This window comes from Staphylococcus pasteuri, from assembly GCF_003970495.1.
Classification (GTDB): Bacteria; Bacillota; Bacilli; order Staphylococcales; family Staphylococcaceae; genus Staphylococcus; species Staphylococcus pasteuri.
In genome coordinates, this window is sequence record NZ_RXWW01000061.1 from 1 (window position 1) to 96012 (window position 96012).

Sequence of the window (96012 nt, forward strand, 5' to 3'; positions counted from 1 at the left end):
CATAAAATATTTGACTATAAAATTTAAAAAGACGAAATTCCGTCTGAGGAATTTCGTCTTTTGGTATTGAATATTTGTTAAATAAATTAATTATTTAGTTTCACGGTGTAAAGTTTGTTTATTATCACGTGCACAGTATTTTTTCATTTCAATACGTTCAGGGTTAGTTCTTTTGTTTTTTGTAGTGATGTAGTTTCTTTCACCACATTCAGTACAAGCTAATGTAACGTTAACGCGCATGATTATTCCTCCTTACCTTTTCTAAATACGACCTTTACATTATACCAATTACTTTATTAATTGCAAAGTAAATTTTAAGAGTCTGTATCAATAGTTTGTAATTTATTTAAATTTTAATTATTTATCACTACTATTTTCAGTGCTATCTCCATTTTTATCTTTATCTTTGAAATAATAATTGATAACATCTCTTCCTAAGTCTCCACCGTTTAACCAAGGTGGTGGAACTGGTTGATTGGTATAGACAATAGAAAATGCTAGTTTTGGATCTTTAATTGGTGCATAACCAATATAAGTTGAGTTTACTCTAGATTCCCCATCTTGGAATACTTCTGCTGTTCCTGTTTTACCTGCTGAAGGTACAACTGTGTTTTTAAAGCTAGCATAACCGGTACCATCTTTTTCATTAAATGCCATTTTGAATCCGTCTTGAACTTCATTTATTTCTCTTTGAGAATTATTTACTTTATTCAATACATTACCTTTAATTTTTCGTTTTACCGGTCCTAGTTCATCTTTATTAGTTGAATCGTGTATAGACAGTCCAATATGCGGTTGAATTCTATAACCGTCATTTGCGATTGTTGATACATATTGAGAAAGTTGCAATGGTGTATAAGTATCGTATTGACCAATAGATAAGTCTAAGTAATTACCTGGATTATTAGTTAATGGTTCAATTTGACCATTTGTTTCATTTGGTAAATCTATACCTGTTTTAACACCAAGACCAACTTGATTTAAACCTTTTCGAAGCTTTTGACCAGCTAATGTAATATCGTTTGGTAATGGCATACCAGAATAATATGGATCTCCAGCTAATTTTAAGGCTGTTTTAAACATATAAACGTTTGATGAATGCATAAGTGCTTCTTTATCATTTATTGTCACTCGACCATCTTTATTAAAGTATGAACGTTTAGTTAAACCGCCCTGGAATTTTAATGGTTCATCGACCATTTTTTCTCCTACTTTAATGGCATGATTTTGATAACCGGCAAGTAAAGTTCCGCCTTTTACCGATGAACCTACTGCAAATTGAGCAGTAAAGTTACCAATATCATAATCTGTTAATTTGCCGCTTTTACTTATTTGTTTACCAGCCATAGCTAAAATGTCACCATTTTTCGGATCTTGAACAACTATCATGGCATTGTCCATATCTTTAGCGCCTTGACTACGTAATTTTTCAATTTGTTTATCTAATAATGATTCTACTTTTTTCTGTAAATCAATGTCTATTGTTAATTGTAAATCATGTCCTCTAGAACCTGGATTAATAACTTCAGATTTTATTACTTTACCAGATTTATCAGTCGTATATTTCATTTGTTTCTTCTTACCACGAAGTACATCTTCATATTGATATTCTAAATATGATTTACCGACACGATCATTGCGTGAATAACCTTTAGATAAATATTGTTCAGTTAGTTCTTTAGGCAAACCTTCTGTAGATGTTGAAACTTCGCCAAATATACCTCTAAGCGTATCTTTATATGGATACTTTCTATCCCAATCCATAGATGTATTTACACCAGGTAACTTAGATAATTGTTGAGATACTGCAGCGTATTCTTTTTCTGTTACATCCTCATTTTTAATAGTTTGCGGATCTAGTGTACTACCTGCATTCATCTCACGGTATATAGCTAAAATTTGTAAATCTTTGTCAGATAAGTCATCTAATTGTTTTTTACCAATTTTCTTTCTTTGTTGTTCATCATATTGTTCTTGTGTAATGCTACCGTTTTCTAATAGAGATTGTTCTTTTTTCATTAAAGCTTTAGCTTTTTCAGGGTGTAAAGTGACCCAGAAGTCTTTCTCGTCTCTATCAGTAATTTTGTCAGTATCCATTTTGATTAATGATGATAATTTTTTAGCTGTATCTAACATTTCTTTTTGTGAGGTTTTACGACCTCTAGTATATGTAATCGCCATTTTAGAGGCATTATCAACTAATACTTTACCATTACGGTCTACGATACGACCTCTAGGCACAGATTCGTTCACAGTGATATTCTCATCGCTTTTGATTAATTGCTTATAATGAGAACCCTGGGCAATCTGTAGGTAACCGAGTCTGAGTACTATAATTGCAAATATAAACACAACCAAACCAAAAATGAAATTAATTCTCCGGTTCATCGTGTTTCTTACTTTTTCATCATTTGATTTTTCCTTTAATCTTTTAAGCAAAACAACCTACCTCTATTCAAAGTATCTCTTTAAAATGATATATGAAAAACAAAAATTTTTCTATCATTTTGATAAAAAAGTGAACAGACATTAATTAAAACACTATCGTTTTTTATTTATGACGACCTTTTTGTAATCCTTATTTATAATTAATTTTACATTCAAATCATTTTCATTAATAGACATAATATCATATTAATCATAGAAAAAAGAGCCTAGAACATTATAACAATGTTCTAGACTCTAACATCAAAATATAAATTATTTTGCAGCGTTATATAATTCGTCAACTTTATTCCAGTTAACTACATTCCAGAAAGCGCTGATATAATCTGGACGTTTGTTTTGATATTTAAGGTAATAAGCGTGTTCCCAAACATCTAAACCTAAGATAGGTGTTTTACCTTCAGTTAATGGATTATCTTGGTTTGGAGTTGTAACGATTTCTAATTGCCCGTTATTTACTACTAACCAAGCCCAACCTGAACCAAAACGAGCTGCTGCTTTGTCAGCAAATTCTTTTTTGAATTCATCTAAAGAACCCCATTGTTCTTTAATTTTATCTACTACTTCACCTTTTTCTTCTGAGTTAGGTGTTAGTAATTCCCAGAATAATGAGTGGTTTAAGTGTCCGCCACCATTATTTCTAACAGCAGTTTGGATATCAGAAGGTACACTGTCTAAATTAGCTACAATTTCTTCGATTGATTTAGCTTCTAAATCAGTACCTTCAACTGCAGCGTTTAATTTTGTTACATAAGTGTTATGGTGTTTATCATGGTGAATCTCCATAGTTTCTTTATCGATGTGTGGTTCTAATGCGTCAAATGCATATGGTAATTTTGGTAATTCAAATGCCATAAATAATCATCCTCCTAAAATGTCTGTATCTTAATCATAACAAGCAGTCACAATTTCGACAATAAATGTGCTTAATATATAACTGCTAATTATTGTTACATGTATTATATATCTCAAAACGATGATATTTAAACATTTATTTACTATAATTAGTGAATTCGTACTAATGGAGTATGTTTTTTTAGTATTTATGTGTATTTTCGCTTTCTAATATAAAAACTAGCCATAGTCTTCTTGTCGATAGACTATGGCTAGTAAGATTAATGATTTACTTTTTGACATTTTTCACAAGTACCGTAAACTTCGAGTTTGTGAGTATGAATATCAACATTTGGTAAATATTGTTTAACTTGGTCAATTGGACAAAAATCAATAACTTTAGTATCACCACAATTTTCACATATAAAATGATGGTGATGATGATTAGTACAAGCGATTCTAAATTTCATTTCTCCATCTAGTTCAGTACTTTCAATAATTGCTAAGTCTTTAAATAAATGAAGGTTTCTATAGATGGTATCAAAAGATATACCTGGATAATCTTTATCCATAACTTGTTGAATATGTTTAGCATTAATGTATTTATCTTCTTTAACAAATATATTAAGCATATCGTTACGTTTATCTGTATATTTTAAACCATTATCTTTTAATATTTTAATAGCATCACTAGTGTTCATATTTACGATCCCCTTTTTGTGACTTTAATTTTAACTTTTGATAAGTCATTGTAATCATTAGCATAATGACTAATAGTACTACAATCACGCCACCAGGTGAAATATTAATGTAAAATGCGAGAACTAATCCAAGTATCACTGATAATTCACCTATGATGATACTAAGGATAATTAATTGTTTGAATCCTTTTGTCCAACGCATCGCTATTGCTACAGGTAAAGTGATTAACGCACTAACTAACAATATACCTACTACTCTCATAGAAGCAGAAATAACCATTGCCACAACTACAATAAATAAAAACTGAATCCATTTTGGTATTCCTATAACTTTACTATACTCTTCGTCAAAAGATAAAATAAATAACTCTTTATAAAATAAAGTTATGAATAATAAAACTAGTATTGTAATGAAGATAATTGTAGTTAAATCACTGAAATTAACTGCACTAATTGAACCAAATAACAGACCAACTATCTCTTGATTAAAACCATCTGCTAATGAAATAAATATAGCACTTAAGGCAATACCTGCACTCATAATAATTGGAATGGCAATTTCTTGATAATTAGTATATGAGGTACGCAATTTTTCAATTAATAATGCACCAATAATGGCGAATAATATTCCAAACCACATAGGATTAATGAAAGTTAGTGCTGGCAATACTGTTATAATAAACATGCCAAATGATATACCGCCCAATGTTACATGGCTTAGTGCATCAGCAATAAGTGACAACCTTCGTACTACTATAAAAGCTCCAATTAATGGTGCTATAAATCCTATTAAGATACCACTGATCAAGGAGTATCTCATAAAATCAAAGTTTAATAATGCATCTATCACGAGTTACACTCCTCAAATTTATTTCTATGAATCGATTCTAATTTAGGTACAACATTCTCTATCATGTTGATGATCAACGAATTGAACTGGGTGTCCATATATTTTGGAAATTTCAACCTCATCAAGAGATTTAAAATCTTCAGTCGTACCATGAAAATGAAGATGTTTATTTAAGCATGCAACTTCTGTTGCTGTATCTGCTACTACACCAATATCATGTGTAACTAATATAATGGTTATGCCTTCCTTTTTTAATCGATCAAGCGTTTCATAAAATTCATTTACATGTTTAGCATCAATACCATTAGTAGGTTCATCTAATACAAGCACGCTAGGATTAGAAATCAAAGCACGTGCAATAAGCACACGTTGTTGTTGGCCACCTGATAATTCTGCAATGTTTTTATCAATTAAATGTTCTATATTTAATCTTTCTAAAACATGTTCTACTTTCTTGATGTCTTTATTATTAAAACGTTGAAAAAGTTTTTTTGTTTTAGTTAAACCACTTAAAACTACTTCTTTAACACTTGCTGGAAAACCAGCTGTAAACGAAGAGGCCTTTTGTGAAACATAACTTATTTTTAGAGCTGATTTATTATTTTTAATAGGATGACCATCTATAAAAATGTCGCCGGATTGTAATGGCAGCAAACCAAGTATGATTTTTAAAAGTGTTGATTTGCCGGCTCCATTAGGACCAACAATTGCTAAAAATTCACCTTTGTTAATTTTAATATTTATATTTTCTAAGACTTGTTTATGATCAAAATAGTAATCTATATTTTTAAGTTCAAATACTGGTGTAGTCATTTTTTCACCTCATTGTATACTATACATGTTGATGAACTTAATGTAAATAGTAATGCTTACGACTGATTAAAGACGTTACAGAAATATCTGTAACGCCTACTTTTAATATTATTAGTTTAAAATTTTATCTTTTAAATCTGGATCAAATGTCTGAGATTTTAACATTTCAATTTCATGTTTATAAGGTGGTTTCTTATTCTTTTTATCTTCACCAACATAAGGTGTTTCCAAAATTTTTGGAATGTCTTTGAAAGTATCGTGATGAACAACGTAATTTAATGCATCAAAGCCTATATGACCAAATCCAATATTTTCGTGTCTATCTTTATGTGCACCTTGTTCATTTTTACTGTCATTTACGTGTACGACTTTAATTCTGTCTACACCTATAATTTTATCAAATTCATTTAAAACACCATCAAAATCTTCTTTGATATTGTATCCAGCATCATGCGTATGACATGTATCAAAACAAATGGATAAGCGTTCATTATGTTTCACGCCATCAATGATACGAGCAATTTCTTCAAAGTTACGACCTATTTCAGAACCTTTACCTGCCATTGTTTCTAAAGCGATACGAACATTGTTATCATTTGTTAATACTTCATTCAGACCATCGATGATCTTTTGAATACCTACATCTGCACCAGCGCCAACATGAGAACCAGGATGTAATACAATATCTTTAGCCCCAATTGCTTGTGTACGCTCAATTTCGTTCTGTAAGAAATTGACACCTAATTCAAATACTTCTGGTTTAGTTGTGTTAGCAATATTAATGATATATGGAGCATGTACTACAATATTAGATAGACCATATTGTTCCATCACTTCATGACCTTTAGTAATATTTAAATCTTCAATACTTTTACGACGTGTATTTTGTGGCGCTCCTGTGTATATCATAAATGTTGATTCGCCAAATTTATGTGCTTCTTCAGCAGATCCTTCTAACATTTTTTTACCACTCATAGATACATGTGAACCTAATAACATCTCTTTCACCTATCCTTTTCTATTCTTTCTATCTTGACGATTTTGACGTTTACTGTATTGTTTACGCTCTTGTCGTTTCATTTTCTCAACTTCCTGCTTAAATTTCTTTTTATAACCAGGTTTAACTTTACGTTTGGTTTTACTACGTACTTTATTTTTAACTTCATTTGTTAAATGATCATCTTTACGTTGTCTAGTACGTCGAGTATTATGCGGCTTGATAGGTGTAAGTTCATCATTTTTGATATCAACATTTTCGAAAACGTATCCTCTATCTTCGATTGCTGAAATATTTTCTTCTTCATCAGGACTATATAACGTAATAGCAACACCGTGATAATTACCACGACCAGTACGTCCAACACGATGAGTAAAGAAATCTATATCATTTGGTACATCGAAATTAATAACATGACTAACACCTTCAATATCAATACCTCTTGAAGCTAAATCACTCGCAATTACAAATTGGAAATCAAGATTACGTATGCGTTTCATTTGTTGTTTACGTTCACGAGGTGTTAATCCACCATGAATCATACCAACTTTGATACCTGCTTCATTTAATGAACGTGCTAATTCATCGGCATTGTCTCTACTATTACAGAATATAATACATAGGTATGGATTTAGAATATCTATTAATTTAAGTGTTTTTTCAACTTTGGCTGCACCTTTTGTAGGAATTAAATAAAATTCTATATTTTTCTTATTTTGAGACTGACTATCAACTTCTACAAAATCTGGTTGTTCTAAATATTTATTTAAAAATGGTTGTAGAGATTTAGGAATTGTTGCACTAAATACTGCAATATTTGAACTATCTTCTAGGCGAGATGCTATAAGGTCTACATCTTCAATTAAACCTAAATCAATCATTAAATCAGCTTCATCAATAATTAAATAAGAAGCTAAATGTGTGTGTAAATGACCACTTTTAGCTAAGTCATTAATTCTAGTTGGTGTACCAATAACTAATTGTGGTTGTTGATTACATCTTTGCTTGTCCTTTTCAATATCAGTACCACCAATAAATAGTTTTACGCTTACGCCTTCTTTAAAACTACTTAAATGATTAGCGGCTTGATATAGTTGTTGTGCAAGTTCTCTAGTTGGTGCTACAACAATAGCTTGTGGTTCTTGAATATTTATATCTATTAAACTAATTAAAGGTAATAAAAAGGCATGTGATTTTCCTGTACCTGTTTGTGACTGTCCAATAATATTAGTTTTCTTTAAAATTCTTGGAATAATTCGATTTTGAATTTCTGTCGGTTTTTCAAAATTTAAATCTTTAACTGCTTCAATCATACTATCTTCAAGACCGAAGTATTCGAATGGATGTTTTGCCATGTTATGGCCTCCTTATAAGTTCATCTTTACTATTATAATGTAATTGATGAAGATTTTAAATATATGTGAAAGGATCTGTATTAATATTAGAAGCAACAACTTTGATATCATTTGAATTTTCTTCTAATAACCATTCCTGTAGTAAAAGTTTTAATCCTTCTTTCATCACATATTCACTATAGTGGTTGATATCTAATAAATTTATTCCTTCTATTTTCGCATCTAATGCATCATGGTGTTTGATGTCACCGGTAATAAATATATCGGCACCTAATTGAGCAGCTTTATATTCAAAACCTATTCCAGAACCACCAATCATAGCAACTTTACTAATCATAGCATTTGAATTACCTACGTATCGAACACTTGGAATTTGAAGTTGTCTTTTCACTTGTTCTACAAAGTCCTCAATTTTCATTGGTTCTTTTAATTCTCCCATTATTCCTAAACCGTAATTACCTTCTTTATTCAATTCAATAAAGTCATAAACTGGTGTTTCATAAGGGTGATAGTGATGGATAGCTCGCTCAGTTAACTGACGTTGTTGATAAGATATCATAAATTCTAATTTCACTTCATCAACGTATTCTATTTCATCAATTGAACCAATATACGGATCTGCATCACCAACAGGTTTAAATTGACCTCTCCCTTTACTTTCGAAGAAACAATATTCATAATCGCCTTCTTTAGCAAGACCAATATCATTGAGCTGTTGTTTAAATGTTTCTAGATGATCTTCAGGTATAAATGTTTGAACTTTATAGTATTGAATTGGTTCTTTATTAATTAACTGTGTATGTTGTAAACCAATTTTGGAAGCTAACATTGCATTTACACCATTAGGATTAACATCTAAATTCGTATGCATAGCTATTAAATTAATATTATTTTGAATAAGTAATCTGATTATTTCGCCATATCCTTGATTAGTAATTGATTGAATGCCTTTAAAAATAAGTGGATGATGACTAATAATGGTATTAACATTTTCATTAATTGCTTGTTGAACAACATCAATAGTACAATCTAATGCTGTTAATATTCCATTCACTTCTTGAGATTCATCGCCTATTAATAAACCTACATTATCCCATGATTCAGCAGTATTAAACGGAACATGCTCATCTAACAAAGCCATTAATTCATTAACTTTCACTATTTAACACCTCTTTAATCAATTTTATTTCTGATTCTATTTCATTATATCGATGTAAGTGTAATTCTGGATTGAGTTGTTGCTTAATCTTTTCTAATGCCTTCAATTCTCTTTCCCATTTATTATAAAAATGTTTATTTTTATTTTCTAGTAAAATAGGACCGAATTTGAGTTCATATTCATTATATTCAAAAGGTGAAGTTTGGTATTCGGCTATAACTATTTCATAGATATGGCCTTTTTCTTCTAAAATGATTTCATCTAAAATTTTGTATTGAATACTTTGTAATAATGTTCTTACATTCTGAGTTTGAATATTACTTTGTAGTATTAATCTAGGATGAGAATGTAATTTATGTTGGCCTTCTTCTAATATTTTAGCTATTAAAGGCCCTCCCATGCCACATATCGTTATGTTATCTATTTGTTCGTTGTCACGAATTACGCTAAGACCATCACCTAGTCGCACTTCAATTTCATTATCCAGTTCATTGGCGTTAACATTTTTTTGGGCAGCTTCAAAAGGGCCTTTGATAACTTCACCAGCAATTGCTTTAGTACTTAGATTAGACTGAATAGCAAAAATAGGTAGATATGCATGATCGGACCCAATATCGGCAAGTGTACCTTGTTTAATAAATTCTGACACTTTTAATAATCTTTGGTTTAATGTGATCACTAAGGTATTCTCCTTTATTTTATTAAAATCATAAATGCCTCTATATGTATTAAAATAATAAATCATCGGTTTATAAAAAATAAAGACTGGGACAAGCTTTATGCCCCAGTCCAAAACTATTTAATCCATAAAGTCTTTAAGACGTTTACTTCTACTTGGATGTCTTAACTTTCTTAATGCTTTAGCTTCAATTTGACGGATACGTTCTCTAGTTACGCCAAACACTTTACCAACTTCTTCAAGTGTTCTAGTTCTTCCATCATCAAGACCAAATCTTAAACGTAAGACATTTTCTTCTCGGTCTGTTAAAGTATCTAAAACATCTTCAAGCTGTTCTTTAAGTAACTCGTATGCAGCATGGTCTGAAGGACTTTGTGCTTCTTGGTCTTCAATGAAATCACCTAAATGACTATCATCTTCTTCACCAATAGGTGTTTCTAATGATACAGGTTCTTGAGCAATCTTAAGGATTTCTCTAACTTTTTCAGGTGGTAAATCCATTTCTTCACCAATTTCTTCAGGTGCAGGGTCACGTCCTAAATCTTGTAATAATTGACGTTGAACACGAATTAATTTGTTAATTGTTTCAACCATATGCACGGGTATACGAATAGTACGTGCTTGGTCAGCAATAGCACGAGTGATTGCTTGACGAATCCACCAAGTTGCATAAGTAGAGAATTTAAATCCTTTATTGAAGTCGAATTTTTCAACTGCTTTAATTAGACCCATATTACCTTCTTGAATTAAATCAAGGAATAACATACCTCTACCTACATATCTTTTAGCAATACTTACTACTAAACGTAAGTTTGCTTCAGCTAATCTAGATTTAGCTATTTCGTCACCTTGTTCAATTCTTTTAGCAAGCTCAATTTCCTCTTGTGCACTTAATAAGTTAACACGTCCGATTTCTTTTAAATACATACGTACTGGATCGTTAATCTTAACGCCTGGAGGTGCACTTAAATCATTAGGATTTAATTTAGCATCTGTATCTGAATTGTCTTTTTCACTTACTAATGTGATATCATTGTCATTTAATTGATCAAAGAAATCATCCATCATATCAGAATCCATTTCGAAATTCTGTAATTTTTCAGCAATTTCTTCGTGACTTAAATGACCTTCTTTTTTACCTTTTTCAATTAATTGTTTTTTAACATCTTCCATTGTTAAAGTCGGATCAATTGTTTGTTTTTTAATTTTAACTTTATCAGACATGAAACGGCCTCCCGGTATTAATATAAACTTTCAATTTATTCATTTTTATTATTAGTAATTTGATTATAATGATGGTAATGCTAATAAAATATAGACTAAATTTCATATTTTCGTTTAGTTAAAAGCAATGTATTTTCAATGTTGCGTTAAATAAGCCAGTAGATTAATCATCTTCTGAAAAATATTACTTTCTTATGAAATATCAGTCAAAATAACTCCCTTTAAAATACATATAATTATTCTGAATAGTCATTTTTAGATATTATTTGTTTACCCAATGTAAATACATGGTAACCATTCATAAATCTCTAAAATACAACGATATCATAAATTTTTGTAAGATTACATTCTACTTTTGTTTTTATTAACAATTAATTGAAGATAATATTTTTGTAGTTCTGTATCTCCTATACGAGTTGCTTCTCGCAATTTATGATTTAAAACTTCTAAAGATTGGCCATCTTTATTCTCGTTCATGATATTAATATAATCTTCTAATTCTTGTTCAAATGGTTCTTCATTTAAGTTATATGAATCAAGTGATATCAACGCTTCTCTTAAGTCATTATTTTCTATATATTGAATCATTGTACTTAATTGGTAAACATCATTATTAGAAAAATAATCATGCAAAGTATTAAATATACGCTTGAAATACTCATTTGTAAAGTCGTCAGAATTGACTTTTTGATAGTAATTTAAAAATGTATCTTTATCTTGCATAAAGTGTTTTAACAAGGAACGTTCTGCCTTTACATGACGATTCAATTGATTGAATTGTATCGTTTGTTGCGGTGGCTCGTTATAAAAATAAGATTGATCTGGGTAAGAAGACTGAACATTTTGTGTTTGCTGTTGATGAGCCACTTCATAATCCAAAGTCTCAAAACTAACTTTAAACAATTCTGAAACGTCTTGCAATACCTTTTTCTGAAGTATGGATGAACGCATTAAAGCTATATCCTGAGTTACTTCTTTTAAATATCTTTCATAAGCCAAATCATTATTTTGAATTTCATCTTTATGTGTTTGAACTTTAAACAAGACGAAAGATTTTTTATCTTTTTGAACAAATTCTAGAAATGCTTCATTTCCATACTTTCTAATATATTCATCTGGGTCCATATCAGAAGGCAATTGAACGACAAATACATTTAAACCTTGCTCTAAAAGCGCTTGTCCAGTTTTTAATGTTGCTTCTTTACCTGCAAAATCTCCATCAAACATTAAAGTAATATTGGATGTTAATTTTTTTATGAATGTGATATGTTCATTTGAAAGTTGAGTCCCCATACTTGCTACAACAGATTTCAAACCAGCATGGTCTGACTTAATAACATCCATAAAGCCTTCAAGTAATATAATTTCATCATTTTTTCTTATATTTTTTCTAGCTTTATCGAGATTATATAATAACTTTCTTTTCTGGAAAATAGGTGTTTCTGGACTGTTTAAATATTTAGGCTCTTGATTAGTATAGGTTCTTGCTGAATATCCAACAATTCTTCCTTGAGCATTTTTAAGAGGAAACATAATTCTATCTCTAAATCGATCATAATAGCTAAAGTTTTCCTCATTTCGAGATAAAAGTCCCGCTTCATACGCTAATTCGATATCATAACCTTTTTTCTCTAAAAAATCATGACAAAAATGAGACGAATTAGGCGCATAACCAATTCCTCTTTCTTTAATTAATTGTTCTGGAAAATCACGTTCTTTCAAATAATTAAGCGCTTGTTCACCTTCAACAGTTTTCATAAGTGCATAATGGTAATATTCTTGCATGAGTTCATGCATTTCTATCATTTGTAAATCATCAGTTGCGATTTGTGTGTTTGTATTTTGATATTGGCTATTACCCACATCAACTGATATATTGACACGTTCGCCTAACTCTTTTACAGCTTCTGTAAAGGAAATGTCTTTTATTTCTTGTGTGAATTGAAAAACATTGCCGCCCTTTTTACAACCGAAACAATGACAAATTTGTTTATCTTCTGACACAGTAAAAGAAGGCGTCTTTTCATCATGAAAAGGACACAAACCGATATAATTGCGTCCTCTTTTTTCAAGTTTTACATATCCACTTACTAAATCAAGTATATCTGTCTTATCTTTGATTTCATTAATGACCGATTGTTCTATACGCAAAATAAATCACCTATTAAATATTAGTCTTAATATTATACCTTTTTTATGCATTAAATGAAATTATTTTGTTTTATTATTTTCAATATAATAGATGATGTCATTAGCTGTCTCTTCAATTGCTTTATCTGTTACATCTATAACTGGACAACCAACTTTCTCCACTAGTTCTTCAAAATAATTTAATTCTTCTTTTATTCGTGCTTCAGTAGCATATCTTGCTGTGTCACCAAGACCAAGTTGTTTTAATCTTTCTTTTCGTATTCTATTTAATTTTTCTTCACTAATTTTTAAAGCAATACATTTTGATGAATCAATATTAAATAGTGCATCAGGAGGTGTAACTTCTGGCACAATTGGTATGTTCATGACTTTATAACTTTTATGAGCTAAATATTGTGATAGTGGTGTCTTTGATGTTCGAGAGATACCTAAAAGGACGATATCTGCTTTTGGTAAACCTTTAGGATCTTTCCCGTCATCATATTTAACAGCAAACTCAATTGCATCAATCTTTTTAAAATAGGCATCGTCTAATCTATGGACAATACCTGGTTCATAGTAAGGTGTTTCTTCAATTGAACCAGATAATAAATCCATTAAAGGTCCCATAATATCAACTGATTTTAAATTATGTTCTTTTACTTTAGCTACCATATATTTTTTGATTTCTGGTTTAACCAAAGTATATACGATGATAGCATCTGTATCTTCGGCTACTTGAACCACTTCATCTACGTTTTCAAATGATTCTATGTATGGGTAACGTAAAAATTCATGTTTACATTGCTTAGGATTAAATTGTGAAACACCTGCACGAGCAACTAACTCTGCAGTTTCTCCAATTGAATCTGAAGCAACAATTATGTTTATATTATCCATCTATTAACCACCTATTCTTTAAATAATGATACAAATAATTTTGTAATTGTCGTTTTAGATACTCTTCCAACGACTTCATATTTTTGATTATCTTTTAATCTTACAATGGGAATAGCATCTATTTCTTTATCTATCATTTGATTAGCAGCATAGATAATTAGTTCACTTTCTTCTAAATAAGTAAGATTAGGCATACGAGTCATATTAACGCTAATCGGCATTGTATGAATATCATTTCCAATCATTGAAGCTCTCAATAAATCTTTTCGTGAACAAACTCCAATAAAATCATTATCCTTATTTGTGATAAACAAAGTACCAGCATCTTCTAAAAATATAGTACAAATGGCATCGTAAACCGACATATCTTCTTTTACCACTACCGGTTGTGACATATAATCCTTTACAACATACTGGCGTAGTTGTTCATGGATGATTTTATTTTTAGATTTGCCTGAATAATAATAACCTACTCTAGGTCTTGCTTCTAAAAATCCTGACATCGTAAGAATAGCTAAATCTGGTCTTAATGTTGCGCGTGTTAAATTTAATTGATCGGCGATATGCTCACCTGTTATTGGTCCATGTTGCTTGACGATTTCAACAATTTGTTCTTGTCTTTGATTCAGTTCTATAGGTCTTCACCCCTCTTATATACATTATATATTATAACCGTTATTTTTATTTGCCACAAATACATATAAACGCTTGCTATTAAATATTTAATCAATTAGAATAATTATAAAGCGAGCTAAGGATGGTGTAAGCTTAGCATATAAATATTGGCATAAAATTAAATTTATTTTAAAGCGAGTGGCTACACTAATTTGGGTGGAACCGCGGGTTAAATGATATTTTAATGTATATGAATTATACTAAATAAAAATTAACTCGTCCCAAGATGATAAAGCATATTTAATTGTGTTTTATTGTCTTGGGGCGTTTTTATGTGTAAGGAGAGAATTATTAATGGCAAATGATATGGAACAAATCGTACAACTTGCAAAGCACAGAGGATTCGTCTTCCCTGGTAGTGACATCTATGGTGGCTTATCTAATACTTGGGATTACGGTCCACTAGGTGTTGAATTAAAAAATAATGTTAAAAAAGCATGGTGGCAAAAATTCATTACACAATCACCATATAATGTTGGTTTAGATGCAGCTATTTTAATGAACCCTAAAACATGGGAAGCATCAGGACATTTAGGTAACTTTAATGACCCTATGATCGATAACAAAGATAGTAAAATTCGTTATCGTGCAGACAAACTAATTGAAGATTACATGCAACAAGAAAAAGGCGATGAAAACTTTATTGCTGATGGCTTAAGCTTTGATGAAATGAAAAAAATCATTGATGATGAAGGTATTGTGTGTCCAGTAAGTGGTACTGCTAATTGGACTGATATCCGTCAATTCAATTTAATGTTTAAAACATTCCAAGGTGTAACTGAAGATTCAACTAACGAATTATTCTTACGCCCAGAAACAGCACAAGGTATTTTCGTAAACTATAAAAACGTTCAACGTTCTATGCGTAAAAAATTACCATTTGGTATTGGACAAATTGGTAAATCTTTCCGTAATGAAATTACTCCAGGTAACTTCATTTTCAGAACACGTGAATTTGAACAAATGGAACTTGAATTCTTCTGTAAACCTGGTGAAGAAATTGAATGGCAAAATTATTGGAAAACATTTGCTAGTCAATGGTTAAAAGATCTAAATATTAATGAAGACAATATAAAATTACGTGATCATGACGCTGATGAATTATCTCACTATTCAAATGCTACAACTGATATCGAATATAAATTCCCATTCGGTTGGGGAGAACTATGGGGTATCGCAAGTCGTACTGACTTTGACTTGAAAAAGCATAGTGAACATTCAGGTGAAGATTTCAAATATCATGATCCAGAAACAAATGAAAAATATATCCCATACTGTATTGAACCATCATTAGGTGCTGATCGTGTAACATTAGCATTCTTATGTGATGCTTACGCTCAAGAAGGAGTAGAAGGAAGTAAAGATGAACGTACAGTCTTAAAATTCCACCCTGCTTTAGCACCTTATAAAGCTGCAATCTTACCATTAAGTAAAAAATTATCAAGTGAAGCAATTAAAATCTTTGAACAATTAAGTCAAACATTCTCAATAGATTTTGATGAATCACAATCTATTGGTAAACGTTACCGTCGTCAAGATGAGATTGGTACACCATATTGTATTACATTTGACTTTGATTCATTAGAAGATAATCAAGTTACAGTACGTGACAGAGATTCTATGGAACAAGTTCGTATGCCTATTTCAGAACTAGAAACATTCTTAGCAGAAAAAATTAAATTTTAATTATGTTGAGATAATTTCTCATTGATTAATACTAAAGACCGCAATCACATAGCTTTTGTGATTGCGGTCTTTTTTCTAGATTTTGAACTAATTATTTATCTATTCATTTAATTCTAATCTTTTCAATTGATTGATTAACTTTTGACTTTTAAAAAACATGCCCGCATATTCTCTATAAAGCATTATCATTAATTCTGACATTTCATCTAAAATGTCTTGATGTATTTTTAGTTCATTCATCTTATCAATTGGTAATTTTAATAATATATCTAATAGATACAATGTTCTATTTGATAATTGTAATGCATGAGGGTCTTGATATGCTTCACTTTTTGAAATGGCACCATCAAATTTAAAACTATACCCTATTAATTGAGATTGGTCTGTATTGCCGCTAACAGCACATATATTAAACGAGGCAGAAAAACCATATTTATTCATACATTTGAGTAAGACTATGATAGACATTAATTGTGCAGATTGTCCTGAAGAAATTTTATTTAAAACAAACTGTAATAAGTCAAAATTAAATTTTGATATTTCTTCTTCTTCCATTGAACGGTCAATTGTTTCAGCACACAATGTCGCAAAGCTACTTTCATACAAATCAAGTTGTAATTCATAATGTTGATCAATGACATCTACAGAATTAAGTGTCCCCATACCTCGCCACTTATTATAAATAAATAAGCCATACACAAACATTTGTGTATGTGCTTGTAAACCTGTTTTAACTTTTTTAGCTCTTCTAGCCATCAGCGGTACTTTAGCGCCATGTTCATTTAAAATCGTAATGATTTTATCTGATTCGCCATATTCTACAGATTTTAAAATAATCCCTTTTTGTTTCATTAACATACTAACTCACCATCTTTTGAGTTAATCTTGATCTTCTATATATCCAATTTGGCGAATAAAATTAACTTTATTTCTCCAATCTTTCTGAACCTTAACCCATAATTCTAAATAAACTTTAGAACCTAAAAGCATTTCTATATCGTGTCTTGCACGTTTACCTACTTCTTTAAGTTTTTTGCCACCTTTACCGATAACAATACCTTTTTGAGAATCACGTTCTACATAGATTGTAGCTTCAATACGTACGCGATCTTCATCTTCTTTAATCATACGGTCAACATTTACACCAATAGCATGAGGAATTTCTTCGCTAGTTAAATGTAAAATTTTCTCACGAATGATTTCACCTACTACAAATTGTTCTGGGTGATCGGAAATTTGATCATCAGGATAATATTTTGGTCCCTCTGGTAAATAAGATTTTAAAACATCAATAAAATGATCAACATTTAAACCTTCTAACGCAGAAATTGGAATAATTTCAGTAAAGTCCATATATTTTTGATACTTTTCAATTTGTGGCATTAGCTCATCTGGATGAACTAAATCAATTTTGTTTAATACTAAAAATACAGGTGTCTTTAAATCTTTTAGCATATTCATGATATATTCATCGCCACGACCGATATCTTCATTAACGTTGACCATAAACATAATTGCGTCTATTTCAGAAAGCGTATTTGTTGCCACTTTCATCATATAATCGCCTAATTTATGTTTAGGTTTATGAATCCCAGGTGTATCAATAAAAATAATTTGAGCATCATCTCTAGTCATTACACCCTGAATTTTATTACGTGTAGTTTGAGCTTTGTCAGACATAATTGCAATTTTATGACCAATAACTCTATTTACAAATGTAGATTTACCTACATTAGGTCTTCCTATAATTGAAACAAATCCTGATTTATGTTCTGTCATTTATTTAAATCCTTTCCAGAAAATCCGTATGGTAATAATTCTTTAACTGATGATTCAATCATATCACCTTTGTGATTAGTCATATATACTGGCATATCATCGTCGCATAATTCTTTCAATACTTGACGACATTCCCCACAAGGTGAAGATGGTTGATCAGCGTCTACAGTGACAGTAATTGATTCAAAATCACCGGGCTGATAACCAGCAGATATCGCAGAAACTAAACTAGCTCTTTCAGCACAAATTGACATTGAATATGCTGCATTTTCAACATTCGTTCCGTAAAATGTACGTCCATCCTTAGCTTTTAAATAGGCGCCTACTTTAAAATGACTATATGGTGAATAAGATCTTTGTTGTGCTTCTCTGACTTCTTTAAAATAATGAGATTGATAGCTCATGTTGCCCTCCTATAATAAGTTAATAAAATATGGAATAAAAACAATTAAACCAATTAATAAAGCTAAAATTGACACAATCATTACACTAAATGCGGCAATGTCTTTTGCATATTTGGCATAATCATGATATTCAGATGTAACAAGGTCTACGACGTATTCTACTGCAGTATTAATCGCTTCAAAAGCTAGGACTAAACTTATTGCTAATAGAATAAATAACCACTCTAAGCGATTGATATGAAAAATGAAGCCAAAAACAATTGCAATAATACTAGCATAAATGTGAAGAGAAAATTTTTGGTCTTTAATTAATAGTGTTTTCAAGCCATTGAGTGCATAGCTAAATCTTTTCACGATTAATCTCTCGTCAATCCATAAGCATTTAATATAGCATCTTGACGACCAAACATTTCTTTTTCATCTTCTTCATTCATATGATCATATCCTAATAAGTGAAGAAAACCATGTAACGCTAAAAACCCTAATTCACGTTCAAAAGAGTGACCATAAGACTCTGCTTGTTCTTGTGCAACATCCGTACATATTATAATGTCTCCCAATACTCTTGGAATATCAAATTCGCTTGTATCAATTTCTGGCTCATCTTCTTCTAAAGCAAATGATATTACATCTGTCACTTTATCTTTATCTCTGTACATTTTATTAATTTCTTGAATTTCAGTTTTATCAACGAAGGTTATGGATAATTCAGCGTTTTCATTAATTTGCTCTTCTTGTTTAGCGAAATTCAATAAATTTTCTATTTGTTCATACCAATCATCATTTACTAATTCTGTGTGATCACTAAAATCTATTGTAAACATTTAGTCCTCTCCTTCGTATCTATCTATGATTTTACTTACAAGTGGATGTCTTACTACATCGTCTTGCTCTAGTTTCATGATACTAATTCCTTTAACGCCATGTAGTTTTTTTACTGCTTCTTTCAAACCACTATTAACACCTTTTGGTAAATCTATTTGTGTTTGGTCACCAGTTACTACCATTTTTGAACCAAAACCTAAGCGCGTTAAGAACATTTTCATTTGTGCATGTGTTGTATTCTGTGCTTCGTCTAATATTACGAATGCATCATCTAATGTTCGACCACGCATATATGCTAAAGGCGCGATTTCAATAATACCTCTTTCAATGAATCGAGCTGTTTGTTCTCTACCTAATACAGTATTCAATCCATCATAAAGTGGTCTTAAATATGGATCAACTTTTTCTTTTAAATCACCTGGTAAGAAACCTAGTGATTCACCTGCTTCAACAGCTGGACGTGTTAACACAATACGTTTAACATTCCCTTTACGCAATTGTTTAGCAGCATATACAACAGCTAAAAATGTTTTACCTGTACCAGCAGGTCCAATACCAAATACTAAGTCATTTCTATTCATAGCATTGACATACATACGTTGTCCCATTGTTTTAGCGCGGATAGTTTTGCCGAACGCATCTTTTGTTATTTCTTCTTCATATAAATCTAAAAGTTGTTGAATGGTTCCATTTTCTGCCATCTTAATAGCAGCTTCAACATCTTTAAGCGTAATATTATTTCCCAATTCAATCACTTTTAATAAATTGGTTAGAACTAATTCGGCTTTTTCTACATGCTCAATTTTTTCACCTTTAACAGCGATTTCTTGTCCACGAGCATGAATTACGACATCAAAACTATCTTCAATAGCTTTTAAATGTTCATCATTATTTCCAATTAAAGCTTGGGATTGATTAATGTCGTCGATTTGAATTATTCCAGGCATAAACGCGCTCCTTTTCAAATTACAGTTTTATAATTCAATACACCCATTTTAAGGGCTAACATACTTATATTATACCATTCTTGAACATATATTAATTAAGATTCGTTTCAATTTAAATAACAATTTACTATAAAACTAGCTTTTTCAATAACGAAGTGAGCTATCATAGACTTAACCTTTTAAAACAAGAAGTGGTAATACAACTAAATTTTACTAAATTCTAAATATCTACTCAAATTTTATTAATATAAGTAATAAAAAAGATACTTCTAAAAACAATATTTAAAAGTAGTATTTAATGTTGAAAAAAGCTCGAGACATTTCTGCCCCGAGCTATTACAAATTAAAGTTGTTTAGGTTTATTTAAAATTTCATTCCAAATAATACCATTCACTATTTCATCATTATCAAATTGAAAAGCTGACTTACTCATATTACGTTCTACATTTTGTGAATTGAGTAATTGTTTTAATCTGACTCTTTTCGTACGTTCTGAAAGATATTTATCATTAATAATATCTTGCGCCTTTTTCTCAATTAAAGCGAGCTGTTTTTCTTTTTCCCTATCTATCTCACTTCTTACATTCTTTAAATCTTGATGTAAATTTGATTCAAGTTCTTTACGTAAATTTTCAGCGCTTTCATCTCTAGATGTTGATTGTTTTACAGGTTCACGTACTTCTTTTTCATTATGATAAGGTGTTGGATCTGGTTTAGGAATGGAATCATCATAGTCAGTAGGTCTACGATGTAATTCTTCAGATGTAGGTTTACTGTTCTCTATTTCTTGATTCAATGGAGGGAGATTATCATCAAATGTTCTTTTTTTATCACTTGATGTTTCTCCATTAATTTCATCACTAAGTTCTTTAAATGTCTTTTCAAATTCTTCGAAAAAACCACCTTTTTTTGGTTGTTGGTTTTCTTTAGGTGTGGACGGTGGTTTTTGATTTTGTCTTTCCTCATGACTCTTATCACGTAGGGTACTAATTATTGTTGCTATGATCGATATGACAAAAATAATTATCCCAATATTCATTTAATCACCCCACAATTATTGTTCTGGTGATTCGTCATCATTTTGATCAGTACGTTTATTAATGGCATTTCTCATGCCTGTGTCAGCTTCAATATTTTTTAGATTATAATAATCTTTTACACCAATGTTTCCAGAACGTAAAGCCTCAGCCATTGCTAATGGAACTTCTGATTCTGCTTCTACAACTTTAGCACGCATTTCTTGAACTCTTGCTTTCATTTCTTGTTCTGATGCTACTGCCATTGCACGACGTTCTTCAGCTTTCGCTTGTGCAATATTTTTATCTGCAAGTGCTTGCTCAGTTTGTAGATCGGCACCAATGTTTTTACTAATATCTACATCGGCAATATCAATTGATAAAATTTCAAAGGCAGTTCCTGAATCTAAACCTTTACTTAGCACTGTTTTTGAAATATTATCTGGATTTTCAAGAACTTCAGTGTGGTGTTGACTTGAACCAATAGTAGAAACAATACCTTCACCCACACGTGCTATAATTGTTTCTTCACCAGCACCACCGACTAAACGGGCAATATTCGCACGTACAGTGATACGTGCTTTAGCTTTAACTTCAATACCATTCATAGCTACACCAGCGATAAAAGGTGTTTCAATTACTTTAGGATTTACAGACATTTGAACTGCTTCTAAAACATCTCTACCTGCTAAATCAATCGCTGCACCACGTTCAAATGGTAAATCTATGTCTGCACGTTGAGCAGCAATGTTTGCATCAACGACTCTATCTACATTACCGCCTGCTAAATAATGAGATTCAAGTTGATTTGTTTTTAAATTTAAACCAGCTTTATGTGCTTTAATTAAAGGACCAATTACTTTTCTTGGTGATACTCTTCTTAAACGCATACCTACTAAAGTACCAATACCTACATGAACGCCAGCAGCTAAAGCTGAAATCCATAGGCCTACAGGTACAAATGAAAATAGTATTAATAAAGCTACAACAATAATGACTGCAATTATTATAAATCCAATACTAATCATTTTAACTCTCCTTTATAACTATTCTATTTCTCTTACTACGACACGTGTGCCTTCAACTTCAAGTATCTTTACTTGTCTGTTTCTTAATATGAATGTGCCATCAGAAACTGCATCAATACGTTCATCATCTAACTTAATGATACCAGCAGGTCTAAGGTCCGTGACGGTTTGAGCCGTTTTACCGACTAAATGAGAGCGATCATCGTGAGAAGTGAACCCTGATTCAGCATTAGTTGAATCTTTCAAAATAACTTTATCTAAAAATGGAATATTTTTCTTAAATATTTTCACTAATACCACCCATTCAATTATTGATAATATTAGAGCTACAATCACATTACCTAACATAAGTAGCAGGTTATTGCCTAACATCACAATACTAATTGATATGAGTATTATGCCAATAATACCTATGACTGCACCAACAATAAATAATTCGATAATAACGAATAAAACGCCAATAGCAAAAAGTATTACAGATAATATGTTGACATCACCTTTAATAAGAAAACCTAGAAACAAAATTAATAACGATAATGATGCTAAGATACCAATCATATTTATTTTTTTAGAATATAATTGATATAAAAACCCTAGAAAAATAATACATGTTAGAACAAGTGATACCAACGGATGGACAATTACGTTAGTTATATCTTTAACCCAACTATTTTCAGTTGAAAATTGAGTTAACAGTAAAGTATGTATTACATTTGAATATGTCACTATTTCACCTCACTCTCACCATAATTATACATGAAAACGCAGACATATTATAGTGATTTAGTAATATATAAAAATATTTATTAAATTAAATTTAAACTCAATTTATAAAAGTTAGTTTTCTATAGATAACAAAAAACACCTCAGTTATTACAACTAAGGTGTTTCATATTTATAATTAACATTCTTGTTGAGGGAGTCAACAGTGTTATTAATTATTTGAATTTACGTTTACGTGCAGCTTCTGATTTCTTTTTACGTTTAACACTAGGTTTTTCGTAAAATTCACGTTTACGTACTTCTTGGATAGTACCACTTTTTGAAACTGAACGCTTAAATCGACGTAAAGCATCTTCAAGTGATTCATTTTTACGTACTACTGTTTTAGACATCTGTATTTCCCTCCCTCCAAATATCAACGGAACTTTATATTCAATCGCATAGTAAAACTATGCTTTTATTAGTATAATATATCTGTAATATCCGGTCAATTACTAATATTTATATTTTTAAAATAATTAAACAAGTACTTCTTGTTCAGATTTATTTGTAGCATGATCAACAATACGAATAGCTTTACCTTTATTTATAGGATAATTGGCTTTTTGAATTTTAACTTTCACAATTTGACCTATTAAATCTTCATTGCCTTCAAATTCAACTTTCATGTAATTATCAGCATATCCAACTAAAGTGTTTGGTGTTTCTCCACTTTCCTCAGGAATGACTTCAAGTACTTCATCTTCAAATTTAGATGCATATTCTTTAGCTAATTGATTACTTAATTCAATTAATTTATGCACACGTTCATTTTTGATTTCTTCATCGATTTGGTCGTCCATTCTTGCAGCTGGAGTACCAATACGAGATGAATATGGGAAAACATGTAATTCTGAGAATTTATGCTTCACAATAAAGTCGTATGTTTCTTGGAATTCTTCTTCTGTTTCGCCAGGGAAACCAACGATAACGTCACTAGTAATAGCTACATCTGGTAAAGCTTGATGTAATTTAGTAATTCTTTCTGAGAAGTGTTCCATTGTATATTTACGTCTCATACGTTTTAACACTGTATCTGATCCAGATTGTAAAGGTACATGTAAATGTCTTACAATCTTATTTGAGCTTTCAAGAACACTGATTACTTCATCAGTTAATTGACTTGCTTCAATTGATGAAATACGAATACGCTCTAAACCATCAACTTGATCTAAATCTCTTAATAATTGAGCTAAATTATAATTTTTTAAATCTTGTCCATATCCGCCTGTGTGAATACCAGTTAATACGATTTCTTTATAACCAGAGTTAACTAAAGTAGTCGCTTGTTCCACTACTTTTTCAGGATCTCTAGATCTCATTAATCCACGAGCCCATGGAATAATACAGAATGTACAGAAATTATTACATCCCTCTTGAATTTTTAATGATGCTCTTGTTCTATCTGTAAAGTATGGCACATCTAACTCTTCATATTTACGATTTTTCATAATATTACCAACACCATTAATTGGTTGACGTTCTTTTTGGAATTCATCAATGTAATCAAGTAATTTATGACGGTCTTGTGTACCTACGACTACATCTACACCTGGAATTTCCATAATTTCAGCAGAAGATGTTTGTGCATAACAACCAGTTACACATACTACAGCATCAGGATTTTTTCTGATTGCTCTTCTTATAATTTGTCTACTTTTTTTATCTCCGGTATTCGTTACAGTACAAGTATTAATAACAAATACATCTGCATTTGTTTCAAAATCTACTCTTTCGTAATCTGCTTCTTTAAATAATTGCCAAATTGCTTCAGTTTCATAGTGGTTAACTTTACAACCTAAAGTGTGAAACGCAACTGTTGACATATTGTTCACCCCATTAATTCTTTTTCATAACTTAACGCGCTCAATGCATATAGTGGCGCTGTTTCTGCCCGTAAAATTCTTGGTCCTAAACCAACTAACTGTGAATTTGATTTTAACATTGACACTTCTTCATCAGAAAGTCCGCCTTCTGGACCAAATATAAGTAATACACGATCTTGTGGCTTAAATTGTTTTAACATATGTTTGAAATGACTATTTTCGTTATGTTTGGCTTGTTCTTCATAAGCAACAAGAACATAATCATACTGAATTATGATATCACAAATTGCCTTTGAATTCGATAGATAATTAATTTGAGGAATTGTTAATCTATAGCTTTGTTCTGCAGCTTCCTTGATTATTTTTTGCCATCGTTCTAGTTTTTTAGAGATTTTTGCATTGTTTAATTTAACAATAGATCGGTCCATTTCTACTGCCAAAAATTCACTGGCACCTAGTTCAGTTGCTTTTTGAATCATCCATTCATATTTATCAGCCTTAATCAAACCACTGCAAATAGTAATATGTTGCGGTAACTCAGTATTAATTTCTTGCTTTTCGATTAATTCTAACTCTATATTTTGATCAGATATATTAGTTATTTTACACGTATAAACATTTTTATCATTAAATGTGATTACTATTTTATGTCCTTCAGAATGGCGCATTACATTTTTAATATGATGCATATCTTCTTTATCTGTAATAAAAAAACGCTGACTTTCATCAGCGTTTTGATTAATAAAATATCTTTGCAAATTAGTCACTCACTTTCTGACCAACGATACATACCCAACCGTTGTCATGTTGAACTGAAATAATTTTAAAACCTACACGCTTCATATGTTCTTCAATTTCTTCATATTTTTCTTCAATTATACCTGAAGTTATAAAGTAACCTTCTTCATTGACTGTATTATAAGCGTCTTCAATCATTTCATCAATAATATGAGCTAAAATATTTGCAATGACAATATCAAATTTTTCATTTTCATCTTTTAATAAATTACCAGGAACAGCTTCAATCTCATTTAGACAATGGTTTTTTTCAAAGTTTTCTTTGGCTACATTAACAGCCATTTGATCAATATCTAATGCCTTTATCCTTTTAACACCTATCAAATGACTAGCTATACTTAATATTCCAGAACCTGTACCAACATCGATGACACTGTGTTGTGGAGTCACATATGTTTCAATAGCTTTTAAACACATACTCGTCGTAGGATGGTCTCCCGTTCCAAAAGCCATACCTGGGTCTAATTCTATAAGTAATTCTTCATCTGATTCTTTATTGTAAGTTTCCCAACTAGGAACGATAGTAAATTTGTTAGATGCTCGGAAAGGATGAAAATAATTTTTCCATTCATTTTCCCAATCTTCTTCTGCAATTGTAGTTTCACTTATATTAAAAATAGATTTATCTATATCTTTTAATGCTAGAATTTCTTCTTCAATACTAGTACGTAAATTCTCATTAAAATTCACTTCATTGAAATAAGCTTTTAAACGTACTCCCTTTTCTGGATAGTCCTCAGGTTTAAGTTCATAAATTTCACCGAACTTATCTTCTGGGGGATTGATTAAATCATTTGAGTCTTCTACTACTACTCCGTTAGACCCGTAGTTCTCAAGTATATCAGTAACCAAAAATTCAACCTCATGATTAACTACGATCGAAAGTTCCGTCCAATTCATTTTTATTATTCTCCTTTGAAGAATCTTCTAGCTTTATCTTTAAAATTTGAAGGCTGTTCATTAAGTTCTTCACCATTAATATCAGCAAATTCTTTCATAATCTCTTTTTGTCGTTCAGTCATTTTAGTTGGTGTAAGCACTTTAATATTTACGAATAAATCACCGTGTCCATAACCATGAACATTTTTAATACCTTTATCTTTAAGGCGGAATTGTTTACCTGTTTGAGTTCCAGATGGAATAGTTAATACAACGTTACTATTTAAAGTTGGTATTTTCACTTCGTCACCTAGTGCTGCTTGAGGGAAACTAATATTTAAATCATAGTAAATGTCGTCTCCATCACGTTTAAACACTTCAGAAGGTTTAACTCTGAATACAACATATAAGTCCCCACTTGGTCCTCCATTTACACCTGGTGAACCTTCGCCAGCTAAACGAATTTGTTGTTCATTATCGACACCTTCTGGAATAGTAACTTCTAATTTAACTGTTTTATTTTCAGTACCTTTACCGTGACAAGTTGGACATGGCTCTTCAAATTCTTGTCCACTACCTTCACATTTAGGGCAAACTTGTTCAGTTCTAACTCTTCCTAAGATCGTATTTTGTTCAACTGAAACAGAACCTGCTCCGTTACAATAGCTACATGTTTTTTTCTTAGTACCAGGTTTAGCACCCTCACCATCACATGTATGACAAGTTACATCTTTACGAATTGAAATCTCTTTCTTACCACCGAAAACTGCTTCATCAAATGTGATCGTCATAGTATATTGTAAGTCGTCACCTTTGCGTGGTGCATTTGGATCTCTTTGTCTAGAGGCACCTCCGAAGAATGAACTAAATATATCTTCGAAACCGCCGCCACTGAATCCACCAAAGTCACCGCCGCCAAATCCTTGGCTGCCGAAACCACCTTGTGGACCATCATGTCCAAATTGATCGTAATTTGCTCGTTTGTTATCATCACTTAAAACTTCGTAGGCTTCAGATATTTCTTTGAATTTTTCATCTGCGCCTTCTTCTTTATTTATATCAGGGTGATATTTTTTTGATAATTTTCTGTAAGCTTTTTTAATTTCGTCTTTAGAAGCACTTTTACTTACCCCTAAGACTTCATAATAATCTCTTTTGGCCACAGTAACCTCTCCTTTTTTACTAACAAGATAAGTTTAACTAATTCATAACAACTATCCAAATAAAAAGCCAAAGCCAATGTACAATTGACTTTGACTTTTTTAAAATAGCTTTAATTGAAGTTGATTAGTTCGACTTAAATATTATTTTTTATCTTCGTCGTCTTTAACTTCTTTAAATTCAGCATCTTCTACAGTGCTATCTTGATTTTGTTCACCAGATTCACCTTGAGCTTGTTGTTGTGCTTGTTGAGCTTGTTGGTAAACTTTTGCTGATAAGTCTTGAACAACTTTTTCAAGTTCTTCTTTTTTAGCTTTAATGTCTTCAACATCTTCGCCTTCAAGAGCAGATTTTAATGCTTCTTTTTTGTCTTCAGCATTTTTCTTATCTTCTTCACCGATATTTTCACCTAAGTCGTTAATAGTTTTTTCAACTTGGAATACTAGGCTATCTGCTTCGTTTCTTAAGTCTACTTCTTCACGACGTTTTTTATCAGCTTCAGCATTTTCTTCAGCGTCTTTTACCATACGATCGATTTCATCGTCTGATAATGAAGAGCTTGATTGGATAGTAATATTTTGTTCTTTATTAGTACCAAGGTCTTTTGCAGTAACATTTACAATACCATTTTTATCAATATCGAATGTTACTTCAATTTGAGGTACACCACGTGGAGCTGGTGGAATGTCTGTTAATTGGAAACGACCTAATGTTTTGTTATCTGAAGCCATAGGACGTTCACCTTGTAATACATGAATATCTACTGCTGGTTGATTATCAGCTGCTGTAGAGTATACTTGTGATTTTGAAGTTGGGATAGTAGTATTACGTTCGATTAACGTATTCATACGTCCACCCATGATTTCAATACCTAATGATAATGGTGTTACGTCTAATAGTACAACGTCTTTAACATCACCAGTGATTACGCCACCTTGAATTGCTGCACCCATTGCTACTACTTCGTCTGGGTTTACACCTTTATGTGGATCTTTACCGATTTCTTTTTTAACAGCATCTTGAACTGCTGGAATACGTGTTGAACCACCAACTAAGATGACTTCATCAATATCTGAGTTTGATAATCCAACATCTTTCATTGCTTGACGAGTTGGTTCCATTGTACGTTTGATTAATGAATCTGCTAACTCTTCAAATTTAGAACGAGTTAAGTTGATTTCTAAGTGTAATGGACCACTTTCACCAGCAGAGATGAATGGTAATGAGATTTGAGTTTGAGATACACCAGATAAGTCTTTTTTAGCTTTTTCAGCAGCGTCTTTAAGACGTTGTAAAGCCATTTTATCTTGTGATAAATCTACACCGTTTTCTTTTTTGAATTCTGATACTAAGTGGTCAATGATTACTTGGTCAAAGTCATCCCCACCTAATTTGTTGTCACCTGCAGTTGAAAGTACTTCAAATACGCCGTCACCTAATTCTAAGATTGAAACGTCGAAAGTACCGCCACCTAAGTCGAATACTAATACTTTTTGATCTTGTTCAGTTTTATCTAAACCATAAGCTAATGCAGCAGCTGTTGGTTCATTGATAATACGTTCTACTTCTAAACCAGCAATTTTACCAGCATCTTTAGTTGCTTGACGTTCAGCGTCATTGAAGTATGCAGGTACTGTGATAACAGCTTTATCTACTTTATCACCTAAATAGCTTTCAGCAGTGTTTTTTAAGTTTTGTAATACCATTGCTGAAATTTCTTGTGGTGTGTATGATTTACCTTCTATATCTACTTTGTAATCTGTACCCATATGACGTTTGATAGATTGTACAGTATTTGGATTAGTAATAGCTTGTCGTTTAGCTACTTCGCCGACTTGTGTTTCACCATTTTTAAAAGCCACAACAGATGGTGTTGTACGAGCACCTTCAGGGTTTTGAATAACTTTTGGTTCGTCACCTTCTAATACTGCTACACAAGAGTTTGTTGTTCCTAAGTCAATACCGATTACTTTACTCATAATAAAATTCCTCCAATTGTTATATTTATGTTTTCAATGTTTTTTCGCCAATATTATTGGTTTACTTTAACCATTGATGGTCTTAATACTCTATCTTTTAATTTGTACCCTTTTTGTAGTTCTTGAGTGATAATACCTGAACCATATTCAGGATTGTCATCTTGAACTACTGCCTGGTGTACATTAGGGTCAAATTCTTGCCCTTCAGATTCAATTTCTTCAAGACCATTGTCTTTTAAGGCTCTTAACAGACTTTCATGAACCATTTGAACGCCTTTTTGAAGTGATTTAAATGATTCATCTTCACCTTCAATTTGTAGTGCACGTTCAATATTGTCGATAGTTGGTAAAATATCTGTTAGTACACCTTGAGATTGATACATTTTATTGATTTTATTTTCATTCTGAATTCTACGTTTATAGTTTTCAAATTCAGCATATAATCTTAAATATTTCTCTTCGTTGTCATTTGCTAACTTTTGTAAGTCATTAATTTCTTGATCTTTTGGATCAATGCTTTCATTATCAGTTTCTTCAGAAGAAACTGTTTCATTGTTTGATTCTTCTTGCGTTTCTACATCTTGCGTATTATTAGATTCAGTGTTATCAACTGAAGTCGCTGTTTCTTCAGATTGTGTATCTGTTGTTTGGTTGTCTGTTTCTGTTTCAGTATTTTGTTTCACTGATTCATCTTTTTCTGTCATTTTGTGCCCTCCAATACAATTCTAATTACGTTACCAAATTCGGTTAAGTAATTGAATTACATTTTGATAATGCATCGCAGTTGGTCCAATAACCGCAATTTGACCTTTGAGTTTCTCATCAAAGTGATACTGTGTTGATACTATTGATATATCACTTAAATTTTCATCTATTTCTTTACCAATTTTTACATTGATTTGAGAATTGGATATATCATCTAATAATTCAATAATTCTATTTGATTCGATATACTGCAAAATTGGTTGAATAGAAGATACATTAGATTCATTCAATGCATCAATCAGTTTAACCTTTCCACCCATGTAAATGCTATTACTTTGATTGGAAATGTGTAAATTCATCATTTTAACTAATTCTTTAATGAATTGTGCTTCATTTTGAGTTTGTGCGAATCTTTCTATTTCATCAATTTGACCTTTAATTAACTTATTATATTGATTTGATAGGAAATTGGATATCTTATTCAATTCATCATTAGTTAAAGGTAATTCAGATGTAAGATGCACATTTTCAACATAGCCTGATGAAAATACTAAAATCATTATTATTAAATGATTATTTGCTCGAATCAAATGAATATTATTAATAATGTCTTGATTATGGTTGGGACGAACAACCAACGTTGCATATTGAGACATCATAGATAGTTCATTTGCAAAATACGTTAATGCAGAAGAAGTATCATAATGATTCTCAATCATTAACTGATTTAAACGTTGAATTTTGTTTGAGTTTTGATGAGATGTTTGTTCTAATAATTGATTTACATAGTATCTAAAACCTAATTCGGATGGTGACCTTCCTGAAGATGTATGAACCTTTTCAATGAAATCCATATCTTCCAGTTGTTTCATTTCATTCCGAATTGTCGCTGGACTTACATTTAAGTCGTGACGATCAATTAAAGTTTTAGAACCAATGGGTTGTCCATAATCAACATAATCTTCAACAATTGCATTAAGAATGCTTAATTGTCTATCTGTTATCATGTTTTCACCTCATTAGCACTCTTTTCTCTTAAGTGCTAATTATAATTTATCAAATTGGTCAAAGTAAGTCAACGTTAAAGCATTAGAAATTTAAATTTATTTTAGATATTTAATAAAAATGCTTCAAAAACCTCGTTACCAATGACTTTACCTCTCTCCGTAAGATAAATATAATCTGATTTTTCCTCAATCAACTTTCTATTTTTTAAATCATTAATAGTTTGACCAAATACATTTTCAATTGATGTATTAAACTTCTCATTGAATTTAGTCATACTAACGCCTTGATTTAATCTTAGTCCTAAAAACATCTCTTCTTCCATTTGCTCATTTATAGTTGGTTCAGTTTGAGTAAGAAGAGGTACTTCTTCATTTTTAATAGCTTTAATATAATGATTAACAGGGTTAACATTTGTATAACGTACTCCATTTGTATATCCACTTGCGCCCGCACCGAAACCATAATATTCCTCATTTAACCAATAAACTTTATTGTGTTCAGATTCGTGTCCTTCAATAGCAAAATTTGAAATCTCATATTGATGGAATCTTGAATTTTCAATTTTATGCATTAATAATTGATACATTTCTGCACCTAAATCTTCGTTAGGTAGTTTGAGATGACCTTTCCTATACATATTATAAAATTGGGTTTTGGGTTCTAGTATGAGTCCATAACTAGATATATGATCAATATCCATTTGCATTGCTAAATCTAAACTATTTTCAAAATCTTGAAGAGTTTGTTGTGGTAAATGATACATTAAATCTAAACTAATAGATTCTATACCAGCATCTCTAGCATTTTTAACTGCATTATAAATATCTTCGGTTTTATGTGTTCTTCCTAAAATATTTAGTAGTTCTGGTTTGAACGTTTGTACACCCATTGATATGCGATTTACACCATAAGATTTTAGTAATTTCACTTTCTCAAATGTAAGTTCATCTGGATTTGCCTCAAAGCTGTATTCGCCTTCAATATTAAATAGATTATTGATTCCTGATAATAATTTTGTAAGTTGATCTATATTCAATACAGTTGGCGTACCTCCACCAACATACATCGTTTTTAAATTGGTATTTGAATGTTTAGTACGTCTTTCCATTTCTAATAGTAATGAATCCAAATAGTCATCAACTGGTTGCTTATCAATAAAATATTTATTGAAATCACAATAAGTACATATTCTGACACAAAACGGTATATGAATATAAGCACTTTGTATGGTCAATTTAATTCCTCCACAAGATATGACTTTATTTTTATTAAAAAATTAGAGGCGGGATAGAATTAAGTTAAAAATCAATTCTGGTCCCACCTCGTATCAAATGTAAATATTTAAATCTTAATTAAAAAGTGTTTTTAAATACAAAATCACACTTAATAACGTCATTATTATTCTTCATCCATTTTAAGTACTGCTAAGAATGCATCTTGAGGAATCTCTACATTACCAACAGCTTTCATTTTAGCTTTACCAGCTTTTTGTTTTTCTAAAAGTTTACGTTTACGACTAATGTCCCCACCATAACATTTAGATAATACGTTTTTACCCATAGATTTAATGTTTGTACGTGCTACTATTTTTTGACCAATTGCAGCTTGTACAGGTACTTCGAATTGTTGTCTAGGGATTAATGTTTTTAATTTTTCAACTAGTGATTTACCACGTTCATATGCAAATTCTTTGTGGACTATAAAGTTAAGCGCATCTACTTTTTCACCATTAAGTAGGATGTCCATTTTAACTAAATCACTTTCTTTATTTTCAATAAATTCGTAATCAAATGATGCATAACCTTTAGTATTAGATTTAAGTTGATCAAAGAAATCAAATACAACTTCTGATAAAGGAATTTCATAAACGATGTTAACTCGAATGTCATCTAAGTAATCCATATTAACAAATTGGCCACGCTTACGTTGACATAGTTCCATGACTGCACCCACATAATCATTAGGTACCATCATTGTTGCTCTAACATATGGTTCATAAATTTTTTCTATACGATCACGTTCAGGCATTTGTGCTGGGTTATCAACTGTGACTTCAGATCCATCTTTTAGTATACATTGATAAATTACTGATGGAGCAGTTGCAATCAATTCAATTCCAAATTCACGTTCGATTCTTTCTTGAATGATTTCCATGTGTAACATACCTAAGAATCCAGTTCTATAACCAAAACCTAAGGCTTGTGATGATTCTGGTTCGAATTCTAATGAAGCATCGTTTAATTGTAGTTTTTCAAGCGCTTCACGTAAATCATTATAATTTTTATTATCAATTGGGAATAAACCACAATAAACCATTGGATTCATTTTTTTATAACCTTGTAATGGTTTCTCAGCAGGTCTATTCGCTAAAGTAATAGTATCACCGACACGTGAATCATCAACATTTTTAATACTTGCAATGATATAACCAACATCACCGACAGTTAATTCGTCCACAGGTAGTTGTTTTGGAGTATTAATACCTACTTCAGTCACTTCAAATTCTTTACCTGTTGCCATCATTTTAATCTTATCTCCAGCTTTTACTACGCCATCAATAATTCTAATTGATGAAATAACACCGCGGTACGGATCATATTCTGAATCAAAAATTAATGCTTTTAATGGAGCTTCTGGGTCTCCTTCAGGTGGTGGGACAACTTCTACAATTTTTTCAAGAATTTCTTCAATACCAATATTAGATTTTGCACTTGCAAGAACTACATCATCTTGGTCAAGACCAATAACATCTTCAAGTTCTTGCTTAACTCTTTCAGGTTCAGCTGCTGGAAGATCAATTTTATTAACTACTGGTAATAGTTCTAAGTTATTATCTAAAGCTAGGTATACATTAGCTAGTGTTTGTGCTTCTATACCTTGTGCAGCGTCGACTACTAAAATAGCACCTTCACATGCAGCCAATGATCTTGAAACTTCATATGTAAAATCGACATGTCCAGGTGTATCGATTAAATGGAATGTATATGTTTCTCCATCTTTAGCTTCGTATTTTAATCTAACAGCATTTAATTTAATTGTGATACCACGTTCTCTTTCTAAATCCATTGAATCTAACAATTGATCTTGCATATCTCTAGTTTCTACTGATTTCGTATTTTCAAGAATTCTATCAGCTAAGGTAGATTTACCGTGGTCTATATGAGCTATAATAGAGAAATTTCTAATCTTATCTCTTCTATTGTATCGTTCTTGCTTATCCATTATATCCTTCTCACTTTCATATTTATAACCCGTATTTGTACATCTTTGATATGATAACGTTTTTAAATTGTAAATGCAAACATCTAATTAATCGTTTAAATAAACCATTTACTTTGATAAACTAATACTTATATTGGTTTAAGTTTAATATTTCATACTTTATTATAAAGTGTAATGAACTTAATTCCAATACTATAATGTGATATTCATTTATTAGCGTAGCCATTAAATAAATGATTGCACAAAGATAGTACATTTGATAAAATATTTCTTGTTGTAATCAAATATAATTTAATTTGATAAGTTAGTTCACTTTTAGGAGGTGACAGTAATGCCAAACATTAAATCTGCAGTTAAACGTGTTAAAACAACTCAAACTGCTGAAGAACGTAATATTTCTAAGAAAAATACTATGCGTACAGCAGTTAAACGTGCGAAATCAGCTATTGAGACAAATGCCGATAACAAAAATGAATTAGTAAGCTTTGCTATTAAGCAATTAGATAAAGCTGCTCAAAGCAACTTAATCCACTCTAACAAAGCTGATCGCGTAAAATCACAATTGATGAGCGCTAACAAATAATTATAAATAAAAGCTAGTTTGCCTAATAGGTCGAACTAGCTTTTATTTTTTTATGTAATAACCAATCAATCTTATAATGATAAAATAAACAATTCTAAAATCAGTTGTTTATCCATATATGAAGATTTCAATTTATAATCAGTTTCGGCACAAGAATTTATAATATTTAAAAGATCTTCTAACTGATAATGTCTTACCTGCCCCAATGCTAATTTCACTCTATATGGATGCGCATTGACTGTTTTAGCTATTTGTTGCCCACTATATCCTTTTTGACTTAAAATCTTACATTGGTAATATAACCTATAATTACTAGTTATCAATGCTAATAATTTAATTGGTTCTTCCTTCATATTAATTAAATCTTTGACCAGTTGTATTGCTTTATTTTTTTGGCGTTTTTGAATATATTCTGTTAACAGAAATACATTTTGTTCTAAACTACGATTAATGATTTGATTCACATCGTCTTTATTTATAGTCGGTCTATCACCTAAAAATAGCATTAATTTATCTAATTCTTGTGAGATAATATTGAAATTAATACCGGTTAACTCAATCATATTATTTAGTGCGTCTTGTTTGATGTCCTTAAAATTATCATTTAATTTTGATTGAATCCATTTTTTTATTTCTTCTTCAGACATTTGTTCAACTTTTTTTAATTGTCCATTTTTCTTAAGTGTTTTGGTTAATTTTTTTCGTTCATCTAATTTATTTTGAAATACTTCAAAAACTATAAGGTTTTCACCATCATATTTTTCAATAAATTCAAGTAATTGGTCGGTATTTTGATTCAATTCTTTGGTAACCTTTTCACCCGTAAAGACATATGCATTCTGAACTAAAATTGCCTTTTTATCTGAAAAAAATGGCATTGTTAATGCTTCTTCAATGATTGGTGTAATTTCAGTTTCATATAAATTATATTTCACATAGTTGAAGTCATCTTTTTCTGATTGTAAATATTTATTTATCATTTCTGAACTCTTTTTCTCAACTAAGTCTGGTACCTCTCCATATACCATAATGATATTGTCAGACATGCATTACACCCTTTCCATATAGTTCACATTAAGAAATTATATCACGTAATAAACTCTAACCTCTACCAATTTATTTTTGTTGCTTAGTTGATATTGATAAATTTGAATCTAGTTTAACAGTTATCTCCCCGTTTATTTGGGTATCTAAAACTTTACTTCCAGATTGACGTAACCGTATAATTACTTCTTGATTTGGCAAATGATATTTATTACCTTTACCACTTGATATAAGACTGATTTTTGGAGTTATGTGTTGTATTAAATTTGCAGAATTACTTGTTTTACTGCCATGATGCGCAACTTTCAAAATATCTATTTTAGGTAATTGATATCGATTTAACAGTAGTTCCTCATTATTAATAGTCATATCACCAGTAAGTAAAATAGTTTTATTTTTATATTTTAATAATGTAACAATTGAGTGTTCATTTTTATCGTCGCTTTCTTGAATATAAGTGTCTAAAAATTCAAGTTTCCCATCTTTAATAGATAAAGAATTGAGTAAGTTAATATCCATGAAATTGATACCATTTAACTGACAAATACTTTTAATATTTGCTAGGACATCTTTAGGATAACTTGATGGCTCTATAATAATATTTTTGATGTTTATATGATTACTTAAATATGGTAATTCACCCATGTGGTCTAAATGAGGATGTGTAATAATTAAATAATCAATTGTAGATATCCCCTTAGCTTTTAAACTTGGTAAAATCTTATATTTAGTTATATTATTATTAGATTTAGTGTGACTGTCAGTTAGTTTTCCACCAGTGTCAATCATAATATTTAGATTGTACTCAGTATGAAATAAAATGCTGTCTCCCTGACCAACATCTAACATTGTTAACTCTGTTTCTGAAGGCCTCGATGTATATATAATTATTATAATGCTAAGAAAAATTATCGAAACAGACGTTAAAATATTTCTTTTAACGAATAAAAATAATGAAATGAACACAGAAATTATTAAAAACACTATTGCGAAAGTGTTTAACTCAGGAACAAAAATTCTAATGTACTTTAATGAAAGAAATAAAGAAAGAAATAGATCATGTATACGGTAACTATAATTTATTACTGTATTTAAAATTAATAAGTGGGTTGTGAAGTGGCTAAGAAAGAAAAATATAATCGCTAGCGGAAAGATAATAAGGCTATATAAAGGAACGAAAATTAAATTTGAAACTAATCCTATCCATTGAATTTGATTAAAATAGTAGACAGTAATTACTGACGCTCCTAATTGAGCTATAATTGTCACTGACATTAATAATTTTAGTCCAGTAAGTTCCTTTAATAATGGTGTAGAAATTATAAGGAAGAATGATATAAAAAAGCTAAACTGAAAACCAATATCAAAAACTATTAGTGGATTGATAAAATACATTAATATAAAAATAAAAGAGAGTATATTTAATGGTTTGCTTTTAAACTGTCTAGGAAGAATGAGTATAATAATGCCGACTAATATAGATCTAACTGCGCTAGGAGCAAAATCAGTATAAAAAGCATATAGAGGTAATATAAGTAGAAGTAAATGCTTAATTAATAAATATGGTGTGTTCAATCTCACAAAAGCGGAATGTACTAAATAAATAATTGCAGCAACATGTGAACCACTTACTGCAAGTAAATGATAAATTCCTATTTCTTTAACATCGTCAATAAATGATTGATTTAATGTTGATGTGTCACCAGTAATCAAAGCTAGTAACCTATCGTGATAAACATTTTTTGTTTTACTCATTTGATTCTGAATATAACTTTGATGTTTGGCTATAGGATTAATTTTCTTATTTTGTGTACAACTATTTAAATCTATCTGTTTAATAAATATTATAGGCTGATTCGAATTTAATAACTGTAAATCTCCATTTATAGCACATCTATAATTATCAATATTCAATCGATTATAATCACCTTGATGTCTGTAATAAAACTTTACATTGTGGTCATGCCATTCAAGGAGTCCTTTATAGATATTACTTTCTTTGTTTAATTTAATAAAAGTTACTGCTTCATTAATATGTTTACTATTCTTAATATTTTGCATTTCTTGTTTATGTTTAGCAAGTGCTAAATTTAACATTAAAACACTAAGTAATACTGAGATACATACCAAGAATAGATATTGCTTAATTACATTTTTTCTTATTAATAGAAACATTAGCATACAAAGTATAAAAGTAGAGAGCACTTTGTTAAATAACCAAAGTATCCCTACTAGAAATGATATTGCAATATAAAACAATAAACTTAACCTTGAGTTAAATACTTTGCAACATAATCTGGTGAAAATGGAATTTTTTTGTATTCTATTCCAGATTGATCCAGTAACTTCATGGCATACTCGTGATTATGGTAATCTTCAGCGTAATAAATCGTCTTTATTCCTGCTTGAATGATTGATTTTGTACAATTAAGACATGGGAAATGTGTGACATAAATTGTTGCACCTTCAGTCGATACACCTTGCTTTGCACATTGTAATAACGCATTCATCTCTGCATGAATAGTTCTTATACAATGGCCATCTTCAATCAAACAACCCTCATCGATACAATGTACTTCACCAGCTACGGATCCATTATAACCGCCTGCAATAATACGGTTGTCTTTAACTATCGTCGCGCCAACTGATAATCTTTGACAAGTTGATCTTAATGCTAATAAGTGGCTTTGTGCCATAAAATATTCTTCCCATTTTATTCTTTCCATGATGATCTATGCCTCCATCGTACTTAATTAAAATAATAATTATAGCTTACTCATTTTAAAATCATAATGCAAATGCAACTCTTATTACACAGTAAAATAAGCCTTTAATTTTTCAAATGTTTTTGGTCCAAATCCTTTTATGTTTTTTAAATCTTCTATACTATTAAAAGCACCATTTTTATTTTTATAATCTATAATTTCTTTGGCTTTAGAAGGACCTATACCAGGAACTTTCAATAATTGCTCTTCTGTCGCTACATTCAAATTAATAGTTGATTGTGTACTATCAACCGTATTAGTTGTAATTTGTTCTTGTATATTTTGAGAAGTCTTTTCTCCCTTTTCAGGTATGTAAATTAACTTTTGGTCTATTAATTTTTCTGATAAATTAATTTGTTTAGTATCAGCATTATTACTTAATTGGGCTTTCTTTAACAAGTCAATGATTCTATCAGAACTGTTCATTTTATATACATTGGGATGCTTTACTGCCCCCTTTATGTCAACGTATATAACTTTATTTTCCTTTTTTGCATCAGAATCTTTAGTTTCGCCTTGATGACGTTTAGATAAAGTTTCTTTTTTATCTGTTTTATTACTATAACTATCTGTATTTGATTCAACATATGTTTGTTGACTTTTGTCTTCATTATGATTCATAGAATAAGATAAAACTGCTATAAAAATAATTGCTATTCCAATTCCAATATATAGTTGATACGGTGTCAAAATCTTTATTAATTGTGTTAATTTAGAAAGCAAAAAATCACCCCTTCATACTAATTAACGTATGTCAGCGTGATTTTACTTTATATTTAATGTTTTTGAGCTACAAAAAATAATCGATCTGCCTGTTCATCATCTTGATTCATATTGAAATCTGTAAACGTTTTGACTAAAGTTAATCCACATTTTTCCAATAATTGAGTATACACATCTTTTTCAAATGTACGTTGATAATGTTCTTCGTCAAATCTTTGATATAAACCATTTTCTCTTTCAATAAAAAATGACATTTGATGAATAACGCTTAATGGTTCCGCGCCTTTTAGAGCATCCCATCCTAAAAATAAATGTTCTGCTTCATCTATATAACTTTGGTCACTAAATAATGTAGTCATTTTAGCAACGGTATGTACATCAAATATTAACAAACCGTTATCTTTCAAATGGTTATAAACACATTTGTAAGTATCTTCAACATTGTCTAATGTAGGTAAATAGTTTAATGAATCACAAAAAATAGTAACAATATCAAATTGATGATCTAATTGAAAATTCGTCATGTCTCCTTCTAACCAATTGATTTGATTAGATTTTTGAGAGGCAATGGAAAGCATATCCGGACTAATATCCATGCCACTAACATTTCCTAAATCATTTAACATACATGTTAATGTACCTGTACCACATCCAATATCAAGGATATCGGCATGATGATTAGCATAAAATTGAACTATATCAAACCATGATTCATAAGGTTGATCTTGTGTGAGTCGATCATAAACCAAACTCATTTCTTCATATTGAGACATAATTAGTAAACAACCTGTCCGTATGATTCGATTGGAGCATCTTGATATAATTTCTCAATATTATAATAAGATCGTTCATCTTTATGGAAGATATGAACAACTACATTGGCAAGGTCAATTAGAACCCATCTTGCATCTTGATAACCTTCCATTCGTTTAACATCGATATCATGTTCATGAACTGCTTCTTTTACAGCTCTAGCAATTGACTGAACTTGACGTTCATTATTACCATGACATACAACAAAATAATCTGTCATATCACTGATACCTTGCATATTAAGAGAAATAATATCTTCTGCTTTTTTGTTCTCTGCTGCATCAACAGCAATGTTTAACAATTTGTCTGAATTCATTTAATCATCCTTTATTCTTTCATCACTATAGTTATAATAATTTAGACAAGCAATCGTAGCACCGTAAACTGTAATATCTTTTTGAATTAAAAATAGTACTGTACGCTTAGAAATTTCATAAATTGTTTTATCTAAGCTACCTTGATTGTATGCCATATCTCTGATTTCTTCAACTCCTGGAGTCTTACGACCAGGCTCTATATAGTCAGCTATAAATACTAGTTTTTCTGTTTTTGTCATTTGTTGACGACCAGTTGTATGATATTTAATAGCTAACAAAACTTCTTCATCTTTGACATCAAAGTCATTTTCCATTATTGCTGAACAAACCGGTCCATGCAAAATTTCTCCACCGTAACTCAATAAATCAGATTCTAAATCATACTGTCTCACTGTTTGATACATAGTACTTAAATCATCATATTTACAATAATCATGAAGTACACCAGCTAGTTCAGCTTTATCTTTATCGCCATCATAGATTTCTGCTAATTTTACAGCTGTCTCTGCTACTCTAAGTGAATGTTTAAATCGCTTTTCTGGCAATTTCTCTTTGACTAACTCTATAGCATTTTCAATTTTCATATAATCCTTCCTCTCGAATATAATGTTCAACGCTTTGAGGAACTAATATTTGAATAGACTGTTTCGCTTTAACACGTTCACGTATCATTGAAGAACTAATATCCATTCTAGGAATAGTGATAGATATCATACCTTCTTCAACAGACTGTACATCTTTCTCTCTATTAACCACTATAAATGTAATCAATTTCTTTAATTCATCAATATTGTACCATTTATCTAATTGATCGTATTGATCAGTGCCTATAATGAAGTAGAATTCACTATTAGGATGTGACTTTATTAATGATGATAACGTATCATAAGTATAGCTTTGCCCTTTTCTTTCTATTTCTTCTTCACTAATTTTACCAAAACCTAAAGTAGCAATTGCTAACTCTATCATTTTAATGCGTTGTGGTGCTTCTAGGAAATCAGAATGTTCTTTTAAAGGAGACATATAACTTGGTAAAAAATAAAATTCATCTGGCTTGATGACATGATACACTTCACTAGCTACCATCATATGAGCGATATGAATCGGGTTAAATTGTCCACCATATAAAATAATTTTCTTTTTCATTATGGTAACGTAATTTCTTTATTATCCTTTGATTCTCTGTATAAAACAATCATAGACCCTATGATTTGAACAACTTCACTATTCGTAGCATCACTTAATGCAGTAGCAAGTTCTGATTTATCATCAAAATTATTTTGTAATACGTGTATCTTAATTAATTCGCGATTCTCTAAAGTATCGTCAATTTGGTTAATCATATTTTCATTTATACCACCCTTACCAATTTGGAAGGTTGGATCAGTATTATGTGCTAAACTACGTAAATATCTTTTTTGTTTTCCAGTTAACATAATTAAACTCCTTTTAATTTATCTATTACTGATTGTTTCATCATTTTAATATCGGCTTGGTATCCAGTCCATATTTTGAAACTTTCAGCGCCTTGATATACAAACATGTCTAATCCATTATAAATCGGATTACCTTTATTTTCCGCTTCTAGTAAAATTGGTGTTTTATACGGAATATATACGATATCACTTACTAAGGTGTCTGTGTTTAAATTCTTGAGACTGATGGGTAATTCTTGATTATTATCCATACCAGCAGGTGTTGTATTAATAATAATATCGAACTCATCTAAGTGGGATTCAGCCTGTTCTAGAGTTATCTGATTAACATTTAAATGCCATGACTCAAATCGTTTCATCGAACGGTTAGCAATCGTTAATTTCGGTTGAACAAATTTAGTTAATTCATTTGCTATACCCTTACTAGCTCCACCAGCGCCTAAAATTAATATATATGCATTTTCTAAATCATTATAAACTTGACGCAAGCCAGTAACATAACCTATCCCATCTGTATTGTATCCAATCCATTTACCGTCACGTACCATTACTGTATTAACAGCACCAACAGTTGTAGATTGTGAATCTATTTCATCTAAAAATGGAATAATACGTTCTTTATGTGGGATCGTAACATTAAATCCATCTAATTTTCTTTCTTTAATTATTTCTTTAATGTTATGAAATTGATCTTCAGGTATATCAATTGCTTCATAAGTATAATTCAAACCCAAAGATGCAAAATTATCAGTATGCATAAGTGGTGATAAAGAGTGTGAAATTGGATGTCCAATTACTGCAAATTTCACGTTTATCCCTCCTTATAATATCGAATTTCTTAAAATGACATCTACATTTTTAGGTACTCTAACAATAACTTTTGCACCAGCATCAATTGTAATAAATCCTAGTCCAGAAATCATTACGTCTCGTTTTTCTTTGCCTGTTTCTAATCGAACAGCTTTCATTTCACTCATATTAAATTGATTAGGATCATGAGGTGGTGTTAACAAATCTCCAATATGATTTTTCCATAAATCATTGGCTTTTTCTGTTTTAGTTCTATGAATATTTAATTCATTTGAAAAGAAACATATCAATGGTCTTTTTCCACCTGAAACATAATCAATTCGAGCTAAACCACCAAAGAATAATGTTTGTCCTTCATTTAGTTGATATACTCTTTGTTTGATTTCCTTTTTAGGCATAATTAATTTTAATTCTTTTTCTGTGACAAAGTGAGTCATTTGATGTGATTGAATAATACCAGGTGTATCAAACATAAATGATTTTTCATCTAATGGAATATCTATCATATCTAATGTAGTTCCTGGGAATCTAGACGTTGTGACAACATCTTTTTCACCTACACTAAGCTCTATCAATTTATTAATTAATGTTGATTTACCTACGTTAGTTGTACCTACAATATAGACATCTTCCTGTTGACGATGTTTATTGATTGAATATAATAGATCTTCAATACCCTGTCCTTTTTCAGCTGAAATGAGTACAACGTCTTCAGACTCAAGACCGTATTTCTTAGCAGAACGTTTCAACCATTCTTTTACACGACGTTTGTTAATTTGTTTTGGAAGTAAGTCCATCTTGTTAGCTACTAAAATAACTTTTTTATTACCAACAATGCGTTTAACTGCATTAATAAATGAACCTTCAAAATCAAATACATCTACGACATTAACAACGATACCGCTTTTATCTGATAATCCAGAAAGTAAATTTAAAAAATCTTCGCTATCAAGTCCTACATCTTGTACTTCATTATAATTTTTTAATCGAAAACATCTTCTACAAATAACATCTTCTCTAAACATATTATGTTCCGGTACATAACCTGGTGCGTTTTTATCTTCTGATTGCAATGGTGCGCCGCAACCTATACATTTCAATTCATCACTCAATCAATTTTCCTCCCATTTAATATAACCTTTTTTCCTGAAGTGATTTAATAATCTTCTTTCAATTAAGCGATTAAACTTGGTAATAAACCCGTCAGTACGTTTAACAGGTACAACCATAATCGTATATAAACCATTACGATTACCACCAAAAACATCTGTTAACATTTGGTCACCAACTACCACTGTTTCACTAGGTTTGATGCTCATTTGTTTAATTGCTTTTTTAAATGCTTTACCCATCGGTTTTCTAGCTTTACAAATGAAATCTACATTTAAATCTTTTGAAAATTCACCTACACGTTGTTCATTATTGTTTGAAACAATTGTGATTTGTATGCCTTTTTCTCTTGCTTCTTTAAACCATTGTTTAATTTGTTCAGTAGGCGCGACAACATCCCAACCTACAAGTGTGTTATCTAAATCTGTGATAATACCTTTTACACCAGTTTCAGCCAATTTATCAACATTGATTTCGAATACTGACTTTACATATGCATTAGGCATAAAATAATGTTTAATAATACCCATTGAATTGTCACCTTTACTCTTTAATTATAATTTTCCGACTAATAATTCTACCATTTCACTAGATGAAACAGCTGCTTTTCCTAAAAATTCCTCGAATGTCATATCTGCTTCGCCATTAGCTAAATCAGAGACAGCTCTCGTAATGATGAATGGAACTTTAAATTGATAACATGTTTGAGCGATAGCAGTTGCTTCCATTTCAACAGCCATTGCGTCGCTAAATTGAGTTTTTATCGTTTTTCTTTGTTCTGCACTTCCTATGAAACTATCACCACTTACAATAAGCCCAACTTTAGCATTTAAATTTTGTTGTTTTACAACTTCACTTGTTTCATTTATTAAATTTTGATTTGCTTCATATTTTTCTGGCATTTGTGGGATTTGACCCAATGCATAGCCAAATGCTGTAGCATCTGCATCATGGTAAGTTACATTATCACTGATTAATACGTCTCCTATAGATAAGTTTTCATCTAGTGCTCCGGCTGAACCTGTATTTAGGATGTATTTTGGATTGAATTTTTCGATTAGTAATGTTGTAGAAATAGCTGCATTAACTTTACCAATACCACTTTGAGTAATGACTACTTCTTTTTGATTAAGTTCACCTTTATAGAATTTAACATGCGCTACATTAATTTCGCTTAAATTCACTAATTTATCTTTTAAAATGGCAACTTCTTCTTCCATTGCACCAATAATACCTATCATTATTGTCCCACCTTATCTTATTATACTAGCATTTGTTATTCTATCACATTTTATAGCTTTCAACGACAATAGGTTAGTATTTAACTAATATATAATCGTATGTTTTAAGTTATAAAAAAAAAGCGTTAATACTACACATTTATTAACTAAATGAATAATATTAACGCATATTTATTATCTTAATTTAATATTACAATCTTAGCCTTTCCACAAACTAGCTAAATCTTGCAATGAGAAGATGCCAGTTAAGATAGTTACTAATACTGCAATAATTCCGAACACTAACATCCAAGTAGGGTGTTTATAATCACCAACAATCGATTTCTTTCTACTCGCTATTAAAATTACACTTAATGTAATCGGTAAAATCCAACCGTTTATTACGCCTGCTATGATTAATAAGCTAACTGGTTTACCAATAAACAAGAAGATTAAAGTTGAAATAACGATAAATGAAATAACGATTAAATTATTTTTATTGAACAAAGATTTATGCATTGTCTTTAAGAACGTTGCGCTTGTATAAGCTGATCCAATAACAGAGGACATTGCTGCTGCAAAAATAACGAGTCCAAAAATGTTCTTACCAATTGGTCCAATCGCATGTTCGAACACTGAAGCTGGTGGATTCTCAGAACTTAATGTAACACCAGTTACAACAACACCTAAAACTGCCAAGAATAGTAAAGTACGCATCACACCAGTAGTTAAAATACCTGCAATAGCTGAATGATTCACAAACGGCAAAAAGTCTTTACCTTTTATACCAGAATCTAAAATTCTATGGGCACCAGCAAAAGTTATGTAACCACCAACCGTACCACCTACAAGTGTGATAATTGGTAAAATCAACTTAATTGGATGTTCAGGAGCAAATGTATGTACTAGTGCATCACCATAAGGCGGATTGGACACTACCATGACATAGGCTACAACAAGGATCATAACAACTCCTAAAATCATAGACACAACATCCATAATTTTTTGACCACTTTTGCTAACAAATATTAAGATAGCAAAAATAGCAGTTATCGCAGCACCCCATTTTACATCTATACCAAACATCGCATTTAGTCCAAGACCTGCTCCGGCTATATTTCCTATATTAAATGCTAAGCCCCCAAATGCAATTAAAATCGAGACTACTGTTCCAAGACCAGGCAGTATCCTATTAGATACTTCTTGGCCTCTTAAACCAGTTACAACAAGTACACGCCAAATATTTATTTGAGCTCCAATATCAATAATTATAGAAATGAGAATAGCAAATGCAAAACTAGCATAAAATTGTGCAGTAAATACTGCTGTTTGTGTTAAAAATACTGGACCGATAGCTGATGTAGCCATCAAAAATACAGATCCTAATAACAACCTTTTATGATTTCTAGTAAATTGAGCTTTCCCATTGTGATTTGATGATAGTTTTTCTCCCATCTAAAAACCCCCTATAAAGTTTGGATATCAATGCCTTCTTTCGTTAATTTTTCTCTTATTTTTGTTACGAATTCAAGCGCATGTGCGCCATCTCCATGAACACATATTGTGTCTGCTTGAAGAGCGATTTCCTTATTATTTTTTGAAATGACTTTATTCTCAGTTACCATTTTTACAACTTGTTCCAATGCTTCTTCAGAATCAGTAATCACTGCATCCGTTTCTTTACGACTTACAAGTTGACCATCATCTTCGTATCGACGATCTGCAAATACTTCTGAAGCTGTCTTTAATCCAACTTTTTCTGCTTCTGAAATAAGTAATGTATTAGCTAAACCAACAAATACAAGACTTGAGTCAAAATCATAAACTGCTTTAGCAATAGCATTTGCTATAGCTTCATTTTTAGCACCCATTTGGTACAATGCTCCATGAGGCTTAACATGATTCATTTTAACGTCGTGTATTTGACAAAAGCCATTTAATGCGCCTAATTGGTATACTACAATGTTATATATTTCATCAGGTGTCATATCTAATTTACGTCTACCAAAACCTTGTAAATCAGGTAAACCTGGATGTGCACCTATACCAATGTTATTTTTTTTAGCTAATTGAATTGTTTCATTCATTACATTCGCATCACCAGCATGAAAACCACAAGCAATGTTTGCTGATGTAATTAGAGGAAGAATATCTTTATCTCCACCAAAAGAATAATTACCAAATGCTTCGCCTAAATCGCAATTTAAATCAATTTGCATTATAATTCCACTCCTTTACTTATTTGATGTTTTTCAAGGAATTTAATATCAACATCTTTTGCGTCTCCATCTGAATATGCAGGATAGTTTAATACTGCATAAAGGAAATCTGCTGTTGTTGTAAAACCATCGATAACCATTTCATCTAAAGTTACTTTTAACTTTTGAATTGCGCTAGCTCTATCTGCACCTTTTACAATTACTTTTGCTACTAAAGAATCATAATAAGGAGATACTTTATATCCTGGATATAGAAGTGAATCTACTCTAACGTTAAAACCTTGTGGTAAGTGTAATGCATTTACTTTACCTGGTGTTGGTTGGAAATGCTTTTCAGGATTTTCAGCATTGATTCTTGCCTCAATTACATGACCATTAAACTTAATGTCTTCTTGTTTAAAAGGAAGCTCATCATGTTGTAGTAGATAAAGTTGTGCAAGTAATAAATCTCTGTCAGCACGCATTTCTGTAACAGTATGTTCTACTTGAATTCTTGCATTCATTTCAATGAAATAATGTGCATCTTCAGTAACTAAAAACTCAATCGTACCTGCACTTCTGTAATTTGAAGCTTGAGCAACTTTAACTGCATCATCACAAATACGTTGGCGTCTTTCCTCAGTTAGTGCAGCACATGGAGATTCTTCAATTAATTTTTGATTTTTTCTTTGTACTGAACAATCACGTTCTCCTAAATGAACAAAATTATCTTTTCCATCTCCAATAATTTGAACCTCAATATGTTTAGCAACAGGAATAAAGGCTTCTACATATACTCGGTCATCATTAAAGTATTTTTGTCCTTCACTTTTAGCTTCTTTTAACGCTTTTTCAAGATGGTCAGGTTCTTTAACAATACGTATTCCTTTACCACCGCCACCACTTGCAGCTTTTAAAACAACAGGATAACCAATGTCTTCTGCCAGTGTTTTTATTTCTTCTACAGTTTTAACTTCATCTGTTGAACCAGGTATAACAGGAACTCCAGCACCATCAACAGTTTGTCTAGCTGTAATTTTATCTCCCATCATTTCCATAGTTGTTTTATTAGGTCCGATAAAATTGATATTATTATCTTCTACAGCTTTAGCGAATGTTGTTGACTCAGATAAAAATCCATATCCCGGATGAATAGCATTCGCACCAGTTACCTCTGCAGCACCTATGATTCTAGGAATATTTAAATAACTATCTAGTGGATTTGCTTCACCAATACAAACTGCTTGATCAGCTAATCCTACATGTAAGCTATCTTCATCTCCTTTAGCATATACTGCTACAGTTTCAATGCCCATCTCTCTACAGGCACGAATAATTCTAACAGCAATTTCCCCTCTGTTTGCAATTAAACATCGATACATTTACTTGTACCCCCTTACTTCAACGTTACTAAAACTTGGTCATATTCAACATTAGTTCCATGATCGACAACAATTTCAGCTACTTCACCAGCAATATCACTAGTAACTTCATTCATTACTTTCATAGCTTCAATGTAACCAATAACATCGCCTTTTTCTACTTTATCGCCGACTTTAATTTGAGGTTCTGTTAATTCTTTACTATCTTGTAAAAAGAATGTTCCGACCATTGGTGATTTGATCGCATTTTCTTCAGATTGAACATCAGTTTTTTGAGAATCTTGTTGATTTACACCATTTGATGTCGCACCATTTTGAGCTTGAGGTACATTGGTAGGCTGTGCTAATACTTGTCCTTCTGTAAAATCTAATTCAATTTCACTTTCAAAATCTTTATATTTAAATTTTTTCACATCATTAGCTTTGACTAGTTTAATGATTTCTTCTATTTTTTTAGTATTCATTGATTAAATATCTCCTTTAAGTAGATTCGCTAATTTTTTTGATGTTTGTCTTAACATAGATAGTTCGTATAGCGGTTGTTTTTGTATATTTGATAATTCGTCTTCAAATTGCTCGTTAAATGTTGCAGATTCATTTATAGCATCTTCAATTGATATCCATTTAAATTGCACAGCTTCTCCTGGTTGTAATTGAACTAATTTATTTAATCCTAGTTGTGTTACTGTTGCAATTTTTGTATAGCCCCCAACAGTTTGTTTATCATTTAATAATACAATAGGGTTTCCATCATTTGGAACTTGGATACTGCCTAAGGCTACTGGTTCAGAAATAATATCTGCAGATTCTTCGGGTGGGATACTTTCACCTTTTAAGCGAAATCCCATTCTATCTGACATATCTGAGATAATAAATTCATTTTCAACTAATTTTGCTTTAGCCTCTTCTGAAAAAGCTTCAATTTGTGGCCCTTCGACAATATGAATCACATTGTCTTCATAGTTTAAATTTATTTCTGCAGCTTGACCTACATATTTCTTATATTTAGGTAATGATACTGTATCTATAACATCATCTTTCTTTAATGCACGACCTTTAAAGCCACCCATTTTACTTCTAGTATGCGTTGCATAACTATTTGCAACTTTTGGTATATCCAATGGTTGACCAAATGTAATGTAACCTCGAGCGCCTTTAATAGCATTACCGATTTCCAAAATATCACCTTGATGAACTTCATAGATGACTTGTGTCTGTATAGGGTTCCCGTTTAATTTTGCATTAAACTGTCCACCAGTAATGGTAAATGAATTATCACTTAAAAATTGTATAGATGGGCCTACAATTGTATATTCAAGTGAAGGGCCTTCATTACCGATTAGATGCTTAGCAATCAAATAGCTAAATTTATCAAGTGCGCCAGCTTCCGAAAAACCTAAATTCATATAGCCTTTTCTTCCTTCATCTTGAACGGTTGTGAACAAGCCTGGCTTTATAATTTTAATACTCATTGTCGTAAGTCACCCACTTATCTAATTCAAAATTTCCAGCATTAATATCTGCTTGAATTTGTTCAAATTCATCTTGTGTAATCGCTTTAAATTGAATATAGTCACCAGCTTCATAGATTGTCATTGGCTCTCTATCTAAATCAAAAACTTTTAGCGGCGTACGTCCAATAATTTGCCAACCACCTGGAGAATCTAAAGGATATAAACCAGTTTGGTTATTCGCAATACCAACTGATCCTGCCTCAATTTTTACTCTTGGCTCTGAACGACGAGGTGTATGTATACGTTCATCTAGACCACCTAGGTATGGAAATCCTGGCATAAAACCTAACATATATATTAAGTAGGGTTGTTGTGTATGTATCTGGATTACTTCCTCACTTGTTAATTGATTGCTAGAGGCAACTTCTTCCAAATCAGGTCCAAATTCTTCACCATATACTACGGGTATTGTTACTACTTTTCGTTGTTGTAATTGATTTGATTCTGAGTCATTAAATTGATTAAGTTCTAAATTTTCAATTAATTTAGTGCCATCAATACTTGTATTATCAAACGAAATCAAAATAGCTCTATATGAAGGTACTATATCTATGATTTCTTTATGATTTTGTTCCTTAATATATTGAACTAATTTATTTACTTTATTATATGTATCTTTAGTAATTTCATTATCAAAATAAATCATTAAAGATTGTTCATTTATCAATCTAGTTTCCAACTTACCAATTCCTCCCCTTTTATAGGACTAGTTTGTTGTGCTATATTATTGTATCATTTTATTTGCGTGATTGTTTAATAAATTATTCTAATTATTAGTAATAACCAATTTCTCAATTCATTCTAAGATTTACATTTACTAATAATAATTACTAACTATTCAAAAAATTCTTTATTATATTTAATCATAATAAGTTTAATTTGTCACTGTAATCGTTATCACCAAATAAGTTTTCCTTATTAAAATGATTGCATTAAATTAAAAGATTTTTCAAATGTCTCACTTAAATATTAAACATTCCAAAAAAGCGCAAGGGAGTGGGACAGAAATATAAAGCACTACTCCTAATTTTATTAGGTTAGTAGTATTTACACATTAGCTTTAGCTAAGGTGTACATTAATGGAACACATGAGTTGAACTCATGCGTAAGAAATACTAATTTCTAAAGAAAAAGTATTTCTTTATCGTTGTCCCACCCCGGCAAGGTTGACTAGAGTTGAAAAATAAAGTGTCACTACTATTTTAATAGTTTAGTGATACTTACACATTAGCTTTAGCTAAGGTGTTCCACTAAGGATTACATGAGTTAACACTCATGCATAAGTAATTCTAATTTCTAAAGAAAAAAGAATTACTTTATCAGTCAACTACTGCCTATATATAATTGTAGCCTGAGACACTGATTTTTGTCCCAGGCTGTTGCGACTATTTTTAGAATAGTTAATTATTTTATATCTACAATTTTAACGTTGATTTCTCCACCGTTTGGTAGTGGTACACGAACTTCATCGTCTAATTCTTTACCAATTAATGCTGACGCCATTGGTGATTCGTTTGAGATTTTACCTTTAAATGCATCCGCTTCAGCTGAACCTACGATTTGGTAACTTTCTTCTTCGTCTCCTGGTAATTCGATAAACGTAACAGTTTTACCAATTTGTACTGTATTATTATCGCCTGTATCTTCAATGATTAAAGCGTTTCTAATCATATGTTCAATACGTTGGATATCTTGTTCAATAAAACCTTGTTCATCTTTAGCCGCATCATACTCTGAGTTCTCAGATAAATCGCCGAAAGAACGTGCAACTTTAATTTTTTCAACTACTTCAGGTCTTTTAACTGTTTTTAATTCTTCTAATTCTTGTTCTAATTTTTCATACCCTTCTTGAGTCATTGGATATTGTTTTTGATTTTCCATTATGTCATCTTCCTTTACTTTTAAATACTATTGTTTACTAACTAAAGATTGAATCTTAGTAGTCATAATGTCTATGGCTACTTTGTTACTACCACCTTCTGGGATGATGATGTCAGCATGTTTCTTAGTTGGCTCAATAAATTGCACGTGCATTGGACGCACCACATTTAAGTATTGATTGATAACCGAATCCATAGAACGTCCTCGCTCATGAGTGTCTCTTTTAAGACGACGTAAAATTCTTAAGTCTGCATCAGTGTCGACATATATTTTAACATCCATCATATCACGTAACGTTTTATTCTCTAAAGCGAAGATACCTTCTACGATGATAACATCTTTCGGTTCAAATGCAATCGTTTGATCGCTTCTTGTATGATTAGCATAATCGTATGTTGGTACTTTAACTGCTTTGCCATTTCGTAAATCTCTTAGATTTTGAATTAACAAATCGTTATCAAATGCAAATGGATGATCATAGTTTGTCTCCAAACGCTCTTCAAAAGTTAAATGTGATTGGTCTTTATAATAATAGTCTTGCGCTAATAATGCAATACTATGACCTTCAAGATTTTTCATAATTTCATTTGTGACTGTCGTTTTACCAGAGCCAGAGCCTCCAGCAATTCCTATAATCGTCGTTTGTGTCATTAACCGATTTCCTTTCTCATCAAGTTGTTTGCATAGATTGGACGATCAACTTTAATTTGTACAATTTGTAATGGATGGCGCGCAGCATCAAGCTCATTACCTTCTTCATCATAAATGGTATCAACAACTTGTTTAAAACTTTCAATTTCCGGACCAAAAAATTCAATTTCTTGTCCAGGTTTAAAGTGATTTCTTTGTTGAATTGTAGCAATTTTTGTATCCTGATCATAATCTAAAACTAAGCCACAAAAATCATAAGGAGACTTTTTCGATTGTTGTTCTCCAAACATTTGTTCCTCATATCCTGGAGTACCTTCAAAGAATGCTGGTGCTGTATCTCTATTAGCACATTTATCTAATTCCATTAACCATTCAGGTTGAATTTTAAAATTGTCTGGGTCTTCAGCATATGCATCAATTACTTTACGATATACTGACACAACAGTAGCTATATAATGAATTGATTTCATTCTGCCTTCTATTTTTAACGAATCAATACCTAAATCCATCATTTGTGGGATTGATTCGATTAATTTTAAGTCTTTCGGACTCATTGCAAATGGGACGATTTGTCCATCTTCATAAAATAAATCAAGTTCACCATCTTCATCTACTTGTAGTAAATCATAATCCCAACGACAACTTTGACAACAGCCACCTCTATTGGAATCACGTGCTGTCATGTGGTTACTTAATGTACATCTACCAGAGTAAGCAATACACATAGCACCATGAATGAAGGCTTCTATTTCAATATCAACTTTTTCTTTCATTTCTTTCATTTCCATAGCTCCTGTTTCTCGAGCTAGAACTACACGATCTAATCCTTCTTCTTTCCAAAATTCAACTGCTTTATAATTAGATAAAGATTGTTGTGTGGATAAATGAATTTCTAATTTTGGTGCTACCTTTTTGCAAGTTTCAATAATAAGGGGGTCAGCAACAATAATACCTGTTGCACCTGTCGCTTCAAGATTAATAAGATAATCGTCTAACCCTTCCATATTATCGTCATGCGCAATAATATTAGTCGTAACATAAATTTTTGCACCATAACGGTTTGCAAACTCAACACCTTCAGCAATTTCTTCCATTGTGAAGTTATCAGCATTTGATCTTAAACCATATTCTTGTCCGCCTAAAAAAACTGCATCTGCGCCATAATGTACAGCAATTTTTAACTTTTCTAAGTTACCAGCTGGAGCAAGTAATTCTGGCTTCTTCATTTTAGTATTTGAAGTTTGTTTAACTTCTTCTAATGTCTTCATGATTCAGCCTCCTAATATACCGTATGCTTAAATAAGAAACCTTCATCAAATGGTCGATGTTCTGGTTGAATGTCTTCGATAGGATCTACAAGCATAAATTTTTCATCTTCATAAGTTTCAGGATCTTCATTATATAAATCTATTGCTTCTCTGTATTGTTGTGTAACAACATTGATATATTCTTCTGTCTGTAATATGCCGTCAATTTTAAATGAATCGATACCTGCTTCAAAAAACGGTTCTAATTCTTCTATAAGGCACATATCATTTGGTGACATAATATGTGTACCATTATAATCTTCAAAAACAGGATATTTATTTTCGCGTTCTTCATCATATAATAATAAATCATTTTGATTTTCATTACGTTGAATTTTCATTTGTCTATCTTGGAATGTATAATAGTTGCCTAATAACATTCTTTTAGATTGAAACATACATGTCATGCCATGAACTTGAACTTCTATTTCCACGTCAGCATGTTCTTTTATATTTATAATTTCTTCCAGACTTAATTCTCTCGCTAATACTGCTCTTGTAGCACCTTTTTGTCCCCAATAGTTACACTGAAAATAGTTAGTAACAAGTGTTTCTGCATCCCAATGTAATGGAATAGGATTATTTTGTTGTTTAACATACATCACAACAGCTGGGTCACCAAAAATAATTCTATCCACACCAATTTGATGTAAAAATTGAATATAATCTTCTACTGCTGCTAAATGATAATTATGAAACAAACCATTAACTGCAGCATACACTTTCTTATCATTCTCATGGGCTAATGTTACTGCTTTTTCCATGTCTTCTCGATTAAATTCTCCTGGAAGTCGTAAACCAAATTTTTGCTCACCAATAACAAATGCATCTGCACCTATTTCTATTAGTGTTTCCATATGTGTTATTGACTTAGGAGTAACTAGTAATTCTGTCATAGTCATTCTCCTTTAATAGATATTGCTAAACCATCGTCCATATTTAAAAAGTTAGTTGTATATTGTTCATTTTGCATTAACCATTCATTAAATTGTTGTACTTTTTTAACCATTTGACGTACGTTACGTGAACGAACTATATCGATATTTGAGACAAAACCATGATATAAAACGTTATCTGTCACAACAATGCCACCCTTTTTAAGTAAAGGCGTATATAGTTCAAAAAATTTCTTCGATTGTGCTTTCGCAGCATCAATAAATAACATGTCAAACGTTTGAGATTTAACTTTATCAAATTGTTCTAATGCATCACCTTCAATTAACTCAATTTGATTAGTAAATTGATTAGAAGTGATATTATGTTTCGCTTGGTCTATCATTTCTGTGTCTCTTTCTATTGTAGTTACATGAATATCTTTAGACACTGAAGCAAATTGCATTGAACTGTATCCTATAGCCGTACCAATTTCTATAATCCGTTTAGTTTGATGAATACGTATAATTTGTTTGATTATTTCTAGTGTATTACGATCCACGATCGGCACTTGATTTGTATTTGCATATTCTCTTAAAAGTTCAATGTCATTATCATTAGTTTTATGTAAATTGAGAATATAACTTTCATTATTATCCATTATACAACGACTTCCTTTGTGTAAAATAACTACAATTTAAAAAGGCAATAAAATAAATCAGTCACAATATTGATTAGTAAAATAACCAATGGCTTTGACTGATTGTAACTACGTACAAGTATTTTAAACGTTATGTTACATAACGATATATAAAATATTTAACTCCAAATATTTTACCATAAATTCTTTGTGAATATAAGTATAAATCTAAATGATAAGCATGTATGTAAACAAACTTTGAACAAATCATATATAGAAAAACTCCTTATGTCAGATATTCAATAGATATCGTTACATAAGGAGTAAAATTTAAATATTTATTCTAAGATTATTCATCAATTTCAGTATTAACTACTTCTTCAATCATATCCCATTCTTCATCTGTTTCGATTGGGACTAATTTACCACCGTCACCTGATTCATCAGGTTCATTTATCATTGGTACTAATTCAATCATGTCGTCTTCATCAGATTGTGCTCCTTCTTCAGCAAGTACTACATATTCTTTTTTGAATTCAGGATGATAGAATTCAAGCATTTTACGATAAAGAACTTCATTTCCATCTTCATCATACAATGTCAATAATTCTTCTTCATTGTTAATTTTTAATTCTGCATCGTGATTATGTTCAGTCATTTTATTTCTCCTTTTATTAAATAGAGTCTAGGTAGCCTTGTAATATAAATACGGCTGCCATTTTATCTATTACTTTTTTTCTTTTTTGTCTTGAAACATCTGCTTCTAGTAATGACTTTTCAGCTGCCATCGTGCTAAGTCTTTCATCCCACATGACAATCTCAATAGATGGTAATGCTTCTTGAAGTTTCTCTTTGTATTGTAACGAAGCCTCTCCACGAAATCCAATAGAATTGTTCATGTTTTTGGGCAAACCGATTACAACTGTACCGACATCATTTTTCTTGATGATTTCAACTAATTGTTCGATGCCTAATTCATTATTTTGTTCATCGATATGGAGTGTGTCTAAACCTTGAGCAGTCCAACCCATTAAATCACTAATCGCTATTCCTACTGTTTTACTACCTACGTCTAAACCAAGTATTTTATGCTTTAACATTGATACTATTCTTTAGGCTCAGCTAAATAATTAGATACGAGTTCTTCCATAATCACATCTCTATCAATGTGACGAATTTGATTTCTAGCTTCATTTTGACGTGGAATGTAAGCAGGATCACCTGATAATAAATATCCTACGATTTGATTTACTGCATTGTATCCGCGTTCTTCTAGTGTTCGGTGGACATTCTCTAATACTGATTTGACATCTTCTTCTGGAATATCTTCATATTTAAATTTCATTGTTTTATCAAAGTTTTCCATTTCGTCACTCCTTCAATACATAAATTGATTCCATTTTATTCTACACGAACTGTAACTAAAATTACATATTTTTAATGTAATCTTTAATAAAGCGTAATGATTCTGTGATATTTTCAGGTTGAGTACCGCCACCTTGAGCCATATCTGGACGGCCACCACCTTTACCACCAACGATTGGTGCCATATTTTTAATGATGTCACCTGCTTTAATTTGATCTGTATGAGTTTTAGGAACTGTAGCTATAATAGAAACTTTACCATCTACATTACTTGCTAAGACGATAATAGTGTCTTGTAATTTTGATTTAAAGTCGTCCATAGTTGAGCGAATTGCTTTAGCATTAGGTACTTCAACTTCTGTTGCCAATACTTTAAAACCATTTATTGTTTCTACTTGATCTTCGATATTACCCATTTTAAGATTTGTAATTTCTTTATCACGTTGTTCTAAACGTTTTAATAAGTTCTTTTCTTCTTCTTGTAATTGAGTAATTTTGTCTACAACTTGATCATCTGTTTTCACTTTAACTTGATCTTTAATAATATTGAATTGAGTTTGGATATGTTCTAAATATAAGAACGCTGATTTTCCTGTTAATGCTTCGATACGTCTAACACCTGCACCAGTACCAGATTCACTAACAATTTTGAATAAACCAATTTCAGCAGTATTGTCTACGTGAATACCACCACATAATTCTATTGAAAATGGTGCCATATTAACGACTCTTACAATATCACCATATTTTTCACCAAACAGTGCCATTGCACCCATTTCTTTAGCTTCATTAATTCCCATTTCTTGAATATGAACAGTAATACCTCTCCAGATTTCTTCATTGACACGTCTTTCAACCTGATCAATTTCATCTTGAGTCATTTGTCCAAAATGAGAGAAGTCGAATCTTAAACGGTCTGGTGCTACTAATGAACCTGCTTGGTTAACATGGTCACCTAAAACTTCTTTTAAAGCAGCGTGCAATAAGTGTGTGGCACTATGGTTTTTTTGGATAGAACGACGTTCATCTTTGTTCACACTAGCATCAACTTGTGCACCTTTTGTTACTTGACCAAATTGAATTTCACCTTTGTGTAAATTTTGACCATTAGGTGCCTTAGTAACTTCAGTCACTAAAATTTCAAAATGCTCATTACTAACAGTACCATTATCAGCTACTTGTCCACCACTCACTGCATAAAATGGTGTGTCTTTTAACATGAAGTAAATTGTTTCACCAGCATCTGCTTTTTCAACTTCTTCTCCATTTTCAATAAGGTGAATCAATTCTGTTTGATAATCTGTAGTATCATAACCAACAAAGTGACTTTCAGTAGTAATATTTTTTAATACTTCACTTTGAACTTGCATAGATTGTGAATTTTGGCGAGCTTGACGTGCTCTATCACGTTGTTGTTGCATTTCTGCTTCAAATGTAGCCATATCAACAGTTAAACCTTCTTGAATTGCTAACTCTTCAGTAAGTTCAATTGGGAAGCCATACGTATCATATAATTTAAAAGCATCTTTACCATTAATTTCATTATTAGTTTCTTTGGCTTTACTAATAAATCCATTTAAAATTGAAAGACCTTCTTCAAGTGTTTCATGGAATCTTTCCTCTTCTGATTTGATAACGCGTTTAATAAAATCACTTTTATCTTTGACATTTGGATAATAAGGTTCCATGATATCTGCAACAATATCAACTAATTTATACATAAATGGCTCATTGATATCTAATGTTTGGCTAAATCTTACTGCTCTACGCAATAATCTACGTAATACATAGCCACGTCCTTCATTTGCTGGTAAAGCACCATCAGCAATTGCAAATGAAATAGTTCTAATATGGTCAGCTATAACTTTAAATGCTACATCTTGCTCATCATTTTGAAGGTATTTTTTACCTGACACTTCTTCGACTTCATTAATTATTGGCATAAATAAATCTGTTTCATAATTTGTACGTACATTTTGTGAGATAGAAGTCATACGTTCTAATCCCATGCCGGTATCAATATTTTTATTTGGAAGTGGTGTATAAGTATGATCTTTATTATGATTAAATTCACTAAACACTAAATTCCACACTTCTAAATAGCGTTCGTTTTCTCCACCTGGATACATTTCCTCTTCTGGATCATCTTGGCCAAAATCATTACCGCGATCATAGAAAATTTCAGTATTAGGTCCAGAAGGTCCTTCACCAATATCCCAAAAGTTACCTTCTATACGAATAATTCGACTTTCTTCTAAGCCAATTTGTTCGTTCCAAATTTTATAAGCTTCTGTATCTTCCGGATGTATTGTGACGTATAATTTTTCTGGCTCCATACCCATCCATTTATCGCTAGTTAAAAATTCCCATGCAAATTCTATAGCTTCTTTCTTAAAATAGTCACCAATTGAGAAATTACCTAGCATTTCAAAGAAAGTATGGTGTCTTGCTGTGAAACCAACATTTTCAATATCATTCGTACGAATAGCCTTTTGTGAGTTAACAATTCTTGGTTTCTTAGGTGTTTCTCGACCATCGAAATATTTTTTTAAAGTTGCAACTCCAGAGTTAATCCAAAGTAAACTATCATCATCGATAGGTACTAATGGTGCAGATGGTTCAACCATATGACCTTTTTCAACAAAGAAGTCTAAATATTTTTGTCTAATTTCGCTTGCTTTTAAATTTTTCATCCACGTACACTCCCTATATTTAGTTCATACACATTTTTATTAAGTTTATATTGGACACTAGTGTTATAAGGTAAACAAAAAACGTTCATCCACAAAAGGGACGAACGTTGTCGCGGTACCACCCTAGTTATAAGTTATTACGGTTAGGATTAATACTGCATTTATGAGAATATGAATTTTAATCAATTATTCCATGCTAACCTTTACTTATCACTTTAGTCACATATTTAAATTGACACAAAGTAGCGTTCAACAATTTTAATTGTGCTTTCCACCACCCAGCACATCTCTTAAAATTCAAAATTGTTTACTCGTCTTTATGCGAACTTAAGTTTATTTTAATTTTATTGTTTTCAAATGTCAACGATTAGCGAAATCATACGGTGAAGTTTCTCCCATATTAATCATAGGATCAATTTGATATATCGTTTCTTCAGTTAATTCTATAGTCATAGTCTTGTTTGAATCGTCTTTATCCTTTACATCTGTAACATCATCTTCATAATGTATACCTTGTGAATCATCTGACTCATTATTCTCTTCAGTTAAAGATAAATCATAGGATTTTTCTTCAGTAAAGTATTGTTTTAATAAAGTAAATAATTGCGTTAATCTTTTTTGACCGTTTGTGTTAAGACCGATATCAAACGCTTGGGGATCACCTAATAATACTAATGATTGTTTCGCTCTTGTTAAACCAGTATATAAAATAGGTCTTTGTAGCATTCTAAAATATTGTTTAACTATAGGCATAATCACGATTGGAAATTCTGAACCTTGAGATTTATGGATAGAAGTACAGTATGCATGAGTTAATTCGAGCATATCCTGTCTTGTAAAAGTAATTTCATTTCCTTCAAAGTCTACGACTAGTACATCCTTGTTCAAAGCATTTTCTTTTGCCCAGAAAATACCAACAATTACACCAATGTCCCCGTTAAAGATATTGTCATTAGGACGATTAACTAATTGTAGAACTTTATCTCCTTTTCTGAAGACAACATCGCCAAATTCGATTTCTCTAGTATCTTTCTCTTTAGGATTAAGAATAGATTGTAATATTTGATTTAACCTTTTAATACCTGCATTACCTTTATACATTGGCGCTAGTACTTGAATATCGCTCATGTCATACCCTTTATTTACCGCACTATTTACGACTTTCTCAACTACATTAGGTATTTGTTCTGTACCACAATTAATAAAACTTCTGTCATGGAATCGTTGTGTAATATCAATTGGTTGCCCTAACTTCATGCGATGTGCCAATTCTATAATACTAGATCCATCTTGTTGTCTATATACCTCAGTTAAATTAACTCTTGGAATCGTGTTTGAGTCTATTAAATCTTTAAAGACTTGTCCTGGTCCAACAGAAGGGAGTTGGTCTTCATCTCCTACAAGAATAATTTGAGCATCTAATGGCACTGCACTTAAAAATTGATGGAATAGCCAAGTATCAACCATTGACATTTCATCAATTATAATCAAACGCGCATTAATTTCATTATCCAAAATATCTTCAGGTTGGGTATCTTGATTCCATCCAATCAATCTATGAATCGTCATGGCTTCTAATCCAGTAGATTCTTGTAATCTTTTTGAAGCTCTACCTGTTGGTGCTGCTAGTACAACTGGATAATCATCTTCTTGATAGTCATCGTAGTCTAAAGATATTCCGTGCACCTCTGCATATAATTCCACTATTCCTTTTATAACTGTTGTCTTCCCTGTTCCCGGTCCACCAGTTAGTAACATAATTTTAGAATTTATAGCCGTTTGTAATGCATCTTTTTGTGAAGCAGCATAGCTCACTTCATTATTTGTTTCGATATCACCTATATGTAATTGTAAATCAGATTGTTCTATTTCTTTTAATTTTGTAGTATGAGTTTTAATTCTATATAAGTTTTGAACACTTTTTAATTCTGAATAGTAAAGACTTGGAATCGATATTTTTTCTTTATCTACAATTAATCTTTTTTCTTCATTCAGTTGTAATAACATTGTTTGTAAATGCTCATGATTAATTTGGTTATCATCATTATTATTATTTTGTGTTAAAACATTAAAAGTTGCTGCAATAATTTGATCATTAGGTATATAAGTATGTCCTTGTTTAATACATTCTTCCTCTAACGTAAATAATAAACCTGCTTTTAAACGTTCAGGGTCATCAAATTTAATTCCTATTTTTTGTGCTAATTGATCAGCTTTACTAAAACCAATGCCTTTAATATCATAGACAAGTTGATATGGATTTTTGTCTAATACACTTAACGTTTCTGCACCGTAATATTGATAAATAGAACTAGCTAATTTTGGACCAAAACCTAAATCATGTAATCTAATCATGACTTTTTCAGATTCTTGATTAGAAGCAATTTGTTCAGCAATTTGCTTTTGCTTTTTCTTAGGCAAGCTAGGTACTTTTTCAAGAACACTAGCGTCGTTTAAAATGTCATTAATCGCATTTTCACCTAAAGTATTTACGATGTTTTGTGCTGTTTTTTTACCTATTCCTTTAAATAAATCACTTGATAAGTAACTGATGATTGCATCTTTAGTTTGTGGTAATTCTTTTTCGAATGTTTCGGCTTTTAATTGTTTACCATATCTTGGATGCTCAACCGTTTGTCCTTTAAATGTATATACATCACCTTCAACAACATTAGGAAAAAACCCTACCACTGTTGGCATTGTATCAAATGATTCGTTTGTCTCAATGGTATCCACCTTCAAAACTGTATAGTAATTATCACTATTTTGAAACAAAATCGCTTCTACAGTGCCTTTTATCATTGAATAATCAAATAGTGTAGGGTCAGTCATATTACTCCTCCTCTTCTTGCATAGTTGAAAATGTTTTTAAAGCATGTTGACTTAGTAAATGTTCTGGATCAATCTCAACTGCTTGCTTAAAATATGCTATCGCTTCATTTATAACTTCATTCTTCATGTAAGTAGCCAGTCCTAGATTGTAAATCGCATCTACATGTGATGAATCCAATGACAACACATAGTTTAATTGTGTTATTGCAGCATCAAACATTTCTAGCTGACACAATACTAATCCATACTGAAACTGTACTTCTGTATCGTGTTGTTGATCTTTTTCGGCTGCTGTCATTAAAAATGGTAGTGCCTCTTTATGAGCATTTAATTGATTAAAAGCCATTCCAATCATATAGTTACAATCTACAGGTTCCACATCATATTTCATAGCTTGTTGGTATAACTTAATCGCTTCATTATATCTACCTTGATTGTAATATACGTTACCTAAATTATAATATATTGCTCCATTTTCTGAATCAATCGTTATTGCTTTTTGAAAAAATCGCTCAGATTTCTCAATTTCACCAACATCTGCCAATACAATACCAGCATTAATATAATTTTCAGTAATTGATGGATCTTCTTCTATATTATCAAACAAAGCTTTTAATGCTTCTTCTAATTGGCCTTCTTTGATAAATTGATATATCGTTTTTTGATCTATCATATTTAAAATTACATCTCCTTAATTCTTAAATAATGATATAGGTATTATAAGATTTCATTTCAAGTTCAAACTTTTATTTTAATCATATTTTACCACTTTATGTATTTTTATATAAATGAATAGTCATGTTCTCAAATGGTCGAACACTACCATAATCATTCATATTAAAAAGCCACTAATTCAAAGAAACATTTCTATGAATTAATGGCTGATTTTTACACAACATAACTTAATTGACCTGATGTTTTATATACATCATCAATTGTTGCACCACCAAGACAAACTTCTTCATTATAAAATACAACTGCTTGACCAGGTGTGATAGCTCTAACTGGTTCATTGAAAGTTACTCTAATGGCTTCGTCATTTTCACGTTGTACAAATACTTTTGTATCTTTTTGACGGTATCTAAATTTAGCAGTACAGTAAAATCCTTGCTCTAAATCAATTTCATTTTCATTAACAAATGAAACATCTGAAGCAATTAAATAGTCACTGTATAATGCCTCATGATGGAATCCTTGTTCTACATAAAGGACATTATCTTCTAAATTTTTACCTACTACAAACCAAGGATCACCGTCTCCACCGATACCTAAACCATGTCGTTGACCGATAGTGTAGTACATTAATCCACTATGTGTACCCATTTTTTTACCATCTAATGTCACCATATCACCTGATTGAGCTGGTAAATATTGTGATAAGAATGTTTTGAAGTTTCTTTCACCTATAAAACAAATTCCTGTAGAATCTTTCTTTTTAGCTGTTGCTAAGTTTTGTTCTTCAGCAATTTCACGCACACGTTTTTTCTCAATATCACCTATTGGGAACATTACTTTTGAAAGCTGTTGCTGTGAAAGTTGATTTAAGAAATAAGTTTGATCTTTATTATTATCAACGCCTCTTAACATTTCAACATGTCCATCGTCATGTCTTCTTATTCTTGCATAATGACCTGTTGCTACATAATCTGCACCTAATTTCAGTGCATGTTCTAGAAAGGCTTTGAATTTAATTTCTTTATTACACATAACGTCAGGATTTGGTGTACGCCCTTTTTTATATTCATCTAAAAAGTAGGTGAACACTTTATCCCAATACTCTTGTTCAAAGTTAACTGCATAATATGGAATGCCAATTTGGTTACAAACTTCAATGACATCATTATAATCTTCTGTTGCAGTACATACACCATTTTCATCGGTATCGTCCCAATTTTTCATGAAAATACCTATAACATCATAGCCTTGTTCTTTTAACAGAGATGCTGTTACTGAACTATCTACGCCACCAGACATACCAACGACTACGCGAGTATCTTTATTTGTCACTACTATTCCTCCTTAAATTTATGGTATATTTTATGAATTTCTGCAACTATATATTTGACTTCTTGTTCGGTAGTCATTTCGTTAAAGCTAAATCTTACAGAATGTTTAGCACGTTCTTCATCTTCGTACATTGCAGCTAATACATGTGACGGAGTAGTTGAACCTGCTGTACAAGCTGAGCCAGATGATACATAAATCTGACTTAAGTCTAATAAAGTTAACATTGTTTCAACATCAATAAATGGAAAATATAAATTTATAATATGACCCGTTGTATCTACCATTGAACCATTAAGTTCAAATGGAATAGCACGTTCTTGTAAGCTAACTAAAAATAATTCTTTTAAATTCATTAAATGAATATTATTTTCATCTCTATGTTGTTCAGCAAGTTCAATTGCTTTTGCAAAGCCGACAATTTGCGCTAAGTTTTCTGTACCAGCACGACGTTTAGTTTCTTGTTCTCCTCCAAGTTGACTATACTGTATCGGAGTATTCTCTCTAACTAATAGCGCACCAACACCTTTAGGTCCACCAAATTTATGACCAGTGACACTCATTGTATCAAATTTAAAATCGTCAAAATTAATATCTAAATGACCGATTGCTTGAACTGCATCTACATGGAATAATGCATTTGTAGCTGTAACAATATCTTCTATATCATACATTTGTTGAACAGTACCTACTTCGTTATTAACAAACATGATAGACACTAGAATTGTCTTATCTGTAATCACTTCTTCTAATTGATCTAAATCTATTGCACCAGTATCATCAACGTCTAAATATGTTACGTCATATCCTTCTCGTTCTAATTGTTCAAATACATTTAGTACGGAGTGATGCTCAATTTTTGTTGTAATTAAATGATTACCAATGTGCTCATTAGCTTTTACTAGCCCTTTTATTGCAGTATTATTAGATTCCGTTGCACCACTAGTAAAAATCACTTCGTTAGCTTTTGCACCTAAACATTGTGCTACTGTTCGGCGAGACTCATCTAAATATTTACGGGCATCTCTACCAATTGAATGAATAGAAGATGGATTCCCATAATGAGTTTGATATATGTTCATCATAGAATCTACTACTTCAGGTTTAACTGGGGTTGTTGCAGCATAATCTGCATATACTTCCATGTTTTGACACTCCTCACAAAATTATCAATGTTCCTATAATAGCACCTAGAAAACTATTTTTCTACCTATCTGTTTGATTAATAGTTACTTTAATTTTAACATTATCCATAATTAGTTGAAATTATTATTACGTATACTACCCATGATATTTATGAATCATTAATATTCTATTTTTCAATCAAAATCAAGAGACTAAAATACATATGAGCAGTTTATTATTTTAATCAAATAAACATTGTTATACTTCATATACTATTTTTACTATGGAGGCATGATCAATTTGAATAACTTAAAGGTTTCCGCATTAAACCTTGTCCCTATCAGAGAAGGACAAGAAGATAGAGAAGCTTTAAATGATATGATTTCATTGGCAAAACAATTGGAAGATTTTGGTTATGAACGCTATTGGATAGCAGAACATCATAACGCACCAAATTTAGTAAGTTCTGCCACAGCATTATTAATCCAACATACTTTAGAGCATACTCAATCTATAAAAGTTGGTTCTGGTGGCATTATGTTACCTAACCATGCACCACTCATAGTCGCAGAACAATTTGGTACGATGGCTACTTTATTTCCAAATCGAGTTGATTTAGGTTTAGGTAGAGCGCCGGGTACTGATATGATGACAGCAAGTGCGCTACGTCGAGACCAATATAATGGCGTATATCAATTTCCAGAAGAAGTCGATCAATTACAAACATATTTTGGTCCAGCAAATCAACAAGCATATGTACGTGCTTATCCAGCAGTTAATAAAAATGTCCCTCTTTATATACTTGGATCATCTACTGATTCTGCACATGTTGCAGCTAGAAGAGGATTACCTTATGTATTTGCAGGTCATTTTGCACCACAACAGATGAAAGAAGCTATTGAAATTTATAAAGAATTGTTTGAACCATCTGATGTATTAAGTGAACCTTATGTCATTATAGGATTAAACGTAATTATAGGTGATACTGATGAAGAAGCTGAGTATCTAGCTACTTCAATGGCTCAGGTTATGGTTAGTATTACGAGAGGTAAAATGCAACCTGTTCAACCACCAACAAATGAATTAGATCAAATTTTAACACCAAGAGAATTAGAAATGGCCAAACAAAGAATTAAATCCTCTTTAATTGGGTCTGAAAGCACAGTTAAACAAAAACTTAAAGATTTCATTGATTACTATGGAGATATTGATGAAATTATGGGTGTAAGTTATATTTACGATCAACAAAAACAATATGATTCATATCAAAAATTCAAACATATTATTGATGCAATGTAATATAAATTCATAAGGAGTAAGGCATTTTAGATTTGCCTTACTCCTTTTTTCTATAAAAAAAGAGATAGCATTGAATGCTATCTCTAAAAAATATTTTAAACGATTATTTATCGTCTTTGTCTTCTTTTTTATCTTTGTCACCTTTACCAGTATCAGTATACTCGTTAATAGTGTCTTTCGCTTTGTTTACTTGCTCATTATCACTGTTTTTGAATTTTTCTGCTGCGTCTTTTGCTTTATCCATGAATCCCATAAATAAAAGCTCCTTTCGATTTTGAACAAATTTGTATTTTGTTAAAAGTTTAATTTTAACTTAAATACATCTTATATGTTGTTAATTTAATTAATTCAACAACTTATGCGATGTATATTCCATAAATACCACTTGTTTATAGAACTAAACATATAAAACCAAAAAATTTATATTTTTTTAGATTTTGGTTCGAAAGATAAGACTTATTATATAAGAAACTCAGATTATACATTTTGTTTCTTATAAGTAACATTCGGATTATAGAGTATAGGTAATCACTGTTTCATGTATGTTTTTGAAAAATTCTTTGGTGGGTCCCTTGCCCTTCTTGCTTTGCTCGTTGAAATTGGTTTTACCAATTTCTTTGTGAAGGGTCCCTTGCCCAGCTGGCTTTGCTTGTTGAAACTGACACGTCAGTTTCTCTCTGCTGGGTCCCTATATATAAAACATATAACCGTCGAGGTTTTGGTCGGTTTCTTTGTATTCCGCTAGGTATTGAAGTGTTGTATTATCTAATACGTCACGAACTGCATCTCTCATTCTGATCCATAATTGTTTTTGTGCTGGTGGTTCTGATTCAATACTTTCCACAAAAGTAATAGGCCCTTCTAGCAATCTGATTATATCACCAGCTGTAATTTCTTCTGATGGTAGTCTTAATTGATAACCACCTTTAGCACCACGAACGCTTCGAATTAATCCAGCATTTCTTAAGGGTCCCACAAGTTGTTCTAAATATAAATCACTTAAATTATTTTCTTCCGCAATGGTTTTTAATGATACACACCCTTGTCCTTCTCTTTTAGCAAGAGAAATCATTAAAGTTAAACCATATCTCCCTTTTGTTGATATTTTCATTGTATAACCTCACTTAATTCGAATTATTTATTCCCATTTTACCATTTTTTACGTTAAGATTATATTAGAAAGGTGTGACAAATGTGAATACTGAACCTTTAGCGTCTAGGATGAGACCTACTAATATAGATGAAATTATATCACAACAACATTTAGTTGGACCAACAGGTATCATAAGAAGGATGGTTGATACTAAACGACTTTCTTCAATGATTTTTTATGGTCCTCCTGGAATAGGAAAAACAAGTATTGCTAAAGCTATTGCCGGTAGTACTCAATATAAATTTAGACAATTAAATGCTGTAACAAACACTAAAAAAGATATGCAAATGGTTGTTGATGAAGCAAAAATGTCTGGACAAGTGATTTTGTTATTAGATGAAATCCATCGTTTAGATAAAGCAAAACAAGATTTTCTATTACCTCATTTAGAAAATGGGAAAATTGTCTTGATTGGTGCTACAACTTCAAATCCATATCATGCCATCAATCCAGCAATACGTTCTAGAGCTCAAATTTTTGAACTTTATCCATTGAACGATGATGATGTTCATATCGCTTTGAATAGAGCGTTAGAAGATAAAGAGAGAGGCCTTAAGTCTTATTCTCCTATTGTAGATGAGGATGCAATGACATACTTTTCAACTCAGAGTCAAGGCGATGTTAGAAGTGCATTAAATGCATTAGAATTAGCGGTTTTAAGTGCTTCTGAAAAAGACGGATCACGTCATATAACTTTGCAAGATGCTAAAGATTGTTTACAAAAAGGTGCATTTGTAAGTGATAAAGATGGCGATATGCACTATGATGTTATGAGTGCATTTCAAAAATCTATTCGGGGTAGTGATGTCAATGCGGCATTACATTATCTAGCACGTCTTATTGAAGCTGGTGATTTACCAACAATTGTAAGACGACTTTTAGTTATAAGTTATGAAGATGTAGGACTTGCTTCACCTAATGCGGGTCACCGAACATTAGCTGCAATTCAATCAGCTGAACGTTTAGGTTTTCCTGAAGCAAGAATACCATTAAGCCAAGCTGTGATTGAATTATGTTTATCACCTAAATCTAACTCAGGTATATCTGCAATTGATAAAGCATTAAGTGATATTAGACAAGGTAAAGTAGGTCAAATCCCCGATTACTTAAAAGATGGTCATTATGCTGGTGCAAAAGAATTAGGACGTGCAACTGGATACAAATATCCGCACAATTATGAAAACGGTCATGTTGTACAACAGTATTTACCTGATATACTTAAAAATCGAATTTATTATGAACCTAAAACTACCTCTAAAAGCGAACAACAATTTAAAGCCATTTATGAAAATTTATTGAATCAGTCAAAATAAACAAAAAAGATAGCTCTTCTTCAACGTATTAATTACGTATGAATGAGCTATCTTTTTATTTTATACCTAATACGATTATTAGTATTGTCCTTTATCTTTAATACGTCTCAATGGAATATCTTTTAAAATATCGTTAATAACGTAGCTTGAACATATTAACCCAACGACACTAGGTACATATGCATTTGATGATGGTGGCATTTGCCCTTTTCTATTAATTGCATTTTTATCGCCAACTGTTTCTTTTACATCTTCACGTATAACTATCGGACTTTCATCTGAAAAGACGACTTTAATTCCACTACGAATCCCAAGTCGTTTTAATCTATTTCTAATTACCTTTGCCATTGGATCAGTATGTGTCTTAGAAATATCTGCTATTTGGAAACGAGTTGGATCAATTTTATTAGCCGCACCCATGCTGGAAATCATGTCGATACCTCTTTCAAGGCACTCTTTCATTAAATGTACTTTATAAATAATTGTATCACTCGCATCAATAAAGTAATCTATATCATAATTATTAAAAATCTCTTCATAAGTTTCTTCAGTGTAGAACATATGTAGTGAAGTTACCTTACAGTCTGGATTAATTTGCTTAATTCGTTCTTCCATAAGTGTTACTTTACTTTGTCCAATTGTAGATGTAAGTGCATGAATTTGACGATTGACATTTGTAATATCAACATCATCTTTATCAATTAAAATGATATGACCAATATTTGTTCTTGCTAATGCTTCAGCAGCGAAAGACCCTACTCCACCAACGCCTAATACGGCTACTGTTTTACTTTTTAATAATTCAAGTCCTTCTTGTCCTACAGCTAATTCATTTCTAGAAAATTGATGTTTCATTTTAATCTCCTTTAACTAAACAATCTACTTTTATGTTATGTATATATTATTTTAATTTAAAAATAAAAATACGCAAGACCTAAGTCTTGCGTACCGATAGAGTCCGTAGATGCCGTAGTTATAAATAGCTTGATCATTCGGCCTGTTTTATACAGGTGGGTGCCCTGTTTCATGTTTTGCAAGTCCTCCAAATGAGGCGTGTGCGCTGCATGAAAACCTATTGGGCTCCCTGATCAAAGAGTGTTAGGCCCAAATAAAAAGCAAACTTACGAACATCACAGATGACTATCTTATGTCATTATATTACCACAAATCTCATGATAAAGGAATTAATCAACTTCGTATTTTTTTAATCATTTTTGTTAAGTCAATAATTAGACATAAACGATAAATGATAAATCTTAATAGTTTATCAATTAATGTCTAATACGTAGTGATAATTCTTCTAATTGTTTATCTGACACTTCTCCCGGAGCATCTGTTAATAAACAAGTAGCTGACGCTGTTTTAGGGAAAGCAATTGTATCTCTAAGATTAGTTCTATTAGTTAATAGCATAACTAATCTATCTAAACCTAACGCAATACCGCCATGTGGTGGTGCACCATATTTGAATGCATCAAGTAAGAAACCAAATTGTTCTTGCGCTTGTTCTTTGGTAAATCCTAATACTTCAAACATTTTTTCTTGTAATTCACCGTTGTGAATTCTAATAGAACCTCCGCCTAATTCATATCCATTTAATACAATATCATATGCATTAGCTTGGGCATTTTCAGGTTCAGAATCTAATTTATCAATATCTTCTTTCTTAGGTGATGTGAATGGATGATGCGCTGCTACATAACGTTTGCTTTCATCATCATATTCTAATAATGGCCAATCAGTTACCCATAAGAAGTTTAATTTCGTTTCATCAATCAAGCCTAATTCTTTTGCAAGTTTAATACGTAATGCACCTAAACTTTGAGCTACCACTTCAGGTTTGTCAGCTACAAACATAACTAGGTCTCCAGCTTCTGCATCAGTAAGTGATTTTAATAATTCAGCATCTTTGTCTTCAAAGAAACGTGCAATAGGTCCTGTTAAACCTTCTTCCGTTACTTTAACCCAAGCTAATCCTTTAGCACCGTATATGTTAACAAACTCTGTTAATGCATCCATATCTTTACGAGTATATTGTTCTGCAGCACCTTTAGCTACAATAGATTTTATTTCTCCATTGTTTTCAACTGTATCTTTAAATACTTTAAAGTCCATTTCATGACCTAATTGTGAAACATTAATTAATTCCATATCAAAACGTGTATCAGGTTTATCTGATCCATAACGATTCATCGCTTCTTCATAAGTCATGCGTGGGAATGGGCCTTCAACATCAATACCTTTAACATCTTTTACGACTTTACGTAACATTTCTTCACCCATAGCCATAACATCTTCTTGATCAACAAAACTCATTTCTATATCGACTTGAGTGAACTCAGGTTGACGGTCAGCACGTAAATCTTCATCACGGAAACATTTTACGATTTGATAATATTTGTCAAAACCACTAATCATTAATAATTGTTTAAATAGCTGTGGTGATTGTGGTAATGCATAAAATTCACCATCATGTACACGAGAAGGTACTAAATAGTCTCTTGCACCTTCTGGCGTTGATTTTGTTAAAACTGGTGTTTCAATATCATAGAATCCACTTTCATCTAGGTATTGACGAATTGAACGTGTTGTTTGATGTCTCATTTTAAAAGTTTGTGCTAGTTCTTGTCGACGTAAATCTAAATATCTATATTTTAATCTTATATTTTCATCTACATTTGTATTTTCTTCATTAATTGAAAATGGTGGTGTTTCAGATTTATTGATAATTTCAATATTTTCAACCTGCACTTCCACTTGACCTGTTTTTATTTTAGGGTTTACTGTTTCAGCATCACGTTTAGTAACTACACCTTGTACTTCTACGATATATTCTGATCTAACAGTTTCTGCAATATTTAATGCTTCTTGAGAAAAGTCTGGATTAAACACAATTTGTACTATACCTTCTCTATCTCTTAAATCAATAAAAATTAATCCACCTAAGTCACGTCTGTTATGAACCCATCCCTTTAAAGTTACTTTTTCGTTTAATAAGTTCTCTGTAACTAATCCACAATATGTTGTTCGCTTACTCATTTTAAAACTCCCTTTCTATTTATGAAAATAATCAACAATTTGATCTAATTGTATTGATTCAGATTCACCGGTTTCCATATTTTTAATATCAATTTGATTGTTTTCCAATTCTTGATCACCAATTACAATAGTATATTTCGCATTTAATCGGTCAGCTTGTTTCATTTGTCCTTTAATTTTTCTGTTCATATAATCTTTATCTGCTTTAACACCATTTTTACGTAGCTGATTAAGTAACTTAACTGCATATCGATCTGCAGCTTCTCCCATAGTTACTACAAATAAATCAAATTCATTTTCAACATCTAGTTCAATGTCTTCTTCTTCCAATGCTAGAAGTAATCTTTCAATACTTAATGCAAACCCAATACCTGTTTGGCTTGGTCCACCTAATAATTCAAGAAGACCATTATAACGTCCGCCGCCACAAAGCGTTGTAATTGCACCGTCATAATTAGGGTTATCCATCATCAATTCAAATGCGGTATGAGTATAATAATCTAATCCACGTACTAAATTAGGATCTTCTACGTAAGGAATACCTAAATCATCTAAATGTTTTTTAACTTGCTCATAATATGCTTTAGAGTCCTCGTTTAAAAAATCAGTAATACGTGGAGCGTTTTTAACTGCCTCTTTGTCTCTATCAACTTTACAATCCAATATTCTCATTGGGTTAGAGTGTAATCGTGATTGACAATCTTGACAAAAGTCACCGATAACTGGTTCGAAATGTTTTACTAACGCTTCGTTATATTCTTTACGAGAATCACTATCACCAATACTATTAATCGCTAACTTCAAATGTTTTAAACCAAAAGATTCATATATATGCATAACCATCGCTAATACTTCAGCATCAATACTTGGATTTTCTGAACCAATTGCCTCAACACCAAATTGGTTAAATTGACGATAACGACCTTTTTGTTTACGTTCATATCGGAACATCGGTCCATTATAATATAACTTCACAGGTTGATTTGGGTTACCTTGCATTTTATGTTCAATATAAGAACGAACTACACCAGCTGTTCCTTCAGGTCTTAATGTAATACTACGGTCACCTTTATCTTTAAATGTGTACATTTCTTTTTGAACGACGTCGGTAGAATCTCCCACACCTCTAGCAAAAAGTTCAGTGCTTTCAAAAATAGGCGTTCTAATTTCTTGATAGTTGTATAGTTCCATTAATTGATCAAGTTTGTTCTCAATATAACGCCATTTGATTGAATCTTCAGGTAATATATCTTGTGTTCCTCTTGGAATTTTAATCATATTTTATCTCCTTTACTAATACTGAGCACGTTTATTTCGTTATAAATTTAAAAAATTAAATAAAAAAGCCCTTGCATAGTATTTAATACTACACAAGGGACGAATATCCGTGTTGCCACCCTAATTGATTTAGACATAATTGTCTCAAATCCACTCAAAACGTTTAACGTACGTTACCCGGCTTTACTTTGGAATAAAGCACCTCTTCTTGTGTTCAAAGTCATAAACTACTCAGTGTAACCTTTCAGCCTTATGGGTTACATTTCTACGTATATATTTATATACTACCTCTTTTGTTTATTCTTTCAAGAATACAATCGGTTTATTATTTATAATTCAATTATTATGATAACGAGTTTTCTAATGATTTGCAAGTTCTATGATGAGAAATATTGTTTTAGACCGTCAACAACTGCTTCTTCAACAATTTGTCTATGTAACTTATCTCTAACCATAACTTCATCTGTTGGATTGCTAATATAACCTAATTCTAACAATACTGCAGGAATATTCGTTTGTCTTAATACTTGATAGTTTTGTTGCCTTGCTTCTTTATTTGTAAGGAGGGATTTCTTTTGGATGCTACTACTAAGTGTTTGGGCTAGTGATTCTTGGTTATCTTGTAACCAATATACAGTTACACCGTTAGCGTTTGGGGAATCTAGCGAGTCATTATGTATGCTTATAAAAGCGTCTCCTTTGATATTCCTATCATCCAAAGACACATATGTATCATCAGAACGTGTCATTTTTACATGAGCACCTTCTTTTTCAAGTAATGCTTTTAACTCTTTTGCAGTTTTTAATGTATATACTTTTTCTAAACTTTTTGAGGAAGTATTACTTGAAGCTCCCTGATCACGTCCACCGTGACCAGGGTCAAGTACAATCGTTTTCCCTTTTAATGGATTAGATTTTTTAGAATTATCGGCATGGATATTTAAGTTAGTATGCCAACCAGCAACCCAACCTTTTTTGTCTCCAGCTTTATTCTTCACTTCTATCCATTTCCCAGATTTACCTATCTTTTCAAAAGTATCGCCTTTTTCAATTTTATAGATAACAGGATAAGCAGCATTTGGTCCTGTTCTCAATTCTGCGCTTTCAGTAATAGATATTGTGCCATTATCTTCATCATTATAATTTAAGAACATAAATAATAATATTAGAAACAACACAAAACAAATGACAACAATAAATGTAAGGCGATTATTTTGCCAACTTTTAGTTAACCATTTACTCAAGTTGTTCATATTACTTTGCCATCCTGACTCTCATAAATGATTGTAACAGGACCATCATTATGAATTTCTACATTCATATGTGTTCCAAATTCACCTGTTTTCACATTTAATCCATATGATCTTAATGCCTCATTGAACGATTCATATAATTCATTTGCTTCATCAGGTGATTTAGAATTTGAAAAGCCAGGACGATTACCTTTTTTCACATCAGCATATAAAGTGAATTGTGAAATAGATAATATTTCTCCTTCAATTTGTTGAATATTAAAATTCAGTTTGTCATTTTCATCTTCAAATAATCTAGCATTCGCAATCTTCTTGGCAACTGCTTGCACATCAGCTTCTGTTGATGATTTACCAACACCTACTAATAAGCAATAACCCTTTTTAATAGAATTGTGAATGTTGTCATTTGATACAGAAGCTTCTGAAACTCTTTGTACAACTACTCTCATTTTTCTTTGCACCTCTTAAGTTCTAGTTCCATACTCTTGTAACAGTATATACATCACCTAACTGTTTAATCTTTTCAACTACACGGTAAACATCATTTACATTTTTAACCATGACACTAATATTAATAACTGCATTTTTATCAATATCGGAACGGCCAGAAACCTTTATTAAACTACCTGCAGTTGAATTGACTGCTTGTAACACTTCATTTAATAGACCATTACGATCATATGCAGTAACTTCAAGATCAACTTGATAACGTTGGGTCGAATCTTTTGATTTAACCCATTCAACCGAAATTAATCTTTCTGTTTCATTTTTTATATTAGGACAATCTGTTCTATGCACTTTAATACCGTGACCTTTGGTGATATAACCTACAATATCATCACCTGGTATAGGATTACAACATTTTGATAGTTTAATTAGAACATTTTCTAGTCCTTCAACATAAACACCACTATCAGTGATAATATCTTCTTTTATTGGTACAGATTTAGTTACCTCTTGTGCTTCGTTTAGTGCTTTTTGTTTATCTAATATTCTTTGACGTTCAGTCAATTTATTAACAATTTGAACTGCAGTTACACCACCAAAACCAACTGCAGCATACAAGTCATCTTCATTTGCAAAATGATATTTTTCATTTACTACTTCTATATTTTTTTCAGTAAGAATATCATCAACTCTAGATCCTTGTTCTTTAATTTCCGCTTCAACCATGAATTTGCCCTTTTCAATATTTGAAGAACGGTCTTGCTTTTTAAAGAAACTTTTAATTTTACTCTTAGCGCTTGATGATTTAACAATTTTTAGCCAGTCTCTACTTGGTCCATAAGAATGTTTACTGGTTCTAATTTCAATGATATCACCAGTTTGAAGAATATAATCAATTGGTACGATTTTTCCATTTACTTTAGCACCAATCATTTTATTTCCTACTTCACTATGAATCGCATATGCAAAATCAATTGGTACCGCACCATATGGCAATTCTATAACATCACTTGCAGGTGTAAATGCATAGACTTTATCACTTTGTAAATCGTATTTTAAAGATTCCATAAATTCTTGTGCGTCAGATGACGTATGGTCTGTTTCAGCTAAGTCTTTTAACCAATTTAATTTATTTTGGAAATCCTGTGTTTTCTCATTTACAGTTTTACCTTCTTTGTATGCCCAATGTGCTGCTACACCATGTTCAGCAATTTCATGCATTTCGTAAGTACGAATTTGTATTTCTAGCGGATCGCCATTAGGACCAACTACAGTTGTATGTAATGATTGGTACATATTTTGTTTAGGCATTGCTATATAATCTTTAAAACGTCCTGGCATAGGTTTCCATAACGTATGTACAAGACCTAAAATTGCATAACAATCATTAATAGTATTAACAATGATTCGTACAGCAAGTAAATCAAATATTTGATCGAATTGCTTTTTCTGTTTCATCATTTTTCTATAAATACTATATATATGCTTTGGTCGACCGTTGATTTCACCAACAATACTCATTTTATCCATTTCACCTTGAATTTGACCAATAGCATTTTCAATATATGCTTCACGTTCACTACGTTTTTTCTTCATTAAATTAACGATGCGGAAATATTGCACGCTATCAATGTATCTTAAGGCAGTATCTTCTAATTCCCATTTAATTGTATTAATACCTAGTCTATGAGCTAATGGGGCATAAATTTCTAGGGTTTCTTTAGAAATTCTAATTTGTTTTTCTCTAGGCATTGCTTTAAGCGTTCTCATATTATGTAATCTATCTGCTAATTTAACTAGAATAACACGCACATCTTTGGCAATGGCTATAAACAATTTACGGTGATTTTCTGCTTGTTGTTCTTCCTTAGAACGATATTTTACTTTTTTTAATTTTGTAACACCGTCTACAATTCTTGCAACTTCTTCATTAAACATATTTTTGACGTCATCAAATGTATACGGCGTATCTTCAATGACATCATGTAAGAAACCTGCAACTATCGTGGGTCCGTCTAATCTCATTTCAGTAAGAATTCCCGCTACTTGTATAGGATGCATGATATATGGCAGGCCATTTTTTCTGAATTGCCCTTGATGTGCTTCATAAGCAATATGATAACTTTTTAAAACATATTGATATTCACTTTCACTTAAATAGGACTTTGCCTTGTAAAGCACTTCGTCAGCACTATAAGGATACTCGTTATTCAATATAGACACCCCACTTATTGATTATATTTCTATCTCTGAACTTTATTATCGATTGTTATGTATTATGCCCTAAAATTAAAAATGATGATAAGAATTTATGCAAATTAATTTTTAACTAACTCATTTAGTAAAGACTTATCTAAAAAACATTAAAATGACTTTATATAATAAATAATCATTAAATGTGACTAATGACTCAAATTTAAAAAGAAAACAAAATAGCCATGTGACTCAACAATTTTGAATTGCTTTTATTTTATCAAAATTTATAGGTACTGATAAGCTATCTATCATGAATTAAAATATAATATTAGCTATATGATACTACAATTTTTTGAATAAATAAATGAATCTCAATTATATTGTAAAGCAATCCTACATTAATTTTATCTTCACTTTTTATATAAACACATTTGACTGATCTATTAATTCCATAAATGCAAAAAACTAGTTCTCATATATCATATTATTAACGATAATATGTTAATAAGTGTGAGAACTAGCTTATATTCTTTAGTTTACAAGTTTTAAATTAATACTATTCATCGTAAGAAATTAAACTCATTACATCATAATCTTTAATTTTTTCAATACCGTTTAAATATTTTAATTCTATAATGAATGCAATGCCAACTACGATGCCGCCTAATTTTTCAACAAGTTTAATAGCAGCTTCGATAGTACCACCAGTGGCTAATAAATCGTCAGTGATTAATACTCTTTGTCCTGGTCTAATAGCATCTTTATGCATTGTTAAGACATTTGTTCCATATTCTAAGTTATACTCATATTTGATAACTTCTCGAGGTAACTTTCCTTCTTTACGAACTGGTGCAAATCCAATACCCATAGAATATGCTACAGGACAACCAATAATAAATCCGCGAGCCTCTGGTCCAACTACTACGTCCACGTCTTTTTCTCTTGCATACTCTACAATTTGGTCTGTGGCATAACCATAAGCTTTACCATTATCCATAATTGTTGTAATATCTTTAAAACTAACTCCCGGTTTCGGCCAATCTGGAACTTCAGATACATATTGTTTTAAATCCATTTTAAAATTTCCTCCTAATAATTATCTCCCAAATGTGATTTTATCCATTGATTTAAATGCGTAAAATCATCGTATAATAATAATTTTTCAACTTCTATTCTAGACAACCTACTTTGATACATCTGACTTGATTCTATGTCCTGTTTACTAGGTTGAGTCGCAATCGTTATTATACCATCATCTTCGTTAATAAATCCTAATTCTAAAAATACTTTTAACATAAATTTTAGTATATTTGCTTTAATATTGAGAAATTCGCATAACATCATACCTTCAGTTGCTAAATTCATTTCTTTTTTATTAATTAAAGCTTTATAACATTTTTTAAATAATTCTTTGCTAGGCATACCTTCAAAATAAATTGAAGCTTTATGTTGGAATACGATATAAACCTGAGAGATTTGTGTTTGTTGTAAAGTAAGTTTTAGCTCATCAAGCGTCATGGGTAAATCTCTTAATACCATTTTATCAAAATGATCAGGTACAGTTTCACCATAATAAAATTCATTTTCATTTAATTTTTGGGCTTTTGATTGAATCATAAAAGCAGTAGTTTCATCATTATTTAAGAAATCTGTATTTTTACTTTTACTTCGGTAGTCTAATATTTGCAATGTATCCATAGCAATATCTTGAACCATAAATTGAGGTGTTTGATTACCGTTCCACTCATTAATTTGAAGATTACCAATTAAATTTACAGGTTGACCTATTTCTAATTGAGATGCATATGCGCCATTTTGCCAAAACAATGAAACTAAATTTGATTCACCTAATGTCATTTTTAAGTGATTCTGTTCTTTTCCTATTGCTTTAAGAGATTTAATAGCAATATCTCTTATTTCAAATAACGGAGAAGTGAAATCCGTACCAAAAGGTCTTAATTTTTGAATATCTCTAATATTTTTAATTGTAATATCAGATTCATCTAGTAATACATCAACATTCTTACTTGGCTCTAGCGATGTTGTTTCACTTAAACGCGCCATCCAATCATTTAAGCCAGTGCGTAACTCATCTATATTATCAATGTCCATCGTCATTCCTGCAGCCATATGATGGCCACCAAACTTGCTAATTAAATCTTGGTGCGCACTTAATATTTCGAACATTGATACTTGTTCAATTGATCTTGCTGACCCTTTAGCATGATTTTGTTCATAATCAATATTTAATATTAACGTTGGCAAACTATATGTCTCTACAATTTTAGAAGCAACGATACCTAATACACCTTCGTGCCAATCTTCTTTAGCTAACAATAGAAATTGGTGACCTTGCTTAACATAGTCTTCTGCCATTGCAAGTGCTTCTTCTGTTATAGAAACGACAATATCTTTACGTTCTTGATTAAAATGCTCTACTTGTTCTGCCAAGAATTCCGCTTCTTCTGGACTATCTGACATCAATAGCTCAGCAGCTAAAGATGCATCTTCCAATCTTCCTACTGCGTTTAATCTTGGACCAATAATAAATCCTATTGTTTCTTCTGAAATTTCATCATTGAAACTTGCTTGATTCAATAACGCTTTTATTGCTATAGGACAACTTTCATTCATTACTCGCAACCCATTTTGAACAATCGAACGATTCTCATCTGTTAAAGATACTAAATCCGCAATTGTTCCAATCGCAGCGTACGCTTTAAAATAATTTGGTACATTATCTAACAATGTTTGTGCTAGTTTGTATGCTACTCCTGCACCACATAAATATTTAAATGGATAATCAAATTCTGGATGCATTGGGTGTACGATAGCATATGCTTCAGGTAAGGTACGACCTATTTCATGATGATCGGTCACAATCACATCTACACCTAAATCTTGTACCATTTTAATTTCATTATGACCTTGTATACCATTATCCACTGTAATAATTAGTGATACGCCTTCATCATAGGCATTTTGGAAGGCCATTTCATTAGGTCCATATCCTTCTGTAAAACGGTTTGGAATATACCATCCTACTTGAGCTCCTAACTTTTGAAGTGTATGTACTAATATTGTTGTAGAAGTAACGCCATCAGCATCATAATCTCCATACACAAGAATGCGTTCATTTTTATCGATGGCTTGATTAATTCGTTCAACTGTTTTGTCGATATCACTTAAAAGAGAGGTTTCATGATCTATTTCCACACCATTTAGTGTTTGTTGAATGCCTTCTTCGTCAACAATATGTTTACTTTCTAAAATTTTCTTAATAATAGGTGATAGTTTTAATCGTTTAACAATATCATCAGTTATATATTCAGTTGGGTTATTTAAATTCCAATTATATTTAGATTTAATCATAAGTAACCTTCCTCATTTCCAAATGTCATTATATCTAAAATTGAAGAAAATAAAAAGGTTGAGCCTTTGTTGGGAAAATCTATTGCAGATTATATCCAACATTTATGCTCAACCTTTAGTTAATTATACTACTATTTTTTCATCATTTGATTTTTTCTCTTTATAAACAACTAGTTTATGATTAGATGATTTTTTCAATTGACGTTTTTTCATAATTCCCCATAGAGGAACAGCAATGAATACAGATGAGAATACACCTGAAATTAATCCAATTAATAATGCTAATGAGAAATTAAATATTGTTGGTGCTCCTAATAAAAGGATTGCCACAACAACAACGACTACTGTTAATACGGTATTAATTGAACGTGTCATTGTTTGTCTAATTGATCTATTAACAATATCATCGATTTGTTCTGATGTAGTGATGACCTTAATTTTATGAAGGTTTTCACGTACACGGTCAAACGTAACAATTGTATCGTTAATTGAATAACCAACTATCGTTAAAATTGCTGCGATAAACGTTAAGTCAACTTCTAAACGTAATAAACTAAATACAGCAACTATGATAAATACGTCATGTAATAATGCTAAAACAGAAGATAATCCCATTCTCCATTCAAATCGCAGTGACACATAGATAATAATACCTAATGCAGCATAAACTAATGCAAGCATTGCATTTTTGGCTAATTCTTGTCCAATCAGTGGTGAAACTGTATTGATTTGTGGTGTATCACCAAATTCAGATTTCATCTTGTCACTTAACTGATTATCTTTTGCTTGAGATAAATCTTGTTTGAACTGAATTGTCGCATTTTTACTACCAGATCCATTAATTTGAATTTGGTCTGCTTCTAATCCAACATCTTTCACTACTTTTTCAACTTTGGATTGCGTTAATGGTTCTTTTGATTGTAAATCAACACGTGTACCTGCAGAGAAATCAATTCCTAAGTTCAATTTGAAAATGTACAGAATAACCAAACCTACAACAACGATTAAAATACTTAAACTAATGAGTGGTTTAGCTAATTTAACAAAATTCCATTTTTCAAATGAAGTTTTTAAATCATGCACATCTTTACCTTCACTAATATCATGTCTATCTTGTTTCTTAACACCGAATAACCAGAATTTTTTCTTAAATAGATTTGAATAAACAAGTAATGATAATAGTAATCTAGATAAGAATACTGCAGTTACGAAGATCATCAATATACCAAGTAACAGCATTGTCGCGAAACCTTTAACTGAGCTTTCACCGAAGAAGAATAATACTGCTGCGGCAATTACAGTTGTTAAGTTTGAATCGAAGATAGTTAAGAATGAACTTTTATTTGCTTTGGAATATGCTTGTTTAAGCGTCCTACCTATTCTCAACTCATCTTTAATCCGCTCGTACATGATGATATTAGCATCTACTGCCATTCCGACACCTAATACTAACGCTGCTAGACCAGGTAATGTAAGGACACCTGATATAAAGTTAAATGCTACTAGAGTTAGATAAATATATGTTGTTAATGCAATAATTGCCACTAAACCTGGTAATCTATAGAAACCTAACATAAATAGGTAAATTAGTGCTATCCCAACTACTGAAGCAAAGATTGTTTTATCTAAAGCGTCTTGACCAAATTCCGCACCTACTGAGTTAGAATAAATTTCTTTAAGATCAACTGGTAAAGAACCGGCATTTAATAGCTCTGAAATTTGCTTAGCTTTTTTAACGCCTTCTTGACCATGGAATCCACCAGAAATTTCTACACTGTCGGAATTAATTGGTTGATCAACATTTGCAGCTGATACGAATTTAGGATCTTTTTTGTTAGCTTCTTTTTTATAGCTATCGCCTTTTTTGAAGTCTAACCAAACAACCATCACATTATTTTGCTTTTTAGATATTTCTTCAGTTACTTTCTTAAATTTGTTTTTATCTTTGACTTTAAAAGTAACTGTTGGGTCATTTGTATTTTGTTTAAATTCTTGCTTAGCAGACCCTTGTTTAATATCTGCACCGCTTAATTTAACTTTATCATCTGCATCACGAATCGTTAAATTAGCTTGAGATGATAAAATCTTTCTTGCTTCTTTCTGATCTTTAACCCCTGCAAGTTGTACTCTTATCCTATTAGGATCTTCAACTTGGATTTTAGGTTCAGAAACACCTAATACGTTAACACGGTTTTCTAGGGTTTGCGCTGTTGATTGCAACGCATTTTTATCAATTTTATCACCCTTATGTAATGGATCAACTTGATAAAGTACCTCGAAGCCACCTTGTAAATCAAGGCCTAAGTTAACATTCTTAATTACATTCTTGTATGTAAGACCCATACCTGCGAACAGAAGGACTACCAGTAGTAAGAATGCAATCAGTCTACTACTTTTCTTCACATGAACACCTCATTATTTACTTATGATACTAGAATACTCGAAAAATCCTAATATTTGCAAGTCGGAATCAAAAGATTAACTTTTTACGACCTATTCATATTAACATACTACACTTTAGAGCGAAATTATTGGATACTTTCTTATTAGAAATTGATTTGTAAACCTAAAGAAAGTAAGCTATTTAGTTCACTATAAAATTCGCTTAATGAATTAAAATATATATAATTTTGGATAAAAATAAAAATACTGATACTACCTAAATTGATAGCACCAGTATTTATAATTAATAACAATTAAACTAACATTTTTTATTTTACTTTATGAAGGATCAACTTGTTTAATAGCTGGTTTTTCAAAAGTCATTTCAGTACCGTGTCCATTTACTGTTACGACTACTGTTGTTTCGTCAACTGCTTTAACTGTACCTTTAATTCCACCGATTGTAGTAATTCTTTGGCCAGCTTCAACACGACTGATCATTTCACGATGCTCTTTAGCACGTTTTTGTTGTGGTCTAATTAAGAAGAAATACATTAGAGCCAATAATAAGATCGGTAATATCAATGATGTAAATTGCATGTTACATTCTCCTCTTTAAAAGTTTTTAGGGTTATCTACATTTAATCCATACTGTTCGAAGAATTCTGCTTTAAAATCTAAAAGTCTATCTTCTCGAATGGCTTGTCTAATATCTTCCATTAATTTTAGCAGAAAATGTAAATTATGAATAGTAGTAAGACGTATACCAAAAGTTTCTTCTGCTTTGATTAAGTGTCTTATATATGCTCTAGAATAATTTTTACATGTATAACAATCACAATTTTCATCTAATGGTCTTAAATCATCTGCAAATTTAGCATTCTTAATAACTAAACGTCCATTTGAAGTCATACATGTACCATTTCTAGCTATACGAGTTGGTAGTACGCAGTCAAACATATCCATTCCACGAATACTACATTCAATCAATGCGTCTGGTGATCCCACACCCATTAAATATCTAGGTTTATCTTTAGGCATGAATTGTTCTGTATGTTCAACCATCTCGTACATAACTGGCTTAGGTTCTCCTACTGAAAGGCCACCAATTGCATATCCAGGAAAATCTAATTCGACAAGCTCTTTAGCGCTTTGTTCACGTAAATCCTTATATTCACCACCTTGGATAATTCCAAAAAGTGATTGTTCTTCAGGACGAGCATGTGCTTTTAAACATCTTTCTGCCCAACGTGTAGTTCTTTCAATAGAATTTTTTACATATTCATATTCAGAAGGCATAGGTGGACATTCATCAAACGCCATCATGATGTCTGAACCTAAATCATTTTGAATTTGCATTGATTTTTCAGGACTTAAAAATAATTTAGAACCATTTGTATGATGTCTAAATTCAACGCCTTCTTCTGAAATTTTACGTAAATTACTTAAACTAAAAACTTGGAATCCTCCAGAATCAGTTAAAATAGGACCATTCCAATTCATGAATTTATGGAGTCCCCCAGCGTGTTTGATGATATCATTTCCAGGTTGCAACCACAAATGATACGTATTTCCTAAAATAATCTGAGCCTCTATTTGACGCAATTCTTCTGGACTCATAGTTTTAACGGTAGCTTTAGTACCAACTGGCATAAACATAGGTGTTTCAAATGAGCCATGTGGCGTATGTACAATACCTAATCTTGCACCTGATTGTTTACAAGTTTTAATATGTTCATATGTTACTGCAGGCATAAAATATATCCTCACATTCTTTTATATAATTAACATTGCATCTCCAAAACTAAAGAATCTATATTCCATTTCTACTGCTTTTTTGTATGCATTCAAAATGTACTGTCTGCTACTAAACGCTGACACTAACATGACTAGCGTTGATTTTGGTAAATGGAAGTTAGTGATCAGACCATCTATAGCTTTGTATTCAAATCCAGGATAGATAAAGATATCTGTCCAACCACTTTTTTCTACAAATTCAGAGTGATCTCTACGTATTGTTTCTAGTGTTCTGGTTGAAGTCGTTCCAACAGAAATGATTCGATGACCTTTTGCTTTTGTCTCATTTAATAAATCTGCAGTTTGCTGTGTCATTTGATAATATTCACTATGCATTTCGTGATCATCGATATTATCTACACTAACTGGTCTAAATGTTCCAAGTCCAACATGCAAAGTGATAAATGCTATATTCACACCTTTTTCTTTGATAGCTTCTAATAAACTATCAGTAAAGTGTAACCCGGCAGTTGGCGCTGCAGCAGAACCGCTTTCTTTAGCATAAACAGTTTGATATCTGTTTGGATCATCTAAGCGTTCCTTAATATAAGGTGGTAAAGGCATCTCACCAAGTTCATCCAATCGTTCTTGTAAAATGCCATCATAATGCAAGCGCATAATTCTGCCACCTTGTTCTAACTCTTCAATACACTCAGCTATAATTTTGCCTTCTCCAAAGTTAAGTTTATTTCCAACTTTAATACGCTTAGCTGGTTTTAATAGAACTTCCCAATCATTATCTTCAATTTGCGTTAACATAAGCATTTCAACTTTGGCACCAGTTTCTTCTTTCAAACCAAAAAGTCTGGCTGGCATTACTCTAGTATCGTTTAATACTAACGTATCTCCTGGTTCAAAATAATTGATTACATCTCTGAAGTGAAGATGTTCCATGTCACCGGTATTTCTATCTAAAACTAATAATCTACTTTGGTCTCTATTTTTTAAAGGTGTTTGCGCAATTAGAGATTCAGGTAAATCATAGTCGAAATCTTCAATATTCAACTTACTCCCTCATTTCATTATTATGACTAAAATGTTCATGCGCTAAAGGTGTTGCTTTTCTACCGCGTGGTGTACGTTCTAAAAATCCTTTTTGAATTAAGAAAGGTTCATATACATCTTCTATAGTAATACGTTCTTCTCCAATAGAGACAGCAATCGTATCTAAGCCCACTGGTCCACCTTTATATTGATTTAAAATACAGTTCATCATCTTATGATCAATATAATCTAAGCCATAATCATCTACTTGTAATAATTTTAATGCGCGTTTTGTAGTTTCAATATATATTTGATCATCTTCATTAACTTGTTGGAAATCTCTTACTCTTTTTAATAAACGGTTTGCTACACGAGGTGTACCTCTAGAACGCTTAGCTAATTCAATGGCACTTTCATTATCAATGTCTGTTCCTAGTACCTCAGCTGTTCTTATAATGATTTCCTTCAAATCTGCTTCATTATAGTATTCTAATCTTAAATGTACTCCAAATCGATCTCTTAGCGGACCTGTTAAACTACCTGCTCTTGTAGTCGCACCTACGAGTGTAAACGGCGGTAAATCGATACGTATACTACGTGCTTCATCACCTTTTCCTATAATAATATCTAGGAAAAAATCTTCCATGGCCGGATACAATACTTCTTCAACTACACTACTTAAACGATGTATTTCGTCTATAAAAAGTACATCTCCTGGTTGTAAACCAGAAAGAATAGCAGCCAGATCCCCTGGACGTTCTAAAGAAGGTCCAGAAACCGTTCTAATATTAACTTCCATTTCATTAGCAATAATATTAGATAACGTAGTTTTACCTAATCCTGGGGGACCATATAATAGAACATGATCTAAAGGTTCTTCTCTTAATTTAGCTGCTTTTATAAATACCTCTAAATTACTTTTGATAGAAGATTGACCAATATATTGTTTTAATTTCGTAGGTCGTAAAGATAATTCGAAGTCAGATTCTTCACTATGTACAGATTGATCGACCATTCTTTCATCCATATCATTTCCCCCTTTCATTTGTTAAATTAGGTAATTAAGAAACCAACGTTTGTAGACCGATTTTAACTGCTTCATCAACAGAATTGATATTAGATTGTTTTAAAACCTTTTCTACTTTAGATAATTCACGTTTTGAGTAACCTAATGCTTCTAAAGCCAACATTGCTTCCTTAATCATAGGTTCATTATCTGTAGAGTTAGAAGTAATGTTCAATAATGTTTCACTATTTTCTTCAGTGATTTGAACTTTACCTTTTAAATCTAACACGATTTGTCGAGCAGTTTTTTTACCAATGCCTGGAAACTTAGTTAAATACGTATCATTTTCGTTTTCAATTGCTTGTTTTACTTCATTAGGCGTACTAGTAGCAAGTATAGCTAATGCTGACTTAGGACCAATACCAGTCACCTTAATTAAACTTAAGAACATATCTTTCTCTTCTTCATTAATGAAACCATAAAGTAATTGAGCGTCTTCTCTAACAATTAATGACGTATATATTTGAACTTCATTATCTAAATATTTTTGAAAACGGTATGAATTAGGTGTCTGAATCTCATAACCTACTCCGTTTACATCAACAACAACATGTGTTGGGAACAACTGTGTTAACTGCCCTTTAATATACGCGTACATTTTAGCACTTCCTTATTTACATACTCATGCTTATCAATTCAACTTTGGAAACATGTTCGATTTCTCTTAATGCTTTTATTACATCATCAATCATAAGTTCAGATGAAGACGCATTTAATGATAGAGTAATCGTCGCTTTATCTTCCATAGGTACACTTTGGTGAATTGTAAGTACTGATAATTCTAATTGAGAAATTGTATTTAATACTTGAGCCAACATTCCAACAATATCATTAACATATAAAATTAATGTAAATTCTCGATGATCTAATAATTTTTCATCAACTGGAAATATAGTTTCTCTATACTTATAGAAAGCACTTCTTGATAAACCGTATTGTTTTACAGCATCATAGATGGACAACTCAGAATTATTTTTCAAAGCATCTTTAATTTTCAGCGTTTTAATTACTGATTCTGGTAAAACGTCTTCGCGAATAAGATAAAATTTCTTATATTCTTTATTGTCCATCTTTCGCACTCCTATTCTATAAATTCAAATTCTCCACCAAGAATTCTTACAATATCTCCATTACTACAACCTCTTGCTCTAAGTGCATCATCAATACCCATAGAACGCATTTGTCTAGCAAATCTACGTACGGCTGGATCACTATTAAAGTCTGTCATCTTGAATGTTCTTTCAATAGCATTGCCACTAACAACATAAGCACCATCATCATCTCTAGTAATAGTGAATGTATCTTGAGAAGGAGTATGTTTATATACAACTCTGTTAACACCGACATTGTCATCTTCTTCAACTGAGAAATCAATATCTTTCACTTTATCTAATTGATCAGCAATTGTATAAAGTAATTGATCGATGTTATTTCTAGAAACAGCTGAAAGTGGGATAATCGTGTGTTCAGTACCTACTTCTTCTTTAAATAACTCTAAATTATCTTCAGCATCTGGCATATCCATTTTATTAGCAACAATAATTTGTGGTCTATCTTCTAAACGTTGTTTATATGCAACTAATTCTTTGTTTATCACATGATAGTCCTCAACAGGATCTCTGCCTTCCGAACCACTCATATCAATCATATGAACGATAACTTTAGTTCGTTCAACATGACGTAAAAATTGATGACCTAATCCAACTCCGTCTGACGCACCTTCTATTAAACCAGGTAAATCTGCCATAACGAAACTTCTGTTATCTGGTGTTGATACAACACCTAAATTAGGTTTAATTGTTGTAAAATGATACGCGCCAATTTTAGGTTTAGCTTTAGATACAATTGATAGCAATGTTGATTTTCCTACACTAGGGAAACCGACTAGACCAACGTCTGCTAGTAACTTCAGTTCTAAAGTTACATCAATTTCTTCACCAGGTTCACCTTTTTCACTGAAGTCTGGTGCTGGGTTTCTAGGTGTAGCAAATCGCGAATTCCCACGACCACCACGACCACCTTTAGCTACAATTGCTCTTTGACCATCTTCTACAAGGTCTGCAAGTACTTCTTCAGTTTCTATGCTTTTAACAATAGTGCCAGGTGGTACTTTTAAAACCAAATCTTCAGCATTTCTACCGTGCATATTACTGCTTTGACCATTCTCACCTTTTTTTGCTTTAAAGTGTGTTTGATATCTAAAGTCTAATAAAGTTCTTAAACCTTCATCTACTTCAAATATTACTGAAGCACCTTTGCCCCCGTCTCCACCTGCTGGTCCACCAAATGGTACGTATTTTTCTCTTCTATATGCAGTAATACCATTACCGCCATCTCCTGCTTTAAGAGATATTTTGACCTGATCGACAAACATATATCTCACCTCTTTTACTTAAATTAGTTTTCATTATCTTTTTAATTATATCATTAAGTGTATTTGTAGAAAAATTTTAGTTCTACCAAAAATTGACTTTTTAAACAAAATAAAACACCAGAAGTCTTCACTTCTGGTGTTATCTAGACAAAATTATTCAGCTACTGTATATACAGAAACTTGTTTTTTGTCGCGACCTTTGCGTTCAAATTTAACAACGCCGTCGATTTTAGCGAATAATGTATCATCGCCACCACGACCTACATTTTCACCAGGGTAAATTTTAGTACCACGTTGGCGATAAAGAATTGAACCACCTGTAACGTATTGACCGTCAGCACGTTTAGCACCTAAACGTTTTGATTCAGAGTCACGTCCGTTTTTTGTAGAACTTACCCCTTTTTTAGATGCGAAGAACTGTAAGTTTAATTTTAACATCGGGATACACCTCACTTATAATTTAATCTGATATTTTCATTATATTCTTCTTCAATTGTTTGTAAAGATACAAGCATTGCTTTAAGAATTAATTGTGCTTCATCGTTATCTGTATCAACACTTCTTATATGAAAATGACCACCATCATCGTCATAATCGATATCTGGCTTTTCAGTAGTCAATCCCATAATAGCATTAACACTACCAAATAATACTGCTGAAGCTCCAGCACAGACGATGTCATGACCATATTCACCATGATCAGCATGGCCATCCATAACGACATCTGTTACTTTGCCTTCATCATTAACTGTAATATCAACAGTAATCATAATTACGCGTTAATTTTATCGATAGTTAATTTAGTATATGGTTGACGATGGCCTTTTTTACGTTTAGAGTCTTTACGACGTTTGTAAGTGAATACAGTGATTTTTTTACCGCGACCGTTTTTATTAACAGTAGCTGTAACAGTAGCACCTTCAACAGTTGGCGCACCAACTTTAACTAAATCTCCACCTACAAATAATACTTTATCAAATGTGAAAGAATCACCTTCGTTTACGTCTAATTTTTCAACGTAAATTTCTTGTCCTTCTTCTACTTTGATTTGTTTTCCACCTGTTTCAATAATAGCAAACATACTTTGCACCTCCTATATTATAAGTCACGCCATATATAGGTGACATTGTCATTAAGTAAAGCGTTCGCACTCTTCGTTGTTTCATTCGTGATTCGAATCATTTATCTAAATAAACTCATCTCTCACTTATTTCAACGCCTCGATTGTCAATCGCTTTCTTTCTAATGACTTTTAACTTGAGTAAAGCGTTCACTTCACTTCAAATCAATTTGTACTTAAACCTATATTTGAGCGGTTGTATGTAGCTTGAAACTACTCAACTACTGCATCTTACCATTAGTTATATTCTACTGTCAATCTTGTTTTGAATTTTTCTCATAAACTTTAACATAATAGGATACAAAATAATTAACAATATTAAATTAAGAATGAATGTTGGTAGTAATCTTAATAATAAGAACTCCAATAGGTTAAATTGGATAAACCCTATTACACCATAAATAATGGCAACATAAATTTCTAAAAATATAGTACTTAATAGAATTACAATGAACAACATCACTGTGTCTCTGTAAAATATTTTAAAGAGTCTATCCATAATTACTACTGCTAAAATGTAACCAAACATATACAATCCGTAAATGCTTCCTAAATACAAGTCAGTAATAAGGCCGAAGAATATCGCAAGTATAACAGCTACACCAAAACCTCGGTATATCGTTAAAATTAATAAATACATTAAAGTTAAGTGTGGCACAAATATCACGTCAATTTTACCGAAATGTATTGGGATTACTATTCCTATCACTGTATCTATATAGAATAAAATAATCCCAATTAAGAAATAATAAATTCCCCGCATTAGTTATCCCCGCTTTCGTCATCGGGAATTGTTGAAGCATCACGTTTTGCAACATATACATGATTTAAATCAGATAAATCTGCACCTGTTTTCACTCTTACTTCTTTTGCTAAACCATATTGGTCATTTTCAACACTTGTAACTTCTCCTATGTATAAACTGCTTGGAAGTTGATCGGCTAAACCACTAGTGACTACTTTATCTCCCTTAGAGATACTATCTTTATTATTGATATCACTAATAACTAGCTCTTCGTTTTTTGCATCATAGTGATCGATTAATCCAAATACATTTTTAGATTTATGTTGAATATTCACAGATAGTTTACCAGCACGTGTATTTGTTGATATTAAATCTACTTGTGAAGAAAATTGGTTAACTTTAGTTGTTCTACCAACAAGTCCTTCTGAAGTCATAACTGCCATGTTATTTTTAATTCCAGCTTTTGATCCTTTATCAATTACAATCGTATTCATCCATTGATCCGGATTTCTAGAAATAACTGTTGTAGATATCGGATCATATTTAGATATATCTTTCATATCTAGTTCTTTTTTAAACTTCTTATTTTCAGCCTCTAATTGTTGATTTTTGGCTTCTAATTGTTTAATTTTATTCTTCGTTTCCTTTGATTCACCCTGATTAAAAAAATTACCAATAGCTCCAGTAACAAAATTCACAGGATAACTTATCAGTCGTTGCCCGAAAGATACAGAATCCCCTACATATTGCTCGGGAGGTGATTGAGATTGAGAGCGAATAGACAAACCAATTAATGCAATAAAAACAATTATTGCACATAAAACAACAATGAGTTTGTTATTTTTGAAAAATTTAAGCACCCATAACACCTCTTATAATACTTTAAAAATTTATTCTTCTTTACTATTCTATATTACTGCTGAAATGAAATAAAGCACTAACTCTCATTAAAAAGTAATTTTATTAATGCGTAAGATTAAAAAAATAAAATAAATCTCTCAAGATGCGTTTTGCTCTAGCTTTAGTCTTTTTAATGTTTGTTAACATTGATTAGTTTGTATATAAAACGGTATGTAACTCATTTTTCTTCTATACATAATATTTCAAGCCAATTATTAGTTAAAAATAATAAAAAAGCTACTAACTTAATTAAAGTCAGCAGCTTAAAAGCAAATTATTTCTAATTAATTACTCATTATTTTTTTGTTGTTTTGCTTGTTTTTCTTGTTCTTTACGTTCTTTTTTCTCATCTTCACTATATAATGTTTCTTCTTTTCTCCAACGAGCAAATAGATTTTGAGCTTTAGTTTGTTCGTTGGCACGTTGTTCTTTAGATTTTTCGACCATTGTCCACACCAACCTTTTTATTACTCTATATATAAAGGCTAACTCATTTGGAGCATGATTTCAAACATACACTACAATTAATGTTAATAAGCTTGATTATTTTTCAATTCAATATTTTGACCTAATTCATGTAAATCTTGTTGCATTTCAAATTCATTATTATAAACTCTGATAGAATCAGATCCAAATTTATATATAATAAATTCGTCTCCTCTTTGGCCTGCTAAATATTCATCATTGTAGCCCATTCTACCTATACCTGATACTGACATAAATTCTTTTTTATCTATCATATTAAATACATTCTTTATTTGACTTGTCGGTACGTTTTTAATAATATCATTATCTTCGAGTGAATAACGCTTACCATGTTGTGGTTGTTTAGAATTATTAACAGGGTTATCCATATTTCTTTCTGTTTGATTTGGAGGATTACTTATAGGGTTCCATTCTTGATCTCTTAAAAATGGCGCATACTTTAATGCGATATAAATAATGATTAAAATGGCAATGACTGCTATAATGTTTTTTATTATGCTAAATATGAATCTCATTATATATCCTCCCTTTCCATTTAAACTATTATATATAATCACAACGTAAAAATATATAGGGCTAGGGTTGTATCATAGATATATCTATAGACTGATGTCTTATTTATTAAAATTTATTATGATATAAATATGAGTTTCATGCTGTTAGGAGGTTTCCTTTATGAGTTTATTATCAATCATACTGATTGTATTACTTGTTATCTTACTCTTTAGAGTAGGTGTATCAATATTAAGATTTTTAATATCAGCTGGTATTATCATTTTATGTTTGTATCTTGTTTATCAAGGTATTGTATGGCTTATGGATAATTATGATAATTTAATCGCTTATATTCAATAATATAAAAGCTATGAAAATGAACAGTTTTATTGTGATGTTCAATCTTCATAGCTTATTTTTTTAAGTTATTTTTTAAACGTATTTGATAAAAAATTAAAGAAAATATAACTTAATGCAAGTAATACTCCCCAAATTACACCAACTATAATAGATCCAATAATGACAAGTAAAATGGAATTGTGTGATTTCGTTACCATTGTTCCGATAGTTGTTGTAATTACTATTCCGACTACAGAATAACCAATTGTGTGTAAAAATAATTTCAAATTCATAGCTTGGTTTTTAGCATTTAATCGCATAATAAATATAATTGGAATCAATACACCAATTATAAGAAATATAGTCATTTAAATGACCTCCTGGCTTATCTTTTCTCTTATTATACTATTCATTAAAAATTAATTCTAGAAACAGTTTATTCTTCTTCAAAATACCCTAACTCTACTAAACTTGTGAACTGGTTATCACCAATAATAATATGGTCTAATAAATGTATTCCTAAAATCACACCACATTCCCTTAATCTAAACGTAGTATTAATATCTTCTTCTGAAGGTGTCACATCACCTGACGGATGATTATGAACAACTATCATAGCATTGCACGATTCTTTAATTGCAACATTAAATATTTCTCTAGGATGTATGATAGAACTGTTCAAAGTTCCTATAAAAACACATTTTTGCTTAATAACCACGTTTTTTGAATTTAACAATAAAACATAAAAATGTTCCTGTTCTAAATCCTTTAATTTAGACATCATTAAATCTGCTACATCACTTGGACAAGTTATTTTTACGGATTCATGATGAGATAAACGATTCATTCTTTCACCTAATTCAAATGCTGCTTTCAAAGTAATCGCTTTATAATAACCTATCCCCTTCACTTTAATTAAGTCTTTAATAGAAAGTTTTTTTAAATCTTTAAATGACGATGTATGACTTAATAATTCATTTGCTATATCAATACTTGAAAATCCTTTTCTACCAGTATTAATTAATATAGCTAACAATTCAGAATTTGATAGAGTGTCAGTACCATAAGTAAGTAAACGTTCTCTAGGTTTCTCTGATGTTGCCATTTCTTTGATTTTCATATAAATATTCCTCCTAAAAAATCATTCAATAGTGGAAAGTAACTAGATACAAAAATAAATGATAAAAATATAAATGGAATAAGCGGAATGCGAGTGATATTGGGATTCAAGAAGATTTTAATGAAGATTGAAATGAATCCTCCAATTATGAAAGTGAAAAGTACAATGTAAAATATATATTCAATAGGTAAAAATAAAGAGAATATATTAAAGAGAAGAATGTCACCATATCCAATATATTGATGGATAATTAAATAGCAAATATGACTAATGATAAAAGTTAAAAAGAATGAATGTGGAAAAGTGTGATTTGTGAAGAACAATATAAGTAAGAACGTAATCAAAAAATGAATATTAATAGAGAAATAATCTATATCATTGAGAGACATAATTAATAAAAATAGATAGATTGTTAAATATATTTGGGGATTAGTATGGATTACATTGTAATAAATCAATGGTATGGGAAGCAGTGCTAGGATCTCACCAATTATATAATTATATTTCAAACGTTTATGGCAGCACCTTGAAGTACCTCTAAGTATGAGGAAACTAAAAATTGGAATTAAATCAATATATTTAATAGTTGTTTTGCAATAATCACATGTTGATCTTGATATTAAATATTGTAATTTTACTTTATCTATCGTCGAGAACTGATATAAAAAACTAAATAGTATCGAAGAGAAAAAAGCATAAACTAACATTAAGCACCCCTTTCAAATACATTATATCACAACAATAAAATAAGTAAATAATATTTAATTTTTATATAATTAATA

98 protein-coding genes and 1 other RNA gene are annotated in these 96012 nt (G+C 31.3%); 5 read left to right on the forward strand and 94 right to left on the reverse strand.

What is annotated here, in order from left to right:
• Nucleotides 1-90 precede the first annotated feature (90 nt).
• The 14 genes from rpmG to ccpN form a co-directional block, all read right to left on the reverse strand.
• Nucleotides 91-240 carry a 50S ribosomal protein L33 gene (gene rpmG, locus CD121_RS08170; protein WP_017636259.1) on the reverse strand — a complete coding sequence of 50 codons (150 nt, stop codon included), beginning with the start codon at nt 238-240 and terminating at the stop codon, nt 91-93.
• Between the two features lie 117 nt (nt 241-357).
• A complete protein-coding gene (locus tag CD121_RS08175) occupies nt 358-2439 on the reverse strand; it encodes a peptidoglycan D,D-transpeptidase FtsI family protein (RefSeq protein ID WP_046466734.1) in 2082 nt (693 codons plus the stop codon).
• A gap of 261 nt (nt 2440-2700) precedes the next feature.
• On the reverse strand, nt 2701-3300 hold the full coding sequence (locus CD121_RS08180; RefSeq protein ID WP_017636261.1) for a superoxide dismutase: 600 nt from the start codon (nt 3298-3300) through the stop codon (nt 2701-2703).
• A gap of 260 nt (nt 3301-3560) precedes the next feature.
• On the reverse strand, nt 3561-3980 hold the full coding sequence (locus CD121_RS08185) for a Fur family transcriptional regulator (protein ID WP_017636262.1): 420 nt from the start codon (nt 3978-3980) through the stop codon (nt 3561-3563).
• Entirely contained in the window at nt 3970-4830 is an 861-nt protein-coding gene (locus CD121_RS08190) for a metal ABC transporter permease (protein ID WP_017636263.1), read from the reverse strand. The genes CD121_RS08185 and CD121_RS08190 overlap by 11 nt, the downstream gene beginning before the upstream one ends.
• A gap of 42 nt (nt 4831-4872) precedes the next feature.
• Nucleotides 4873-5643 (reverse strand): metal ABC transporter ATP-binding protein, encoded by a 771-nt coding sequence (locus CD121_RS08195; RefSeq protein ID WP_017636264.1) that lies wholly within the window; start codon nt 5641-5643, stop codon nt 4873-4875.
• A gap of 111 nt (nt 5644-5754) precedes the next feature.
• Nucleotides 5755-6642 (reverse strand): deoxyribonuclease IV, encoded by an 888-nt coding sequence (locus tag CD121_RS08200; RefSeq protein ID WP_029055743.1) that lies wholly within the window; start codon nt 6640-6642, stop codon nt 5755-5757.
• Nucleotides 6643-6651: 9 nt separating this feature from the next.
• On the reverse strand, nt 6652-7995 hold the full coding sequence (locus CD121_RS08205; RefSeq protein WP_126567880.1) for a DEAD/DEAH box helicase: 1344 nt from the start codon (nt 7993-7995) through the stop codon (nt 6652-6654).
• 55 nt (nt 7996-8050) lie between these two features.
• Nucleotides 8051-9154 (reverse strand): Nif3-like dinuclear metal center hexameric protein, encoded by a 1104-nt coding sequence (locus CD121_RS08210; RefSeq protein ID WP_126567882.1) that lies wholly within the window; start codon nt 9152-9154, stop codon nt 8051-8053.
• On the reverse strand, nt 9144-9833 hold the full coding sequence (locus tag CD121_RS08215) for a tRNA (adenine(22)-N(1))-methyltransferase (protein WP_070453872.1): 690 nt from the start codon (nt 9831-9833) through the stop codon (nt 9144-9146). Before CD121_RS08215 ends, CD121_RS08210 begins: the two co-directional genes overlap by 11 nt.
• Nucleotides 9834-9953: 120 nt before the next feature.
• Entirely contained in the window at nt 9954-11057 is a 1104-nt protein-coding gene (gene rpoD, locus CD121_RS08220) for an RNA polymerase sigma factor RpoD (RefSeq protein WP_126567886.1), read from the reverse strand.
• Between the two features lie 342 nt (nt 11058-11399).
• On the reverse strand, nt 11400-13208 hold the full coding sequence (gene dnaG, locus CD121_RS08225) for a DNA primase (protein ID WP_126567888.1): 1809 nt from the start codon (nt 13206-13208) through the stop codon (nt 11400-11402).
• Between the two features lie 60 nt (nt 13209-13268).
• Complete coding sequence (locus tag CD121_RS08230; RefSeq protein ID WP_017636271.1) at nt 13269-14087, reverse strand: pyruvate, water dikinase regulatory protein; 819 nt, start codon at nt 14085-14087, stop codon at nt 13269-13271.
• A gap of 11 nt (nt 14088-14098) precedes the next feature.
• Nucleotides 14099-14722 carry a transcriptional regulator CcpN gene (ccpN, locus tag CD121_RS08235; protein ID WP_081581202.1) on the reverse strand — a complete coding sequence of 208 codons (624 nt, stop codon included), beginning with the start codon at nt 14720-14722 and terminating at the stop codon, nt 14099-14101.
• A 334-nt stretch (nt 14723-15056) separates the two neighbouring features.
• Here ccpN and CD121_RS08240 point away from each other — a divergent pair, with 334 nt between their 5' ends.
• Nucleotides 15057-16448 carry a glycine--tRNA ligase gene (locus CD121_RS08240; RefSeq protein ID WP_029055737.1) on the forward strand — a complete coding sequence of 464 codons (1392 nt, stop codon included), beginning with the start codon at nt 15057-15059 and terminating at the stop codon, nt 16446-16448.
• A 99-nt stretch (nt 16449-16547) separates the two neighbouring features.
• On the opposite strand, the gene recO is transcribed toward CD121_RS08240, so the two are convergent.
• The 19 genes from recO to lepA form a co-directional block, all read right to left on the reverse strand.
• Entirely contained in the window at nt 16548-17300 is a 753-nt protein-coding gene (gene recO / locus CD121_RS08245; RefSeq protein ID WP_181300393.1) for a DNA repair protein RecO, read from the reverse strand.
• 27 nt (nt 17301-17327) lie between these two features.
• Nucleotides 17328-18227: a GTPase Era gene (gene era / locus CD121_RS08250; RefSeq protein ID WP_070453876.1), complete on the reverse strand. Its 900-nt coding sequence runs from the start codon at nt 18225-18227 to the stop codon at nt 17328-17330.
• Complete coding sequence (gene cdd, locus CD121_RS08255) at nt 18224-18631, reverse strand: cytidine deaminase (RefSeq protein ID WP_017636276.1); 408 nt, start codon at nt 18629-18631, stop codon at nt 18224-18226. Before cdd ends, era begins: the two co-directional genes overlap by 4 nt.
• Nucleotides 18632-18640: 9 nt before the next feature.
• Nucleotides 18641-18985: a diacylglycerol kinase family protein gene (locus CD121_RS08260; RefSeq protein ID WP_017636277.1), complete on the reverse strand. Its 345-nt coding sequence runs from the start codon at nt 18983-18985 to the stop codon at nt 18641-18643.
• 2 nt (nt 18986-18987) lie between these two features.
• The gene (ybeY, locus tag CD121_RS08265) at nt 18988-19455 is read right to left on the reverse strand and encodes an rRNA maturation RNase YbeY (RefSeq protein ID WP_017636278.1); all 468 of its coding nucleotides are present in this window, start codon (nt 19453-19455) and stop codon (nt 18988-18990) included.
• Nucleotides 19456-20403 (reverse strand): PhoH family protein, encoded by a 948-nt coding sequence (locus CD121_RS08270; RefSeq protein WP_017636279.1) that lies wholly within the window; start codon nt 20401-20403, stop codon nt 19456-19458. It lies immediately after the preceding gene.
• A 343-nt stretch (nt 20404-20746) separates the two neighbouring features.
• Nucleotides 20747-21442 carry an iron transporter gene (locus tag CD121_RS08275; protein WP_070453878.1) on the reverse strand — a complete coding sequence of 232 codons (696 nt, stop codon included), beginning with the start codon at nt 21440-21442 and terminating at the stop codon, nt 20747-20749.
• 15 nt (nt 21443-21457) lie between these two features.
• A complete protein-coding gene (gene floA / locus CD121_RS08280) occupies nt 21458-22447 on the reverse strand; it encodes a flotillin-like protein FloA (protein ID WP_017636281.1) in 990 nt (329 codons plus the stop codon).
• 18 nt (nt 22448-22465) lie between these two features.
• Complete coding sequence (locus CD121_RS08285) at nt 22466-23143, reverse strand: NfeD family protein (RefSeq protein ID WP_249663683.1); 678 nt, start codon at nt 23141-23143, stop codon at nt 22466-22468.
• Nucleotides 23144-23385: 242 nt separating this feature from the next.
• The gene (rpsU, locus tag CD121_RS08290) at nt 23386-23562 is read right to left on the reverse strand and encodes a 30S ribosomal protein S21 (protein ID WP_000048060.1); all 177 of its coding nucleotides are present in this window, start codon (nt 23560-23562) and stop codon (nt 23386-23388) included.
• Between the two features lie 126 nt (nt 23563-23688).
• Entirely contained in the window at nt 23689-25035 is a 1347-nt protein-coding gene (gene mtaB / locus CD121_RS08295; protein WP_017636283.1) for a tRNA (N(6)-L-threonylcarbamoyladenosine(37)-C(2))-methylthiotransferase MtaB, read from the reverse strand.
• A 5-nt stretch (nt 25036-25040) separates the two neighbouring features.
• Nucleotides 25041-25793: a 16S rRNA (uracil(1498)-N(3))-methyltransferase gene (locus CD121_RS08300; RefSeq protein ID WP_017636284.1), complete on the reverse strand. Its 753-nt coding sequence runs from the start codon at nt 25791-25793 to the stop codon at nt 25041-25043.
• A gap of 1 nt (nt 25794) precedes the next feature.
• On the reverse strand, nt 25795-26733 hold the full coding sequence (gene prmA, locus CD121_RS08305; RefSeq protein WP_017636285.1) for a 50S ribosomal protein L11 methyltransferase: 939 nt from the start codon (nt 26731-26733) through the stop codon (nt 25795-25797).
• Between the two features lie 5 nt (nt 26734-26738).
• Nucleotides 26739-27875 (reverse strand): molecular chaperone DnaJ, encoded by a 1137-nt coding sequence (dnaJ, locus tag CD121_RS08310; protein ID WP_029055731.1) that lies wholly within the window; start codon nt 27873-27875, stop codon nt 26739-26741.
• 141 nt (nt 27876-28016) lie between these two features.
• Complete coding sequence (gene dnaK, locus CD121_RS08315; protein WP_126567891.1) at nt 28017-29852, reverse strand: molecular chaperone DnaK; 1836 nt, start codon at nt 29850-29852, stop codon at nt 28017-28019.
• Nucleotides 29853-29905: 53 nt separating this feature from the next.
• Nucleotides 29906-30556, reverse strand: coding sequence for a nucleotide exchange factor GrpE (gene grpE, locus CD121_RS08320; protein WP_017636288.1), 651 nt, complete (start codon nt 30554-30556; stop codon nt 29906-29908).
• A gap of 30 nt (nt 30557-30586) precedes the next feature.
• A complete protein-coding gene (gene hrcA / locus CD121_RS08325) occupies nt 30587-31564 on the reverse strand; it encodes a heat-inducible transcriptional repressor HrcA (RefSeq protein ID WP_017636289.1) in 978 nt (325 codons plus the stop codon).
• Nucleotides 31565-31665: 101 nt separating this feature from the next.
• Nucleotides 31666-32799, reverse strand: a complete 1134-nt coding sequence (gene hemW, locus CD121_RS08330) for a radical SAM family heme chaperone HemW (protein ID WP_126567893.1) — start codon at nt 32797-32799, stop codon at nt 31666-31668.
• A 164-nt stretch (nt 32800-32963) separates the two neighbouring features.
• The gene (lepA, locus tag CD121_RS08335; RefSeq protein WP_126567896.1) at nt 32964-34787 is read right to left on the reverse strand and encodes a translation elongation factor 4; all 1824 of its coding nucleotides are present in this window, start codon (nt 34785-34787) and stop codon (nt 32964-32966) included.
• A 331-nt stretch (nt 34788-35118) separates the two neighbouring features.
• Between lepA and rpsT the strand changes: the two genes are divergently transcribed.
• Nucleotides 35119-35370: a 30S ribosomal protein S20 gene (rpsT, locus tag CD121_RS08340; protein ID WP_002451849.1), complete on the forward strand. Its 252-nt coding sequence runs from the start codon at nt 35119-35121 to the stop codon at nt 35368-35370.
• Between the two features lie 71 nt (nt 35371-35441).
• Here the strand turns inward: rpsT and holA are convergent, their stop codons facing one another.
• The 32 genes from holA to CD121_RS08500 all read right to left on the reverse strand — a co-directional run bounded on the left by holA (nt 35442) and on the right by CD121_RS08500 (nt 66093).
• Nucleotides 35442-36416: a DNA polymerase III subunit delta gene (gene holA / locus CD121_RS08345; protein ID WP_126567899.1), complete on the reverse strand. Its 975-nt coding sequence runs from the start codon at nt 36414-36416 to the stop codon at nt 35442-35444.
• Between the two features lie 70 nt (nt 36417-36486).
• The gene (locus CD121_RS08350; RefSeq protein ID WP_246780266.1) at nt 36487-38511 is read right to left on the reverse strand and encodes a DNA internalization-related competence protein ComEC/Rec2; all 2025 of its coding nucleotides are present in this window, start codon (nt 38509-38511) and stop codon (nt 36487-36489) included.
• Between the two features lie 167 nt (nt 38512-38678).
• A complete protein-coding gene (locus tag CD121_RS08355; protein ID WP_017637104.1) occupies nt 38679-39140 on the reverse strand; it encodes a ComE operon protein 2 in 462 nt (153 codons plus the stop codon).
• 84 nt (nt 39141-39224) lie between these two features.
• Nucleotides 39225-39902, reverse strand: a complete 678-nt coding sequence (locus CD121_RS08360; protein WP_117238994.1) for a helix-hairpin-helix domain-containing protein — start codon at nt 39900-39902, stop codon at nt 39225-39227.
• Nucleotides 39903-39955: 53 nt separating this feature from the next.
• On the reverse strand, nt 39956-40675 hold the full coding sequence (locus CD121_RS08365) for a class I SAM-dependent DNA methyltransferase (RefSeq protein WP_126567905.1): 720 nt from the start codon (nt 40673-40675) through the stop codon (nt 39956-39958).
• 2 nt (nt 40676-40677) lie between these two features.
• A complete protein-coding gene (gene rsfS / locus CD121_RS08370; protein WP_029055723.1) occupies nt 40678-41031 on the reverse strand; it encodes a ribosome silencing factor in 354 nt (117 codons plus the stop codon).
• Nucleotides 41032-41616, reverse strand: a complete 585-nt coding sequence (gene yqeK / locus CD121_RS08375; RefSeq protein WP_017637100.1) for a bis(5'-nucleosyl)-tetraphosphatase (symmetrical) YqeK — start codon at nt 41614-41616, stop codon at nt 41032-41034.
• Nucleotides 41606-42178, reverse strand: a complete 573-nt coding sequence (locus CD121_RS08380) for a nicotinate-nucleotide adenylyltransferase (RefSeq protein ID WP_017637099.1) — start codon at nt 42176-42178, stop codon at nt 41606-41608. The genes yqeK and CD121_RS08380 overlap by 11 nt, the downstream gene beginning before the upstream one ends.
• Nucleotides 42178-42468, reverse strand: coding sequence for a ribosome assembly RNA-binding protein YhbY (gene yhbY, locus CD121_RS08385; RefSeq protein WP_017637098.1), 291 nt, complete (start codon nt 42466-42468; stop codon nt 42178-42180). Before yhbY ends, CD121_RS08380 begins: the two co-directional genes overlap by 1 nt.
• A gap of 2 nt (nt 42469-42470) precedes the next feature.
• Nucleotides 42471-43277 (reverse strand): shikimate dehydrogenase, encoded by an 807-nt coding sequence (gene aroE, locus CD121_RS08390; protein WP_029055721.1) that lies wholly within the window; start codon nt 43275-43277, stop codon nt 42471-42473.
• 12 nt (nt 43278-43289) lie between these two features.
• Nucleotides 43290-44390 (reverse strand): ribosome biogenesis GTPase YqeH, encoded by a 1101-nt coding sequence (gene yqeH, locus CD121_RS08395; RefSeq protein WP_046466751.1) that lies wholly within the window; start codon nt 44388-44390, stop codon nt 43290-43292.
• Entirely contained in the window at nt 44391-44918 is a 528-nt protein-coding gene (locus CD121_RS08400) for a YqeG family HAD IIIA-type phosphatase (protein ID WP_029055719.1), read from the reverse strand.
• 24 nt (nt 44919-44942) lie between these two features.
• Nucleotides 44943-45629 (reverse strand): 5'-methylthioadenosine/adenosylhomocysteine nucleosidase, encoded by a 687-nt coding sequence (locus CD121_RS08405; protein ID WP_126567908.1) that lies wholly within the window; start codon nt 45627-45629, stop codon nt 44943-44945.
• Nucleotides 45630-45827: 198 nt separating this feature from the next.
• Complete coding sequence (locus CD121_RS08410; protein ID WP_126567910.1) at nt 45828-47063, reverse strand: NRAMP family divalent metal transporter; 1236 nt, start codon at nt 47061-47063, stop codon at nt 45828-45830.
• A gap of 11 nt (nt 47064-47074) precedes the next feature.
• Entirely contained in the window at nt 47075-47827 is a 753-nt protein-coding gene (gene pxpA / locus CD121_RS08415; protein WP_126567913.1) for a 5-oxoprolinase subunit PxpA, read from the reverse strand.
• The gene (locus CD121_RS08420; RefSeq protein WP_126567915.1) at nt 47827-49188 is read right to left on the reverse strand and encodes an acetyl-CoA carboxylase biotin carboxylase subunit; all 1362 of its coding nucleotides are present in this window, start codon (nt 49186-49188) and stop codon (nt 47827-47829) included. Before CD121_RS08420 ends, pxpA begins: the two co-directional genes overlap by 1 nt.
• 14 nt (nt 49189-49202) lie before the next feature.
• Nucleotides 49203-49652, reverse strand: a complete 450-nt coding sequence (locus CD121_RS08425) for an acetyl-CoA carboxylase biotin carboxyl carrier protein (protein ID WP_029055716.1) — start codon at nt 49650-49652, stop codon at nt 49203-49205.
• Nucleotides 49653-49655: 3 nt separating this feature from the next.
• Nucleotides 49656-50660, reverse strand: coding sequence for a 5-oxoprolinase subunit C family protein (locus CD121_RS08430; RefSeq protein WP_126567918.1), 1005 nt, complete (start codon nt 50658-50660; stop codon nt 49656-49658).
• Complete coding sequence (gene pxpB, locus CD121_RS08435; protein WP_126567921.1) at nt 50650-51381, reverse strand: 5-oxoprolinase subunit PxpB; 732 nt, start codon at nt 51379-51381, stop codon at nt 50650-50652. Before pxpB ends, CD121_RS08430 begins: the two co-directional genes overlap by 11 nt.
• A gap of 725 nt (nt 51382-52106) precedes the next feature.
• Nucleotides 52107-52583 (reverse strand): transcription elongation factor GreA, encoded by a 477-nt coding sequence (greA, locus tag CD121_RS08440; protein WP_017637087.1) that lies wholly within the window; start codon nt 52581-52583, stop codon nt 52107-52109.
• Nucleotides 52584-52610: 27 nt separating this feature from the next.
• Nucleotides 52611-53234 carry a uridine kinase gene (udk, locus tag CD121_RS08445; RefSeq protein ID WP_017637086.1) on the reverse strand — a complete coding sequence of 208 codons (624 nt, stop codon included), beginning with the start codon at nt 53232-53234 and terminating at the stop codon, nt 52611-52613.
• Nucleotides 53234-54502: a peptidase U32 family protein gene (locus CD121_RS08450; RefSeq protein ID WP_017637085.1), complete on the reverse strand. Its 1269-nt coding sequence runs from the start codon at nt 54500-54502 to the stop codon at nt 53234-53236. Before CD121_RS08450 ends, udk begins: the two co-directional genes overlap by 1 nt.
• Before the next feature lie 11 nt (nt 54503-54513).
• On the reverse strand, nt 54514-55437 hold the full coding sequence (locus CD121_RS08455) for a peptidase U32 family protein (RefSeq protein WP_029055713.1): 924 nt from the start codon (nt 55435-55437) through the stop codon (nt 54514-54516).
• Nucleotides 55438-55439: 2 nt separating this feature from the next.
• Entirely contained in the window at nt 55440-56075 is a 636-nt protein-coding gene (locus CD121_RS08460) for an O-methyltransferase (protein WP_126567924.1), read from the reverse strand.
• A gap of 328 nt (nt 56076-56403) precedes the next feature.
• A complete protein-coding gene (locus tag CD121_RS08465; protein ID WP_017637082.1) occupies nt 56404-56712 on the reverse strand; it encodes a DUF1292 domain-containing protein in 309 nt (102 codons plus the stop codon).
• Nucleotides 56713-56728: 16 nt separating this feature from the next.
• On the reverse strand, nt 56729-57154 hold the full coding sequence (ruvX, locus tag CD121_RS08470) for a Holliday junction resolvase RuvX (RefSeq protein WP_046466759.1): 426 nt from the start codon (nt 57152-57154) through the stop codon (nt 56729-56731).
• Between the two features lie 5 nt (nt 57155-57159).
• Nucleotides 57160-57420, reverse strand: a complete 261-nt coding sequence (locus CD121_RS08475; RefSeq protein WP_126567927.1) for an IreB family regulatory phosphoprotein — start codon at nt 57418-57420, stop codon at nt 57160-57162.
• Between the two features lie 61 nt (nt 57421-57481).
• Nucleotides 57482-60112, reverse strand: a complete 2631-nt coding sequence (alaS, locus tag CD121_RS08480) for an alanine--tRNA ligase (protein WP_046466760.1) — start codon at nt 60110-60112, stop codon at nt 57482-57484.
• A gap of 360 nt (nt 60113-60472) precedes the next feature.
• Nucleotides 60473-62944 (reverse strand): SF1B family DNA helicase RecD2, encoded by a 2472-nt coding sequence (gene recD2 / locus CD121_RS08485; protein WP_126567930.1) that lies wholly within the window; start codon nt 62942-62944, stop codon nt 60473-60475.
• Between the two features lies 1 nt (nt 62945).
• Nucleotides 62946-63617, reverse strand: a complete 672-nt coding sequence (locus CD121_RS08490; protein ID WP_017637077.1) for a tetratricopeptide repeat protein — start codon at nt 63615-63617, stop codon at nt 62946-62948.
• A gap of 215 nt (nt 63618-63832) precedes the next feature.
• Nucleotides 63833-64951, reverse strand: a complete 1119-nt coding sequence (gene mnmA, locus CD121_RS08495; RefSeq protein WP_029055707.1) for a tRNA 2-thiouridine(34) synthase MnmA — start codon at nt 64949-64951, stop codon at nt 63833-63835.
• A 2-nt stretch (nt 64952-64953) separates the two neighbouring features.
• A complete protein-coding gene (locus tag CD121_RS08500) occupies nt 64954-66093 on the reverse strand; it encodes a cysteine desulfurase family protein (RefSeq protein ID WP_017637075.1) in 1140 nt (379 codons plus the stop codon).
• Between the two features lie 271 nt (nt 66094-66364).
• On the opposite strand from CD121_RS08500, the gene CD121_RS08505 reads away from it, so the two are divergent.
• Nucleotides 66365-67372, forward strand: coding sequence for an LLM class flavin-dependent oxidoreductase (locus CD121_RS08505; protein ID WP_185817759.1), 1008 nt, complete (start codon nt 66365-66367; stop codon nt 67370-67372).
• A 103-nt stretch (nt 67373-67475) separates the two neighbouring features.
• Here the strand turns inward: CD121_RS08505 and CD121_RS08510 are convergent, their stop codons facing one another.
• Nucleotides 67476-67625, reverse strand: a complete 150-nt coding sequence (locus CD121_RS08510) for an SAS049 family protein (protein ID WP_002451815.1) — start codon at nt 67623-67625, stop codon at nt 67476-67478.
• Nucleotides 67626-68060: 435 nt separating this feature from the next.
• Nucleotides 68061-68483, reverse strand: coding sequence for a cysteine metabolism transcriptional regulator CymR (gene cymR / locus CD121_RS08515; protein WP_017637073.1), 423 nt, complete (start codon nt 68481-68483; stop codon nt 68061-68063).
• 83 nt (nt 68484-68566) lie between these two features.
• Here cymR and CD121_RS08520 point away from each other — a divergent pair, with 83 nt between their 5' ends.
• Nucleotides 68567-69838 (forward strand): replication-associated recombination protein A, encoded by a 1272-nt coding sequence (locus CD121_RS08520; RefSeq protein WP_017637072.1) that lies wholly within the window; start codon nt 68567-68569, stop codon nt 69836-69838.
• 78 nt (nt 69839-69916) lie between these two features.
• Here CD121_RS08520 and CD121_RS08525 read toward each other — a convergent pair whose 3' ends face one another.
• The 24 genes from CD121_RS08525 to CD121_RS08635 all read right to left on the reverse strand — a co-directional run bounded on the left by CD121_RS08525 (nt 69917) and on the right by CD121_RS08635 (nt 93791).
• Nucleotides 69917-70693: a tRNA threonylcarbamoyladenosine dehydratase gene (locus CD121_RS08525; RefSeq protein WP_017637071.1), complete on the reverse strand. Its 777-nt coding sequence runs from the start codon at nt 70691-70693 to the stop codon at nt 69917-69919.
• A gap of 96 nt (nt 70694-70789) precedes the next feature.
• Nucleotides 70790-70980, reverse strand: a non-coding RNA gene (gene ssrS / locus CD121_RS08530) — 6S RNA.
• A 129-nt stretch (nt 70981-71109) separates the two neighbouring features.
• On the reverse strand, nt 71110-72876 hold the full coding sequence (gene aspS / locus CD121_RS08535; RefSeq protein ID WP_017637070.1) for an aspartate--tRNA ligase: 1767 nt from the start codon (nt 72874-72876) through the stop codon (nt 71110-71112).
• A gap of 15 nt (nt 72877-72891) precedes the next feature.
• Nucleotides 72892-74154: a histidine--tRNA ligase gene (gene hisS, locus CD121_RS08540; RefSeq protein ID WP_070453915.1), complete on the reverse strand. Its 1263-nt coding sequence runs from the start codon at nt 74152-74154 to the stop codon at nt 72892-72894.
• 377 nt (nt 74155-74531) lie between these two features.
• Entirely contained in the window at nt 74532-75407 is an 876-nt protein-coding gene (locus tag CD121_RS08545; RefSeq protein ID WP_017637068.1) for an N-acetylmuramoyl-L-alanine amidase family protein, read from the reverse strand.
• Entirely contained in the window at nt 75404-75856 is a 453-nt protein-coding gene (gene dtd / locus CD121_RS08550; protein ID WP_017637067.1) for a D-aminoacyl-tRNA deacylase, read from the reverse strand. The genes CD121_RS08545 and dtd overlap by 4 nt, the downstream gene beginning before the upstream one ends.
• A 22-nt stretch (nt 75857-75878) precedes the next feature.
• Complete coding sequence (locus tag CD121_RS08555) at nt 75879-78068, reverse strand: RelA/SpoT family protein (protein WP_126567935.1); 2190 nt, start codon at nt 78066-78068, stop codon at nt 75879-75881.
• A 538-nt stretch (nt 78069-78606) separates the two neighbouring features.
• Nucleotides 78607-79125, reverse strand: coding sequence for an adenine phosphoribosyltransferase (locus tag CD121_RS08560; RefSeq protein WP_029055702.1), 519 nt, complete (start codon nt 79123-79125; stop codon nt 78607-78609).
• A 14-nt stretch (nt 79126-79139) separates the two neighbouring features.
• Nucleotides 79140-81422 (reverse strand): single-stranded-DNA-specific exonuclease RecJ, encoded by a 2283-nt coding sequence (gene recJ / locus CD121_RS08565; RefSeq protein ID WP_126567938.1) that lies wholly within the window; start codon nt 81420-81422, stop codon nt 79140-79142.
• A gap of 123 nt (nt 81423-81545) precedes the next feature.
• Nucleotides 81546-83825 (reverse strand): protein translocase subunit SecDF, encoded by a 2280-nt coding sequence (secDF, locus tag CD121_RS08570; protein ID WP_126567940.1) that lies wholly within the window; start codon nt 83823-83825, stop codon nt 81546-81548.
• Between the two features lie 318 nt (nt 83826-84143).
• A complete protein-coding gene (gene yajC, locus CD121_RS08575; protein WP_017637062.1) occupies nt 84144-84404 on the reverse strand; it encodes a preprotein translocase subunit YajC in 261 nt (86 codons plus the stop codon).
• Nucleotides 84405-84419: 15 nt separating this feature from the next.
• Nucleotides 84420-85559 (reverse strand): tRNA guanosine(34) transglycosylase Tgt, encoded by a 1140-nt coding sequence (gene tgt / locus CD121_RS08580; RefSeq protein WP_017637061.1) that lies wholly within the window; start codon nt 85557-85559, stop codon nt 84420-84422.
• Nucleotides 85560-85580: 21 nt separating this feature from the next.
• Nucleotides 85581-86606: a tRNA preQ1(34) S-adenosylmethionine ribosyltransferase-isomerase QueA gene (gene queA / locus CD121_RS08585; protein ID WP_017637060.1), complete on the reverse strand. Its 1026-nt coding sequence runs from the start codon at nt 86604-86606 to the stop codon at nt 85581-85583.
• 1 nt (nt 86607) lies between these two features.
• On the reverse strand, nt 86608-87612 hold the full coding sequence (ruvB, locus tag CD121_RS08590) for a Holliday junction branch migration DNA helicase RuvB (protein ID WP_017637059.1): 1005 nt from the start codon (nt 87610-87612) through the stop codon (nt 86608-86610).
• A 34-nt stretch (nt 87613-87646) separates the two neighbouring features.
• Complete coding sequence (gene ruvA / locus CD121_RS08595) at nt 87647-88249, reverse strand: Holliday junction branch migration protein RuvA (RefSeq protein WP_017637058.1); 603 nt, start codon at nt 88247-88249, stop codon at nt 87647-87649.
• Between the two features lie 16 nt (nt 88250-88265).
• Entirely contained in the window at nt 88266-88721 is a 456-nt protein-coding gene (locus CD121_RS08600; RefSeq protein WP_017637057.1) for an ACT domain-containing protein, read from the reverse strand.
• Between the two features lie 11 nt (nt 88722-88732).
• Nucleotides 88733-90025, reverse strand: a complete 1293-nt coding sequence (obgE, locus tag CD121_RS08605) for a GTPase ObgE (RefSeq protein ID WP_029055697.1) — start codon at nt 90023-90025, stop codon at nt 88733-88735.
• A gap of 153 nt (nt 90026-90178) precedes the next feature.
• The gene (gene rpmA, locus CD121_RS08610; RefSeq protein WP_017637055.1) at nt 90179-90463 is read right to left on the reverse strand and encodes a 50S ribosomal protein L27; all 285 of its coding nucleotides are present in this window, start codon (nt 90461-90463) and stop codon (nt 90179-90181) included.
• An 11-nt stretch (nt 90464-90474) separates the two neighbouring features.
• Nucleotides 90475-90795: a ribosomal-processing cysteine protease Prp gene (locus CD121_RS08615; RefSeq protein WP_029055696.1), complete on the reverse strand. Its 321-nt coding sequence runs from the start codon at nt 90793-90795 to the stop codon at nt 90475-90477.
• A gap of 2 nt (nt 90796-90797) precedes the next feature.
• Nucleotides 90798-91106 carry a 50S ribosomal protein L21 gene (gene rplU, locus CD121_RS08620; RefSeq protein ID WP_126567942.1) on the reverse strand — a complete coding sequence of 103 codons (309 nt, stop codon included), beginning with the start codon at nt 91104-91106 and terminating at the stop codon, nt 90798-90800.
• A 280-nt stretch (nt 91107-91386) separates the two neighbouring features.
• Nucleotides 91387-91908, reverse strand: a complete 522-nt coding sequence (gene mreD, locus CD121_RS08625; protein WP_017637052.1) for a rod shape-determining protein MreD — start codon at nt 91906-91908, stop codon at nt 91387-91389.
• The gene (mreC, locus tag CD121_RS08630; RefSeq protein WP_029055695.1) at nt 91908-92750 is read right to left on the reverse strand and encodes a rod shape-determining protein MreC; all 843 of its coding nucleotides are present in this window, start codon (nt 92748-92750) and stop codon (nt 91908-91910) included. The genes mreD and mreC overlap by 1 nt, the downstream gene beginning before the upstream one ends.
• A 328-nt stretch (nt 92751-93078) precedes the next feature.
• Nucleotides 93079-93237 carry a hypothetical protein gene (locus tag CD121_RS12280; protein ID WP_017637050.1) on the reverse strand — a complete coding sequence of 53 codons (159 nt, stop codon included), beginning with the start codon at nt 93235-93237 and terminating at the stop codon, nt 93079-93081.
• 83 nt (nt 93238-93320) lie between these two features.
• A complete protein-coding gene (locus CD121_RS08635; RefSeq protein WP_017637049.1) occupies nt 93321-93791 on the reverse strand; it encodes a DUF4930 family protein in 471 nt (156 codons plus the stop codon).
• Nucleotides 93792-93951: 160 nt separating this feature from the next.
• Here CD121_RS08635 and CD121_RS08640 point away from each other — a divergent pair, with 160 nt between their 5' ends.
• Nucleotides 93952-94131, forward strand: a complete 180-nt coding sequence (locus CD121_RS08640) for a hypothetical protein (RefSeq protein ID WP_029055694.1) — start codon at nt 93952-93954, stop codon at nt 94129-94131.
• 65 nt (nt 94132-94196) lie between these two features.
• On the opposite strand, the gene CD121_RS08645 is transcribed toward CD121_RS08640, so the two are convergent.
• The 3 genes from CD121_RS08645 to CD121_RS08655 form a co-directional block, all read right to left on the reverse strand.
• Entirely contained in the window at nt 94197-94478 is a 282-nt protein-coding gene (locus CD121_RS08645) for a hypothetical protein (RefSeq protein WP_070453924.1), read from the reverse strand.
• Nucleotides 94479-94546: 68 nt separating this feature from the next.
• The gene (gene radC, locus CD121_RS08650; RefSeq protein ID WP_126567943.1) at nt 94547-95230 is read right to left on the reverse strand and encodes a RadC family protein; all 684 of its coding nucleotides are present in this window, start codon (nt 95228-95230) and stop codon (nt 94547-94549) included.
• On the reverse strand, nt 95227-95937 hold the full coding sequence (locus CD121_RS08655) for a prepilin peptidase (protein WP_083279991.1): 711 nt from the start codon (nt 95935-95937) through the stop codon (nt 95227-95229). The genes radC and CD121_RS08655 overlap by 4 nt, the downstream gene beginning before the upstream one ends.
• Nucleotides 95938-96012: the final 75 nt, after the last annotated feature.

Bases quoted from the DNA above. Each gene is read 5' to 3' on its own strand.
- rpmG (WP_017636259.1), bottom strand. From the start codon at position 240: ATGCGCGTTAACGTTACATTAGCTTGTACTGAATGTGGTGAAAGAAAC.
- CD121_RS08180 (WP_017636261.1), bottom strand. From the start codon at position 3,300: ATGGCATTTGAATTACCAAAATTACCATATGCATTTGACGCATTAGAA.
- CD121_RS08185 (WP_017636262.1), bottom strand. From the start codon at position 3,980: ATGAACACTAGTGATGCTATTAAAATATTAAAAGATAATGGTTTAAAA.
- CD121_RS08195 (WP_017636264.1), bottom strand. From the start codon at position 5,643: ATGACTACACCAGTATTTGAACTTAAAAATATAGATTACTATTTTGAT.
- CD121_RS08200 (WP_029055743.1), bottom strand. From the start codon at position 6,642: ATGTTATTAGGTTCACATGTATCTATGAGTGGTAAAAAAATGTTAGAA.
- CD121_RS08205 (WP_126567880.1), bottom strand. From the start codon at position 7,995: ATGGCAAAACATCCATTCGAATACTTCGGTCTTGAAGATAGTATGATT.
- rpoD (WP_126567886.1), bottom strand. From the start codon at position 11,057: ATGTCTGATAAAGTTAAAATTAAAAAACAAACAATTGATCCGACTTTA.
- CD121_RS08230 (WP_017636271.1), bottom strand. From the start codon at position 14,087: ATGGATAATATAAACATAATTGTTGCTTCAGATTCAATTGGAGAAACT.
- CD121_RS08240 (WP_029055737.1), top strand. From the start codon at position 15,057: ATGGCAAATGATATGGAACAAATCGTACAACTTGCAAAGCACAGAGGA.
- recO (WP_181300393.1), bottom strand. From the start codon at position 17,300: ATGAAACAAAAAGGGATTATTTTAAAATCTGTAGAATATGGCGAATCA.
- era (WP_070453876.1), bottom strand. From the start codon at position 18,227: ATGACAGAACATAAATCAGGATTTGTTTCAATTATAGGAAGACCTAAT.
- cdd (WP_017636276.1), bottom strand. From the start codon at position 18,631: ATGAGCTATCAATCTCATTATTTTAAAGAAGTCAGAGAAGCACAACAA.
- ybeY (WP_017636278.1), bottom strand. From the start codon at position 19,455: ATGTTTACAATAGATTTTAGTGATCACACAGAATTAGTAAATGATGAT.
- CD121_RS08270 (WP_017636279.1), bottom strand. From the start codon at position 20,403: ATGCCTGGAATAATTCAAATCGACGACATTAATCAATCCCAAGCTTTA.
- CD121_RS08275 (WP_070453878.1), bottom strand. From the start codon at position 21,442: ATGAATATTGGGATAATTATTTTTGTCATATCGATCATAGCAACAATA.
- floA (WP_017636281.1), bottom strand. From the start codon at position 22,447: ATGATTAGTATTGGATTTATAATAATTGCAGTCATTATTGTTGTAGCT.
- rpsU (WP_000048060.1), bottom strand. From the start codon at position 23,562: ATGTCTAAAACAGTAGTACGTAAAAATGAATCACTTGAAGATGCTTTA.
- mtaB (WP_017636283.1), bottom strand. From the start codon at position 25,035: ATGTCAACAGTTGCGTTTCACACTTTAGGTTGTAAAGTTAACCACTAT.
- prmA (WP_017636285.1), bottom strand. From the start codon at position 26,733: ATGAATTGGACGGAACTTTCGATCGTAGTTAATCATGAGGTTGAATTT.
- dnaK (WP_126567891.1), bottom strand. From the start codon at position 29,852: ATGAGTAAAGTAATCGGTATTGACTTAGGAACAACAAACTCTTGTGTA.
- grpE (WP_017636288.1), bottom strand. From the start codon at position 30,556: ATGACAGAAAAAGATGAATCAGTGAAACAAAATACTGAAACAGAAACA.
- hrcA (WP_017636289.1), bottom strand. From the start codon at position 31,564: ATGATAACAGATAGACAATTAAGCATTCTTAATGCAATTGTTGAAGAT.
- lepA (WP_126567896.1), bottom strand. From the start codon at position 34,787: ATGGATAAGCAAGAACGATACAATAGAAGAGATAAGATTAGAAATTTC.
- rpsT (WP_002451849.1), top strand. From the start codon at position 35,119: ATGCCAAACATTAAATCTGCAGTTAAACGTGTTAAAACAACTCAAACT.
- holA (WP_126567899.1), bottom strand. From the start codon at position 36,416: ATGTCTGACAATATCATTATGGTATATGGAGAGGTACCAGACTTAGTT.
- CD121_RS08350 (WP_246780266.1), bottom strand. From the start codon at position 38,511: ATGTTAAATTTAGCACTTGCTAAACATAAACAAGAAATGCAAAATATT.
- CD121_RS08355 (WP_017637104.1), bottom strand. From the start codon at position 39,140: ATGGAAAGAATAAAATGGGAAGAATATTTTATGGCACAAAGCCACTTA.
- CD121_RS08365 (WP_126567905.1), bottom strand. From the start codon at position 40,675: ATGTCTCAATATGAAGAAATGAGTTTGGTTTATGATCGACTCACACAA.
- rsfS (WP_029055723.1), bottom strand. From the start codon at position 41,031: ATGAATTCAGACAAATTGTTAAACATTGCTGTTGATGCAGCAGAGAAC.
- yqeK (WP_017637100.1), bottom strand. From the start codon at position 41,616: ATGAAAATTGAAAATGCTATAGAGTTAGTCAAAGAGAAATTGCCAGAA.
- CD121_RS08380 (WP_017637099.1), bottom strand. From the start codon at position 42,178: ATGAAAAAGAAAATTATTTTATATGGTGGACAATTTAACCCGATTCAT.
- yhbY (WP_017637098.1), bottom strand. From the start codon at position 42,468: ATGTTAACTGGAAAACAAAAAAGATATTTACGTAGTTTAGCACATAAT.
- CD121_RS08400 (WP_029055719.1), bottom strand. From the start codon at position 44,918: ATGGGTATTATTAAACATTATTTTATGCCTAATGCATATGTAAAGTCA.
- CD121_RS08405 (WP_126567908.1), bottom strand. From the start codon at position 45,629: ATGATAGGTATTATTGGTGCAATGGAAGAAGAAGTTGCCATTTTAAAA.
- CD121_RS08410 (WP_126567910.1), bottom strand. From the start codon at position 47,063: ATGGGAGAAAAACTATCATCAAATCACAATGGGAAAGCTCAATTTACT.
- pxpA (WP_126567913.1), bottom strand. From the start codon at position 47,827: ATGCAAATTGATTTAAATTGCGATTTAGGCGAAGCATTTGGTAATTAT.
- CD121_RS08420 (WP_126567915.1), bottom strand. From the start codon at position 49,188: ATGTATCGATGTTTAATTGCAAACAGAGGGGAAATTGCTGTTAGAATT.
- CD121_RS08425 (WP_029055716.1), bottom strand. From the start codon at position 49,652: ATGAATACTAAAAAAATAGAAGAAATCATTAAACTAGTCAAAGCTAAT.
- CD121_RS08430 (WP_126567918.1), bottom strand. From the start codon at position 50,660: ATGAGTATTAAAATTATAAAGCCAGGCTTGTTCACAACCGTTCAAGAT.
- greA (WP_017637087.1), bottom strand. From the start codon at position 52,583: ATGGAAAATCAAAAACAATATCCAATGACTCAAGAAGGGTATGAAAAA.
- udk (WP_017637086.1), bottom strand. From the start codon at position 53,234: ATGACACAAACGACGATTATAGGAATTGCTGGAGGCTCTGGCTCTGGT.
- CD121_RS08450 (WP_017637085.1), bottom strand. From the start codon at position 54,502: ATGAAGACATTAGAAGAAGTTAAACAAACTTCAAATACTAAAATGAAG.
- CD121_RS08455 (WP_029055713.1), bottom strand. From the start codon at position 55,437: ATGACAGAATTACTAGTTACTCCTAAGTCAATAACACATATGGAAACA.
- CD121_RS08460 (WP_126567924.1), bottom strand. From the start codon at position 56,075: ATGGATAATAATGAAAGTTATATTCTCAATTTACATAAAACTAATGAT.
- CD121_RS08465 (WP_017637082.1), bottom strand. From the start codon at position 56,712: ATGACTGAACATAATCACGATGCAGAATTAAAAATTAACAATGAAGAA.
- ruvX (WP_046466759.1), bottom strand. From the start codon at position 57,154: ATGTTAAAGCATAAAATACTTGGTTTAGACGTAGGTAGTAAAACAGTA.
- CD121_RS08475 (WP_126567927.1), bottom strand. From the start codon at position 57,420: ATGGAAAACTTTGATAAAACAATGAAATTTAAATATGAAGATATTCCA.
- alaS (WP_046466760.1), bottom strand. From the start codon at position 60,112: ATGAAAAATTTAAAAGCAAGCGAAATTAGACAAAAATATTTAGACTTC.
- recD2 (WP_126567930.1), bottom strand. From the start codon at position 62,944: ATGACTGACCCTACACTATTTGATTATTCAATGATAAAAGGCACTGTA.
- CD121_RS08490 (WP_017637077.1), bottom strand. From the start codon at position 63,617: ATGATAGATCAAAAAACGATATATCAATTTATCAAAGAAGGCCAATTA.
- CD121_RS08500 (WP_017637075.1), bottom strand. From the start codon at position 66,093: ATGGAAGTATATGCAGATTATGCTGCAACAACCCCAGTTAAACCTGAA.
- CD121_RS08505 (WP_185817759.1), top strand. From the start codon at position 66,365: ATGATCAATTTGAATAACTTAAAGGTTTCCGCATTAAACCTTGTCCCT.
- CD121_RS08510 (WP_002451815.1), bottom strand. From the start codon at position 67,625: ATGGGATTCATGGATAAAGCAAAAGACGCAGCAGAAAAATTCAAAAAC.
- cymR (WP_017637073.1), bottom strand. From the start codon at position 68,483: ATGAAAATATCAACAAAAGGGAGATATGGTTTAACTTTAATGATTTCT.
- CD121_RS08525 (WP_017637071.1), bottom strand. From the start codon at position 70,693: ATGAAACATCAATTTTCTAGAAATGAATTAGCTGTAGGACAAGAAGGA.
- aspS (WP_017637070.1), bottom strand. From the start codon at position 72,876: ATGAGTAAGCGAACAACATATTGTGGATTAGTTACAGAGAACTTATTA.
- hisS (WP_070453915.1), bottom strand. From the start codon at position 74,154: ATGATTAAAATTCCAAGAGGAACACAAGATATATTACCTGAAGATTCA.
- CD121_RS08545 (WP_017637068.1), bottom strand. From the start codon at position 75,407: ATGAACAACTTGAGTAAATGGTTAACTAAAAGTTGGCAAAATAATCGC.
- dtd (WP_017637067.1), bottom strand. From the start codon at position 75,856: ATGAGAGTAGTTGTACAAAGAGTTTCAGAAGCTTCTGTATCAAATGAC.
- CD121_RS08560 (WP_029055702.1), bottom strand. From the start codon at position 79,125: ATGGATTTAAAACAATATGTATCTGAAGTTCCAGATTGGCCGAAACCG.
- recJ (WP_126567938.1), bottom strand. From the start codon at position 81,422: ATGATTAAATCTAAATATAATTGGAATTTAAATAACCCAACTGAATAT.
- yajC (WP_017637062.1), bottom strand. From the start codon at position 84,404: ATGCAATTTACATCATTGATATTACCGATCTTATTATTGGCTCTAATG.
- tgt (WP_017637061.1), bottom strand. From the start codon at position 85,559: ATGCCTGCAGTAACATATGAACATATTAAAACTTGTAAACAATCAGGT.
- ruvB (WP_017637059.1), bottom strand. From the start codon at position 87,612: ATGGATGAAAGAATGGTCGATCAATCTGTACATAGTGAAGAATCTGAC.
- ruvA (WP_017637058.1), bottom strand. From the start codon at position 88,249: ATGTACGCGTATATTAAAGGGCAGTTAACACAGTTGTTCCCAACACAT.
- CD121_RS08600 (WP_017637057.1), bottom strand. From the start codon at position 88,721: ATGGACAATAAAGAATATAAGAAATTTTATCTTATTCGCGAAGACGTT.
- obgE (WP_029055697.1), bottom strand. From the start codon at position 90,025: ATGTTTGTCGATCAGGTCAAAATATCTCTTAAAGCAGGAGATGGCGGT.
- rpmA (WP_017637055.1), bottom strand. From the start codon at position 90,463: ATGTTAAAATTAAACTTACAGTTCTTCGCATCTAAAAAAGGGGTAAGT.
- CD121_RS08615 (WP_029055696.1), bottom strand. From the start codon at position 90,795: ATGATTACTGTTGATATTACAGTTAATGATGAAGGCAAAGTAACAGAT.
- rplU (WP_126567942.1), bottom strand. From the start codon at position 91,106: ATGTTTGCTATTATTGAAACAGGTGGAAAACAAATCAAAGTAGAAGAA.
- mreD (WP_017637052.1), bottom strand. From the start codon at position 91,908: ATGCGGGGAATTTATTATTTCTTAATTGGGATTATTTTATTCTATATA.
- CD121_RS12280 (WP_017637050.1), bottom strand. From the start codon at position 93,237: ATGGTCGAAAAATCTAAAGAACAACGTGCCAACGAACAAACTAAAGCT.
- CD121_RS08635 (WP_017637049.1), bottom strand. From the start codon at position 93,791: ATGAGATTCATATTTAGCATAATAAAAAACATTATAGCAGTCATTGCC.
- CD121_RS08640 (WP_029055694.1), top strand. From the start codon at position 93,952: ATGAGTTTATTATCAATCATACTGATTGTATTACTTGTTATCTTACTC.
- CD121_RS08645 (WP_070453924.1), bottom strand. From the start codon at position 94,478: ATGACTATATTTCTTATAATTGGTGTATTGATTCCAATTATATTTATT.
- radC (WP_126567943.1), bottom strand. From the start codon at position 95,230: ATGAAAATCAAAGAAATGGCAACATCAGAGAAACCTAGAGAACGTTTA.
- CD121_RS08655 (WP_083279991.1), bottom strand. From the start codon at position 95,937: ATGTTAGTTTATGCTTTTTTCTCTTCGATACTATTTAGTTTTTTATAT.